General features: G+C 31.1%; 114 protein-coding genes (2 of these 114 cut by a window edge). 73 read left to right on the plus strand and 41 right to left on the minus strand.

Annotated elements, in window-relative coordinates; all coding sequences use genetic code 11:
• The 3 genes from BLW23_RS03240 to BLW23_RS03250 form a co-directional block, all read left to right on the plus strand.
• Nucleotides 1-377, plus strand: partial view of a helix-turn-helix domain-containing protein gene (locus BLW23_RS03240; protein WP_093667795.1) — the final stretch only. Its footprint begins 757 nt before the window's first position; only the last 377 of its 1,134 coding nucleotides appear in the window; its start codon lies beyond the left edge, outside the window; the stop codon is at nt 375-377.
• A 140-nt stretch (nt 378-517) separates the two neighbouring features.
• Complete coding sequence (locus BLW23_RS03245) at nt 518-2,857, plus strand: TonB-dependent receptor (protein ID WP_093667796.1); 2,340 nt, start codon at nt 518-520, stop codon at nt 2,855-2,857.
• 99 nt (nt 2,858-2,956) lie between these two features.
• A complete protein-coding gene (locus tag BLW23_RS03250) occupies nt 2,957-3,817 on the plus strand; it encodes a DUF4249 domain-containing protein (protein ID WP_143032097.1) in 861 nt (286 codons plus the stop codon).
• Between the two features lie 259 nt (nt 3,818-4,076).
• On the opposite strand, the gene BLW23_RS03255 is transcribed toward BLW23_RS03250, so the two are convergent.
• Nucleotides 4,077-5,348 carry an exo-beta-N-acetylmuramidase NamZ family protein gene (locus BLW23_RS03255; RefSeq protein WP_093667798.1) on the minus strand — a complete coding sequence of 424 codons (1,272 nt, stop codon included), beginning with the start codon at nt 5,346-5,348 and terminating at the stop codon, nt 4,077-4,079.
• Between the two features lie 5 nt (nt 5,349-5,353).
• Between BLW23_RS03255 and BLW23_RS03260 the strand changes: the two genes are divergently transcribed.
• Together BLW23_RS03260 and BLW23_RS03265 are read left to right on the plus strand one after the other, a co-directional pair.
• Nucleotides 5,354-6,589 carry an ABC transporter permease gene (locus tag BLW23_RS03260; RefSeq protein ID WP_093667799.1) on the plus strand — a complete coding sequence of 412 codons (1,236 nt, stop codon included), beginning with the start codon at nt 5,354-5,356 and terminating at the stop codon, nt 6,587-6,589.
• Nucleotides 6,590-6,744: 155 nt separating this feature from the next.
• Entirely contained in the window at nt 6,745-8,106 is a 1,362-nt protein-coding gene (locus BLW23_RS03265) for a pyridoxal-phosphate dependent enzyme (protein ID WP_093667800.1), read from the plus strand.
• A gap of 68 nt (nt 8,107-8,174) precedes the next feature.
• On the opposite strand, the gene BLW23_RS03270 is transcribed toward BLW23_RS03265, so the two are convergent.
• Nucleotides 8,175-10,415: an alkaline phosphatase D family protein gene (locus BLW23_RS03270; protein ID WP_093667801.1), complete on the minus strand. Its 2,241-nt coding sequence runs from the start codon at nt 10,413-10,415 to the stop codon at nt 8,175-8,177.
• A 235-nt stretch (nt 10,416-10,650) separates the two neighbouring features.
• Here BLW23_RS03270 and BLW23_RS03275 point away from each other — a divergent pair, with 235 nt between their 5' ends.
• From BLW23_RS03275 to BLW23_RS23605, 5 genes are read left to right on the plus strand one after another with little or no spacing between them, the layout of a single operon-like run.
• Entirely contained in the window at nt 10,651-11,244 is a 594-nt protein-coding gene (locus BLW23_RS03275) for a hypothetical protein (protein ID WP_093667802.1), read from the plus strand.
• Nucleotides 11,245-11,290: 46 nt separating this feature from the next.
• A complete protein-coding gene (locus tag BLW23_RS03280; protein ID WP_093667803.1) occupies nt 11,291-11,962 on the plus strand; it encodes an HAD family hydrolase in 672 nt (223 codons plus the stop codon).
• A 58-nt stretch (nt 11,963-12,020) separates the two neighbouring features.
• A complete protein-coding gene (locus tag BLW23_RS03285) occupies nt 12,021-12,413 on the plus strand; it encodes a VOC family protein (protein ID WP_093667804.1) in 393 nt (130 codons plus the stop codon).
• Nucleotides 12,414-12,458: 45 nt separating this feature from the next.
• The gene (locus tag BLW23_RS23600) at nt 12,459-12,671 is read left to right on the plus strand and encodes a VOC family protein (protein ID WP_255362722.1); all 213 of its coding nucleotides are present in this window, start codon (nt 12,459-12,461) and stop codon (nt 12,669-12,671) included.
• A gap of 13 nt (nt 12,672-12,684) precedes the next feature.
• On the plus strand, nt 12,685-12,873 hold the full coding sequence (locus tag BLW23_RS23605; protein ID WP_255362723.1) for a VOC family protein: 189 nt from the start codon (nt 12,685-12,687) through the stop codon (nt 12,871-12,873).
• Between the two features lie 225 nt (nt 12,874-13,098).
• Here BLW23_RS23605 and lipA read toward each other — a convergent pair whose 3' ends face one another.
• From lipA to BLW23_RS03315, 5 genes are all read right to left on the minus strand, one after another.
• Nucleotides 13,099-13,968 (minus strand): lipoyl synthase, encoded by an 870-nt coding sequence (gene lipA, locus BLW23_RS03295; RefSeq protein WP_093667805.1) that lies wholly within the window; start codon nt 13,966-13,968, stop codon nt 13,099-13,101.
• A 43-nt stretch (nt 13,969-14,011) separates the two neighbouring features.
• Complete coding sequence (locus BLW23_RS03300; RefSeq protein ID WP_093667806.1) at nt 14,012-15,229, minus strand: Nramp family divalent metal transporter; 1,218 nt, start codon at nt 15,227-15,229, stop codon at nt 14,012-14,014.
• A 100-nt stretch (nt 15,230-15,329) separates the two neighbouring features.
• Complete coding sequence (locus BLW23_RS03305) at nt 15,330-15,896, minus strand: RNA polymerase sigma factor (RefSeq protein WP_093667807.1); 567 nt, start codon at nt 15,894-15,896, stop codon at nt 15,330-15,332.
• A complete protein-coding gene (locus BLW23_RS03310) occupies nt 15,893-16,951 on the minus strand; it encodes a glycosyltransferase (protein WP_176829739.1) in 1,059 nt (352 codons plus the stop codon). The genes BLW23_RS03305 and BLW23_RS03310 overlap by 4 nt, the downstream gene beginning before the upstream one ends.
• A gap of 55 nt (nt 16,952-17,006) precedes the next feature.
• Entirely contained in the window at nt 17,007-17,210 is a 204-nt protein-coding gene (locus tag BLW23_RS03315; protein WP_093667809.1) for a membrane or secreted protein, read from the minus strand.
• 158 nt (nt 17,211-17,368) lie between these two features.
• Here BLW23_RS03315 and BLW23_RS03320 point away from each other — a divergent pair, with 158 nt between their 5' ends.
• Genes BLW23_RS03320 through BLW23_RS03330 form a run of 3 tightly spaced genes read left to right on the plus strand, consistent with a single transcriptional unit; the run spans nt 17,369 to nt 19,358 of the window.
• The gene (locus tag BLW23_RS03320) at nt 17,369-18,142 is read left to right on the plus strand and encodes a YHYH protein (protein ID WP_093667810.1); all 774 of its coding nucleotides are present in this window, start codon (nt 17,369-17,371) and stop codon (nt 18,140-18,142) included.
• Between the two features lie 30 nt (nt 18,143-18,172).
• The gene (locus BLW23_RS03325; protein ID WP_143032098.1) at nt 18,173-18,721 is read left to right on the plus strand and encodes a toxin-antitoxin system YwqK family antitoxin; all 549 of its coding nucleotides are present in this window, start codon (nt 18,173-18,175) and stop codon (nt 18,719-18,721) included.
• Nucleotides 18,705-19,358 (plus strand): SCO family protein, encoded by a 654-nt coding sequence (locus BLW23_RS03330; RefSeq protein WP_093667812.1) that lies wholly within the window; start codon nt 18,705-18,707, stop codon nt 19,356-19,358. Before BLW23_RS03325 ends, BLW23_RS03330 begins: the two co-directional genes overlap by 17 nt.
• Before the next feature lie 722 nt (nt 19,359-20,080).
• On the opposite strand, the gene murB is transcribed toward BLW23_RS03330, so the two are convergent.
• Together murB and BLW23_RS03340 are read right to left on the minus strand one after the other, a co-directional pair.
• Nucleotides 20,081-21,088: a UDP-N-acetylmuramate dehydrogenase gene (gene murB, locus BLW23_RS03335; protein ID WP_093667813.1), complete on the minus strand. Its 1,008-nt coding sequence runs from the start codon at nt 21,086-21,088 to the stop codon at nt 20,081-20,083.
• 4 nt (nt 21,089-21,092) lie between these two features.
• Complete coding sequence (locus BLW23_RS03340) at nt 21,093-22,283, minus strand: pyridoxal phosphate-dependent aminotransferase (RefSeq protein ID WP_093667814.1); 1,191 nt, start codon at nt 22,281-22,283, stop codon at nt 21,093-21,095.
• A 155-nt stretch (nt 22,284-22,438) separates the two neighbouring features.
• Here BLW23_RS03340 and BLW23_RS03345 point away from each other — a divergent pair, with 155 nt between their 5' ends.
• The gene (locus tag BLW23_RS03345) at nt 22,439-23,770 is read left to right on the plus strand and encodes an aspartyl protease family protein (RefSeq protein WP_093667815.1); all 1,332 of its coding nucleotides are present in this window, start codon (nt 22,439-22,441) and stop codon (nt 23,768-23,770) included.
• Between the two features lie 78 nt (nt 23,771-23,848).
• On the opposite strand, the gene BLW23_RS03350 is transcribed toward BLW23_RS03345, so the two are convergent.
• From BLW23_RS03350 to BLW23_RS03370, 5 genes are read right to left on the minus strand one after another with little or no spacing between them, the layout of a single operon-like run.
• Complete coding sequence (locus BLW23_RS03350) at nt 23,849-24,052, minus strand: hypothetical protein (RefSeq protein WP_093667816.1); 204 nt, start codon at nt 24,050-24,052, stop codon at nt 23,849-23,851.
• 44 nt (nt 24,053-24,096) lie between these two features.
• A complete protein-coding gene (locus BLW23_RS03355) occupies nt 24,097-24,783 on the minus strand; it encodes a hypothetical protein (protein ID WP_093667817.1) in 687 nt (228 codons plus the stop codon).
• Nucleotides 24,784-24,818: 35 nt separating this feature from the next.
• Entirely contained in the window at nt 24,819-25,478 is a 660-nt protein-coding gene (locus BLW23_RS03360; RefSeq protein WP_093667818.1) for a pyridoxamine 5'-phosphate oxidase family protein, read from the minus strand.
• An 11-nt stretch (nt 25,479-25,489) separates the two neighbouring features.
• The gene (locus tag BLW23_RS03365) at nt 25,490-26,005 is read right to left on the minus strand and encodes a GNAT family N-acetyltransferase (protein ID WP_093667819.1); all 516 of its coding nucleotides are present in this window, start codon (nt 26,003-26,005) and stop codon (nt 25,490-25,492) included.
• Nucleotide 26,006: 1 nt separating this feature from the next.
• Nucleotides 26,007-26,483, minus strand: a complete 477-nt coding sequence (locus BLW23_RS03370; protein ID WP_176829740.1) for an OsmC family protein — start codon at nt 26,481-26,483, stop codon at nt 26,007-26,009.
• 101 nt (nt 26,484-26,584) lie between these two features.
• On the opposite strand from BLW23_RS03370, the gene BLW23_RS03375 reads away from it, so the two are divergent.
• Entirely contained in the window at nt 26,585-28,075 is a 1,491-nt protein-coding gene (locus BLW23_RS03375; RefSeq protein WP_093667821.1) for an aminotransferase-like domain-containing protein, read from the plus strand.
• Between the two features lie 332 nt (nt 28,076-28,407).
• Complete coding sequence (locus tag BLW23_RS03380) at nt 28,408-29,019, plus strand: PAS domain-containing protein (RefSeq protein WP_093667822.1); 612 nt, start codon at nt 28,408-28,410, stop codon at nt 29,017-29,019.
• 128 nt (nt 29,020-29,147) lie between these two features.
• Here BLW23_RS03380 and BLW23_RS03385 read toward each other — a convergent pair whose 3' ends face one another.
• From BLW23_RS03385 to BLW23_RS03415, 7 genes are all read right to left on the minus strand, one after another.
• Complete coding sequence (locus BLW23_RS03385) at nt 29,148-29,522, minus strand: hypothetical protein (protein ID WP_093667823.1); 375 nt, start codon at nt 29,520-29,522, stop codon at nt 29,148-29,150.
• A 41-nt stretch (nt 29,523-29,563) separates the two neighbouring features.
• The gene (locus tag BLW23_RS03390; RefSeq protein ID WP_093667824.1) at nt 29,564-30,106 is read right to left on the minus strand and encodes a PAS domain-containing protein; all 543 of its coding nucleotides are present in this window, start codon (nt 30,104-30,106) and stop codon (nt 29,564-29,566) included.
• Between the two features lie 159 nt (nt 30,107-30,265).
• On the minus strand, nt 30,266-30,457 hold the full coding sequence (locus BLW23_RS03395; protein ID WP_093667825.1) for a hypothetical protein: 192 nt from the start codon (nt 30,455-30,457) through the stop codon (nt 30,266-30,268).
• Nucleotides 30,458-30,467: 10 nt separating this feature from the next.
• Nucleotides 30,468-30,839, minus strand: coding sequence for a hypothetical protein (locus BLW23_RS03400; protein WP_093667826.1), 372 nt, complete (start codon nt 30,837-30,839; stop codon nt 30,468-30,470).
• Nucleotides 30,840-30,886: 47 nt separating this feature from the next.
• On the minus strand, nt 30,887-31,195 hold the full coding sequence (locus BLW23_RS03405) for a hypothetical protein (RefSeq protein ID WP_143032099.1): 309 nt from the start codon (nt 31,193-31,195) through the stop codon (nt 30,887-30,889).
• A gap of 279 nt (nt 31,196-31,474) precedes the next feature.
• On the minus strand, nt 31,475-32,323 hold the full coding sequence (gene prmC, locus BLW23_RS03410; RefSeq protein WP_093667828.1) for a peptide chain release factor N(5)-glutamine methyltransferase: 849 nt from the start codon (nt 32,321-32,323) through the stop codon (nt 31,475-31,477).
• Nucleotides 32,324-32,818, minus strand: a complete 495-nt coding sequence (locus BLW23_RS03415; protein WP_093667829.1) for a GNAT family N-acetyltransferase — start codon at nt 32,816-32,818, stop codon at nt 32,324-32,326.
• Nucleotides 32,819-32,864: 46 nt separating this feature from the next.
• Here BLW23_RS03415 and BLW23_RS03420 point away from each other — a divergent pair, with 46 nt between their 5' ends.
• The 14 genes from BLW23_RS03420 to BLW23_RS03485 all read left to right on the plus strand — a co-directional run bounded on the left by BLW23_RS03420 (nt 32,865) and on the right by BLW23_RS03485 (nt 49,757).
• On the plus strand, nt 32,865-33,332 hold the full coding sequence (locus tag BLW23_RS03420; RefSeq protein WP_093667830.1) for a hypothetical protein: 468 nt from the start codon (nt 32,865-32,867) through the stop codon (nt 33,330-33,332).
• Nucleotides 33,333-33,346: 14 nt separating this feature from the next.
• Nucleotides 33,347-34,381, plus strand: coding sequence for a bifunctional diaminohydroxyphosphoribosylaminopyrimidine deaminase/5-amino-6-(5-phosphoribosylamino)uracil reductase RibD (ribD, locus tag BLW23_RS03425; protein WP_255362751.1), 1,035 nt, complete (start codon nt 33,347-33,349; stop codon nt 34,379-34,381).
• Nucleotides 34,374-34,982 carry an HAD family hydrolase gene (locus tag BLW23_RS03430; protein ID WP_093667832.1) on the plus strand — a complete coding sequence of 203 codons (609 nt, stop codon included), beginning with the start codon at nt 34,374-34,376 and terminating at the stop codon, nt 34,980-34,982. The genes ribD and BLW23_RS03430 overlap by 8 nt, the downstream gene beginning before the upstream one ends.
• A gap of 1 nt (nt 34,983) precedes the next feature.
• The gene (locus tag BLW23_RS03435) at nt 34,984-35,844 is read left to right on the plus strand and encodes an EamA family transporter (protein ID WP_093667833.1); all 861 of its coding nucleotides are present in this window, start codon (nt 34,984-34,986) and stop codon (nt 35,842-35,844) included.
• Entirely contained in the window at nt 35,844-36,461 is a 618-nt protein-coding gene (locus BLW23_RS03440) for an IMPACT family protein (RefSeq protein ID WP_176829741.1), read from the plus strand. The genes BLW23_RS03435 and BLW23_RS03440 overlap by 1 nt, the downstream gene beginning before the upstream one ends.
• Before the next feature lie 185 nt (nt 36,462-36,646).
• Nucleotides 36,647-39,064: a S9 family peptidase gene (locus BLW23_RS03445; protein ID WP_093667834.1), complete on the plus strand. Its 2,418-nt coding sequence runs from the start codon at nt 36,647-36,649 to the stop codon at nt 39,062-39,064.
• A 410-nt stretch (nt 39,065-39,474) separates the two neighbouring features.
• Nucleotides 39,475-40,548 carry a hypothetical protein gene (locus BLW23_RS03450; RefSeq protein WP_093667835.1) on the plus strand — a complete coding sequence of 358 codons (1,074 nt, stop codon included), beginning with the start codon at nt 39,475-39,477 and terminating at the stop codon, nt 40,546-40,548.
• A 213-nt stretch (nt 40,549-40,761) separates the two neighbouring features.
• On the plus strand, nt 40,762-42,531 hold the full coding sequence (gene rpsA, locus BLW23_RS03455) for a 30S ribosomal protein S1 (protein WP_093667836.1): 1,770 nt from the start codon (nt 40,762-40,764) through the stop codon (nt 42,529-42,531).
• A 250-nt stretch (nt 42,532-42,781) separates the two neighbouring features.
• The gene (locus BLW23_RS03460) at nt 42,782-43,054 is read left to right on the plus strand and encodes a hypothetical protein (RefSeq protein ID WP_143032100.1); all 273 of its coding nucleotides are present in this window, start codon (nt 42,782-42,784) and stop codon (nt 43,052-43,054) included.
• Nucleotides 43,055-43,644: 590 nt separating this feature from the next.
• Nucleotides 43,645-45,018, plus strand: a complete 1,374-nt coding sequence (locus BLW23_RS03465) for a zinc metalloprotease (RefSeq protein ID WP_143032101.1) — start codon at nt 43,645-43,647, stop codon at nt 45,016-45,018.
• Between the two features lie 156 nt (nt 45,019-45,174).
• Entirely contained in the window at nt 45,175-46,566 is a 1,392-nt protein-coding gene (glmM, locus tag BLW23_RS03470; protein WP_093667839.1) for a phosphoglucosamine mutase, read from the plus strand.
• Nucleotides 46,567-46,664: 98 nt separating this feature from the next.
• Nucleotides 46,665-48,134, plus strand: a complete 1,470-nt coding sequence (locus BLW23_RS03475; protein ID WP_093667840.1) for an aminotransferase class V-fold PLP-dependent enzyme — start codon at nt 46,665-46,667, stop codon at nt 48,132-48,134.
• 9 nt (nt 48,135-48,143) lie between these two features.
• Entirely contained in the window at nt 48,144-49,196 is a 1,053-nt protein-coding gene (locus tag BLW23_RS03480) for a M14 family zinc carboxypeptidase (protein ID WP_093667841.1), read from the plus strand.
• 81 nt (nt 49,197-49,277) lie between these two features.
• Nucleotides 49,278-49,757, plus strand: a complete 480-nt coding sequence (locus tag BLW23_RS03485) for an Lrp/AsnC family transcriptional regulator (protein WP_093667842.1) — start codon at nt 49,278-49,280, stop codon at nt 49,755-49,757.
• A 95-nt stretch (nt 49,758-49,852) separates the two neighbouring features.
• On the opposite strand, the gene BLW23_RS03490 is transcribed toward BLW23_RS03485, so the two are convergent.
• Nucleotides 49,853-50,554, minus strand: a complete 702-nt coding sequence (locus tag BLW23_RS03490) for a pseudouridine synthase (protein WP_093667843.1) — start codon at nt 50,552-50,554, stop codon at nt 49,853-49,855.
• A 20-nt stretch (nt 50,555-50,574) separates the two neighbouring features.
• A complete protein-coding gene (locus tag BLW23_RS03495; RefSeq protein ID WP_093667844.1) occupies nt 50,575-51,774 on the minus strand; it encodes a multidrug effflux MFS transporter in 1,200 nt (399 codons plus the stop codon).
• A 391-nt stretch (nt 51,775-52,165) separates the two neighbouring features.
• Here BLW23_RS03495 and BLW23_RS03500 point away from each other — a divergent pair, with 391 nt between their 5' ends.
• The 37 genes from BLW23_RS03500 (at nt 52,166) to BLW23_RS03675 (ending at nt 89,595) form a co-directional block, all read left to right on the plus strand.
• Nucleotides 52,166-52,681, plus strand: coding sequence for an RNA polymerase sigma factor (locus BLW23_RS03500; RefSeq protein ID WP_093667845.1), 516 nt, complete (start codon nt 52,166-52,168; stop codon nt 52,679-52,681).
• Nucleotides 52,682-52,724: 43 nt separating this feature from the next.
• Nucleotides 52,725-53,627, plus strand: a complete 903-nt coding sequence (locus BLW23_RS03505) for a FecR family protein (RefSeq protein WP_093667846.1) — start codon at nt 52,725-52,727, stop codon at nt 53,625-53,627.
• Nucleotides 53,628-56,207, plus strand: a complete 2,580-nt coding sequence (locus BLW23_RS03510) for a TonB-dependent receptor (RefSeq protein ID WP_093667847.1) — start codon at nt 53,628-53,630, stop codon at nt 56,205-56,207.
• 44 nt (nt 56,208-56,251) lie between these two features.
• A complete protein-coding gene (locus BLW23_RS03515) occupies nt 56,252-57,145 on the plus strand; it encodes a MerR family transcriptional regulator (RefSeq protein ID WP_093668440.1) in 894 nt (297 codons plus the stop codon).
• 108 nt (nt 57,146-57,253) lie between these two features.
• Nucleotides 57,254-58,729 carry a phytoene desaturase family protein gene (locus tag BLW23_RS03520; RefSeq protein ID WP_093667848.1) on the plus strand — a complete coding sequence of 492 codons (1,476 nt, stop codon included), beginning with the start codon at nt 57,254-57,256 and terminating at the stop codon, nt 58,727-58,729.
• On the plus strand, nt 58,729-59,574 hold the full coding sequence (locus tag BLW23_RS03525; protein WP_093667849.1) for a phytoene/squalene synthase family protein: 846 nt from the start codon (nt 58,729-58,731) through the stop codon (nt 59,572-59,574). Before BLW23_RS03520 ends, BLW23_RS03525 begins: the two co-directional genes overlap by 1 nt.
• Before the next feature lie 15 nt (nt 59,575-59,589).
• Complete coding sequence (locus tag BLW23_RS03530) at nt 59,590-60,027, plus strand: hypothetical protein (RefSeq protein ID WP_093667850.1); 438 nt, start codon at nt 59,590-59,592, stop codon at nt 60,025-60,027.
• Nucleotides 60,024-60,476 carry a sterol desaturase family protein gene (locus BLW23_RS03535; RefSeq protein ID WP_093667851.1) on the plus strand — a complete coding sequence of 151 codons (453 nt, stop codon included), beginning with the start codon at nt 60,024-60,026 and terminating at the stop codon, nt 60,474-60,476. The genes BLW23_RS03530 and BLW23_RS03535 overlap by 4 nt, the downstream gene beginning before the upstream one ends.
• Nucleotides 60,470-61,171 carry a lycopene cyclase domain-containing protein gene (locus BLW23_RS03540; protein ID WP_093667852.1) on the plus strand — a complete coding sequence of 234 codons (702 nt, stop codon included), beginning with the start codon at nt 60,470-60,472 and terminating at the stop codon, nt 61,169-61,171. The genes BLW23_RS03535 and BLW23_RS03540 overlap by 7 nt, the downstream gene beginning before the upstream one ends.
• Nucleotides 61,161-61,634, plus strand: a complete 474-nt coding sequence (locus BLW23_RS03545) for a TspO/MBR family protein (protein WP_093667853.1) — start codon at nt 61,161-61,163, stop codon at nt 61,632-61,634. Before BLW23_RS03540 ends, BLW23_RS03545 begins: the two co-directional genes overlap by 11 nt.
• Before the next feature lie 11 nt (nt 61,635-61,645).
• Nucleotides 61,646-62,302: a TetR family transcriptional regulator C-terminal domain-containing protein gene (locus BLW23_RS03550; protein WP_093667854.1), complete on the plus strand. Its 657-nt coding sequence runs from the start codon at nt 61,646-61,648 to the stop codon at nt 62,300-62,302.
• A 94-nt stretch (nt 62,303-62,396) separates the two neighbouring features.
• Entirely contained in the window at nt 62,397-63,707 is a 1,311-nt protein-coding gene (locus BLW23_RS03555; RefSeq protein WP_093667855.1) for an ABC1 kinase family protein, read from the plus strand.
• Nucleotides 63,704-64,318, plus strand: a complete 615-nt coding sequence (locus tag BLW23_RS03560) for a flavin reductase family protein (protein ID WP_410529746.1) — start codon at nt 63,704-63,706, stop codon at nt 64,316-64,318. The genes BLW23_RS03555 and BLW23_RS03560 overlap by 4 nt, the downstream gene beginning before the upstream one ends.
• Before the next feature lie 23 nt (nt 64,319-64,341).
• The gene (locus tag BLW23_RS03565) at nt 64,342-65,775 is read left to right on the plus strand and encodes an SDR family oxidoreductase (protein ID WP_093667857.1); all 1,434 of its coding nucleotides are present in this window, start codon (nt 64,342-64,344) and stop codon (nt 65,773-65,775) included.
• Nucleotides 65,776-65,853: 78 nt separating this feature from the next.
• Entirely contained in the window at nt 65,854-66,003 is a 150-nt protein-coding gene (locus tag BLW23_RS03570; RefSeq protein ID WP_093668441.1) for a DUF2256 domain-containing protein, read from the plus strand.
• A gap of 224 nt (nt 66,004-66,227) precedes the next feature.
• Nucleotides 66,228-68,519, plus strand: a complete 2,292-nt coding sequence (gene bglX, locus BLW23_RS03575; protein ID WP_093668442.1) for a beta-glucosidase BglX — start codon at nt 66,228-66,230, stop codon at nt 68,517-68,519.
• Between the two features lie 2 nt (nt 68,520-68,521).
• Nucleotides 68,522-70,111, plus strand: coding sequence for a solute:sodium symporter family transporter (locus BLW23_RS03580; protein ID WP_093667858.1), 1,590 nt, complete (start codon nt 68,522-68,524; stop codon nt 70,109-70,111).
• 191 nt (nt 70,112-70,302) lie between these two features.
• Nucleotides 70,303-71,769 (plus strand): cryptochrome/deoxyribodipyrimidine photo-lyase family protein, encoded by a 1,467-nt coding sequence (locus BLW23_RS03585; RefSeq protein ID WP_093667859.1) that lies wholly within the window; start codon nt 70,303-70,305, stop codon nt 71,767-71,769.
• 3 nt (nt 71,770-71,772) lie between these two features.
• Nucleotides 71,773-72,207, plus strand: coding sequence for a hypothetical protein (locus BLW23_RS03590; protein ID WP_093667860.1), 435 nt, complete (start codon nt 71,773-71,775; stop codon nt 72,205-72,207).
• Nucleotides 72,176-72,460 (plus strand): TIGR03643 family protein, encoded by a 285-nt coding sequence (locus BLW23_RS03595; RefSeq protein ID WP_176829742.1) that lies wholly within the window; start codon nt 72,176-72,178, stop codon nt 72,458-72,460. The genes BLW23_RS03590 and BLW23_RS03595 overlap by 32 nt, the downstream gene beginning before the upstream one ends.
• On the plus strand, nt 72,461-72,883 hold the full coding sequence (locus tag BLW23_RS03600) for a 6-pyruvoyl trahydropterin synthase family protein (protein ID WP_093667861.1): 423 nt from the start codon (nt 72,461-72,463) through the stop codon (nt 72,881-72,883).
• The gene (gene folE / locus BLW23_RS03605) at nt 72,840-73,541 is read left to right on the plus strand and encodes a GTP cyclohydrolase I FolE (protein WP_093667862.1); all 702 of its coding nucleotides are present in this window, start codon (nt 72,840-72,842) and stop codon (nt 73,539-73,541) included. The genes BLW23_RS03600 and folE overlap by 44 nt, the downstream gene beginning before the upstream one ends.
• Nucleotides 73,542-73,575: 34 nt before the next feature.
• Complete coding sequence (locus BLW23_RS03610; RefSeq protein WP_093667863.1) at nt 73,576-74,250, plus strand: SDR family NAD(P)-dependent oxidoreductase; 675 nt, start codon at nt 73,576-73,578, stop codon at nt 74,248-74,250.
• Between the two features lie 12 nt (nt 74,251-74,262).
• On the plus strand, nt 74,263-74,790 hold the full coding sequence (locus tag BLW23_RS03615; protein ID WP_255362724.1) for a CIA30 family protein: 528 nt from the start codon (nt 74,263-74,265) through the stop codon (nt 74,788-74,790).
• 73 nt (nt 74,791-74,863) lie between these two features.
• Nucleotides 74,864-75,379, plus strand: coding sequence for a glutathione peroxidase (locus BLW23_RS03620; protein ID WP_093667865.1), 516 nt, complete (start codon nt 74,864-74,866; stop codon nt 75,377-75,379).
• Between the two features lie 127 nt (nt 75,380-75,506).
• Nucleotides 75,507-75,899, plus strand: a complete 393-nt coding sequence (locus BLW23_RS03625) for a DUF2452 domain-containing protein (protein ID WP_317039299.1) — start codon at nt 75,507-75,509, stop codon at nt 75,897-75,899.
• 7 nt (nt 75,900-75,906) lie between these two features.
• Entirely contained in the window at nt 75,907-76,392 is a 486-nt protein-coding gene (locus BLW23_RS03630; protein WP_093667867.1) for an SRPBCC family protein, read from the plus strand.
• Nucleotides 76,382-77,668 carry a cryptochrome/photolyase family protein gene (locus BLW23_RS03635; RefSeq protein WP_093667868.1) on the plus strand — a complete coding sequence of 429 codons (1,287 nt, stop codon included), beginning with the start codon at nt 76,382-76,384 and terminating at the stop codon, nt 77,666-77,668. Before BLW23_RS03630 ends, BLW23_RS03635 begins: the two co-directional genes overlap by 11 nt.
• A gap of 195 nt (nt 77,669-77,863) precedes the next feature.
• Nucleotides 77,864-79,369, plus strand: coding sequence for a pyridoxal phosphate-dependent decarboxylase family protein (locus BLW23_RS03640; RefSeq protein WP_093667869.1), 1,506 nt, complete (start codon nt 77,864-77,866; stop codon nt 79,367-79,369).
• 6 nt (nt 79,370-79,375) lie between these two features.
• Nucleotides 79,376-80,698 carry a lysine N(6)-hydroxylase/L-ornithine N(5)-oxygenase family protein gene (locus BLW23_RS03645; protein ID WP_176829743.1) on the plus strand — a complete coding sequence of 441 codons (1,323 nt, stop codon included), beginning with the start codon at nt 79,376-79,378 and terminating at the stop codon, nt 80,696-80,698.
• A 266-nt stretch (nt 80,699-80,964) separates the two neighbouring features.
• Entirely contained in the window at nt 80,965-82,143 is a 1,179-nt protein-coding gene (locus BLW23_RS03650) for an MFS transporter (RefSeq protein WP_255362725.1), read from the plus strand.
• Nucleotides 82,144-82,206: 63 nt separating this feature from the next.
• A complete protein-coding gene (locus tag BLW23_RS03655) occupies nt 82,207-84,639 on the plus strand; it encodes a GNAT family N-acetyltransferase (RefSeq protein WP_093667871.1) in 2,433 nt (810 codons plus the stop codon).
• A complete protein-coding gene (locus tag BLW23_RS23470; RefSeq protein WP_218134024.1) occupies nt 84,636-85,226 on the plus strand; it encodes a GNAT family N-acetyltransferase in 591 nt (196 codons plus the stop codon). Before BLW23_RS03655 ends, BLW23_RS23470 begins: the two co-directional genes overlap by 4 nt.
• A complete protein-coding gene (locus tag BLW23_RS03660) occupies nt 85,219-87,036 on the plus strand; it encodes an IucA/IucC family protein (protein ID WP_218134025.1) in 1,818 nt (605 codons plus the stop codon). Before BLW23_RS23470 ends, BLW23_RS03660 begins: the two co-directional genes overlap by 8 nt.
• On the plus strand, nt 87,036-87,608 hold the full coding sequence (locus BLW23_RS03665; protein ID WP_093667872.1) for a nitroreductase family protein: 573 nt from the start codon (nt 87,036-87,038) through the stop codon (nt 87,606-87,608). Before BLW23_RS03660 ends, BLW23_RS03665 begins: the two co-directional genes overlap by 1 nt.
• A 1-nt stretch (nt 87,609) precedes the next feature.
• Nucleotides 87,610-88,722, plus strand: a complete 1,113-nt coding sequence (locus BLW23_RS03670) for a heparan-alpha-glucosaminide N-acetyltransferase domain-containing protein (RefSeq protein ID WP_093667873.1) — start codon at nt 87,610-87,612, stop codon at nt 88,720-88,722.
• Nucleotides 88,723-88,764: 42 nt separating this feature from the next.
• Entirely contained in the window at nt 88,765-89,595 is an 831-nt protein-coding gene (locus tag BLW23_RS03675; protein ID WP_093667874.1) for a crotonase/enoyl-CoA hydratase family protein, read from the plus strand.
• A 109-nt stretch (nt 89,596-89,704) separates the two neighbouring features.
• On the opposite strand, the gene BLW23_RS03680 is transcribed toward BLW23_RS03675, so the two are convergent.
• The gene (locus tag BLW23_RS03680) at nt 89,705-90,661 is read right to left on the minus strand and encodes a helix-turn-helix transcriptional regulator (protein ID WP_093667875.1); all 957 of its coding nucleotides are present in this window, start codon (nt 90,659-90,661) and stop codon (nt 89,705-89,707) included.
• A 229-nt stretch (nt 90,662-90,890) separates the two neighbouring features.
• On the opposite strand from BLW23_RS03680, the gene BLW23_RS03685 reads away from it, so the two are divergent.
• A complete protein-coding gene (locus BLW23_RS03685) occupies nt 90,891-91,745 on the plus strand; it encodes a CPBP family intramembrane glutamic endopeptidase (RefSeq protein ID WP_093667876.1) in 855 nt (284 codons plus the stop codon).
• 208 nt (nt 91,746-91,953) lie between these two features.
• On the opposite strand, the gene BLW23_RS03690 is transcribed toward BLW23_RS03685, so the two are convergent.
• Nucleotides 91,954-93,933, minus strand: a complete 1,980-nt coding sequence (locus tag BLW23_RS03690) for an alpha-ketoacid dehydrogenase subunit alpha/beta (protein WP_093667877.1) — start codon at nt 93,931-93,933, stop codon at nt 91,954-91,956.
• A gap of 330 nt (nt 93,934-94,263) precedes the next feature.
• Between BLW23_RS03690 and BLW23_RS03695 the strand changes: the two genes are divergently transcribed.
• The 3 genes from BLW23_RS03695 (at nt 94,264) to BLW23_RS03705 (ending at nt 97,349) form a co-directional block, all read left to right on the plus strand.
• A complete protein-coding gene (locus BLW23_RS03695; RefSeq protein WP_093667878.1) occupies nt 94,264-95,001 on the plus strand; it encodes a DUF6263 family protein in 738 nt (245 codons plus the stop codon).
• 79 nt (nt 95,002-95,080) lie between these two features.
• Complete coding sequence (locus BLW23_RS03700; RefSeq protein WP_143032102.1) at nt 95,081-96,130, plus strand: helix-turn-helix domain-containing protein; 1,050 nt, start codon at nt 95,081-95,083, stop codon at nt 96,128-96,130.
• Between the two features lie 94 nt (nt 96,131-96,224).
• Nucleotides 96,225-97,349: a nuclear transport factor 2 family protein gene (locus BLW23_RS03705; RefSeq protein WP_093667880.1), complete on the plus strand. Its 1,125-nt coding sequence runs from the start codon at nt 96,225-96,227 to the stop codon at nt 97,347-97,349.
• Nucleotides 97,350-97,423: 74 nt separating this feature from the next.
• Here the strand turns inward: BLW23_RS03705 and BLW23_RS03710 are convergent, their stop codons facing one another.
• The 4 genes from BLW23_RS03710 to BLW23_RS03725 form a co-directional block, all read right to left on the minus strand.
• Nucleotides 97,424-98,308 (minus strand): TIGR01777 family oxidoreductase, encoded by an 885-nt coding sequence (locus tag BLW23_RS03710; protein WP_093667881.1) that lies wholly within the window; start codon nt 98,306-98,308, stop codon nt 97,424-97,426.
• 122 nt (nt 98,309-98,430) lie between these two features.
• Entirely contained in the window at nt 98,431-98,994 is a 564-nt protein-coding gene (locus BLW23_RS03715; protein ID WP_093667882.1) for a YdeI/OmpD-associated family protein, read from the minus strand.
• A 23-nt stretch (nt 98,995-99,017) separates the two neighbouring features.
• Nucleotides 99,018-100,343 (minus strand): hypothetical protein, encoded by a 1,326-nt coding sequence (locus BLW23_RS03720; protein ID WP_093667883.1) that lies wholly within the window; start codon nt 100,341-100,343, stop codon nt 99,018-99,020.
• Nucleotides 100,344-100,536: 193 nt separating this feature from the next.
• Nucleotides 100,537-100,887: a DUF6249 domain-containing protein gene (locus BLW23_RS03725; RefSeq protein WP_093667884.1), complete on the minus strand. Its 351-nt coding sequence runs from the start codon at nt 100,885-100,887 to the stop codon at nt 100,537-100,539.
• 139 nt (nt 100,888-101,026) lie between these two features.
• On the opposite strand from BLW23_RS03725, the gene BLW23_RS03730 reads away from it, so the two are divergent.
• Together BLW23_RS03730 and BLW23_RS03735 are read left to right on the plus strand one after the other, a co-directional pair.
• A complete protein-coding gene (locus BLW23_RS03730) occupies nt 101,027-101,611 on the plus strand; it encodes an RNA polymerase sigma factor (RefSeq protein WP_093667885.1) in 585 nt (194 codons plus the stop codon).
• Nucleotides 101,598-102,005 (plus strand): hypothetical protein, encoded by a 408-nt coding sequence (locus BLW23_RS03735; protein ID WP_093667886.1) that lies wholly within the window; start codon nt 101,598-101,600, stop codon nt 102,003-102,005. Before BLW23_RS03730 ends, BLW23_RS03735 begins: the two co-directional genes overlap by 14 nt.
• A gap of 259 nt (nt 102,006-102,264) precedes the next feature.
• Here BLW23_RS03735 and BLW23_RS03740 read toward each other — a convergent pair whose 3' ends face one another.
• From BLW23_RS03740 to BLW23_RS03795, 12 genes are all read right to left on the minus strand, one after another.
• Nucleotides 102,265-102,921 (minus strand): TlpA family protein disulfide reductase, encoded by a 657-nt coding sequence (locus tag BLW23_RS03740; RefSeq protein ID WP_176829744.1) that lies wholly within the window; start codon nt 102,919-102,921, stop codon nt 102,265-102,267.
• A 305-nt stretch (nt 102,922-103,226) separates the two neighbouring features.
• Complete coding sequence (locus BLW23_RS03745) at nt 103,227-104,423, minus strand: MFS transporter (RefSeq protein WP_093667888.1); 1,197 nt, start codon at nt 104,421-104,423, stop codon at nt 103,227-103,229.
• Between the two features lie 796 nt (nt 104,424-105,219).
• Entirely contained in the window at nt 105,220-107,616 is a 2,397-nt protein-coding gene (locus tag BLW23_RS03750) for a TonB-dependent receptor (RefSeq protein WP_255362726.1), read from the minus strand.
• A gap of 71 nt (nt 107,617-107,687) precedes the next feature.
• Nucleotides 107,688-108,263 carry a Crp/Fnr family transcriptional regulator gene (locus BLW23_RS03755; protein WP_093667889.1) on the minus strand — a complete coding sequence of 192 codons (576 nt, stop codon included), beginning with the start codon at nt 108,261-108,263 and terminating at the stop codon, nt 107,688-107,690.
• Nucleotides 108,264-108,417: 154 nt separating this feature from the next.
• Nucleotides 108,418-108,831, minus strand: coding sequence for a hypothetical protein (locus BLW23_RS03760; RefSeq protein WP_093668446.1), 414 nt, complete (start codon nt 108,829-108,831; stop codon nt 108,418-108,420).
• A gap of 4 nt (nt 108,832-108,835) precedes the next feature.
• On the minus strand, nt 108,836-109,216 hold the full coding sequence (locus BLW23_RS03765) for a hypothetical protein (protein WP_093667890.1): 381 nt from the start codon (nt 109,214-109,216) through the stop codon (nt 108,836-108,838).
• 4 nt (nt 109,217-109,220) lie between these two features.
• The gene (locus BLW23_RS03770) at nt 109,221-109,772 is read right to left on the minus strand and encodes a TetR/AcrR family transcriptional regulator (RefSeq protein WP_093667891.1); all 552 of its coding nucleotides are present in this window, start codon (nt 109,770-109,772) and stop codon (nt 109,221-109,223) included.
• 273 nt (nt 109,773-110,045) lie between these two features.
• Entirely contained in the window at nt 110,046-110,678 is a 633-nt protein-coding gene (locus BLW23_RS03775) for a hypothetical protein (protein ID WP_093667892.1), read from the minus strand.
• 147 nt (nt 110,679-110,825) lie between these two features.
• Nucleotides 110,826-111,947, minus strand: coding sequence for a nuclear transport factor 2 family protein (locus tag BLW23_RS23475; RefSeq protein WP_218134026.1), 1,122 nt, complete (start codon nt 111,945-111,947; stop codon nt 110,826-110,828).
• 190 nt (nt 111,948-112,137) lie between these two features.
• A complete protein-coding gene (locus tag BLW23_RS03785) occupies nt 112,138-113,955 on the minus strand; it encodes a DUF885 domain-containing protein (RefSeq protein WP_093667893.1) in 1,818 nt (605 codons plus the stop codon).
• Nucleotides 113,956-114,014: 59 nt separating this feature from the next.
• The gene (locus BLW23_RS03790; RefSeq protein WP_176829745.1) at nt 114,015-115,013 is read right to left on the minus strand and encodes a transglutaminase domain-containing protein; all 999 of its coding nucleotides are present in this window, start codon (nt 115,011-115,013) and stop codon (nt 114,015-114,017) included.
• Nucleotides 115,014-115,060: 47 nt separating this feature from the next.
• A protein-coding gene (locus BLW23_RS03795; protein WP_093667895.1) for a carboxypeptidase-like regulatory domain-containing protein crosses the window boundary here: on the minus strand, nt 115,061-115,343 show its end. It continues 401 nt past the right edge of the window; the window shows 283 of its 684 coding nt (coding positions 402-684); its start codon lies beyond the right edge, outside the window; its stop codon occupies nt 115,061-115,063.

Genomic DNA, 115,343 nt, shown 5'->3' on the forward strand with positions numbered 1-115,343 from the left:
ATGTAAAAAGGCAATATGTAAAGTCGGGATTAACAACTCAAATGTCAAATGGTATATACAAATTACTGAGGTCAAAAATGCAAATGGAAAAGCTTTTTCTAAATAATGAATTAACCTTAACAGAATTAGCAAAAAAATTAGAGGTAAAATCAAACCATTTGTCGCAAGTTATCAATGAAAGAGAAAATAAAAATTTTTACAATTATATAAACACTTTACGTGTAAATGAGTTTTTACAAATTCATAAGGCTCCAGAAAACAAAAACCTTACTATTCTAGCAATTGCCTTAAACTGTGGGTTTAAATCTAAATCTACATTTAACAAACATTTTAAGTTAATTACTGGTAAAACTCCAAAGGATTATATTAATTCGTAACTATTTGATTTTAAACGGTTAAAAAGAGGTTCGAACGGATAAGTTCGAACCTTTTTTGAATACTAGCCGATAGGTTGGGTCGATTTTTACCTTTTTATATCACAATTTTGTCCCAGAAATTAAATTTAAAAGTAAACTTAATGAAGAATTTTTTTGCAATATGTTTATTGTTAATTCCAGTGTTTGTTGCTGCGCAAAACATAACAGTAAGGGGAACTGTTAAGGACAAACAAAATGGAGAGAATATTTTTGGAGCTAGTATTTACGTTGAAGGGACAACAATTGGAAGTATGACGAATGAATATGGATTTTATTCGATTACCCTTCCAAAAGGAAAAAGTACTATTATGGTGAGTTTTGTTGGTTACAAAACCATTTATAAAGAAATTAATGGTGACGCAAATGTTACTTTAAATTTTGAAGTGGAGGCTGAGTCTACTCAATTATCTGAGGTGGTTATTGATGCGGGTAAATCAAAAAAAGCTAATATTCGTTCACCTCAAATGGGAGTATCAAAACTTCAAATTAAAGATATTGAGAACATACCTGTTGTATTGGGTGAACCTGATATTTTAAAATCTATCCAAAGCCTACCAGGAGTTACCAATGGAGGAGAAGGATCAAGTGGTTTTAATGTTAGAGGAGGAGCTGCCGATCAAAATTTAGTTTTGTTGGACGAAGCAACTATTTATAATACGGCACATTTACTTGGTTTCGTGTCTATTTTTAACTCAGATGCTATCAAAGACGTAAAATTGTATAAAGGAAGTATTCCGGCTGAATTTGGAGGAAGAGTTTCGTCAGTACTTGATGTTCGTCAAAAAGATGGTAATAGCAAACGATTCACCATAAATGGAGGAATTGGTGTGGTATCAAGTAAGTTGACTTTGGAAACGCCAATGTTTAACAAAAAAGGTTCAATATTACTTGCGGGCCGTGGATCTTATGCTCATTTATTTATTCCGGGTGATAATAAGGCATCTTTTTATGATGTAAACTTTAAGACCAATTATGAATTAAATGAGAACAACCGATTGTACTTCTCGGCTTATTTAGGAAGAGATTATTTTAATACCAACTTTGTGGCAACAGACTATGGAAATTCAATTGCTAGTTTAAGATGGAATCATGTTTTTAACGACAAACTGTTTTCAAATTTATCCTTTATCTATAGTAATTATGATTATCGCATACTTCTTAACGGAATTGACTTAGATTGGAAAGCAAATATCGAAAATGCCAATGTTCGCTATGATTTTAAATATTATCTTTCTGAGAAATTTAAATTAAACTTTGGATTTAATAGTACGCTTCATGGTTTTAATCCAGGAGAAATAAAACCATCTACTGATACTTCACCTATTAATCCGTTGAAATTAGATAGAAAGAGAGCTCTTGAAAATGCAATGTATGTTGATGTCAATCAAACAATAACAGATAAGTTTAGAGTTTCGTATGGAATACGTTTTTCTAGCTTCCATAGATTTCATACAGAAGATTTAAATGTGTATAAAGATGGTTTAGCTGTTGTTTATAATGAGTTTCTTGAAAAATACCAAAGAGGTGAAGTAGTAGGGGAAACCTCTTCTATGGAATCATATTACAACTTTGAACCTAGATTAGCTTTATCTTATGAATTAAATGAAAGTTCTTCAATAAAAGCAAGCTATGCTAGAACTGCACAGTACTTACACTTATTATCAAACACAACAACAATAAATCCAGTTGATATTTGGGCACCAAGTGGTAATTTTATAAAACCTCAAAAGTCTAATCAATATGCTTTAGGGTACTTTAGAAACTTTTTAGATAATAACTATTCGATAGAAGTAGAAACGTATTACAAAACGATTGATAATCGAATTGATTATATAGACGGATCAGATTTAATAGGAAATAATAACATAGAAACAGAAATACTAAATGGTCATATGAGATCATACGGAGTTGAGTTTTTAGTAAGAAAAAATACGGGTAGTTTTCAAGGTTGGCTAGCATACACACTTTCAAAGTCTGAGCAACAAACTCTCGGAGGAGCTGCTGGAGGGCCTGGAATTAATGGAGGTGAATGGTATAATGTGAATTTTGATCGTCCGCATGATTTCTCATTAACAGGAACTTACAAACTCAATGAAAAATGGACTTTTGGAGGAAATTTAGTGTATCAAACTGGACGTCCATTAACTGTACCAAATGGTCAATACAATTATTTAGATTTATCAATAGCTACTTATGGAGATAGAAATGGTAGCCGTCTTCCTGATTATCATCGACTGGATGTTTCAGCAACCTATACTCCAAGGATAGATCCGAATAAGAGATGGAGAGGTGAATGGAAATTTGGTATTTATAACCTTTATAATCGTAATAATGCACAAGACATTAGTTTTGGTCAAAATAGCTCAACAGGTAATAATGAAGCTACTCAAACATCAATTTTTGGTATTGTGCCTTCTTTGTCTTACAATTTTAAATTTTAATAGCAGAACGATAGTGAAGTCTTAATTTCCTTGTACTTGAATACCAAAAAGACAAGGCGAATTATATCTATTGAGTTAAACACTAATAAAAAGAAACAAATGAAATATATAAATAAGAAGTTTTTATGGCTTTCGGCCGTCATTTTCATAATAACTGCATGTACCGAAGTAATTGATTTAGAGGTTCTTGAAGGAGAGGAAAGATTAGTAGTCGAAGCAAATATATTATGGGAAAAAGGCACGGAAGGAAATGAACAGGAAGTAAAGTTAAGTCTTACAACACCTTATTACAATGTCAATGAAAAAAAACCTGTAACAGATGCTACTGTAAGCATAATTAATGCAACTCTTAATCGAACTTACAATTTAACTCATGATGAAAACGGTTCGTACAAAACATCTGATTTTGAGCCAAATGCAAATCATGATTACTTGATTAGAATTGTATACAAAGAGGAAGTATATGAAGGAACGGAAAGATTGATGACAGTACCTGAAATTCAAGATATCTCTCAGTCACGTTCTGAAGGGAACGATTCTGAAGTTCTTGAAGTTAAATTTTTCTATCAAGATGCACCTGACGAAGAGAATTATTATTTAACGGGGTTTAAAACTCAAAGAGATTTATTTTCTGTTTATGATTTAACAAAAGATGAGTTTATAAATGGAAATTTAATTAAAGAAACTTGGGAGAAAATGGACGATGATGATACAAGTGAAAATGAAGAGTTAACAAAAGATGATGTGGTTTCTATTGTTCATCAAGGAATTTCTAGACAATATTATATTTATATGAATATTTTAATTAACCAGTATTATTCGGGACAAGGAGGAAATCCGTTTCAAGCAATTCCCGTTAAATTAAAAGGTAATATTATGAATGTTACGAATAAGGATAATTACTGTCATGGATATTTTAATGTATCTGAAGTATCTAAAGCGGTTTATACCATTCAGTAATGTTTTAATATTTGGTTTGTAGAGAAAAAGCCGAAGACCATTCTTCGGCTTTTTAATTAAAAAATGCGCTCGTTATATTGTATTCAGTTAACCTGATTTTTTTAATTCTAAAGTGAATTGTTATCATTAAGTTTTAGAAAACCATGCTCACTAGTTTTTCTGACTATCATAAATAAAAAGAAGCTTTAACATTTCTACAAAGAACCATATTTGAACTAACAATTCATGTAGAAATAATGAAACCAATCCTATAAAAAAATTATTTATAGAGTAAATACTTTCCCCTTTTTAACTGGAATTCTTTGATCTTTTGTTCCCATGAACTTCTTATTTCATCGGATGTTAAACCTTGTTTAATTTGTTCTTTTAATCTTTCGGTCCCCGCAAGTTTAACAAAGAATGTATTAAAGAATTCCTTTTCCTTTGAATGACTCTTATGACCATTATAAAAATCTATTAACCATGTAAGGTTTATTTTGTTTAAGTTCCTAACGCTTCTTAAATTGTATCCGTAACACACATTATCTTTATGTTTAGGATATTTAGCACCTTCATTAGGAATGGGCGTAAATTGATAGGAATATTTATCTACATTATAAAAAGGAGTACCAATAACTTGAAACTGTTCAGAAGTACCTCTTCCTACAGAAACATTGGTTCCTTCAAACAAGCATAAGCTCGGATATAAATTTATAGACTTGTCATTTGGTAAATTAGGGGAAGGTTTAATAGGTAAACTATACGCTGTATCATGCGTGTAATTCTCTAAAGGAATCACTGTTAAATTACATTGAAGGCCATTATTCAACCAATTTTCACCATTAATCATTTTACCATACTCTCCAATGGTCATTCCATATACCACAGGAACGGGATGCATACCAACAAAGCTTTTATGTTTCATGTCAAGTACAGGACCATCAATATAATGTCCATTCGGATTTGGTCGATCTAACAGTATCACAGGAATATCGGCTTCTGCACAAGCTTCCATGACATAATGTAATGTAGAAATGTAGGTGTAAAACCGAACACCAACATCTTGAATATCAAAAACAACAACATCAATATCTTTAATTTGTTCAGGATATGGCTTTTTATTTTTACCATACAATGATATAATCGAAAGTCCTGTTTTCGTATCAACACCATCTTTTACCGTTTCACCAGCATCCGCTTTTCCTCTAAAGCCATGTTCAGGAGCAAAAACTCTTTTCACTTTTATTTTTTTGTTAGAGTGTAAATAATCGACTAAGTGCTGACTCACTTTTTCAACTCCCATAACATTAGGTGAAATCTCTTTTCGTTGTAATTTCTCAATTATAGAGGTTTGATTGGCTACTACAGCTATGTTCTTATTCTTAAGTAAATCAAGATACAATTCAGTTCTGTTGGCACCAGTTTTCAATGTTTTAGGTGTTTTTTTCTCTGATTCAATTTTTTTTGTTGAATGCTGAGCGCAAGAAACAAGTTTAAAACAGATAGAAAAAACCAATAATAAATATGTACTTTTGGAGTACTTTAAAACCATAACTTTTGAATTTCGAATTATTTATTGCCAAAAGAATAATTGCTGGCAAAGGGTATAAAAATAGTATATCGTCACCAATAATAAAAATTGCTACCATTGCAATTACTTTAGGTATTACAGTTATGTTAATTGCGGTATCTATTGGTTCGGGTTTTCAAAAGAAAATAAGAGATAAAATGTCTGGTTTTAAAGGACATGTTCAAATTGTGAATTACGATAACAATAATTCGGAAGTTTCTTTGGCATCAATAGAAAAAGCACAACCTTTTTACCCAGAGTTTAAAAATGTTGAAGGAATAAAAAATGTTCAGGTATTTGCTAACAAGTTTGGAGTAATTAGAACAGAAAAAGATTTTGAGGGTATTGTTTTTAAAGGAGTTTCGAGCGATTATGATTTTACTTTTTTTAAAGAATATTTAAAAGAAGGCAGATTACCTAATTTTTCACTCAATAGAAATAAAGAAATCTTAATTTCTCAGTCTATTGCGGATCGTTTACATTTAAAATTACAGGATACTATACAAATAGTTTTTAGTGCTGAAAAACATAAAAATAAATTTGCCCAACGAAAGCCCATAGTAGTTGGAATATACAATACAGGTTTCGAGCAATTTGATAAAACAATGCTTATTGGTGATATTAGAGAAGTTCAACGTTTAAATAAATGGAATGAAAACGAAGTTGGAGGTTTTGAAGTTTTAATTGATGACTTTGATGATTTGGCGTTAAAAGGGGATGAAATCTATAGTTCAATTCCAGTAACATTAAATAGTGCTACTATTGCCGAAAATTATCCTTTAATTTTTAATTGGCTAAATATTTTAGATAATAATGTTTGGGTAATTATTGGTATTATGATTTTGGTTGCGGGGATTAATATGGTAACAGCTTTGTTAGTATTGATTTTAGAACAGGTGCAAATGGTAGGGGTTTTAAAAGCACTTGGAAGCCCTAATTGGAGTATTCGAAAAGTATTTTTATACAATGCTTCGTACTTAATTTTAAAAGGATTGCTTTACGGGAACATCATAGGAATTGCACTTTTGGCAATTCAGAAATATGGCAAGTTTATTAAGCTTGATCCTGAAAACTACTATGTATCAACAGTACCAGTTTCTTTAGAAGCTCTTTCTATAATATTACTTAATATTGGTACTTTAATCTTGTGCTTTTTAATGTTGATTATTCCTTCTTATATTATTACCAAAATAAAACCTTCTAAATCCATTAAGTTCGCGTAAAACAAAAATGTCTTTGCATAATTATTTTTTTATTCTTGAGGGATTAAATCGTGAATAAAGGAAAATTTTAACATCATTTGTTAGAAATACAAAAAATCAGTCTTGAGTTGGTCATAAGTTTTCGTTAATTTGTAAGTGTAAACTGATAACTTATAATGAATTATTCAAAAAATATACTTGAAACCATTGGTAATACACCTTTGGTCAAGTTAAATTCTGTGGCCAAAGATATTGATGCTTTGGTGTTGGCAAAGGTCGAAACCTTTAATCCGGGTAACTCTGTAAAAGACCGTATGGCGTTGAAAATGATTGAAGATGCTGAAGCCGATGGTAGATTAAAACCTGGAGGAACAATTATTGAAGGAACTTCAGGAAATACAGGAATGGGATTGGCTTTAGCGGCGATTGTAAAAGGGTACAAATGTATTTTTGTAATATCTGATAAGCAATCGAAAGAGAAAATGGATATTCTAAGAGCCGTTGGAGCAGAGGTAATTGTTTGTCCTACCAATGTAGAACCAGAAGACCCGAGGTCGTATTATTCTGTGTCAAAAAGACTAGGAAAAGAAACTCCAAACTCTTGGTATGTGAATCAATACGACAATCCTTCAAACGCTGTTGCCCACTATGAGCAAACCGCTCCTGAAATTTGGGAACAGACAGAAGGTAAAATTACACACTTTGTCGTTGGAGTAGGGACAGGTGGAACTATATCGGGAACCGCTAAGTATTTAAAAGAGAAAAATCCGAATATAAAAATATGGGGAATAGATACATATGGCTCCGTATTTAAAAAATATCATGAAACGGGTATTTTTGATGAAAATGAAATTTATCCCTACATCACTGAAGGTATTGGAGAAGATATTTTACCAAAAAATGTAGATTTTAGCTTAATTGACGGGTTTACCAAAGTTACAGACAAAGATGCTGCGATTTACACTCGAAAAATAGCAAAGGAAGAAGGAATTTTCGTTGGAAATTCGGCAGGAGCAGCAATCAAAGGGCTGTTACAGTTGAAGTCACAATTTAAACCTGATGATGTTGTTGTCGTTTTATTTCACGATCATGGAAGTAGGTACGTTGGTAAAATGTTTAATGATGATTGGATGCGTGATAGAGGTTTCTTGGAAGAAGAAATCACCACAGCAGAAGATTTAGTGAAATCACATATTGACAAACCTTTAGTTACGGTTCAAACGGAAGAATTAGTAAGTCATGCTATTGAAAGAATGAGAGAATTTAAAATTTCTCAAATTCCAGTGAAAGATAGTAATGGCTTTGTTGGATCGGTTGATGAATCTACCTTATTACATGGCTATTTAGAAGACAAAAATATCGCTGAAAAGCCCATTAAGGTAATTATGAGAAAGGAATATCCAGTAGTAAAAAAGGATACTTCAATTGATAATGTTTCTAAACTGATTAATAAGGATAATCAAGCTGTTTTAGTGGATTTAAATAATGGTAAATATCATATTATCACTAAGTATGATATTATTAGCGCTATGGCTTAATTGTAATTATAAGATGCAAAAAAGCGAACTACATCGGTAGTTCGCTTTTGTTTTTTTAGGAAGTATTCTTATTTTAAAATTACTTTTCTACCAAAGTTTTGTTGCCCATTAGTGGCTCGAACCATATAAAATCCAGATTTTAAATCGTTCAAGAATAACTTCAAGTTGTATAGACCTTCTTTATGAGAACGATCTTGGAAAACAGTTTTTACTAACTGACCTTGAATATCAAATATTTGAACGGTTAGCTTATCTGTTTTATTAAATCCATAATGAACATTAACATTTTTCTCTTCAACATCAGAATATACTCCTAATAGAGAGAATTGTTCGGCAGTTTTAGTATTTTTTGCTGATAAATTGTCAATTACGTAAGTACCTCTATCTTCACCGATTGTTTTTGAAGAAGACGTAAGTCCACATTTGTTCAATTCATTTTTAAACCCAACTTTAAAATAAGCACTAGGGTCAATACGTTCCTTTGTATTTATAAAATACCAATCAGCTTGTATTTGATTTTTTCTAATATCTAAAATATAATACCCATGTGCTGTGGTATGCGCTCTTTTAATATGTGAATTGTCTTCAATAAGTTCAGCATCAGCAGTAGTATTTGTAAACTTTTCTAATAACCAGATAACCCAGTCGGGCAACATATCTAAATTAGGAGAAGTAACACTTGGAGTGGTAAACTCAGGAACGACACAGTTTCCATTTCTTTCTATTTGAGAAGCAAACATCATGTGAATATCACCGGTTAATACAGCTACGTTATTGGAGTTGTTTTTAATGTAATCAAGCATTTCATTTTTCTCATCTAAGTAAAAATTCCAATCATCTTTATTTAATTGATGCCATTTTTTCATCCAACTTGGTATTAAAAACGAGTACCAAGAGTTACTAAATCTATTAATTTTTAAACCAAACGGCGCCATCATCACTTGGTTTCCTATAACTTTCCAGGTAGCATTACTTTGACTTAAACCGTTTTTTAACCAAGTTTTTTGTTGATCACCCAAAATAGAGCGAGAAGAACGATTTTCATTTTGTCTTATACTTAGTTTGTTTTCAATGCTCTTTTCTGCTTTATTCATAAGAAATTCAATTTCTTTCATTTCTGTATCTGAAAAAACTTGAGATCTGCTCATGCTATTAGCCTTACCTTCAAGTTCAATTTTTAAAGCTTTAGCAATGTAATTTGCCATGGTAATTTTCTCATTATAACTAAGGTTATTTCTATAAGAATCTTCTACCATATTGTATGTAGCCCACTGTAGCTTATCTTTTTTAGAGTTCGCTAAGGCAAGGAAATCTTTTGATGTAGTGCCACGACCAAGACCAATTTGTTTGGTTCTTCCTTCAATACGAGTATCAATCATAAAGAGGTCAAGTAATTTTCCATAAGATATTTTTCTATAGATTCTTTTGCTATCCTCGCTGTTTTCGCGAACTGGTAACCATTCGAAATATGCTTTTTTAGCATTTCTTTTTCTTTCATCCCAGTTACCCTCGCTGTCATCGTGATTTTCTGCTCCATCTTTATAGGCATCATTTGCGAATTCATGATCATCCCAAACAGTAATAAATGGATGTTGTTGATGAATATCTTGTAAGTTTGGATCTAAACGATAATATGAATAGCGTACACGATAATCTTCTAAAGTTATAATTTCATGTTTAGGTTCATGACCTCTATCGGGTCTACTGCTTGAGTAGCCGTAACCTCCTTTTTTATATTCGTAAATATAATCTCCTAGATGTATAACCGCGTCGATGTCCGAACGATTGGCTATGTTTTGATAGGCATTGAAATAACCTGCTTGATAATTAGAACAAGAAACAATGGCAAAACGTAAATTCTCAACTTCTTCTTTTGATCTTGGAGCAGTTCTTGTCTTTCCCGATAGTGAATAAGTATTATCTACTTTAAATCGATAATAATAAGAAGTGTTTTCATTTAATTGATCGACGTCAACTTTTACAGTGTAGTCCTGGTCACTATTGGTATTTGTGTAGCCAGAGTTTACAACGTTCTTAAAAGCTACATCAGAAGCAATTTCCCAGTAAACTTCAATGTTATCGTTAGGGTTGGATTGGGTAATTCGTGTCCATATAATAACACGATCAAATAAAGGGTCTCCAGAAGCTACTCCATGTAAAAAAGGAGCTTTGGACCAATCATAATTGTTTTGTTTAAAGTCTTTTCTTTCTGTAGTAAAAGGTCTTTCAATTTTTGTGATTTGGAAAGGAGTTTGCGCAAATGTTTGTATAAACATAAGTAACAAACTCAAATTAAAAAATAATTTCATTTTTATCAATGTTAAGGGGTTGTTTTACAAAACTATCTTTACGTTTTTTAAAATATTTTAACTAAATGTGATGTTTTTGTTATAAATTATAAGAAAAAACAACTTTTTTTTTACGCTATATATTTTTATTTATTATTTCAAAAACTATTATGATTATTGTCTTTGTTAGGGCTTATATTTGAATACAGAAAGCAAAAAATATCGCTTCCTATATCGATAAATTCAATTTGTATTTATGAAGTTTAAACTAAAAAAACCAAAAATTGCTCAAAGTGATTGGGTATCATTTATTTTAACATTGGTAGCAACGTTATTTGGAGTATTAATGGCAATATGGTTAACAAACTCAGAAGTTAGAAAAAAAGAGAAAGAAGATACGATTAAGCTATTACAAACTTCAAAAAGGATTTTGAATAATACGTTCGAGTATAGTGAAAATCTAAATGAGGCTTTGTCGTCTTTCGAAAAAGATACTATAAACTATACAAAAGAGTCTATTGTAAACTTGAAAACGAATAATCCCATCCCATATCCAGATTTATTGGAAGGTATTGTAGTGAATGAATTAGTTTCAAGAAATATATCAGAATATTCACACGGCTCCATTTACAATTGTTTGATTAATCTGAGGAAGTTATCAAGTTATGAAACAGTTGAGTATTATCTAAAAACTCTAGAGGAGATGATGGCGATTTTAAATCTTGAAATAGAGTTGCTTAATGGTAGAATTAACTCTCAAGAGCTTGAGCCTAAACTCGCAGTTATTCGTGAAGAACTTGATACAAAATACTCTTCAGAGAATGTGCTAAGAGTTTCATCTGATAAATAGGGAAGGAGTATATATAAACTAAAAAGTGATAAATAAATAAGTAAATATGAAACAAACTTTAAAAGCTGTTTTTTTTGATTTCGATGGAACCATTGTAAATTCGGAAATTTTCCATTATCAATGTTTTGTTGAAGTTTTAAATAGTTTTGACGTGCACATTGAAGAATCTGATTATTTCTTGAATTATGCTGGTATTCCCATCGATGTTAATTCTGAGAGAATAGTAGCTAAATTTAATTTAGAGGTATTACCTGAAGAGTTGGTGGAAAAAATAGAAGAACTGGTTATTCGTCATCAAAATGATCACGAGCCCATATTCATGCCATATGCAGAGGAGTCAATAAAATATTATAAAAATAAAGGACTTACTTTAGGAATTGTTACAGCAAGTCCATTTAGGAGTATTGTGAGTTTTTTTAAGAAAAAATCTTTTGAAGATCATTTTAATTTTACAGTTACTTTCGATGATGTTAACAAAAGTAAGCCAGATCCTGAATGTTATCTGCAAGCACTTGAAAAATCAAAATATAAATCGTCAGAGGTTATTGTTTTTGAGGATACTGAAAATGGAGTTAAGGCCGCAAAGGCTGCCGGTTTAACATGTTTCGCTATTCAGAGCGAAAAAGAATTGCATTTCAAGTTAGAAAAGGCAGATAAAGTATTCAATAGTTTACAAGAGGCTAATGAGTATGTTGCCACTAATTTTACACTAGGGTAGATTTATCATAAATTAATCAATAATCTATTAAATTAGAAAGTAATTAAAAGTTCAACAAATGAAGCAATCAATTGTACATATTGCATTAGTTGTAAAAGATTATGATGAAGCTATTGAGTTTTATACTCGAAAATTACATTTTGAATTGATAGAGGATACTTATATAGCAGAGCAAGATAAAAGATGGGTAGTGGTAGCTCCGCCTAATTCAACAGGAACCACTATTTTACTCGCAAGAGCTTCTAATGAGGAGCAAAAGAACTTTATAGGAAACCAAACAGGAGGTAGAGTATTTCTTTTCTTAAATACTGACGATTTTTGGCGTGATTATAATGAGATGTTATCCAAGGGGATTGAATTCGTTAGAGAACCGAAGGAGGCCGAATACGGCACAGTTGCGGTGTTTAAAGACTTGTATGGAAATCTCTGGGATTTGTTACAATTGAATTAAAAAAAAGACCACGAAAATCAATTTGTATAGATTAAAAATTTTTAAATGAGTGATGATATAGAAATTAGATTTTTGGATCATGTGGCGATTCGAGTGGATAATATAGAAAAGGCGGTACAATGGTATCGAAATGTTCTAGGCTTAAAAAAATATCAATTACCCAAATGGGGAGACTACCCAATTTTTATGCTATCTGGAAAATCTGGTGTAGCTTTATTTCCTGCTAATCTTGAAGATCCTTTAGTTAATATGGCCTAAAGAAATAGAAAGATTGATCATTTTTGCATTTAATGTAACAAATGAAAATTTCGAAAAGGCAAAAAAGAGGTATTCAGAATTGGGTTTAGATTTTACTATTCAGGATCATCATTATTTTCATTCTATTTATACGTTGGATCCCGATGGTCATAAAGTAGAGTTAACCACTATCAAAGTCGATGAAAACGATTTTTATAACTAAAATATAAATAATATAAAAATGCAAAAGCCCGCTCTCAGAGCGGGCTTTTGTTAATCAACTAATTCAAATAATTTACACAATGAAAACAAAACTAATTTGTTTACACATTATTAGTTTCAAATTCTGTGCCAAAATTATAAATAATTTATTTTAAATTCTTTGAATTTTACGTGTTTTGCATTTAATTAACAGAATAACGTTAAAAAGTTAACGTATTACTAATGTTTAGCTGGCATGTTTATGAGCTTTGTAAGAAGAACGTACTAAAGCACCGCTTTCTACATACATGAACCCCATTTCCAAACCAAGCTCTTCGTATTTTTTAAACTGATCAGGGGTTATAAACTCCTTCACTGGTAAATGTTTTTTGGTAGGTTGTAAATATTGACCAATAGTAATTATATCTAGACCAACACTTCTTAAATCTTTCATGGTTTGAATTACTTCTTCTTCAGATTCTCCCAATCCTAACATAATTCCAGATTTTGTTCTCATACCATTTTCTTTAAGGTATTTAAGAACACCTAAACTACGTTCGTATTTAGCCTGAATTCTAACCTCTCTTGTCAATCTCCTTACAGTTTCCATATTATGAGAAACCACTTCCGGGTGCACATCAATAATTCGGTCTATTAATTTTTCGCTTCCCTGAAAGTCAGGGATTAATGTTTCTAGGGTAGTGTTAGGGTTTGCGCGCCTAATTGCGTCTACGGTTTCAGCCCATATAATTGAACCACCATCTTTCAAATCATCTCTGTCAACAGAAGTAATTACTGCATGTTTAATACTCATTAACTTGATAGAACGAGCTACTTTTTCAGGTTCGTCCCATTCAACAGTTTCAGGTCTTCCAGTTTTCACACCACAAAATCCACATGATCTTGTACAAACATTTCCTAAAATCATAAATGTAGCAGTTCCTTCTCCCCAACATTCACCCATATTAGGACAACTACCACTTGTACAAATTGTATTTAATTTGTATTTATCAACAAGCCCTCTTAATTCGGTGTATTTTTTACCTACAGGTAATTTAACACGCAACCATTTTGGCTTCTTTGTTCTTTCAGGTAAAACTACAGATTCGTTTGCCATTTTTAATAACTAAATTGAGAGAACAAATTTACGAAGAAAAGATTTAGAAATTAAGCAAAAACCAAATACTGAATAAAATTAAAAATACAATACCAGAAATACTTAATATTTTTAAACCTATCCCTGGTCTGTGTTTCTCGGGAGTATGTTTGCCTGTAATTAAAAGATAGTTTAAAATGGCATAAAAAGGAGCAGTTAAAAAAGATAAAATAGTGGCAATTCTAATAAGAAACCCCATATCTGACAAAAAGTATTTTAGGATAACGAAAGTACCAAGAGCTAAAATAACCAGCCAGAGCCAATAGGAAAGAATAGCTTTTCTTTTAAAAAGTAAAAAAGAAGTTTTTTCCATGGCACGAGGAGAAGCATCGAGAGTAGTTAATGTAGTACTAAACATAGTAGTGAAAGCGGCTACACCAATAAAAATATGGGCGAAGTCTCCTAAATTTTTGGTATACAAATTAATAAGTTGAGAACCAAAAACAGTGCCTTTACTTGAAAATGTTTGTCCTGTTTTAAACATGACCATTGTACCTAAAATAACAAAACAAACACTTAAAAATAGGGTTCCAATATAGCCTACGTTAAAATCGAATATGGCTTGTTTTGGTTTAATTGTTTCAAAGGTGTTTTTGCTTTTTTCAACCGACCATAATGAATGCCAAATGGAAATGTCTAATGGGGCCGGCATCCAGCCCAAAAAGGCAATTAAAAAAGTAATTTCGGCTGTTCCTGAAGGTATTATTTGGGTAAAAGTAAAACCTTTGTTAGTATTGAAAATAGCGACCAAAACCGTAAGCATTGTACTAACAGTTAGGATAACAACAATGTATTTCATTAAATTATCAAGAACCTTATATTTTCCAAACAGAAGAATGGCAAAACTTATCGCACAGATTACTCCAGACCATAATACAACATCGTTCGTTATACCAAATAGGTGAGAGGCCAAACCTGCAGTAACAATCGTAACCGCGGCCTGAATTGTAAACATTGTAGCAAAGTTTAATATATAATAACTTATTAAAACTCCTTTACCCAGTTTTCTATAACCATCAAGTAAGGTTTCTCCTGTAGCAGAAGCATATCTGGGGCCGTATTGAAAAAAAGGATATTTAAATATATGAACTAACACAAGGGCCCAAAGTAAGCCAAAACCGAATTCGGCTCCTGCTCGCGTGGATTGAACCAAGTGAGAAACACCAATTGCAGCTCCAGCAAAAAGTAGCCCCGGTCCAATAGTTGAAAAAGCTTTTTTCATGACTTTTAAAGGGAATTAAAATCATGTTAAAGGTAGGTAAAAAATAGTATAACGATAATTAATTAAGTTAAATTTTATCTATATACAGCTTTTTTAAAGTTTAAGGTGTGTTTTTGATGATTTCAGCCAATAGTTTTTTAGCTCTCAGTAGTTTTACCTTTACATTGTTCATAGGTTCGTTTATTTGAGTAGCTATTTCCTTATAGCTAAGTTCTTGAAAATAACGAAGGTTTATTACTTCTTGATATTTTGGTTTTAATTGCTTAATATCTCGAAGTAGTTTGGCTAAGTTTTGTTCGGTTATGATTTTATCTTCAGGACTAGGAGAATCGTCTATTACATAAAATACCTCTTCATTTTTTTCATTGGTGGTAGCAACAGAAATAGATGTTTTTTTCTTTCTAAGAAAATCGATAAAAACGTTTTTGGAAATGGCAATCAACCAAGTTTTAAATTGATAGTCTTCGTTGAACGATTCTATTTTTTCAAATGCTTTTGAAAATGTTTGAATCGCAATATCTTCAGCATCATTATCGTTCTCCGTTTTTTTTAAGAGAAAATAATAAACACTTCCCCAAAATTGATCTAATAGGAAATTAAATGAAATTTGTTTTCCGTTTTTAGCGTCTTTTATATGTTTTAAAACTAATTCTGTATCTATTTTCAAAGCTTAGGTTTTGAGACTAAGTTTAATATTGCTGAAAAAAATACAAAAAATACATAACTTATATCCAATATTGGTAAAAAATATAACAATTTGACTTCTTTTAATTTGACCATAGCCTTGGTAATAAAGGCATATTGAAAAAGGAGGTAAATGGCAATGGCTAAAAGTCCAAATATTAAATTATGAAAGCATAAATAAATGGAGCTAAGCCAAAACATAAATTTAGAAAGATTAAAAAGAGCTAGGAAGAATCTGGTTTTACCAGAATAAAAACTTCTCAATGCATTGTGTTTTCTAAAATCTGAAAGAAACTCTGAAAAAGTGACGATAGATTGCTCCTTTACATAGCTATCTGGTATCAATTGTATTTGAGTTTTGGCAACAGCTTTTGAATCTTTTAAAAACAAATCCGTTTCACCATTTACAATATTTATGTGATTGATAAAACCTTTCACTTTAAAAAATAACTGCCTATTATAACCAAAATTTTCTTGAAATCCTTTGTACGGATTGTTTAGTTTGGCAAATGTGAAAAACTTCAAAGAAGATAAGGTGTTATGGAACCTAATGAACAAACTTTTAACTGAAAATTTTGTGCTTTTTAAAGATTTATATCCAATAACCACACTAGTTTCCTTATCTAGTTTGGAAGCCATTTCTTTTATCCACAATTTACTTGCAGGCTTACAATCAATATTAAAAAAAAGTAAGGAGTCATTACTAGCAGCTTTTATACCTAATGTTAGGGCATATTTTTTATTTCCCCAAAAAGCTTCCTTATTCTCAACATTTACCACTTTTATATGATGGTGATTTTGTTGAAAATGCTTGATAATCTCTAGACTTTGATCGGAAGAGGAATGATTCACCAAAACTATTTCGAAATCTTTATACTCTTGATTGATAATTGAAGGTAGGTTTTGTTTCAATTCATTCGCATTGTTTTTAATGTAAATGATTATTGAAATGGCCTTGTTTTCAACTATTAATGTTCCATTTCTCTTAGTGTTAAATGGAAGTGTAAAGAAAAATAAATAGTAAATGAACTGTACCAAAAGAACCGCTATTAAAATGCAGTAAAGTGCAGTAAGAAACATACTGTTGTATCAATTAATTGTGTTCTGGTTCATTACAAGTTTCAAATTGGTCGGGAGTTTTTCCACAAAAACCACAGGCTTCTCCTGATTCATTTAAAACTGGGTTTTGACTCGCACAGGTCCCTGCAAATTCACCGTCTTTTTTAGCCCATATTTTAATGGCAATACCAGCAAAAGCAAGTGCTAGCATACCAATTGTCACAAAAATTAATTTCATGTTGTAAATAATTAAAGTACAAAGATACTAAAACTAAAAATCATTGGCTTCACAAAATAATTTGAATCATTTAAAAAAAACAGATATTTACTTTAAACTATTCTTGTTTTTTAAGGTCTAATGAACGTTAGTTAATTTTAGTTTAAAATGTGTTCTTTATGAAAAACGTTAGAAATGTAATCAATCTTTTTATAGCACTAGTGTTAATTGGTAGTTGTAGTTCAGATAACAATTCTGAAGATAATAATAGCAATGATCCTATTAATGAAACCGTTTATGATATTAGATCGCTATTGCCAAAATTTGATAATGTAGAAGGATTGAGTTATGCAATTGAGGGGGATTATGTTGTATTTACAACTAATAACTTACCGGATCATAAAAGTCCCTATTGGGATCAAAGTAATCCACTTTATGAGGAGTATACGGGTACAAATACGAATTGGAATCAAAACCCGAATACTATCCAAAGTCAAAATATAACCTTAAAAATTCCTTTGTATCCAAAGGAGTCTTCAAGTAAGGAAGCTACGTCTCTTGGTCCTATAGGGATTTCAATTAATGGAGTAGTTTTTTATAATCAATATGCTGGACCTAACAATCAACCATTAACAAATGAAATAGATTCTTTTGATCAATATTGGGGACATCCCCAGCAAGCTGGTCAATATCATTATCATATTGAACCTTTGTATTTAACAGAACAATATGGTAAATCTGCATTTTTAGGATTGTTGGCTGATGGTTTTCCTGTCTATGGGCCATTGGAGGGGAATACGACAATTACGAGCGATGATTTAGACGTTTACCATGGTCATATTTCAGCGACTGCTGATTTTCCTGATGGAATTTATCATTACAATATTACTGCTGACGCGCCTTATTTAAACGGAAATGGGTTTTACGGAACTCCTGGAACCATATCCCAATAGTCAGTGAAAATTCAGGGCTCAATAGTAGTTATGTTGACACTTTTATTTTGCATTTCATGTAAAAAGGAGTGTTCAAAAAGCACTATACATAAGTTTTCCAAAGAGAGTTTTTCGTTAATTAACGGTGTTCTTTTTTTTCAAAATGAGAAATTCTCTGGAAAACTGAGCTCCTATGATCCCGTTAATTTTACATCAAATTTAATTGAATATTGTGACGGAAAGAAAAACGGAAAAGAAATCAAAAAATATAATACGAATGAATTGGCTGAAGAACGTTTTTACAAAGAAGGAGTAAAAACTGGAGTTCATAGAGGTTGGTGGGAAAATGGAAATCAAAAATTTGAGTATCATTTTAATGCTTCTGGTGAGTATCATGGAATAGTTAAAAATTGGTATAAAACAGGAAAGATGTTTAAGTTTTTCAATTATAGGGATGGCAGGGAAGAAGGATCGCAAAAAATGTGGCAATCCAACGGGAAAATTAGAGCCAATTTTGTGACAAAAAAAGGTGAGCGATATGGAGTTATTGGCTTAAAAAAATGTTATACTTTAAATAGTAAAGATGAGAGTATTCAATAGATTAATTATAGTGATTGTTGTACTGACGTCGTGTAAAACAACTACACACGAAAAGAATGAAGGATTGCCATATTTTAATTCTGCGGAACTAACTCCTGAATGGATTTCTAGAGGCGTTCCTGAGTATAACAATATCCACAAGATTCCGAATTTTGAGTTTATAAATCAAGAAGGGGATAAGATCACCCAAGAAAGTTATGATAACAAAATATATGTAGCAGATTTTTTCTTCACAACATGTCCAGGAATTTGTCCGATGTTAGAAAGAAATATGAGTAAGCTTCAAGATATCTTTGGAAATGATGATGAAGTGTTATTATTATCTCATTCCGTAACGCCATTAAAAGATTCTGTTTCGGTGCTAAAGGAATATGCTAAAGAGAATGGAATAATATCTTCAAAATGGAATGTAGTTACCGGAAATAAAGACCATATTTATGACATTGCGAGAAATGGATATTTTGCCGATGAAGATTTTGTAAAGACGAAAGATGCGAGTGCTTTTATTCATACGGAAAACTTTGTGCTAGTTGATAAAGAAAAAAGAATTCGTGGAGTTTATAATGGTACTCTAGCTATTGAAATCGAAAGACTTGTTAAGCATATAAAAATGTTGAAAAGGGAAAATAATTTTTAAAAATGTGACCTATTAAAAATTTTCGTGTCATACAAGTGTGAACAAGCCCAAAATACTTATAATCATGAATTGGTCAAATACTATCTTAAATTTAATAAACGAAATTTTTAGCAACAGAAAAACAGTTTTAATTCCGGTTAAAGTTGAAAAAAGAAATAGAAGAACATTTTAATATGATTTTCCTTATTCTTTTTTAAAGAATAAATACCTCCCTCTCCAGCTAAATACCCTTAGTTATCCGCTTTTTGATTTTAATAGAGCTTTTAATTTAAACTTGGAGAAACTTGAAGTATTAAACTAATTTAATCATCCCAAGAAGTCATTTAATGATTAGGTTTTCGAACTAATTTTGAGATGTGTTCAATGTGAATGTTTTGTGATAAAAAAACAATTTTAATTCCCGTTAAATTTAGTAATAGAAATGAAAATACGATTTAATAATATTTAGCTATTTTTTGAATAGCAAAATTTCCCTCTAAATTCAATTACCCTGAATTATCCGCATTTTTTTTAAGTTGAATAATATTTAAGTCAATTTTTAGTTTAAATACTAACAGATGTGACTTATTCAAATTTTATGTGTCATAATAAATGAATAATCCCTTAAAGTCATCAATTATGAAATTATTAAATAACATTTTAGATTTAATCAACGCAATTTTCAGTACTAGAAAAACAGTTTTAATCCCAATAAAAGTAGATAAAGGAAACAGGGGAACATTTTAAATAATGTTAACCTCTATTTCTAAGGCGATAGAGAAATTTTCGAATATCGTTTTTTGAATTCGTTTAGCTAAATTATAAACATCCTTACCTGAAGCATTACTATAATTCACCAATACCAAGGCTTGTTTTTCATGTACTCCGTAATCACCATAACGTTTTCCTTTAAAACCTGATTGTTCTATCAACCATCCAGCAGGAACCTTTATTTCAGTATCCGAAACAGGATAAGAAGGTATGTTTGGATGTTTTTTTTGTAATTTATTGAAAAGATTCTTTGAAATTACTGGGTTCTTAAAAAAACTGCCACTGTTACCAATTTTTTTCGGGTCAGGCAATTTTGATTCTCGAATAGCAATAACAACATCAGAGATGTCTTTAATAGTAGGCTTGGTTATTTTTCGTCCATTTAGCTCTTTTTCAATAGCACCATATGAGTTGTTTAATTTATGAGCGTTTTTAGTTAAATTAAAACTAACAGAAGTAATAATAAACTTCCCCTTAACCTCATTTTTAAAAATAGAGTTTCTATATCCAAATTGACATTCTTTATTTGAGAAAGTGTGTGTTTTACCTGTAGCTATTTCTATAACTTCTACTTTGGTAATAACATCTTTAACCTCTACACCATAGGCGCCTATATTTTGTATAGGGCAGGTACCGACATTGCCAGGAATTAATGAAAGATTTTCTATTCCTCCGTAATCTTCAGAAAGACACCATAAAACAAAATCATGCCAATTTTCTCCAGCATTAACGGTTAAATGAACTGAGTTTTCATTTTCTCTATCAATTGAAATTCCTTTTATATTAATATGAACAACAAGTTTGTCAATATCTCTTGTTAAAAGCATGTTGCTTCCTCCACTAATCACGAAAATGTCTTTTTCCGTTTTTAAGAGTTCTTGTAAATGATATAAAGATTCTATGGAAACAAAACGTTTGGCATTCACATGAATGCCAAACGTATTAAACTCTTTAAGAGATATGTTTTGTTGTATTTTCAAACTATTAATTATTGTATTGTTCTAAAGCAACTTTTAGTATTTCTACACATCGAGTTAAATCTTCTTTATTCAATACGTAAGCAATACGTACTTGATTTAAACCTTCCCCTTCGGTAGAATAAAAACCTCCCGCTGGAGCAACCATTAGAGTTTCATTGTTATGGTGAAATTCTTCTAAAATCCATTGAGCAAAGTCTTCAGAGTTTTTAACTGGTAATTCAGCAATACAATAGAATGCACCTTTAGGGTTTGCTACTCTAACTCCTTCGATTTTTTGTAATTCTGAAATTAAAATATTTCTTCTTTCTTGATATTCTTCAATTACTTCATCAAAATAACTTTGAGGAGTATCTAATGCCGCTTCACTGGCTAATAATGCATAAGTAGGAGGACTTAAACGTGCCTGAGCAAACTTAAGAGCTGTATTGATAAACTCTTCATTTCTCGATACGATACAACCGATTCTAGCTCCACACATGCTATAACGTTTCGAAACAGAATCAATCATTATTGTATGTTGATCCAATCCATCTAAAGACATTACAGAGTTATGTTTGTCACCATCATAAGTAAATTCACGATATACTTCATCAGCAATTAAAAATAAATCGTGTTTAGCAACCATTTGCTTTAGCTTTTCTAATTCTTCTTTGCTATAAAGATATCCCGTTGGATTTCCAGGATTACAAATTAAGATGGCTTTAGTTTTAGAAGTAATTAATTTTTCAAAATCTTCAATTGCAGGTAAGGCAAAATTGTTTTCAATTTTTGAAATTACAGGTACAACTTTAACTCCTGAAGCAGTTGAAAAACCATTATAGTTGGCATAAAAAGGCTCAGGAATAATAATTTCGTCTCCTGGGTCAGTAATACTGCCAATTGTAAATAACAAAGCTTCTGATCCACCAGTAGTTGCAATAATATTATTAGCGGTAACGTTAATGTCGTTCATACCGTAATAATTCGCTAGTTTGGTTCGGTATGTATCAGACCCTTCAGAACGAGCATAAGACAATACTTCAATTGAATTGTTTTTTACAGCATCTAGTGCAATTTGAGGGGTTTTAATATCTGGTTGACCAATATTTAAATGATAAACCTTCGTTCCATTTTTTTTTGCAGCCTCAGCAAAAGGCACCAATTTTCTTATTGGTGATTGAGGCATTGAATTTCCTTTATTAGAAATAGATGGCATTTTTCAAAAAAATTAGTTGTTTATGCGGCAAATTTGCGAAAATATTTTGATAAAATTACTGCGTTTTAATTAAAATAATAAGGTTAAAAAAATCCTAAATTTTATCATAAATAGAAATATGATTGTATATTTATTAAATCCCTAAACTTTAGCCCTTGAATAAAAAAATACTTTTACTACTACTACTTTCAATCTCAACCTCAATAATTAAAGCACAATCAAAATTTCAATTCATAAAAAAAGCAGAAAAAGAAGTTATCCAGTTTCGTTTAATTAACAATTTAATTGTTTTCCCTCTTCGTATTAATGGAAAGGAGCTTTCGTTCATACTAGATACTGGAGTAAGAAAATCAATTCTTTTTAATTTAAATGAGAAAGACAGTTTAATACTTAAAAATACACAGAAAGTTTATATTAGAGGGCTCGGTGCAGGAAAACCGGTAGAAGCAATTCGCTCCAAAAAAAATGAAATTCGCATAAAAAATGTTTTAGGTTTTAGTCAAGAGGTTTTTGTGATTTTGGATGATACATTTAAGCTTTCTTCCAAAATGGGTACTACAATACATGGAATTATTGGTCATGATTTACTAAAGGATGTTATTGTAAGAGTAAATTATAACAGTAAAACACTTACACTATACGATCCAAAAGCATATGAGCAACCGAGGTGTGGATCCTGTGAAGCATTGGATATTGAGTTTTATAATAACAAACCTTTTATTAATATTACCATTAGTACTGATAGTATTCGAAAGAATATTCCCGTTACAATGTTGGTTGATTCTGGTGGAAGTGATGCTGTTTGGATGTTTGAAGGGACTGATAAAAATATAACGACTCCAGAGAAGTATTTTGTTGATATTTTAGGAGAAGGGTTAAGTGGAACCATTTATGGTAAAAGAAGTAGAGTGAGTGAGGTTAAAATAGGAAAATATGTACTTGAAGGACCAACAGCTTCATTTTTGGACACAGTATCTACTTTTAATGCTAGAAAATATACTAAAAGAAATGGTAGTATTGGAGGAGGTATTTTGAAGAGATTTAAAGTTTGGATTGATTATCCTAATAAAAAATTGACTTTAAAGAAATCGAGTTCTTTGAGTAAAGGATTTCACTACAATATGAGCGGGTTACATGTAGTTTATAATGGATTAGAATTGGTTAAAGAGAAAAATGATTTATCTACACGTACTAGCTTTAAAACTGACGATACTTCTGGGAATGTTATTTCTTTTGTAACTAGTTATGCCTACAAGTTTAAGCCTTCATTTAGAATAGAAAGTGTTGTTAAAGGATCACCGGCTGATATTGTTGGTATTGAGCCTGGTGATGTCATAAAAAAAATTAACGGAAAGTTTGGGCATGAATATACATTGGAATCTATTTCTGCGTTATTTCAAGCTAGACCTAATAAAAAAATTAGTATGGTAATTGAACGAGGTGTAGTGGATTTGAAATACAAGTTTTATTTAGAACCTAGAATTTAATCTTCTAGGCTCTAAACAATGCATTTTACTTGATGTTTCGTTTTTATTAAATCGAATACTTCTGAGGTAAAAAAGGCTTTAATCTGCTTCTGCGAGATCATCATGATAATATCCTGAATAAACCATTTGAAATTTGTGATCGACAGTTTCTATTATACGGAACATTTTATCTATTGTTTTATTCGTTCCTTTTGGCCGTCTAATTCTGGAGTAACTTTTCCAAAGGCATTCGCTTCCGTACTTCAAAAATAAAGAATACACATCTTGATTAATTAATTCCATGCAATAAGTATGTTTTATAGAGTAATTTTAAAATATAAATGGTATTAATTATAGCCTTTTACATTTCCTAAATCAAGAACACCAATTGAAAGTTGATGTTTGGAAGGAAGTACAGCTCCCGATTTACAAGTAATCCATTCATTCCATGTAGCTTCCATACCACCAATAGGGATAATTGAAACCCACATTTTATAAGAAACAGGTTTTCCGTCTTCATCTAGTATCCATAAATAAGAATCTCCTGGAGTTGAGCCTCCTGTAGTGTAGGTTATAAGCAAAGCGTCCTTGTTTTCATAATTAACAATACTACGTTTTACACCATGTTCAAAAACTTTGTAAGGAGCAAGTAACCAAAAACTATCGTTGTTAAAATAATCGATTCCTTTTTGAAGTATTTCAGGAGCACTTGTTTGTTCATTTTTTAGATAAACAATACTTTTTTCTGAATTTTTTGTATCCAAAGAAATTCTGTTATCATTCCATACAATAGAAACAGTATCCATTTCTCTATCCCATTTATAAAAATGCTTTCCTCTAAAACTCCATTCAATGAAACGAGTATTCTCGTAGGCTTTATAATTTAAAGCATTCAACATCTTCTGTGCTAATTCATCAGCTTCTTTTCCTTGTCTTCCCTCTGGAATTGGTTCGTTTTTACTATAAATATATATACCTAAAGCAATGGTTAAAATTAAAAGTAGGAGACCTACTATTTTCAATAGTTTTTTCATTTTAATTAATAAAATTCTACAACTAAGATACCAAATTATTTATGCTTTTCGTAATACTCCATTACATGTGATGGGATGTTAATATCGGCAGTCAATTTTTCGTCTGAAATTGGTTTTTCAGCTTTTTGAACTATAGGGACAATTCCTGCCCATATTGGCAGAGTTTCATCTTCTGGTTCGTCAATAGCGCCAACATTTCTAACTTTAGCCGATGCGGTATCAATTGAAATTTCAATTACAAGTGTTTGATCGAGTTCTTTTTGGTTCATTTCTCGTAAGTTATCCCATCTATTGGGGATCATATAATCAAGAACACATTGCAAGGCAACTACTTTTTCAGTATCTACTTTTACTTTTTTTGGAGTTCCAAAAATGGTAGCTGAACGATAGTTAACAGAATGGTGGAACCCAGACCGAGCAAGAACCAATGCATCTAAATGTGTAATGGTAATACTTATTCTTTCCAAGGATAGCAACGACTGTAACATTCTATTACCATTTGAACCGTGTAAATATATTTTGTCATCAATTCTTCCATAGGCCATAGGAATACTTATAGGAACTCCATCATAGGTATAACTTACATAACCAAGAAATCCTGCATCTATAATCTTATTGATTTCTTCTCGGTCATATACCGCTCTATTAGCACCTCTTTTAACTCTATTTAATTTTGATTTGGAATACTCTTTCATTTCAGTTTAATTTATAATGGTTTAGAAAAAACGAAGTTATCATAATCAGACTCTCCAACACGGAATGAATAGTTTCCGACTTGTAAGAATTCATTTTTCTGATAAAATTTAATTGCTCGATAATTTTTAATATAAGTGGTTAGCCAGACAGTATCGAAATTCAACTCTTTTGCTTTATTTAGCATAAAATCTAAGGTTGTTTGACCTAGTTTTAAAGGGATAAATTCATTGAGAATATATATTCGTTCTAATCGACAGCAGTTATTAGAATCGACATTATCATTCTTTGCATTTAAAACAATTTTTGCATACCCGGCAGGAAAAGAATTGTAATAAAGTACGAAATAGATGTTATTAGTATTCGCTACATCTTTTGAAACATTCTCAATTGAAAAAGCCACATTGTTGTAGTTAAATAAATCTTGCTGGTTTTTTATAAAATGACCATGAGATTCAGAATAAGTTATTCTACCTAAAAGAGCGATAAGCTCAACATCAGTCTGATTGGCTAATTTTATTTCTAACATTTTAATTTTCTATATAACTTGTTTTTGGAATATGATTTATAGGGAAGTTGAGTGAATTTGCGATATAGCAAAGCTCATTCGCTTTATGATGTAGCTTATTGGCTTTCTCTACCATAGAAGATTTTTGAACGACTACCATTGGTTGCAATATAATTTCAGTGAATTTTCCTCCGCCATTATTCGTTTCAACCATGGTTCCTTTAACGTTATCTATGTATTCAACGACAACGACGCCAGCTTCAGAACATAAATGAAGGTACCACAACATATGACATGTTGAAACAGATGAAACCAATAAATCTTCAGGGTTATGTTTGGTTCTGTCACCTCTAAAACTTGGGTCTGACGAGGCGGCAATCGTTGTTTTGTTTTCAATAATAATTTCATGATTACGTTCATAATCTCTATATCCAGACGTACCGGTTCCATTATTTCCAGTCCATTTTATGATTGCGTTGTAATTATGTTGTCGTGACATGGTTTTATAAAAAAGGTTAATAATTAATTCGGTTCATTAACAAAAGTACTATATTTAAGGACTATTGTTTTAGTCCAGAATTAATAAATTAAGTAGTCCAGATGTTTCCTTATAAAACCAGTTTTGTTCTCAAGAAGAATACGAATCAGTCGTTATACTTACAGTTAGCTAATCAATTTATTTTTTACATAAGTGAAGGTAAATTATCGAATGGGACCAAGCTGTTAGGAACTAGAACCTTATCTGATTTACTGGGTGTCCATAGAAAAACTGTCGTAACTTGTTATGAAGAATTAGAAGAACAAGGGTGGGTGATAAGTGTGCCAAAGAAAGGTACTTTCGTAAAAGATGATCTTCCTATTTTAAATCAACAGGAATTTATTGGCTTAAACAAGGAAAAGAATAATAATATCAGTTCTGACTATACTTTTTATAAAGATTCCTTGCTACCTGAAAAGGAGCCTTTGAAAAGTGAAGATTGGATAAGAATAAATGATGGTGTTTCGGATACGAGGTTAGCGCCAACAGTTGAAATAGGAAGAATATATAGAAGAATATCTTCTCGTAAGAATATTTTTAAAGATATTTCATACGGTTCTACTTATGGAAATGAAAGACTGAGGGAAGTATTGGTAGAGTATTTGAATTCATCAAGAGGGTTAAAAATAACAAAGGATAATCTCTTAATAACAAGAGGAAGCCAAATGGGAATTTGGTTAAGTGCACAATTACTACTTAAGAAAGAAGATATAATTGTTGTAGGGATGACTAATTATTCGTCGGCCGATATTACCTTTAAGCAAACTCAGGCAACATTGAAAAGAGTAGCGGTTGATTCGGAAGGAATTGTTGTTTCTGAAATTGAGGAAATATGTAAATCCAGTGTAATTAAAGCTGTGTATATAACATCTCACCATCATCATCCAACCACAGTAACTTTATCAGCAGAAAGAAGGTTACACCTTTTAAATTTAGCTAGAAAGTATCGTTTCGCTATTGTTGAAGACGATTATGACTACGATTTCAACTATAATCATGCTCCGATTTTACCTTTGGCAAGTCATGATGATAGAAAGAATGTAATTTACATAGGTTCTGTTTGTAAAACTGTCGCTCCCGTTTTTCGAATAGGTTATTTAATAGCTTCTGAAGCTTTCGTGAAAGAAGCGTCGAAACATAGAGGGTATGTTGACAGACAAGGTGATGCAATACTAGAACTAACCTTTGCTGAATTTATTAAGTCGGGAGATTTAGACAGACATATTAGAAAAATTTTAAAAATTTATAAGGAAAGGAGAGATTTGTTTTGCAGTTTATTAAAAAGTCAATTATCAAAATATTTAGAGTTTAATGTTCCGAAAGGAGGAATGGCAATTTGGGTTAAATTGAATTCTGAATATACCTGGGAAGAAGTAAAGGCAGAAGGTTTAAACCATAATTTTTCTCTTGGAGAGTGGGAACGTTATGACATGGCTAACAAAAGGCATAATGCAATTCGAATGGGATTCGCAAGCTATACTAATGAGGAGATTTACCAATTAATTGAAAAGTTAGGGGGTATTTTTTCCAATTTAGAGCGATCTAAAAAATAATAGATATAAGAACATGTTTCGTATTGCTTATTTCATGAAAATGAAATGATTAATTTAGAATGATTTCATTAAAGAAATATCGAAAAAATATATATATTTGAGTTTCAACCAGACTAAAACTACTATTTACAAGTAACTTTATTAATTCCCCACTTTATTTATCAAATTTAAGCTTTGAGGCGTCATTTTGATTTACAATTTTCTGCATGTTAAAATTGTAAAGACGGTCTTGATATGTTTAAAAACAAAAAAATGAAATAAATAAGGTTTCATATTCATTGATTTTCTCTGAAAATAAAGTTTAAGTTTAATATAAATAGTTTTATCAAATTATGAGTTTAGAAAGAAAACCAAAAGTTACTCCGCCAAAACCTGTTGATAGGGAAATCATTTTGGATAAGGATGATGTACTTATCAGTATAACAGATAAGCGGGGAGTAATTGAATATTGCAACGAGGCTTTTGTTGAGTCTAGTGGTTATGAAGAGTTTGAGTTGGTTGGTGCTGGACATAACATTGTTAGACATCCAGATATGCCTCGTGTTATTTTTAAAATGATGTGGGATCGTATACAGTCTAAAAAGAATATTATTGCAGTCGTAAAAAACTTAGCCAAAACAGGTAGGTATTACTGGGTTATTACTGATTTTGTGGTAAAAGAAGACAGTAAAGGTAATATTACAGGGTATAAAGGAATACGAAAACCTGCATCTAGAAAGGCAATAGATGAAATGATTCCATTTTATAAAAAGTTGGTAGAAATTGAAAAAGAAACTGGATTAGAAGCTTCAGAAAAGTTTTTTAAAGGTTTTTTTGATTCAAAGGATACTGATTATAACAGTTACATTGAAGACTTGGTTCTTGATAGTGATATGGTAGGAGCCGACGGAACTAGAGAAAAAAAGAAAGGTTCCTTTTTTAAATGGGTATTTGGATTGGAGTAGAGGTACTAATTAACAATAGGGGCAATTATTAACCAAATAGCAAACGTCTTAAAAAATAAAACCTCCTTGAAGTTATAAGGAGGTTTAGAAATCATATATTCTTTACTTAGAAGTAAACTTTAAGATGTTTAATCTAATAATTGCTTATTCTTTTTATGGAATAAATTAACCATTCCAACATTTGTTTCTTTGTTATTAGCAATAATATGTACAATTAAGTCTTTAGAATCAGATAAGAAAGCAAAATGTGTTTGGTCTTCCAAAGAAACCATTAAGTTTTGAATCTCTTTATTCTCTAAATCGTCAATATAATTTAATCCTCTGGTAATTTGTCTTAGTACCTCAACTTGGAACGAAGCGGCTAACTGGTTATCAACATCGTCATTACTACTATAGTAATCTACGACCATACCGTCTTCTGCGGAAATAATAGTGATCGATATTAGTCCGCCGAGTTGGTCACTTATTGTTTTTGAATATTTTTTTATGTCTTCTAGGTTCATAATGTTTAAAGATTTTTTTATTTAATGAATTTTACCGCTTTCTACCAAGAACTAACGTCTACTCCTTGATCCGATATTAATGTTTTTATAAAAGAAACATAGTCTCCTCCTTTATCTGCAACAAATTCATTTAAGTGTTTTTCACTCGCTTCAATGCCTCCACTTCCTTCAAGTTCTAATAACTTGGCATATAATGGAGCAATAACATCAATGACAGCCTCTGGAACAAAACTTCTAGCTCCTAAAAAGGCCGTAGGTTTACCCGCAGGATCCTTAAATATATCGAAGTTTGTAACAATCCAGTAATATTTACCGGTTTTAGTAAGATTTTTAACCACAGCATTAAAGTTATTACCACTTTTTAAATGATCCCATAAGGTTTTAAAAATAACCTTAGGCATATCAGGGTGCCTTAAAATATTGTGGGGTTGACCAATAAGTTCTTCTTTAGTATACTCACTAGCATCGATGAAAACATTATTAACGTAAGTAATCGTTCCTACTTCATCGGTTTTACTTTTAATAACTTTAGTTTTATCCCAAGCGATTTCTTCATTTATTGGGGTTGGTCTGTTGTTACTCATAATTTTTTTTGATTAAAGGGATTAAATATTGTTATACGTTGAAATATATCAAGGGGAAAACACTTTTATTTTATGAACGTTTTTCCATAAATCTAAGCAATATATTTCCCCAAGGTTGTATATTAAAAAGTTAAGTTTTATTTCCTCAACTCGTTTATTTTAGAACAAAGCTTTCATCATATCACCCATACTATCATATTCATCAAATAGTATATCAAGAAAAGCTTTTTTCTTCTTTCCAGTTGATGCAACAACTCCTTCTGAAAACCTATATTTTCTAAATGTTTTAAGTTGACTGTTAAGGTGTTTTTTTAACGATTTATCGATAGGTAAATGATTTGTGTCTTTCATGTTTTTTATTTTATAGTGCGTCGTTAAGCTTCACTTTATATTTATTCAACATAGCTTTTGTAATTCCCATATTTGCTTTTTTAGAATCAACAGCTAAATAGATAAAGTAGTTTCCACTAGGTGCTACATTTATAATGTGTATTTGAGATGATAAAGTAATAGTAATATCCTCAATCTCTTCTTTTAAACCTAAAGCATCAATAGCTTTTAGTTTTGCTTTTACAACTTCTAAGTTATAGGCAGAAGCCAAATCCGGATCGAATTTTTTGTCAGCCGTAAATGATGCGTATGATTCTCCAGAAGAAACATCTGTTATTGATACGGCGACAAATCCGTCTATTGTTTTCAAGTTCGTGATAAGGTCGTTTAAAATTTCTTTCATGATAAAAAGGATTAAATTAATAAAAATGTTTTGTTACTATTTTGAAACTATTTTGAAACTATTTTTCGTAGGGTAAGCTTCATGAAATTTGCCTTTGAGAGGTCTTTTGTTATTAAACAAATAGATTGATCTTTATTTATTTTGTTAATAATTATGAATCCGCTTTCGGACGCTAGAGAGATAAGTTTTGAATTTTTGGCTCCCATTAAGTCGTGAAGAAGTTCATCTGACATAGTCGCAATTACATTAACCATGGCGGACACATTATTTTCGTTGGTTATATTATGTGAGTCAAGTACATGCCCTTCTGAGTCAAAAACTAGTCCAGATTCCGCCTGTGACTTTTCTATAAGCATAGTAAGATCTACTTTTTCCATTTTAATATTATTATAGGGTATTAATTGTTAAAAAATTTATGATTAGCTGTTCAATTGTAAAAACGCAATCAATGAATGGTTAGTAGTAGTAGTAGGGCGTTGATTTGTTTCTACGATTTAAAAGTAGTACATCTTTTTTCTTTTGAGTTGGAAAGTTAGATGTATATGCCGTTAATCGAAGGTGAAATACACTTTTTTATAGTTGAATGAATTTTTGGGAAGCAGTAGGGGAGAATTTGAAGACTAATTCTCTATTGATTAAAGGGTTGCCTTGGTCATTCTATAGTTGCCAAATAAGTCCTTTCTTAGTTCAACAGATTCAAAACCGTTGTTTTTTATAAGTTGAGAAGTTTCTTTTCCTAAATATTGGTTAATTTCAAAAAATAATATTCCCTCTTTATTTAAATGTTTTGAAGCTAGTTTGGAAATTTTATCGTAGAATATAAGTGGAGCATCATTTTCTACGAATAGTGCTAGGTGAGGTTCGTTTAATAGAACGTTGTTTTTTATTTCCTCCTTTTCAAGTTCTCTTACATATGGAGGGTTTGAAACTATAATATCATAAGTATCAGGCAATCCTTTACTTTCAAGTATATCCATATTCATAAAGTCGACTTTTACTTCATTTATGAAAGCATTTTGTTTTGCAACATCAATTGCATTTGGTGATACATCAATAGTTGAAACTTTAGCATTAGGAAGATGGACCTTTAAACTTATAGGAATACAACCCGATCCAGTACCTATATCAAGAATCTTTATCTCTTTATCAAAATTATGAGCTTCTTCAATAATCCATTGAACAAGTTCTTCTGTTTCTGGTCGAGGTATTAAGGTATTGTTGTTTACATTAAAAGTAAGCCCATAAAACTCAGTTTTACCTATAATATATTGTATAGGTTCTTCTCTCTTTAATCGATGCAATACTTGTATGATATCTTTTTCAATATCTTTCTCAAATGCATAATGAGGTTGTAGTACGGTGTCAATCCTCTTGAAATTTAAATATTCTTCAACAGTTATGTAAAAGAAAGTATCAATTTCAGTTTTGGGATATATAGAAGAGAGTTCTTCTGAAAATAATGACTTTAGTTCTTTGATCGTCATTTATACCAAAGCTTTAATCATCCATACATTACAAGAATAATGTCCTGTATTACCTATAGGTTTATCAATATTTATAAAACCATTTTTTTTATACAAAGCTCTTGCTGCCTCCATATATGGCATGGTTTCTAAGTAGCATTGCTCAAAACCTTGTTTTCGGGCATTCTCTAAGCAATGATTAATTAACGCACTGCCCAAACCTTTACCTCTTGTAATAGGTAAGAAATACATTTTTTGTAATTCACAAATATTCTTATCAGTTCCTTCAAGCTTAGAATAACCAGCACCACCGACTACAGCATTGTTATGTTCAATAACATAATAGTGTCCAGTTAAATTCTGGTAAGTTTCATACATTTCATCGGTTGCTTTATCTTCATAAGCAGTACCTGTTTTAGGAACACCAAATTCTGTTAATACATTTCTGATTAACTTAGCAACTTCAAGATTGTCATCTGGTTTTATTTCTCTTATAATAAAATCTGATGGAGTCATATGAATATGGTATTTTTGTGTTGCAATATACCTAAAAAAAGAAATAATGAGGATTAGAAAAATTACTTGTTTTTTATTTATTGTAATATTGGTTGGATGCAAAATTAATGAAACACCTACATTTTTGAAATTAGATGACTTAAATGTGGTTAGCGTTGATGCGAATCAAATTATTTTAGCAGGAAATGCTCTGTTTGATAATCCAAATCACATTGGAGGTAAAATGACTATTGAAGGATTGAATGTAATTTTAAATAAAGCGAAATTGGCGAATGTGGAATCGGAAGAATTTGATATTCCAATGCTCGATGAATTTGCCATACCTTTTAATATAAGTATTCCTGTTTTAGATTTATATGTAAATGATAAGAATAACTTAGTTAAAGGAATCATAGATTCTTTATTAAAAAAAACTGTAAAACTCCATTTTAAAGGTGTTATAACGTATAGACTTCTTGATTTTACATCGAATTATACTGTTGATGAAGAAAAAGAAATTGAAATTAAAATATAAGGTTAGAATTGAGCTTGAATCATGAAAAATACATAGCGCGCTGTTTAGAATTGGCTAAAATGGGATTAGGTAAAACAAGACCAAATCCTTCTGTAGGAGCAGTCGTCGTTTATGAAGATAAAATAATAGGAGAAGGATTTACCTCTCCGTATGGAGGACCTCATGCTGAGGTGAATGCAATTAATTCCGTTAAGCAGCAAGAGTTACTTGAAAAGGCCATAATATATGTAACCTTAGAGCCTTGCTCACATTATGGAAAAACACCTCCCTGTGCCGATTTAATTGTTGCCAAGAAAATACCCAGTGTTGTTATAGGATGTATTGATACCAATTCACTCGTCGCTGGAAAGGGAATAAAACGACTGGAAAAAGCAGGTTGTAATGTTACAGTAGGAGTGCTTGAAGAAGAATGTTTTGAGCATCACAAGCGTTTTTTTACAGTACAAAATAAACAAAGGCCTTATATAATTTTGAAATGGGCAGAAACTAAAAATGGTTATATAGCTCCATTGACAAAAGAGAAGTCGGAACCAGTTTGGATATCGAATCGGTATTCCCAGCAATTAGTGCATAAATGGAGAAGTCAAGAACATGCAATTTTAGTTGGAACCAATACGGTTCGTTTAGATAATCCTTCGTTAAATGTTAGAAGCTGGAAAGGTAATAATCCTGTGAGAGTTATTATCGACAGATATTTGAAACTACCTTTAAACAGTAACGTGTTTTCAAAAGATCAGCAAACTATTGTAATCTGTGAAAAATCTACGGATAATAGAGAAGGTATTATGTATGAAACTATCGATTTTTCTAAGGATTTAGTAATAGGGCTGGTAGCGGTTCTTAATAAGCATAAAATTCAATCAATTATAATTGAAGGAGGTACCAAAACATTGCAACAGTTTATAGATAGTAATTTGTGGGATGAGGCAAAAGTATTTATTGGAGAAGGAGAGTTTGATGATGGCATAAAAGGACCGGTTTTAAAAGCCAGAGTAAAAGAAGAAAAAAGAAATATTAACGATATAATAACGATATATAGGAATGATTAAAAATATCATTTTCGATTTTGGAGATGTTTTCATCAATTTAGATAAGCAGGCTACTTACAGAGAGTTGGCTAAATTAGGAGTTACAGAAATTACCGAAGAAATGATGCAAGTCTATTATAATTATGAAATGGGATTGATGAGTACTGAGGAGTTTGTCGGTTTTTTTCATAATAGATTTAGTATTAGTAAAGAAAATTTAAAAGATGCATGGAATGCAATTTTACTTGATTTTCCGCTTCATAGACTGCAATTTTTGAAAGAATTATCTGAAAATACTAAGTACAGATTGTTTTTGTTAAGTAACACAAACGACTTACATATTTCTTGGATACAGAGAGATTGGGGAGATCAATTGTACAATGAATTTAAAGTTTTGTTTGAGAAGTTTTATTTATCTCATGAAATAAACTTGCGAAAGCCGAATGCTAATATTTATGAATTTGTTTTGAATGAAAACAACTTAATTCCTGAAGAAACAGTTTTTATTGATGACACAGAGGAAAATACAGTAGCTGCTGAAAAACTGGGCATAAAAACATGGAATATAAATCCAGAAAATGAAGATGTTATTAATTTGTTAGAAAGGGATATATTTAAATAGCATGCTACATCTTATACTAAGTATATTATTTTCCACATCATTATTCGCAATTTTTAAATATTTCGGTATTTATAAGGTAAACACGCTACAGGCAATTGTAGTAAATTATATAGTTGCGTTTTTTCTGGGAATGTTATCGGCAAATACTATCGGAGCCATTGGAACTATAAGTAGTCAACCTTGGTTTTTAGGAGCTGTTGTTTTGGGCTTACTGTTTGTTACAGTGTTTTTTGTTATGGCAAAAACGGCTCAGTATAATGGAGTCTCTGTGGCTTCAATTGCAGGGAAAATGTCTGTGGTAGTGCCTATTGTTTTTGGAATTATATTGTACAAGGAAAGTGTTACTTTTTTTAAAGTAGTAGGAATTATAACTGCACTAGTGGCAGTATACTTGTCTTCTGCAAAAGACACCAAATCTAATAGTAAAGGAAGTTTCTTATTTCCGGTTTTACTTTTTTTAGGGTCAGGAGTTATAGATACTACATTAAAATATGTTGAAACCAATTATGTATCGCATAGCGATGTGGATTTCTTTTCAGGGAGTCTTTTTGGATTTGCAGCGTTTTTCGGATTAATAATTTTAACCATTAAATACTTTGTTACAAAGGAAAAGTTAGAATTAAAAAGTATAATCGCTGGGGTGGTGTTAGGGATACCGAATTACTATTCCATTGTTTTTTTGGTAAAAGCACTTCAAAATAAAAATTTTGAAAGCTCTGATCTATTTACAATTAATAATGTAGGAATAGTGGTAGTATCAACATTATTAGGGTTACTACTGTTTAAGGAATCTTTCAGTACAAAAAATAAAATAGGAGTAATTCTTGCGATAGTCGGGATTATTTTAGTTACCATAGCCTAATGAGTGAAGAGATAAAAGATACATATAAAACACTAACGAAACCTTCCGAAGAAACACTTTTTAAAGATAGAAATAGCAAGTTTTTTGGATATGCTTTTCCAGTGTTAACGGAAGAAGATATTAAAGAAAGACTAGGAGAGTTAAGAAAGATACATCATACGGCCAGACATCATTGTTACGCATGGCAACTAGGAACAGAAAACTTTAGATTTAGGGCAAATGATGATGGTGAACCTAGTAACTCAGCAGGACAACCAATTTATGGTCAAATTCAGGCGTTTGATGTTACCAATGTTTTAATTGTTTCTGTACGCTATTTTGGAGGAACAAAATTAGGAGTGGGAGGTTTAATAAATGCATATAGAGCGTCAGCACAACAAGCTTTAGAAGCATCTGAAATTATTGAAAAAACTATTGATGTTCTTTATAAGTTGAATTTTGGGTACGATATGATGAATAAAGTCCAAAGAATAATTAAAGAACGCAAACTTACCATTGTTAATCAAAAATTAGAGATGGATTGCGAGTACACAATTTCTGTTCGGAAAAAAGAAGCACAACAAATTTTTGATGTTTTCGAAGCTTTGTTTAAAGTAGAAATAAAGGAATTGGATTAGGAATGTGCTTGCTTTATAAATGATTAGAGAATTATTGTTTAAAATTAATTAAATACGAAAGAGAATAAATTAGTACCGTATTATTTGTTGCAATTTTGTTGTTAAAGACATGTTAAATACATTTCTTTCGTAAAATCATTTTAATGATTTGTTCTAAATTGTCTTTCAAATAAACTATATACAGCATGAAAAAACTAATTATTACTCTATCTTTTGCAGCGATCGTCTGCTCTGGATATGCCCAAGAAAATTTAACGTACCAAAAACCTTCTAAAGAAATTTTAGACTTGGTTGATGTACCAAGAAGACCGGGTATCCGTATTGATGGAAAGAATGAAACATTCCTTTTACTAGGAAGAGATGGTTATAAATCTATTGAAGAATTATCTAAGAAGGAACTTCGTTTGGGAGGCTTAAGAATTGACCCAAAAACGAATATTTCTAGTAGAGCAAGTTACTACACCAATATTACCATCAAAAAAATTAAAGAAAACAGAGAAATTAAAGTAACAGGATTACCAGAAAAAGCAAAAATTGCTAATTTACAATGGTCTCCTGACTATAGTAAATTTGCATTTACCAATACTTCAGAAGCAGGGGTAGAGCTTTGGGTGGGTGATGTAGTAACAGCAAAGGCTCGTAAACTAACTGAAGCTGTACTTAATGCTAATATTCGTGGTGTATATACATGGTTTAAAAATGGACAATCTATGTTAGTGCGTTATTTAGCCAAGAATAAAAAATCGTTAATTGATACTCAAGTTGCAGTACCTACAGGTCCCATTGTCTCAGTTAGTGATGGAGTAAAAGCACAAAACAGGACTTATCAGGACTTATTAAAAACACCGAATGATGAATCTAATTTTGAGCTTCTAGCAACTTCAGAATTAAAAAAAGTATCATTAAATGGGGCTGTTGAGACTTGGGCTAAGGCAGACATGTATACGCGTATGAGTTTATCACCGAATGGAGAATATATATTATTGACCAAAATTAAAAAGCCGTTTTCTTATTTAGTTACATACAATCGTTTTCCAAAAGAGACTGCGATTTATACAAAAGACGGGAATCTAATAAAAGTGATTAATGATGTTCCTTTAGATGAAGTTCGTCCAAAAGGTTTTATGGCAACTAGGGCAGGAAAAAGAAATATTCGATGGCGTAGTGATCAAACGGCTACTTTATATTGGGCAGAAGCTTTAGATAAAGGAGATCCAGCTATTAAAGTTCCTTTTAGAGATGAGGTTTTTGAATTAAAGGCACCTTTTAACGGTACACCTAAATCAATTTTAAAAACAATCAATCGTTTTTCATCAATTCAATGGTCTAATAAAAAAGATATTGCCTTTGCATACGATTATTGGTGGAATACAAGGAACGTAAAAACGTATCAATTTAATCCAGAAAATATCAATCAGAAACCAATCATTTTCTCTGATAGAAATTACCAAGATCGATATAGCGACCCAGGAGATTTTGTAACAAATAAAAATGAACTAGGTAATGACGTAGTTATAATAGAAAAAGGGAAGGTATATTTAATTGGAAGCGGATATACTAAAAAGGGTAAATTTCCTTTTGTAGATACCTATTCCTTAAAAGCAAAAGCAACTAAGAGAATTTACCAATCTGCTTATACAGATAAAGTTGAAGATATTTACTTTGCTGTTGATTTAAAAAAGAAAATATTTTTAACTAGTTTAGAGTCTAAATCTGAGATTCCAAATTATTATTTTAAAAACCTTAAAACAAAGAAGATAGTTCCAATAACAAAATTTGAAAACCCATTTAAAAGTATTCAAAATATTCATAAAGAAGTTGTTAAGTATAAGAGAGAAGATGGCTTAGAGTTGACGGGAACTTTGTATTTACCAGTTGGATATGATACGACTAAAAAGAAAAAAATGCCTATGATTTTATGGGCATATCCACGAGAGTTTAAGGATAAGAAAAGTGCTTCACAAACAACAAATAATTCAAATAGTTTTACGTATCCAAATTATGGATCAATGATTTATTGGGTAACAAAAGGATATGTTGTTTTAGATAAAGCAGCATTTCCAATCATAGGAGAAGGAGATGAAGAACCAAATGATTCATTCAGAAAACAATTAGTCGCAAATGCAAAAGCTGCTATTGATGCGATTGATGAATTGGGATATATTGATAGAGAAAGAGTTGCAGTGGGAGGACATTCTTATGGAGCTTTTATGACAGCCAATTTATTGTCACATTCAAATTTATTTGCCGCGGGAATTGCTAGAAGCGGTGCTTATAATAGAACTTTAACTCCATTTGGGTTTCAAAGTGAAGAAAGAAATTATTGGGAGGCACCAGAAGTCTATTATAAAATGTCGCCATTTATGCACGCAGATAAAATGAAAACGCCTTTGTTACTGATCCATGGAAAAGCAGATAATAATTCAGGAACTTATCCATTACAGAGTGAGCGATATTTCAATGCATTAAAAGGGCTGGGAGCCACAACGCGCTTGGTTATGTTGCCAAAAGAGAGTCATGGCTATAGTGCCAAAGAATCGATTCTTCATATGCTTTGGGAACAAGAACAATGGTTAGATACCTATGTAAAGAATAAAAAGTAACTAATTCAATTTATAAAAAAGGGTATTCTGTTTATCGGAATACCCTTTTTTATTTAGCACTCGTTTAATTTTTTTTGAGTTTAAACGAGTACCAAGCATAAACTATAACTATTATCCTTTAGTTACATACATTCTTTAAACTAATAAATGATTCAAAATATTGATTTTTAAATATTTAAGATTAATTTAGCTTTAGCGTATTCATCGAAAGTATAATACCAGTTATGTTTTAAAATTACTCAAAAAGTAAAATGATAAGCTTTTCTGATAGACAAGACATAAAAAGGGGCATAACTTTAGCTATGGTCATTTTTTTTAACGAAGTATAGCCGTAAAAGAGATTGTTTTATTGAGTAATATAGAAAGGTAAATGGTGTATAATATGCAACTGTTGAAAAAGTAAAAGGGGGATGATAAAAAAAGTAACGAAGTATCTGAGCATATTTATTACTGGGGCCGTAATAATTATTGTATTTGTATTAGGTGTTTATAAATATGAAATAGCCAATTATATAGAACTAAGTAAAATGTATGGTATTAACCCAATGTATCTCTATTTCAGATATAAAACTGTTAATACAATCTTCAGTGTTGCTTTTACTTTTTTTGCTTTAATTCTTTTGTCTATTTTAATAATTCAGTATCTGAAAGTACGTTCTCATGAGTCGAAAATTTTAAAATTTGTACTCATTATATCAATGTTATTGGTGTCTTCTTGTGTAATAGGAGCGTTTCACTGTATAAATTATTACGGTTTTAACTCAAGGTATACAATTTCAAAAGATATTTTAAAATATCAGCAGGAGTTAGATAATGAAAAGTTCAATCAAGCCCAAATAACCGTTAGCAAAAAGAAAGAGCTAGTAAGTTTAATAGAAAATAAGATTGGTGAGTTTAAAAATGATTCTTTAAAGGTTAAGTTTAGAAGTGGTAGCGTTTTTTTTAGCAAAACAAAATATCTTTATAGATATGATGTTGTTTGTCCTAATGAGTCGTTGGCTATATTTTTTCAAAAATTTCCAGTAAACAGAAGTATTCGTTTTAGTATTAATAAAGAAGAAGAAAAAACAGAGTTTGTTTGTACTCTTCCTGATTTAAAAAGTATTGATTTCGTTGCATTAGATTCAATAGGAGGAGATAGAGAGAAATTAATAGAAGTCAATAAGTTTTATAATAGGATAGAACGTTTTAAACCTTATAGGAGAGGGAATTTAGTTTCTAAAAATGAGCTTTTAAGTACTACAAAGTTAATAAGACTCGATTTTGATATTGTTAATAATGAATTATTGGCAAGAAAAAGGGAGTTAAAGGATATTGGAATTTCATGGGATTTATTTATATGGGATACCTTATTGGTATCGGTAGGAAGAGGACAGAATTATTTTAAAGGATTTTCCTTTACAAGTAGATCGTTAATATTTATTCATGGATTGTTGGTGCTTTTTTCTATCCGGTTAATTTTACCAATTGCTATGAAAAAATAATAGTTCATAACCTTTTCTTTGGAAATGAAGACCCCATAAAAAATTGACCTCCTGTATTCTAGGCTTTTCAAATAAAAATTCGTAAATTTGCACGCCTTTTCACGAGAACAGATTTAAAAAGGGTGCATTTTATATTTATATAAGTTTAATTTCTCTTGGCGTTAGTATCGTTAAAAATCTGACTAACAAAAAGATACAAAATATTATTCAGACATGTCTGAAGAAACAAAAAACACAGCGGAAGCTGTAAATCCAGCAGAATTTTTAGCAACATTTAATTGGCATAAGTACGAAGAAGGTATTGATGAGGTAGATGAGTCTAAATTAAAAGAATTTGAGAAAGCATTAGAAGGAACTGTAGGTTTCGTAAATGAGCGTGATGTAATCGAAGGACTTGTTGTTCGTGTAACTGATCGTGATGCTATTATCGATATCAATTCTAAATCTGAGGGTGTAATTTCATTAAATGAATTCCGTTACAACCCAAGTTTAGCTGTTGGAGACACGGTAGAGGTATTAGTTGATAAAAGAGAAGATTCTTCTGGTCAATTGGTATTATCTCACAAAAAAGCACGTGTAATTAAAGCATGGGATCGTGTTAATAATGCTCACGAAACTGGAGAAATCGTTAACGGTTTTGTTAAGTGTAGAACTCGTGGAGGTATGATCGTTGATGTATTTGGTATTGAAGCTTTCTTACCAGGTTCTCAAATTGATGTGAAGCCAATTCGCGATTACGATCAATATGTTGAAAAAACTATGGAATTCAAAGTTGTTAAAATCAACCATGAATTTAAAAATGTAGTTGTATCTCATAAAGCATTAATCGAAGCTGATTTAGAAGATCAGAAACGTGAAATTATCGGTCAATTAGAAAAAGGACAAGTATTAGAAGGAGTTGTTAAGAATGTAACTTCTTATGGTGTATTTGTTGACTTAGGAGGAGTTGATGGATTAATTCACATTACTGATTTATCTTGGTCTCGTATCAACCACCCGAACGAAGTTGTTGAGTTAGATCAAAGATTAAACGTTGTAATTTTAGACTTCGATGATAATAAGTCAAGAATTCAATTAGGATTAAAACAATTATCTGCTCATCCATGGGAAGCATTAAATCCAGAATTAAAAGTTGGTGATAATGTTAAAGGTAAAGTAGTTGTTTTAGCTGACTATGGTGCTTTTGTAGAGGTTGAAGATGGTGTTGAAGGATTAATTCACGTATCTGAAATGTCTTGGTCAACTCATTTACGTTCAGCTCAAGATTTCGTGCAAGTTGGTGACGAAGTTGAGGCTCAAATCTTAACGTTAGATCGTGAAGAGCGTAAAATGTCTTTAGGTATTAAGCAATTACATCCAGATCCTTGGACAGATATTACTACAAAATATCCTGTAGGTTCTAAGCATTCAGGAACTGTTCGTAACTACACTAACTTTGGTGTATTCGTAGAGTTAGAAGAAGGAATTGACGGATTAGTTTATATTTCTGACTTATCTTGGACTAAGAAAATTAAGCATCCATCTGATTTTGTAACAGTTGGTGATAAATTAGAAGTTCAAGTATTAGAATTAGATGTTGAAAACCGTAAGTTGAACTTAGGTCATAAGCAAACTCTAGAAAATCCTTGGGATGCTCATGAAACAACGTACGCTATCGGATCAACTCATGATGGAACTATCAAGGAGAAGAATGATAAAGGTGCTACTGTAGCTTTCGCTGATGGTGTTGAAGCATTTGCTCCAACTCGTTTCTTAGAAAAAGAAGAAGGTGGTAAGTTAGCTAAAGGAGACTCTGTTAAATTCCAGGTTACTGAATTTAGTAAAGAATACCGTAGAATTGTTGTTTCTCATACATCTATCTTTAGAGAGGAAGAGCAAAAGAATGTAAAAGCTGCTGCTAAAAAAGCTCAAGAAGTAGAAAAAACTACTTTAGGAGATATCGGTGGATTAGCTGAATTAAAGAAGAAAATGGAAGGGAAATAATATATTTCCTAACTAATTCATATAAAACCGTCTAAAAGTAATTTTAGGCGGTTTTTTCTTTGTTTGAATGCCGTAACATTTATGTTTTTATTTTAGGTAAGTCCTTGTTTAGTAGTTGTTTGCAGTTTAACTATAGTTAAAAGCATATTATCTATACTATATCTTATAGTCGACATTATTTTTATTCATATAACAAGACTTATTTTTAAATTAGTAATCGAAACCTCTAAATTAGTTGGAAATGCTATTAATGGACAAGGAAAAATTATTAATTCTACTTACAAATAAAGAAGTAAACAATTCTTCATTTAAAGGTACACTTATGATGTACTTGTCTAGAAATATCTACAATCAAAAAAACAATAATTTAGGTGTAATATCAACTATTTCTGATAGACGAGAAGTAGAAGAAGATCATTTATTAAAGTCTAGAATTTTACTTGAGCTTAACTTTTTTCCTGTATGGAATAATGCTGTCTTATTACAAGACAAGGAAGAACATTGTTTTCGAGGAAAAGTTTAAACGAGTTCAATACTGTAAGTTTAAATTAACAGTATCTCAAAGTAAAATAGGAAGAAGCCATATGTGCAGCCCCTAATAATTTGTATGTACCCCATTTTTACAAATTATTATACTTCTAAAAATTATAATTACTACACATTCTACTACGCATTTTACAAGTCAAATTATCTTGTATTGGATCTAAACATATATTAAGAATCTATATACTTAATATGTTGTAATGATTTGTCGCGCCGATGACAATTAATTTAAAATTATCCCCTAATTTTAATTGAACAAATTTTTAATAACCCCCTAAATAAAGTTACAATATGAAAGAAACACTCCTATTCTAACCGATATTTTATTTTTATAAACTAGCCAGTTTTAAAAAAAAATAGTAGCGAACAGTTTTACCGAGAATCATCAAAAAAATCGATGTATTGAATTATGAAAGACAAATGTGTTTTTTCATGATACGTTCTTCTTGTTGTCTAAATTTTAGAGAATAGAAGAATGGTTCCCAAACATTCTTATTAGAATTAAAATTTTGTCTATATATGAAAAAGGCAAGAAAGGTAGTGTATACCCTAATTTTAACCTTGTATTGTATGAATCCAAGTATAGCACAAGAAAAAATTTCGGATCTACTCAGAACAAATACTCTAGAGCTAAAGGAAGTTGAAAGCTATATGAGAACAAATAACATCATCCCTTTATCATGTGAGGAAGACCATGCTTATGGCGGTGATGTTGATCATGTTAAGAGAGCAAAAACTTTTGGGTTTTCGACAAAACCAATTGAAGCTGTTTATGTATTTAATGTGTATTTCCACATTCTTAATGATAATAATGGTTACAGAGACATTCCAATAACAGAAGAACATATACTTGAAGCGGTATCAATTTTAAATAAATCTTTTAATCCATTTAAAATATTCTTTAAATATAAAGGATATGGCCATATTAATAATACTTGGAGATCAGTGGTTTATTTGGGAGGAAATCGAACGTTTAATCAATTAATAGACTACTCTAAAGGAATTGATAAATACCGTTCAGATAGCTTTAACATATTCATAGCATCGTCTATTAGAAGAAGTCAATACGATCAAACCAGAATTGCTGGTGTTGCAAATAAACCAGGAATTAATACAGTAATTGATGATGAATACTTGTTAACGTCTACATTTCCTCACGAAATAGGTCATAATTTTAACCTGTTTCATACGCATCACAATTGGAATAAGAATAACTGCGAATTAGTACGTCGTAATGATTTTGTTGAGGACACTTTGCCTTCAGTACCATATTCTTCTGATGATCTTATTGATGGTTGTTCTTCGGAACTGAAAGAAATAAGGAATAAATGCGGAATAGAAATAAGACAGGTGCCTTCTTCAAATTTTATGAGTTCGAATGTTATGCCATGTCGTTCCTTAGATAACGCTCTTTTTACTCAAGGTCAAGGAAAAAGAATGAGGTTAAGTATTCATGAGCAAATTTCTCCGATGTATATGGGAACTCAAAATTCAGTAGAAAGCTTATATGAGCCATTCAAAGGTAATTACGATAAAGTTGTAGTTGATGATTCTAGTGATTCCGACAATACCAATTTTAAATTTCAAAAAGGATTTGATTACGAGTTTGTAGATTGTTATGATACGAATGAAGTCGAGGAAAGTTTTTCTAAAGATGAAATACCCAATATCCATCCACCTTACACTGCGATTAAGATATTGCAAATTTCAAGTGAAGAGGCATTCAAATGCCATATTCCAAGGGAAGAACAGGAAGAGGAAAATGAAAGGATAGTAATTAGTTTCGGAGCAATTATTGGTAATAATTATACAACGCATAAAATCAAATATCAATTTTCTAAAGAAAAGGAGTTTTATAAGCGTATACCTCTAGGGTTTAATCTAATAAAAACAAAAAATAAATATGGACAAACAGTTCAAAAAATGATATACAAAAGCCAATAAAGGCTTCTTATTTCCCCCCAGATCAACAAAAACCGTTATTACTTTAACGGTTTTTTTTATTGATCTTAATTGTAACATTTGTTACACTTAAACCAGTCAGGTAATGACGTAAATATCTTAAATACTGCTATATTTGTTATCTAATAAAAAATGAACATGACATTAATTAAATCTATCTCGGGAATTAGAGGTACAATTGGTGGTAATATTGGTGATAACTTAACTCCTATAGATGCAGTTAAGTTTGCCGCAGCCTATGGTACATTCATCATAAATGCAAATAAAGAAAAGGAAAATATTAAAATAATTATTGGTAGAGATGCCCGTATTTCAGGAAAAATGATCAATAGTTTAGTGGCCAATACCTTAATAGGTTTGGGGATTAACGTAGTTGATTTAGGTTTATCTACCACTCCAACAGTTGAAGTTGCAGTTCCTATGGAAAAGGCCGATGGAGGGATTATTTTAACAGCCTCTCATAACCCTAAACAATGGAATGCATTAAAACTTTTAAATGAAAAAGGAGAGTTTATTGATGGTGAAGATGGGGCAGAAGTACTAAAGTTAGCTGAAAGCAATGATTTACAATTTGCCGAAGTGGATAATTTAGGAGTTTATAAAAAGAAGAAGAATTATATAAAAAAGCACATCAAGGAAGTATTAAAGCTTGATTTGGTTGATAGAAAAGCTATTAAAAAGGCCAAATTTAAGGTAGTTGTTGATGGAGTAAACTCTACTGGAGGTATTGCTGTTCCTATGTTATTAAAAGAATTAGGAGTAAAGTGTATCGAATTATATTGTGAACCTAATGGTGAATTTCCTCATAACCCAGAACCTCTTAAAGAACATTTAACGGATATTTCAAAGTTAGTGGTTAAAAAGAAAGCTGATTTTGGAATTGTAGTAGATCCAGATGTAGATCGTTTGGCTTTGGTATCGGAAGATGGTTCTATGTTTGGTGAAGAGTATACATTGGTTGCTTGTGCTGATTATGTATTAGGAAAATTAGGTGGAGGAAACACGGTTTCTAATTTGTCTTCTTCAAGAGCATTAAGAGATGTTACCGAAAAACATGGAGGTACATATACCGCAAGTGCAGTAGGTGAGGTTAATGTTGTTAAAAAAATGAAAGAAACAAACACCGTAATTGGTGGTGAAGGAAATGGAGGTATTATTTATCCAGCTTCTCATTATGGACGCGATTCTTTGGTAGGAATAGCATTATTTTTATCTCATTTAGCAAATAAAAAGATATCGTGCAAAGAATTACGTGATAGTTATCCTAGCTACTTTATGAGTAAGAATAAAATTCAATTAACTCCTCAAATTAATGTAGATGATATTTTAAGTAAAATGGCTGCGAAATATGAAAATGAAGAAGTGAACACCATTGATGGAGTGAAAATCGATTTAGAAAATGAATGGGTTCATTTACGAAAATCAAATACAGAGCCAATTATAAGAATTTATACAGAGTCTCTTTCTGAAGAAAGCGCCTTTGAATTAGCAAATAGATTTATAAAAGAAATTGAAGAGATAATTGCGTAATTATTATCATTATAGTTTTTGACGACCCTTCATTTTTAGTTCAATAAGTACGTTTATTGAAAGTAAATTATTAAAATTTAGTTAATAAGGTTTCAGGCATGGATTTAGAAGCATATTTCGAAAAATACAGAAAAAATATTGTAGGTATTGATCAAACTTTCTCAACACCTTATGGTGAAAAGAAGTTAATTTATACTGATTGGACGGCAAGTGGAAGGTTGTATAGACCCATTGAAGAAAAACTTTTAAATGAATTCGGTCCTTTTGTCGCAAATACACATACCGAAACATCAACTACAGGAGCTGCAATGACACTTGCTTATCATAAAGCCCGAAACATTATTAAACAGCATGTGAATGCTAGTGGAGACGATGTTTTAATAACTGAAGGTTCAGGAATGACAGGTGTAATTAATAAGTTTCAAAGAATTTTAGGGTTAAAGGTTTCAGAAAACCTTAAAGAGCATACTTCTGTTCCAGATGATAAAAGACCTATCGTTTTTGTAAGCCATATGGAACATCATTCAAACCAAACATCTTGGTACGAAACCATTGCTGATGTTGAAGTGGTTCCTTGTAATGAAGAAGGATTAATTTGTATTAAAACTTTTGAAGAAGTAGTTAAGAAATATCAGAATAGACCTATAAAAATTGCCTCGGTAATTGCTGGATCAAATGTTACAGGAATTAAAACTGAATATCATAAAGTAGCTTCATTAATTCATAAATACAATGGTTTGTGTTTTGTTGATTTTGCTTGCTCTGCTCCTTATGTTTCAATAGATATGCATCCAGAAAAGGAAGATGAGTACTTAGACGCTATTTTCTTTTCTCCTCACAAGTTTTTAGGAGGACCAGGGAGTTCTGGTGTATTACTGTTTAATAAGAAATTATATAAGAATACAATTCCTGATAATCCAGGAGGAGGAACAGTAACCTATACCAATCCTTGGGGAGAGCATGATTATGTTGATGATGTTGAAACCAGAGAAGATGGAGGTACTCCTGGCTTTTTGCAAGCAATTAAAATAGCATTATCGATTCAGTTAAAAGAAGAGATGGGAGTTGATAAAATGAAAGCAAGGGAAGATGAAATTAATATAGAGCTCTTTAATTGTCTTGAAAATATTGAAGGAGTTAAAATATTAGCTCCAAATAATAAAGATAGATTAAGTATTTTTTCATTTTATTTTGAAAGATATCACTTTAACTTGGTTGTGAAGCTACTCAATGATAAATTTGGTATTCAAACAAGAGGAGGCTGTTCTTGCGCAGGAACTTATGGGCATTTCTTGTTAAATGTAGATCAATATACTTCTCATAAAATTAAAGATCAGATAAAAGATGGTTGCAGTACAGAAAAACCAGGATGGATTCGTTTATCTGTGCATCCAACAACTACTAATGAAGAAATAAGGTATATCTGTAACTCTTTAAATACACTAGGCGAAAATATTGAGGATTGGGCAAAAGATTTTAGATACGACCCTATTAAGAATGATTACGTTCATAATCATTCGAAAGAATCAATTGAACAAAAATTGGTGAACGCTTGGTTCGCAATTTAAAAAAGAAACATGAGTATTATTAATATAGATTTTCTAGAGCAAGAATACCCGTCAATCAAAGAAAAATCAATAGAAGGTAGGTGGGTTACATTTAAGGATATAAAAGGAGCACTAGACAGACTTTCTGAAAACTTTGAAAAAAAACAAATTGGAAATTCCGAAGAAGGAATTCCTATTTATAAATTAAAATTAGGCTCAGGTAAGAAAAAAATTCTTATTTGGAGTCAAATGCATGGAAATGAAAGTACAGGGACAAAAGCAGTTTTTGATTTTTTGAATTTCTTGGTTACTTATAAAAATAATGAAATAGTAAAAACTATTTTAAAGGAAACTGAAATTCAAATAATTCCAATTTTGAATCCCGATGGTGCATTGGCTTACACCAGAATAAACGCTAACGGTATTGATTTAAATAGAGACGCAGTCGATTTAAAAGCGAAAGAAAGTAAAATATTACGAAGTGTATTGGATGATTTCAATCCTGAATTTTGTTTTAACCTACATGATCAAAGAACTATTTTTGGAGTAGAAGGAACAGAGAATCCAGCTACGGTATCTTTCTTAGCTCCTTCAGAAGAAGAAACGAGAAAGGTTACTAAAGGTAGAATTCAAACCATGAATGTAATTGTAGCTATGAATAACCTTTTACAAGAAGTCATCCCAAATCATGTAGGAAGATATACAGATGAATTTTATCCAACTGCAACCGGTGACAATTTTCAAAAATTAGGACACAATACGATTTTAATAGAAGCTGGTCATTTTTCTGACGATTATGAGAGAGAAGAGGTTAGAAAATTTAACTTTTATGCTTTAATTCAAGGAATCTTTCATATATCCTCAACAAATAATTTCGACGAATATAACGAATATTTCGCTATACCTAACAATATCAAGAACTTCTATGACGTAATTCAGCGTTCAAAAAATAATGAAAAAGATATTGCATATCAGTATGTAGAACGAATTGAAAGTAATAAATTTGCACTCACTTTAGTTAAAGAGAAAGAAGGAGACTTATCATCTTATTTAAGTCATAAAGAATTCAATGAAAATGATTGATCTTTGGATTTCTTGTAATTAAAGTATATAAAGTTTGAAAAAAAATCATATTTTAGCAATATTACTTGAATAAATACAAAAATGAAAAAATTTGTACTGGATGAGATCGATCATCAAATCTTAGACATTTTAATTGAAAACGCTCGTACACCATTTACTGACATTGCAAAGAAATTATTAGTTTCTGCGGGTACAATACATGTAAGAGTAAAAAAAATGGAAGATGAAGGAATCATTGAAGGTTCTACTCTTACCTTAAACTATGAAAAAATGGGTTATTCGTTTATAGCTCATGTAGGAGTGTTTTTAGAAAAAACTTCTATGACACAACATGTGTTAGATAACTTAAGGTTAATACCTAATGTTACCGTTGCCTACGTTACTGCAGGAAAATATAATATTTTCTGTAAAGTAAGAGCTAAGAATACTAACGATGCTAAGGATATAATCTATCGTATTGATGATATTCATGGCGTTAATAGAACGGAAACGATGATATCATTGGAGGAAAGTATCAATGATAAAAAACGTTTAATGCATGCTATTTTCAAAGAGTTTTAATATCGAATAGACGTAAAATTAAAATCGAAACGAAATCAAAAAAGGTTATCTAAATAAATAGGTAACCTTTTTTTAATTGAAGTCAAGATGAGTTCTTATTCAGAAATACTCCAATTAAACGTTTGTAATATCGTTTTCCAATCTTCAGGTAAGGAGGTTGATAAGATGAGTTCCTTTTTTAAATAAGGGTGTTGAAATTCCAAAGTTTTTGCATGTAAAAACAGATTACCACAATTGAAATTTTCTTGATACATTAAATTATGATTTTTATCACCGTATTTAGGATCGCCTATCAGTGGGTGACTTATTTTATTTGTGTGAATTCTTAATTGATGGAGTCTACCTGTTTTAGGTGTTAATCTTACCAAGCTGTACCTCGAAGTATCATAAGGTTTTACGGGAATATCCAAAGTAATCTGGTTTACAGCTTCTAGTAAGGTTTCGGCTTCCTTGTATACGTCAGAGTCTCTCCCTTTTACAGGAGAATCAATAATTAACCTCTCAGGTGCATGACCACGCACAATACCAAAATATCTTTTAATAATAGCATTATCAGTAAAGAGCTTTTGAAAATCTGATACGAATTTTGTTTCTCTAGTCAGTAAAATTATTCCAGAAGTTTTGCGATCTAATCGATGAACCGGATATAGTTTTTCACCTAGTTGCTCTTGCAGTAATTGTAATAACGATTTTTCATCAACAACGTTTCTAGAGTGATGCGCATGGTGGACAACGACATTATTAGGCTTTGACACACAAACGATATATTCATCCTGATATATTATTTCTAAACTCAAAATTTAAAAAGATTAAAATATTAAACTGTAACGTGTTTTTTTACATATCGTAATAAAAGAAGCGTAATGACTCCACATATTGTAAAGCCAAAAAACAAAGGAATTGAGGTTTTATCAACCCAATTACCGATTACGCTAGCAATAGGAACGGCCATAATGGTCGATATGAATCCATTTAAAGCTGCACCAACACCAGCAATATGACCGATGGGCTGCATTGCTAAAGCTCTTAAATTTCCAAAAAGAAAACCTATAGCAAAAAACTGAAGTGAAAAGAAACCTACCAATACTTGAACGGGTGGATTACTTTTTCCGAAAAATAAAAATATATAAGAAATTGATATAGCAATAAATACAACGGAAAAAAACATAACAAGTTTAAACATTCCAAAGCGCATTACTAAGGTTCCATTTAAAAAAGTAGCCAAACCAACTGAAATAGCAAGTCCAGCAAAAATAAAAGGAAATTCGTCGACAAGGTTATACTGCTCTTGGAAAATCTGTTGAGAAGCACTTAAATAAACCATAAAAGACCCCGTAATTAGCCCAGAGACTATAGTAAATATAACGGCTTGTTTATGTTTCATAAACTCTTTAAATCCGTTAATAAATAGCTTGAATGATAAAGGTGATTTATGGCTTTCTTTTAAAGTTTCTGGTTGTCTTTTCCAGAGCCATATCATGACAAGTATTCCAAAAATAAGTTGACTATGAAAAATAGACTTCCAACCATATAAGTCTAATAAAATTTTACCAATAGAAGGAGCTATCACGGGAACGAGAATAAAAATAACAACAATAAAAGACATTATTTTGGCCATATAATTACCACTAAATGTATCTCTAACCATAGCAATACTTATGGTTCTTGGTGCAGATAAACCTATACCTTGGAGTATTCTTCCTAAAATCATTGTTTCTATATTAGTAGCGGATACGCAAATAAAACTAGCAAATACAAAAAGAATAAAGCCAATATATATAACAGGTTTTCTACCGATGCTATCCGAAATTGGACCAGCAATTAATTGCCCGAATCCAAGTCCCAAAAAAATCATGGTTACTAAAAGTTGATTGTCTTTAGAGTTTGTGATATTAATTGATTTTCCAATGTCTACAAGTGCAGGAAGTAATGCGTCAATTGATAAAGCTACTAATGACATTAATGACGCCATTAAAATAATAAACTCCAGTTTGGACTGATTTTTTAAGTTTTGCATCATGCAAAGGTACAATAAGAAACAATAATCTTTTTAAGAGAAGTGAATTTATGATTGAACCTATCTCTATTTTTTACTTTTGACAGAGCTTGGACTAAAGTTTATTCAGATAATACAATTTGTGATTTTAATTTGTAAATGGTTTAAGACACTTTTTTAAATTCATAGTAAAGTTACAGGTAAAAAAGTAGCATCATATGGTGAATTAATTCTGGTTATTAGGAAATAGGAAAATCCAAGAGAAGTTTATTAATTAAAAGTGGTGCTATTAGTAAAATTAGAAGGGTGTTAGGGTATGGCTAATAGCACCTTTATTTAATTAATCAAGAGTTAAACAAATAAAAATAGAAATACCCTACCATTTTTTTTAAAAAATATTAAGTTTGCTGTAATGAAGGCCAAAAAGAATATTTGCGAAAAGAAAACATTTAACCAATTATATGAAGAACAGTCACAGTCTTTGTATAATTTTATGTATTATAAATGTGCTGATAGAGACCAGGCGGAAGATTTTGTTCAAGAATCATTTATAAAGTTATGGGAAAATTGTGCTAAGGTAATTTTAGAAAAAGCTAAATCTTTTTTATTTACTGTAGCGAACAATATGTTTTTGAATCATGTAGCTCATAAAAAAATAGTATTGAAACATGCTTCTGAGAATAAAAAAGGGTATACAAACGAAACTCCTGAGTTTGTTTTAGAAGAACAGCAATTTTTGAAAAAACTAAAAGATGCAATTGCAGATTTACCTCCAAAACAGAGAGAGGTGTTTTTGATGAATAGAATTGATAAAAAAAAATACAGAGAAATAGCTGAAATACTTGATCTTTCTGTCAAGGCAGTAGAAAAAAGAATGTCGCTAGCATTAAAAAGTCTAAGAGATCGTTTAGGTTCAAATTTTAAGTAGGGTTGAGAGAGCTTTATTTGTTATACAATTAGAAAAACTAGAAATGAATAAAAGAATAGATGAAGGCTTCTTACAGAGGTGGTTACGTAATGAATTGACAGAGGTTGAGCTGAAAGAATTTCAGAAGACTTCGGATTATGCTGTATATGAGAAGATAATGAAGGTTTCTGCTGATTTTGAAACACCTGATTTTGATTTTGATAAAGTTTATGCAAATTTAAACGATCGCATAAAGACGAAAAAATCAAAGGTATTCAAATTAAATTGGAAATATATTGCCGCCGCTTCTATTGCATTGTTGGTTGGATTGTTGTTTTTTGTAGACACCTCAGTGAAGTATGAAACGAGTTATGGTGAGAAGATGGCTGTATTATTGCCTGATAGCTCACAGGTTTATTTGAACTCGAAAGCATCTATAAGTTTCAACGAAAAGAATTGGGATAGCAATAGAAAAGTTGTTTTAAAGGGAGAAGCTTTTTTCAAAGTAAAAAAAGGAAAAAAGTTTAAAGTGGTTACAGACCTAGGAAATGTAAGTGTTTTAGGAACTCAGTTTGATGTTCAAACATCAAAAGATTATGTAGAGGTAAAATGTTTCGAAGGAAAGGTTAGTGTTGTGTCTGGAAATGAAAAGAATATTTTAACAGGAGGAAAGGCAAGTAGAAGTTTTAGAAATGGTGTTACTGAAAATTGGGGAATATCTAATCAAGAGCCTCTTTGGAAAAATGGAGAAAGTTCTTTTCAAAGTATTGCTTTGAAATATGTTATTTATTCTATTGAGAATCAGTATGGTATATCGATTAAAGCCGATAAAATAAACTTAGAACAAAAATTTACAGGAGGCTATACGCATAGTGATTTGAAGGTTGCTTTAAAAACTGTTTTTGAACCTATGAAAATAGATGTTATTTTTACAGGTGAAAATACAGTCACCTTACTAAAGCGATAAATGAAATTTAAACTTTATGTTTTAATATTATATTTTCTTATCTCATTTGTTAATCAGGCATTTGGTCAAGATAATAACTCAAAGAAGTCTTTTTTATTAAGAGACTATTTGTTAAAAATAGAATCTGCACATAAAGTTAAGTTTTCTTATAGTGACGTTGTAATTCAAAATAAATATGTGAGCACCGATAATTCAACGAAAGAAATATCGGTTATCTTAAATCAGTTACGAGAAGAAACTTCTTTAAACTTTGAAATTCTCAAGGATCGTTATATTATTATTTCTGAATATAATTTAAAAAAGGATTATAAGCTATGTGGTAATATTTTTGACGAAAAGGACGGAAAAATAATTGAAGGAGCTAATGTTTTAATAAAACGGTTAAAGAGGGGAGTAAGCTCTAGTTCAAAAGGTTTTTTCGGGTTAAATGAGGTTATAGAATCAGATTCGATAAGTATTTCATATGTAGGTTATGAATCTAAAGTAATACCTTTTAAGGATTTTCAAGAAAATAAGTGTTTAGAAATACTTCTAAAAAAAGAAATTACTGTTTTGGAAGAAGTGCTTGTTTCTGATTATTTGTCAGGAGGAATAGACAAGCAACTAGATGGAGCAATAGTAATTTCACCCCAAAAACTTGGTGCAATTTCAGGATTAACTGAACCAGATGTACTTCAAACAATTCAATTTTTACCAGGAATCAATAATCCGAACGAAACGGCATCAGATCTTTTTATTCGAGGAGGAACACCTGAACAAAATTTAATACTTTTCGATGGAATCAAAATGTATAATTTTTCGCATCTATTTGGTATGATTTCTGCCTTTAACCCTTACATTATAAGTGATGTTAAAATATATAAGAGCGGTACAAGTTCTGAGTATGGAAACCATATATCTGGTGTTGTTGATATAGAAACTAAAAAACAAATACCTAACAAAGTACAAGGTGGTTTAGGAGTAAATATGACACATTTTGATGCCTTTGTAAACATTCCTTTGGGTAAAAGGATAGGAGTCGTTGTTTCTGGGAGGAAATCATTGTCTGATATCTTTGAAACACCAACTTTTGATAATTTTTCAAAAAAGGTGTTCCAGAATTCCGTGATAGCAAACAATGCCGCATTTTTAGGGAATAATTTTGAAAATGAAAATAACTTTTACTTTTTTGATTTTAATACAAAGTTTACATATGACTTATCTCATAGAGATGTTGTAACATTTAATTACTTGTTAGTTAGAAATAAGCTGAATTATTTTTTCAATACAATTGATTCTGACGCTTATATCACTAGAGATTTTTTAAGTATTAGAAATACAGGATGGCGTTTGAAATGGGATCATGATTGGAGTGATAATACTATCCAGAAGACGAGTATATATTCGTCTGAATATGATTTTACGTACAATTACGAAGGTGAATTTAATTATGATGAACCTTATACTCAAAACGCCTTTAAAACAAATTTTATACGAGATTTTGGCTTTAAAACTACGGTTGAAACAAAAACAAATGATAAAACCACTTTTTTATCAGGTTATGAGCTAGTTAATAACAGAATTAGCTATAAAATTCAACGCCAATCGACAGCAGGAGATGGAATATTTTATATGCTAGGAGATACTGAAAATAATAATACGCACTCTCTGTTTTTCAATTATGCCTACAATAATAAAAGTAAAACGGTTTTAAATTTAGGGTTACGTGCTAATTACTTTTCATTAGCCGATAAAGGGTATTTTGCTCCTAGATTGCATATGGAACAGCAAATTTTACCAAATTGGCATGCTAAAACTTCGTATGAATTTAAGCAACAGGTTATTAATCAACTTCTCGAAAATCATACTTCCGATTTTGGACTGGAAGATCAAATTTGGTTGTTAATAGATAATAAAGAGTTACCCGTCTTAAGGAATCATCAATATACTATTGGAGCTATTTATAAGTCGGACAAAACTATTTTTGACATTGATTTTTATAAAAAGCATAGCTTAGGAATATCTTCATATACAAGAGGTACTATTGGTGGTGTACAAAATTTATTAGAAGGAACTGGAGAGGTAGATGGGGTAGATATCTTGTTAAAGAAGAGTTTTGGTAAATATGATTCTTGGATAAACTATAGTTATGCAAAATCAACATATACTTTTGAAGAGGCAAATGGAGGAAATCCTTTTCCCAGTAATTATGATATAACGAATAGTTTTCAATGGGCACACAATTTAAAATTTGGTAATTTAAGTTTGTCCCTAGCATGGTTGTATAAAACGGGAACACCGTATAGTATTATTGATACTGTAGAAGATGATGGTACTATCGTAATCGGTGAGTTGAATTCATATAGATTACCAGATTATCATAGGGTTGATATTTCTTCGAGTTATGAATTTAGCTTCGATAAATATAAAAGATGGAAGGGTAGGATTGGTGTCTCATTACTTAATGTTTATGATCGGACAAATATTTTAAATCGAAGACATACCGTTGTTTCTGAGAACTCTAGATTTAAAGTACAACCGGTAGATAATCTGTCTCTTGGATTTACTCCGAACGTCGTGTTAAGACTATTTTTAAAGTAGTTTAAAAAAAATGTGTATATTTGTTTAATAAAAACATTAAAGTATTGAACAATATCAAAACTTCTTTCACGATTAAGGACTTGGAAAATATTTCAGGTATTAAGGCACATACTATTAGGATATGGGAGAAAAGATATGGTTTACTAGAACCTAAACGTACCGATACTAATATTAGGTATTACTCTTCGGATAGCTTAACAAAGCTTTTAAATGTGGTTTTGTTGAATAAACACAACTATAAGATTTCGAAAGTTGCAAATATGTCGTCAGAGCAGATAAAAATTACTGCTCGTGAATTATCGTTTAAGTTAGCAGCTAGTGATGAGGCGATTAACTCCTTTAAATTAGCAATGTTTCAATTCGATAAAGTGTTGTTCAATAATACATACAATAAATTATTGCACAAAAAAACATTTCGTGAAATTTTTAAAGATGTTTTTGTTCCGTTTCTTGAGCATATTGGTATGTTATGGCAAACGGATACTTTACTGCCCGCTCATGAGCATTTTATTTCCAACTTGATAATTCAAAAAATTCAATTAAATACAGAAAAGTTAGAGTATACAGCAAACAATAGAGAGTTGACGTTTGTCTTGTTTTTACCAGAGGGAGAGATCCATGAAATTGGATTATTGTATTTAAATTATGAATTAGCATTAAGAGGATATCACACGGTGTATCTAGGTCAAAGTTTACCTTTAGATAACTTAGGTTATTTCTTTGATAGTGAAGGAAATGTGTGTTTTATTAACTCAATGACTGTTAAGCCTTTTGAGGATAAGCTGTTAGAGTATTTTGAACAAGTAGATAATGTAATTAAAAATACATCACATAAATTTGTGAGCCTTGGAAATAGGGCAATGTCATTAGATTTGAGTAAGTTTGAGTCTGATATTAAGGTATTTCCTTCGGTTATAAAATTTCTTGATCAGATGTAATACTTCATGCTGATTTCTATTCTGTTTAACTATTCTACTGAAAAAATTAACAGAAATTTTAAATTAATTCTTAGATTCTAATTTAATTTTGTTTAACTTTGTAATAGTATGATTAAACAAAAAAATAAAATATCAATTATCGGTTCTGGTTTCTCTTCATTATCTGCAGCTTGCTATATGGCTAAATATGGATATGACGTAACTGTTTATGAAAAAAATAGTACTGTTGGAGGAAGAGCACGACAATACTTAAATGACGGATTTACTTTCGATATTGGTCCAACTTGGTATTGGATGCCCGATGTTTTTGAGAAGTTTTTCGCAGATTTTGGAAAAAAACCTTCTGACTATTATGAATTGCATAAGTTATCTCCTGCATATGAAGTCTACTTTGGTGAACAAGATAGTATAACTATTCCTGATAATTTGGAAGCCATTTGTGAGGTGTTTGAGAAAGAGGAAAAAGGGAGTTCGAAGCATCTTATGAGTTTTATGAATTCGGCAAAGGATAATTATGATATTGCGGTGAAAGATATGGTTTACAAACCTGGAGTCTCTGCTCTTGAGTTGGTAACTCCTAAAACAGCAGTTAGAGTAAATCAATTTTTTTCAACTATTAGACAACAAGTAAGGAAAAAAATAAAGAGCAAGAAGTTAATACAAATATTAGAGTTCCCCGTTCTATTTCTAGGAGCCAAACCTAATACTACACCTGCCTTTTATAATTTTATGAATTATGCTGACTTTTCTCTTGGAACTTGGCATCCAAAAGGAGGTATGTATAAAGTTATAGAAGGTATGGTTAGTTTGGCTCAAGAAATGGGAGTGAATTTTGTAACAGAGGCAAATGTTAGTAAGATTAACTTAGATGAAAAAAATAATGTAAAAAGTATTGATGTTAATGGCGAAGAAATTGAAACATCTTTATTGTTAAGTGGTGCCGATTATCATCATACTGAAACCCTATTAGATGATAAATATAGACAGTATACTGAAAGGTATTGGTCAAAAAAAACATTTGCACCTTCTTCTTTATTATTCTATATTGGGTTTGATAAAAAAATTAAGAATGTAAAACATCATACATTGTTTTTTGATGCTGATTTTGATACTCATGCGGTAACAATTTATGATAACCCTAGTTGGCCTGAGAATCCTTTGTTTTATGCAAGTTTTCCGTCAATTACAGATGACGCTTTTGCTCCAGAAGGAAAAGAAGCAGGAACATTCTTAATTCCTTTAGCTCCAGGAATAGAAGACACTGAAGAGCTAAGAGAAAAATATTTCAATATAATTATTGAAAGACTTGAAAAACTAACCAACCAAGAAGTGAGGAGTAGTATTCTTTTTAAAGAGAGTTATTGTGTAAATGATTTTATCAAAGATTATAACTCATATAAAGGTAATGCTTACGGATTGGCAAATATTTTAACCCAAACGGCTTTTCTGAGACCAAAATTAAAGAGTAAAAAAGTAAATAACTTATATTTTACTGGACAGCTCACGGTACCTGGACCGGGTGTTCCTCCATCTTTAATTTCTGGAAAAGTGGCCTCAGAATTAATTTTAAAAACGCGCAAATAATGAAAGAACTATTTGATCAAGTTTCATACACTTGTAGTAAACTAGTTACTAAAAAATACAGCACATCCTTTTCATTAGCTACAAGAATGTTAGCTCCAGAAATACGATCTGCTATTTATAATATTTATGGTTTTGTTCGATTCGCGGATGAAATAGTAGATACTTTTCATGAGTATGATAAAGAAGCCTTGTTATTGCAATTTGAAAAAAACTATTATTTAGGATTACATCAAGGAATAAGTTTAAATCCAATTTTAAACTCATTTATCCATACAGTTAAGAAATATAACATTCAAGATGATTTGGTTCAGGCTTTTCTAAAGAGTATGAGGGCAGATTTGTCTAAAAAAGAATATGAAACTCAGGAAGAATACGATGCGTATATCTATGGTTCTGCTGATGTTGTTGGTTTAATGTGTCTACGCGTGTTTGTCAATGGAGATGAGAAGAAGTATGAAGAGTTAAAAGATGCCGCAATGCGATTAGGTTCTGCCTTTCAAAAAGTAAATTTTTTAAGAGACTTAAAAGAGGATATAGAAGAGTTGAATAGATCGTATTTTCCTAATGTAAATTTAAGGGAATTAAATAACGAATCGAAAGCGACGATTATTAAGGAAATTGAGGAAGATTTTCAATATGCTTATACTAATGGAATTCTAAAATTACCAGTAGAGGCAAAGTTTGGAGTTTATATTGCCTATAAGTACTACAAGCGATTGTTAAGGAAATTAAAATCGGTTCCTTCTTCTGAAATTATGGACTCAAGAGTTAGGATATCAAATGGATTAAAAATTAGTCTTTTGATGAGGGGATATGCCAGATATAAGTTAAATTTGTTAGAGTAAACTTTCCTTGTGTAAATGAAGCTACTATTAGTTGTTTTTTCTTTTGTGTTTATAACTTTAAATGAAGTGCCTGAACATGTTTTAGATTACCATAAAGCAGATACAAAAGAAAAAGAGATCGTATTTATTAAGAAGTACAAATTATCCAATAAAAAGAGCATACAAGGTTATGTTGTTTCATTACAAATGAAACAGGCTAAGCATAAATTTTTTCCATGGAAGAAATTGGCTGTTTTTAATGAAGGGAAAAGAAAACTTGAAAAATTAATTAAAGAAAACCCAAACAATACTGATTTACGTTATTTAAGATTGGTCATTCAAGAGAATATACCAGCACTATTAAATTATAGATCAAGTATAGAAAACGATAAAGAGTTTTTATCTGAAAAATTAAAAGAAAAAGATAACTCTGATTATTTGGATTTTTACATAAAAAAGAACACGTCTTTATGATTTTATTTATAGCAATAACCTTAGGAACATTTATTATAATGGAAGGAGTTACCTGGTGTACTCATAAGTACGTTATGCACGGTTTTGGATGGTTTTTGCATGAAGATCACCATCAGCCTGGGTATCCACATGCTTTTGAAAAAAACGATGCTTTTTTTGTCGTATTTGCGATCCCAAGCATGTTACTGTTCTATTTTGGTATTAGACCCGATTTGAATTATTTGTTTTTCATTGGTTTAGGAATTTTGTTTTACGGAATGGCTTATTTTATCATTCATGATGTTTTAATTCATCGACGATTTAATTGGTTTAAGAATACAAAAAACAGGTATTTAAGAGGGTTACGTAAAGCTCATAAAATACATCATAAACATATGGGGAAACAAGATGGTGAATGTTTTGGAATGTTATTTGTTCCGTTTAAGTATTTCAAAAAACTGAAATGGTAAGCAACTATTTATATTTAGTTTTAAACCTTGGAAGCTTAAGCATCCCATTGCTATATAGTATTTTCGAGAAGGAATTTCATTTTATAAAATACATTAAATATGCATTTTTAAGTATTTTACTCATTGCAATACCTTTTTTGATATGGGATTCATTTTTTACATCGACAGGTGTATGGGGGTTTAATTCAGACTATCATATATCATTGCTTATATTAAAAATGCCATTGGAGGAGTGGATGTTCTTTTTTTGTATACCCTATGCCTGTTTATTTACGCATGAGGTTTTGAAACATTACATACCTAATTTTAAGTTATCCAAAAAAGCTAGTTTATGGGTGTCTGTAGCGCTATTAACTGTAATAAGTGTATTGTTACTTATAAATTTTGGGAAATGGTATACTACAGTAAATTTTATATTCTTTTTGGTGTTGCTAGCTTATGCTAGTAAATACCACAAAGAAGAGTTAAGGTCTTACTATCCTAGTTTCCTTGTAATATTGATTCCTTTTTTTGTTGTTAATGGAATATTAACAGGAAGTTTTATAGAACAGCCCGTAGTATGGTACAATAATGAGGAAAATCTCGGATTTCGTCTCTTTACAATACCTTTTGAAGATATTTTTTATGCATTTAACTTGCTTTTCTCTATTCAGTTGGTATTTAATTATTTAAAAAATAGAAATCATGCTAAATAAACCAATCATAAGGTTTTTAATATTTCTTATAGCTAATTTATTAGCCTTATACATAGGGGTATTCTTAATGAATGATGGTCCGAGAACAGATTGGTATGTATCACTAGAAAAGGCTCCTTGGACACCTCCTAATTGGATGTTTGGAGCAGCTTGGACAACGATAATGATCCTGTTTTCAGGATATATGACTAAATTAAGTTTTCAACATAACTTTCTAAATAAAAAACTTACACTACTATATGCAGTTCAATGGATTTTAAATGTTGGATGGAATTTTGTGTTTTTTAATCAACGTGAAACCGTTTTAGGATTAGTTGTAATTTCAATTTTACTTCTTTTGATTATCTATTTCACTTTCAACTTTAAAAATGAACTCAAACGATATTCGTTGCTCATCCTCCCGTATTTTCTTTGGATGATTATAGCAACCAGTCTCAATACATATATTGTCTTAAATAATTAAAAATTAAAAAAATGACAAAAAAAAAGAGTATCACTTCAGACAAGATAATTGAATTATATATGAGCGAAGTGCTGTTAAACGGTACCCCAAAATCAGTATATGCTTTTGCGAAAGAAAATAAGTTCGAGGAAAATGAATTCTATCAATTCTTTTCGAGTTTTGAAATTTTAGATAAGCAAATTTTCGCTATTTTTTGTTCTAAAACACTAGAACTTCTTTCTAGTAACGAAGAATATAGAACCTATGATTCAAAAAGTAAATTGCTAAGTTTTTACTACACGTTTTTTGAGTTAATGACCGCTAATAGATCTTATGTTTTTCAGCAATTAAAAGCAAATAAGAACAAATTAGAATCATTAAAACTATTATCTCATTTAAGAAAAGAATTTATCGAGTTTAGTAATCGAGAAATTTTTCAAGATTCAATTGATTTAAAAAATGAAAGAATCAATAAGTTAAGAGATAAAGGAATGGCCGAGGCTTCTTGGTTACAATTGTTATTTACACTTCAATTTTGGTTGGAAGACAAATCACCAAATTTTGAAAAGACAGATATTTTTATCGAAAAATCAGTAAAAGCAAGTTTCGATTTAAAGGATTTAACACCAGTTCAAAGTGTTTTCGATTTTGCAAAATTCTTGTGGAAGGAAAAAACACCTACAGCATGAAAACATAGTGTTTAGAATAATGATAACGAGTATGATTATTGTTTTAAACAGTTGAGTTTTCATCTACCCCTTTAGAAATATAAAAAAATAAAAGATGAAAAGTATAAATAGTATACCAACCTCAAAAATAGAAAGAGCTTCAAAATTAATCACAACAGGAATAAAAGTAGGGGTTAATTATGCGAAGTATTATGGAGAAAAAATTGTGAAATCTGAAGAAGAAGCAAAAGAAAACTTAAATGAAGCCAACGCAACAGATATTTATGATGGCTTGAAAACATTAAAAGGATCTGCTTTAAAAGTTGCTCAAATGTTAAGTATGGAGAAAAATATACTTCCAAGAGCCTATGTAGAGAAATTTTCTTTATCGCAATTTTCAGTTCCTCCATTATCATCTCCCTTAGTGGTAAAAACCTTTCGAAAATACTTTAAAAAAGCTCCAACGGAGGTTTTTGACACATTTACAACAGAATCCGTAAATGCTGCAAGTATTGGTCAGGTTCATAAAGCAACAAAAAATAATAAGCAGTTAGCAGTTAAGATACAATATCCAGGAGTTGCTGATAGTATATCCTCTGATTTAGCAATGGTAAAGCCCATCGCTATAAAAATGTTTAATATTCGCGGAGAAGGATCGGATGAATATTTTAAGGAAGTAGAAAATAAATTAGTAGAAGAAACGAATTACGAGCTAGAATTGTCTCAAAGCAAAGAATTTGCTGATAAATGTAGCGTTATTTCTAATTTAAAGTTTCCAGAATATTATCCAGAGTATTCTTCAGAGAGAATTTTAACAATGGATTGGATGGAAGGAGTCCATTTATCAGAGTATGTTGAGCAAAATCCTTCACAGGAAAATCTTGATAAAATAGGGCAGGCATTGTGGGATTTTTATATGTATCAAATGCATGTGTTAAAAAAAGTACATGCTGATCCTCATCCAGGTAATTTTTTAGTGTCAAAAAATAATGAGTTAATAGTAATTGACTTTGGATGTATAAAAGAGGTGCCTGACAGTTTTTATATTCCTTATTTTGAATTGGCAAATAAAGAAAATATTAACAATCCTGAGTTTTTCGAGTCTAAATTGTATCAACTAGAAATTTTAAGAAAGGATGACTCAAAGGAAGAAAAAGCTTTTTTCAAAGAGTTGTTTTATGAAATGCTTTCTTTATTTACACAGCCATTCCATGAAGAAGAATTCGATTTTTCAAATGAGGTGTTCTTTAATAAAATAGCTGATTTAGGTCAGAAATATGCAAAGAGTACTGAGTTAAAGAAAATGAATGGAAATAGAGGTTCAAAACATTTTATTTATATCAACAGAACGTTTTTTGGCTTATATAACCTAATGCACGATTTAAAAGCTAAAGGTGTAAAAATTAATAATTTTAAAAGCTTATAATGTACTTTACTCGCGACCATATTGATCAATTAGAGCATTTATATAAAATCAACTTAATAAACAGTGTTTCAGGTTTCAAGTCAGCTAATTTAATAGGTACTAAATCAAAAAACGGAACATCGAATGTGGCAGTTTTTAGTTCCGTAGTTCACTACGGTTCGGCACCACCAATATTTGGTTTTGTCCTTCGGCCAACTACGGTTAGGCGAAATACCTACGATAATATCAAAGAAACAGGGTATTTTTCTATAAATCATATTCACCAAAACATCATTGAAGATGCGCATCATACTTCCGCGAAATATCCTTCCGATATTTCTGAGTTCGATAAGACATCGTTAGAAGAGGAGTATTTAAATGAGTTTTATGCACCTTTTGTAAAAGGTTCTCCTATAAAAATAGGGCTGAAATATGTAGAAGAGTATTATATCAAGGCAAATGATACAATATTGGTGTTGGGTGAAATTTTAGACCTGTATATTGAAGAGCGACTAGTTGAAGATGATGGTTTTGTGAATTTGTCGAAAGCTAAAGTGGCAACAGTAAATGGTTTGGATAGTTATTTAGTTCCAGAAACCAATAAACGTTTAACATATCAACGACCTAAATAAAGCGACTTGAAAAAAAGAAGAATATGAAAATTTTAATCACGGGTACAACAGGTTATATCGCAAAACGTTTAATACCTAAACTTTTAGACGATAAACACGAGTTAGTCTGTTGTGTTCGCGATTTAAATAGGATTCCAGAAGATCTTAAAGAAAAAGAGAACATAGAGTTTTTAGAGATAGATTTTCTAAAAATTAAAGGAATTCAAATACCAAGTGATATAGATGTTGGATATTATTTGATTCACTCAATGTCTACTAGTAGTTCTAACTTCGAGGAACTTGAATACGCTTGCGCACTTAATTTTAAAAACTTATTAGAAACCACAAATTGCAATCAGGTAATATACTTGAGTGGTATTGTAAATGATCAAAGTTTATCCAAGCATTTAAAATCCAGGTTTAGAGTTGAAGAAACACTACAATCTGAAACATATAACTTAACTACTTTTAGAGCAGGAATTATTGTTGGGAGTGGTAGTGCTTCTTTTGAGATTATAAGAGATTTAGTAGAAAAGTTACCAGTTATGGTCGCTCCAAAATGGCTAAATACTAAAACACAGCCTATTGCAATTAGAGATGTCTTAAGTTATTTAACAGAAGCGATAGGTAAGATAGAACTCTATAACAGATCTTTTGATATTTTTGGTCCTGAAGTGCTAACATACAAACAGATTCTTCTGCAATTTGCTGAAGTTAGAAAGTTAAAACGATGGATTCTTACTTTACCTATATTATCGCCAAAACTCTCTTCCTATTGGTTGTATTTTGTAACTTCAACTTCATTTAAATTGGCGGCTTCTTTAGTTGATAGCATGAAAGTTGAAGTAATAGGGAAACCATCAGATATCAATACTTTAATAGCAGTTAAACCAATAAGCTATAAAGAAGCTGTTGAAAAAGCTTTTATAAAAATAGAACAGAATTTTATTTTATCTAGTTGGAAAGATGCAATGATTAGTGGAGTTTTTAATTCTAAGTTTTCAAAGCATATTAATCTACCTCAATACGGATGTTTTAAAGATATAAGAAGTAAAAGAGTTATCGATGAAAGTTTTACACTCAATCAAATCTGGCGAATAGGTGGAGATACTGGATGGTATCGATTTAATTTTCTTTGGAGAGTAAGAGGTTTTGTTGATAAACTGTTTGGAGGAGTTGGTTTAAGAAGAGGGAGAAGACATCAAACGGAGTTAACTTCGGGTGATGCACTTGACTTCTGGCGTGTACTTCTGGCTGATAAAAATGAAAAAAGATTACTGTTGTATGCAGAAATGAAGCTTCCTGGTGAAGCTTGGTTAGAATTCAAAATTATTAAAGATACATTGTATCAAAGAGCATTTTTCAGACCAAAAGGGATTTTAGGAAGAATGTATTGGTATAGCGTGTTGCCTTTTCATGGATTTGTTTTTAAAGGAATGTTGAATGCTCTCGTTGAAGATAATAAGTCTTCATTATAAAAGAGTCAATAGACTTTAAAATATTTGATAATTACCAAATGTAGTTCAACGTACAATACTTAAAAATTGCAGATAAGATTGACTAAAAAGCAACACTTACCAACAAAAATATGTCCAATTTGCGAAAGACCATTTCCATGGAGAAAGAAATGGGAGAAAAATTGGGACTTTGTAAAATACTGCAGTAAAAAATGCAGAGGAAATTCAAAAAACTTGATTATTAAGTAATCTTTTGGGGTGAAATTTCTTTGACAATTGGCCTTCTGAAAACGTTTTCAGAAGCTTTTCTAGTTCATTTTCATTGAAATACCAATATCATTGATAAATATTTGCTTAACTTTAAATTAGCATGAGTGGTCGAAAAGAATTCAGTAAACAGTAATACTGTGGTTTTTATTCGGGTATTTACCACAAACAATGTAAAACTAAACAACTTAAAGATAAGCCAAGATATGAGAAAATCTCTACTCGTTATCATTATTATTGCTTTTAACTCTTGCAATAAAACCAATTCCGAAGCCAAAATATCTGATTCAATGAATAGTACAGTTGTTAACAACTCAATTGAGCAAAAAATTGATAGTTTGTTGGAAATAATGACCTTAGAAGAAAAGGTAGGGCAAATGAATCAATACAATGGTTTCTGGGATGCTACGGGGCCCGTTCCTAAAAAAGGAAGTCAAGCTGAAAAATATGCCGATTTAAAAAAAGGATTAGTTGGTTCTATGCTGAATGTAAGAGGAGTAAAGCAAGTAAAAGCTTTGCAACAAATAGCAGTAGAAGAAACACGATTAGGAATTCCCTTAATTTTTGGATTCGATGTTATCCATGGATTCAAAACAATTACTCCCGTTCCATTAGCGGAAGCAGCCAGTTGGGATTTGAACATTATAGAGAAATCAGCAAAGAACGCAGCAGAAGAGGCAGCAGTAGCTGGGTTAAATTGGACATTTGCTCCAATGATTGATATTTACCGAGATGCTCGTTGGGGAAGAGTCATGGAAGGTGGTGGTGAGGACCCTTATTTAGGATCAAAAATAGCGGTTGCCCGTGTAAAGGGATTTCAAGGGGATGATTTGTCGTCTTCGAAAACAATTGCGGCCTGTGCAAAACACTTTGCTGCTTACGGCTTTATTGAATCAGGAAGAGAGTATAACACCGTTGATATAGGAACTTCAACACTTTATAATACGGTATTACCTCCATTTAAAGAAGTGGCGGACGCTGGTGTGAAAACCTTTATGAATGCTTTTAACGAGTTGAATGGAATACCAGCAACGGCAGATACATTTTTACAAAGAGAAGTATTAAAGAAAGACTGGAATTTTAAAGGTTTTGTGATTTCAGATTGGGGGTCAATAGGTGAATTAGTAGCGCATGGATATGCCAAAGATTTAAAGCAAGCGACAGAACTTGCTGTAAAAGCTGGCTCTGATATGGATATGGAGTCTAGCGCCTATGTTGAAGAGCTGGCAGGTTTAGTAAAAGAAGGAGCTGTTAATGAAAAGTTGATTAACGACGCTGTAAGAAGAATTTTACGCGTTAAATATGAATTAGGTCTTTTTGATGATCCTTATCGTTATTGTGATGAAAAGAAAGAACAAGAAATAACTGGTAAAAAACAATTTCATGAAGATGCTTTAGATATAGCTAAAAAGTCTATAGTGCTTTTAAAGAATGATAATAACATACTTCCATTAAAAAAACAAGGAATTAAGGTTGCTATAATTGGAGCTTTGGCAAATGACAAAACAAGTCCTTTGGGAAATTGGCGATTGGCGGCTAAAGAAGGAACAGCGATATCGGTAGTTGAAGGATTTAGAAAATATTCAGGTAATGAGTTGCAATACGCAAAAGGGGCAGATTTGGTAATCCCAAATACCGAAATTTCAATGACGCAAGAGGTACAGGTAAATACTACGAATACTTCTGAGTTTGGAGAAGCATTGTCCTTAGCTAAAAAATCGGATGTTGTCGTCATGGTTTTGGGTGAACATGGAATGCAAAGTGGTGAAGCTCGAAGTAGAAGTACTATTGATTTACCCGGTGTTCAACAACAATTACTTGAAGAAGTTTACAAGGTAAACGAGAAAATCGTCTTAGTATTAATGAATGGTAGGCCTCTGGCGTTTCCATGGGCAAAAGAAAACATTCCAGGTATTATTGAAGGATGGCAATTAGGTGTTGAAAGTGGAAATGCAATAGCTCAGGTTGTATATGGTGATTATAATCCAAGTGGTAAATTACCAATGACATTTCCTAAAAGTTTAGGACAAGTTCCTTTGTATTATAATTATAAAAATACGGGAAGACCAGTTAGAGATGGAAATGTGTTTTGGTCTCATTATAGTGATGAAACTAATGACCCGTTATATCCTTTTGGATATGGGCTAAGTTACACCTCGTTTTCATATGAAAATTTAAATGTAGAGATAGTAGATACTCATGAAGTTATGGTATCTGTTGATGTAATGAATACAGGAAAAGTAAAAGGTAAAGAAGTGGTTCAGTTGTACATCCATGATGAATACGCCTCAGTAACTAGGCCTGTTAGAGAATTGAAAGGTTTTGAAATGATAGCCATAGAAAGTGGTAAATCAAAAAAAGTTGAATTTAAACTTACTGAAAAAGAATTAGGGTTTTATAATAATAAAGGAGAGTTTTTAGTCGAGCCAGGAAAGTTTAGTGTGTTTGTTGGAGGAGACTCAAAAGCTGAATTAACAAATACTTTTACATTAAAATAATTATGGGAGCATTATTTTCTTTTTTAGGATTCACGGCATTGGTGGCAGTTGTAGCATATTATGCAACTCGAAAAACGGATGAAAATACATCGAAAGGTTATTTTTTAGGAGGTCGAAGTTTAACAGGGGTTGTTATAGCAGGTTCTTTATTGTTAACGAATTTATCAACGGAACAAATTGTAGGACTAAACGGTTCTGCATATGAAGAGGGGATTTTAGTAATGGCATGGGAAACTTTGGCTGCAATAGCAATGGTAATTACGGCACTGTTTCTGTTACCAAGGTATTTAAAAGGAGGGATAGCAACGGTACCAACGTTTTTAGAAAGAAGATATAATAAAACGACCAAAGCATTAACTTCAGGATTGTTTTTAACGGGATATGTTGTTGTTTTACTACCAATAGTTTTATATTCTGGCGCTTTGGCTATTAATACAATGTTTGATATTCCTGAAGTATTGAATGTTTCAAAGACTACAGCACTATGGATTTCGGTTTTTTCAATTGGAATAATTGGTTCTATTTATGCCATTTTTGGGGGCCTTAAAGCTGTAGCCGTTTCTGATACAATAAATGCCGTAGGTTTATTAATAGGTGGTTTGTTAATTCCTTATTTTGGATTTGTAGAAATAGGTGAAGGAGACTTTGCAAATGGAGTTTCAACCTTATTAAACAGTAACCCAGAAAAATTCAATGCTATTGGAGGAAACGAATCATCAATTCCATTTGCAACTATTTTTACTGGAATGATGTTGGTACAACTTTTTTATTGGGGAACCAATCAAGCTATAATTCAAAGAGCACTTGGAGCAAAAGATTTAAAGGAAGGTCAAAAAGGATTGTTATTTGCTTCTTTTATTAAAATTATAGGCCCGTTAATAGTAGTTGTACCAGGTATTATTGCTTTTCATATTTTTCAGGGCAACCTTCCTAATGCTGATGAGGCATACCCCGAGTTGGTTACAAGAGTTTTACCACCATCGCTTGTAGGTTTTTTTGCTGCAGTTTTATTTGGAGCTATTTTGAGTTCATTTAACTCTGCTTTAAATAGTTCAGTAACCTTATTTGGCTTAGATATTTATAAAGAGTTTGTTCATAAAGAAGCTACAGAAAAGGAAACAGTAAAAGCCGGTAAGTGGTTCGGATTGTTTTTGGCGTTATTGGCCATGTTTGTAGCTCCTTTTATAGCAAACGCTCCTGATGGATTATTTGGTTATTTGCAAGAAGTAAATGGTTGTTATAGTATCCCTATATTAACGATAATAGTAGTTGGGTATTTAACAAAGCGTGTTCCTGCTGTTGCGGCAAACTTTGCTATTATTTTCGGAGCCGTATTATATGTGATAAGCCAGTTTGTGCTAAAACCTACAGTTTTTGGATCGGAAAATTATCCACACTTTTTACATGTAATGGCAATCTTGTTTGTGATAAATATTGTAATCATGCTTATCATTGGTAAATTATATCCTCAGGAAAAAGAGTATGTTCAAAAGTTTACAGAAGAAGTAGATATTACTCCTTGGAAATATGCAAAACCTGTAAGCGCTGTTGTAATAACTATTGTCGTATTGAGTTTTATTTACTTTTCATAAGAGTATTTGTATTCTCAAAGAGAATTATACCGTAAATAATAGCTTTTACTATTGATAAACAGTTTGTTAGTCTTTAATAAGATAAACCAATACAGCTATAAGAAATAAAAATATATTTTGTTTAATCTATTTTTTATTAAGTTAAACAAAATTCGTAAATTTGATTAATCAATAGTATTAATCAGTTTTACATGCTTCAAAGAGAAAAAATAGTTGTTGTTTGGTTTAAGAGAGATCTTAGGCTGTATGACAATGAGGCTGTTTATAACGCTTTAAATTCTGGTTATAAGGTCTTGTTGTTATATGTGTTTGAACCCAGTTTGTTTAACGATGCACATTATTCGGATAGACATTGGAATTTTATAAAACAGTCTTTACAAGATATAAATGAACAATTAGTGCCACGGCAGACTAGAATACTTGCTGTTAATTCAGAAGTAATCCCCTTGTTCAGTTACCTACAAACACAATATAAAATTGCTTCTGTGTTTTCACATCAAGAAACGGGGCTTTTAAAAACATATAATCGAGACAAAACTTTTAAACGATTTTGCAATAACAATTCAATTGATTGGATAGAAAATGTTAACAATGGCGTTTTTAGGGGAAGACAGGATAGAGAAAATTGGAAAGAAGATTGGGAGGATTATATGGGGACACCTCAATTTCAGATAGAAGAGACGAAGATTTCTTCGTTTTTAAAAGATGAAAAAATTGATACAATAGCCAAGAATTTAACACTAACTTCATTAATCACAGAAGCTACTCCAAAGCTCCAAAGAGGAGGGAGAGCTATTGGGTTAAAATATATGAGGTCTTTCTTTGAAGACCGATATATCAATTATGCGAAATTTATATCAAAACCAAACCAAGCTAGAGAAAGTTGCAGTAGACTCTCACCTTATTTGGCTTGGGGTAATTTGTCGGTAAGGGAAGTATATCAATATGCAAACAATTTTAGAAAAGAAGCTTCCAATAAAAGAGCGATTGATGCTTTTATGTCTCGATTACGATGGCAAGCCCATTTTATTCAGAAGTTTGAAATGGAATGTATTATGGAAAGTGAGAGCATGAATAAAGGGTTTAGAAAGCTAAAAAAAGATATTTCATTGAAATATAAAGAAGCTTGGAAAGAGGGGAATACTGGTATTCCCATTATTGATGCCTGTATGCGTTGTCTCCGTGATACCGGATATTTAAATTTTAGAATGAGAGCGATGGTTGTTTCTTTCTTTACACACAACCTTTGGCAACCATGGCAAGAGGCGTCTAAGCATTTGTCTAATGTTTTTCTTGATTTTGAACCAGGAATTCATTTCCCTCAGCTTCAAATGCAGGCAGGAGAAACTGGTATCAATACATTAAGAATTTACAATCCAATAAAAAATGGGATAGAACATGACCCAGAAGCTTATTTTATATCAAAATGGGTGCCTGAATTGAAAGGCTTGCCAATTAGTTTTAGACATGAACCCTATAAACTCACAATGCTCGAACAAAAATTGTATGGATTTAAAATAGGAAAACATTATCCAAGCCCTATTGTAGATATTTCTTCTACCAGAAAAAAAGCATCGGACACCATATGGAATTTAAGAAAAGATAGGGAAGTAATAGAAGACAGTTATAGAATTTTAAATAAACACGTAATAAAATAAAGCATGATTATTTTTAATACAACGCATACGGAAAAAGCGGATTTAAAAGAAATGAATCGCTTAATAGGAAAATCATTTTCATTTTTTGATAAATTACGTATTGGAGGGGTGGGTAGTAGCAGGCTAATTATACATAGTGTGAGTCAAAATTTTCAAAGCATCGTTAACAAGGTCTCTGATTTAAGTTATGCAAACATAGAATTAAGGCCAAAAGGTATTATTCTTCATATTACAAACCAATTAAAACGCTTTTCTTGGGTAATTCCATATTACAAACTAGTCATTTTTAATGGGGAGTATTTCAGTATACATTCCGATGGAAGTTTTATTCAAATGATAAAAAGTGGAAATAGTAATATTAACAAGAAGTTTATTGACAAAATGATTGATTTAAAAAACTTATCAAATGAAAAATTTGAATTCGTTGACGACTATTGAAATGGATCGAGTTATTGAAATGGCTTGGGAAGATAGAACAACTTTCGATGCAATTAACTTCCAGTTTAATCTCAGTGAAAAAGAGGTAATACTTTTTATGAGAAAAAGTTTAAAAGTAACAAGTTTTAAACGCTGGAGAAAAAGGGTACAAGGAAGGAGTACTAAACACCAAGCAAAAAGAGATTTTTCAGTAGGTAGATTTAAGTGTTCAAGACAAAAAACAATAACTAATAATAAGATAGCTAAGAGATAAATGAGTGAATTCAAACTCGGAATAACGAGAAAAGAACATTTTAACGCAGCCCATAGATTACATAATAATAACTGGACTGATGAGAAGAATAAGTTAGTATTTGGAAAATGTAACAATCCACATTACCACGGACATAATTATGAATTAGAAGTTACGGTTATCGGGTACGTGGACGAAGAAACGGGATATGTTATCGATACCAAAATACTATCAGATATTATAAAAAATAAGGTTTTAGAACCTTTTGACCATAAAAATTTAAACGTAGAAGTAGCACATTTTAAAGAGGTAAACCCAACGGTTGAAAACATTGCCATTGTAATTTACCAAGTTATTAAAAAAGAAATTCCTCAGCATTTGGAATTAAAAATTAAATTATATGAAACACCAAGAAACTTTGTTGAATACCCTTTTAACGTCTAATTCTTTAAACGGTCTTTCTGTAGACGAAATAGGAGAGGACCATTTATATACAGGAGTCGATACTCCCATGAAGGCAAATGCTTTTGACATATCTGACAATAAAAAGAAACAGAAGATTGCCGATTTGTTTTCACAAATAATGGATGTGATGGGATTAGACTTGACAGATGACTCCTTGAAAGGAACTCCACAGCGTGTAGCTAAAATGTATATCGATGAAATATTTTCTGGATTAAACCCCGAAAACAAGCCGAAAATAGCATTGTTTGATAATAAATATCAATACAATCAAATGCTGATAGAGAAGGACATTCAATTTTATTCAAATTGCGAACACCATTTCGTACCAATTATAGGAAAAGCACATGTAGCCTATATCTCTTCTGGAAAAGTAATAGGGCTTTCAAAGTTAAACAGAATTGTTCAGTACTATGCTAAAAGGCCTCAGGTGCAAGAACGTTTAACAAATCAAATAGCAATAGACCTTCAAAATATTCTGGATACAGAAGACGTTGCAGTAATTATTGAAGCGAAACATTTATGTGTTTCTTCGAGAGGAGTTAAAGATGATTCTTCATCTACCGTTACTTGTTTTTACGGAGGAGCTTTTAACAAACAAGAAAAGATTGTTGAATTACAGAATTATTTGAAAAGTTAATAGGTATTAGGACAATACAATAATAAAAGTAGAGATGAAAACTATTTTAGTAATTGGCGGTAGTAAAGGAATTGGTGCATCTATAGCAAATCGCCTTAAAGACACAAACCATGTTATTACCATTAGTAGAAGTTTAAATGATGTCGATAATATTACGCATCATAGCTTGAATGTTTTAGAGGATGAGTTTCCTAAGATAGATAATCTTGATGGATTGGTGTATTGCCCAGGTAGTATAAATTTAAAATCGTTGAGTAGACTCAAAATTGAAGATTTTCAAACGGATTTTAATATAAATGTACTAGGTGCCATTCGCGCTATTAAACATTACGAAAAACAATTGATTCAGTCCAAGGGGAGTGTCGTATTATTTAGTACCGTTGCAACGCATTTAGGTATGCCTTTTCATTCTAGTATAGCGGTTAGTAAAGCGGCTGTAGAGGGATTGGCAAAATCGTTAGCCGCTGAGTACGCAACAAAAATAAGGTTCAATGTAATTGCGCCAACCGTAACGGATACGCCACTAGCTTCAAGATTACTGAGGAATGAAAAACAGCAAGAAACTATGAGAGAGAGACACCCGTTGAAGCAATATTTAGATCCTAAAGAGGTTGCATCATTAGCAGAATATCTGCTTTCTGATAACACGAAATCTATTTCTGGGCAAATTATTCCAATGGATGCCGGAATTGTAAGCATTAAACTTTAAAATACAGTAGGTATGAAACTTTTGACCATTATAGCAGCATTATTTATGACAATTTCCGAAATTGTAATTTGTGACTTCTCAAAAAATAATTTTTATAATTGGAAGGTAATCAACGATGATGTCATGGGAGGTATTTCAACATCATCAATGAAAGTAAATTCCAACGGACAAGGTGTTTTTTCAGGTGAAGTTTCAACTGAAAATAACGGAGGTTTCGCTATGACCCGGTTGAAAACGGCGGTTGAAATTTCTAATAAAAACAAAAGGATAGTACTGCATGTAAAGGGAGATGGTAAAGAGTATCAATTTCGTATCAAATCTCAAGCAGGAGCTAGGTATTGGTATGTACAATCGTTTAAGACGACAACGGAAGAACAAAAAATAGAATTGAATTTAAAAGATTTTTATCCTTCTTTTAGAGGATATAAGTTAAATAAAGAGAATTTTAATTCAGATAAAATAGAAGAGATTGCAATTTTAATAGGAAATAAAAAAAATGAGAATTTCCAACTCAAAATAACCAAAATATTAATCGAATAAATATCTCTTCAATGAAGAGGTACCCAAATAAACAAAAATTAGATACGTGAAACTATACAAAATACTAGTACTTATGACTCTTTTCGGAACATCAATAAAAGCACAAACTCTAGAACCTAAAACGTCGTTATATGATATTACAATTAGTGATATAAATGGTAAGCCTATTGGTTTATCAGAATATAAGGGGAAGAAAATTTTATTTGTAAATGTTGCCTCTAAATGTGGTTTCACAAGCCAATATAAAGGTCTTCAAGAACTTTATGAGAAGTATAAAGATGATTTAATGATTATCGGAGTTCCTTGTAATCAATTTGGAAGCCAAGAACCAGGAACAGCCTCAGAAATTGAAAGTTTTTGCGAAGTTAATTATGGAGTTACTTTTCTAATTACTGAGAAAGTTGAGGTAAAAGGAGAGAATAAGCACGATTTATATAAATGGTTAACTCAAAGATCGTTGAATGGTAAGTCTAATTCTACCGTGAAATGGAATTTTCAAAAATATTTGATTGACGAAGATGGTAGGTTATTGGATTATTTCTATTCAATGACAAAGCCAAATAGTAAAAAAATAAGTAAATACATATAAAGAAAACCCTTCTATCGGGGGGACGACATGATCTAATTTAAAATTAATAAGTTAACATGATTGTCCCCCTAAAAGAGAATTTCATTAAATATATTTTTAATGAAAGTGTTCAACTTAAGTAATGAATATGAAAAAGCCTGACAGTGTTGTTTATAATGAAGAAACAAATGAGTATGATGCATATTTAAAACCATATGGAACTAGTTTAACGGCTCCAAAGATTGATTTACCTAATTCAGTAAGTTGGAAAAAACAAAACATTACGCTTGCAAATAAGCAGATAAAAGCATCCTTTGATGAGTTGAAAAAAGAGTTTGAATCGCTGTATCATAAATTCGCACATAATGAACTAGTGTATAGTGCAAAATTTACTTTTGAGCCAATTGTTGGTGAAACATACCATCTATATAAAAACGAAAAGGGAAACTTTTTGTCTTTACTTAAGCCTTCAGAATGTAGTTTTAACTACTTAGGGAGTTTTAGATTAGATTCAGATAAAATTTGGAATAAAATTGAATAATCGCAAAATGATTGATTTTAAAAAACATTCAGGCATAAATACTTTATCAACAAAACAAGTATTGAACGTGTCTTTAGAAGAAGCTTGGGACTTTTTTAGTTCTCCAGAAAACCTCCAGAGAATTACTCCAGAAGATATGGGATTTCAAATAACTTCAGAAGTAAGTCATAAGGCCTATGCCGGGCAAATTATCACTTATAAAGTAGGAATATTGCCAGGAATAAAACTGAACTGGGTAACGGAAATTACTGAGGTAAAAGACCGAGCGTTTTTTATAGATGAGCAACGTTTTGGCCCGTATAGCATGTGGCATCATGAGCATTGGTTTTATCAATTACCAGATGGAAAAACACTCATGGAAGATAAGATATCATATAAAATACCTTTTGGATTTTTAGGAAAAATTGCTCAGAAGGTTTTCATAAAGAAACAATTAAAGGAAATATTTGAATATAGGTTTAATACATTAGAAGTAATGTTTAATGAAAAGTAATATTGTTTTTTATTGGTTTAGACGTGATCTTCGTTTAGAAGATAACACGGCCCTATTTCACAGTTTGAAATCTGGTTTCGATGTGAAGCCTGTTTTTATTTTCGACGAAGAAATTATAGATAAACTACCCGAGAATGATGCGAGAACTTCATTCATTTACAAAACCTTGCATAAAATAGATGCCGATTTAAAAAAAATAGGAAGTTCGTTATTAGTTAAGAAAGGAAAACCTCAGGTTATATGGAATGACTTACTAAAAGAACATTCCTGTAAAGGACTATATTTGAATCGAGATTATGAGCCTTATGCTTTAAAAAGAGATAAGGAAGTTACCTTTATTTTTGAAAAGGCAGGAATTCCCGTAAACACATACAAAGATCAAGTAATTTTTGAAAAAAGTGAAATTTTAAAGAAGGATGGTACCCCATATGTAGTATATACTCCTTTCAAAAATCAATGGTTTAAATTATTTGATGAAAAGAAACATTTAATAGAAAAAGATTCAAGTAAATTGTTTCATAGTTTTTTAAACTATACAGCAAGTTTCCCTTCAATGGAAGATTTAGGGTTCAAAGTAAGTACCATTACGGTAGTTCCTTATAAACTAGATAAGTTGTTTAATTATGATGAGGTTCGTGATTTTCCTGCATTGGATCAAACCTCATACATATCACCTTACTTAAGATTTGGTCAGGTCAGTATTCGAACTATGGTAAAATATGCGCTCAAAACAAATAAAACATTTTTAAGTGAACTTATTTGGCGAGAGTTTTTTATGCAAATACTATTTCACTTTCCTAATGTTGTTACTAATAATTTTAGGAAGAAATACGATGCTGTTTCTTGGAGAAATAATGAAACAGAATTTGAGAAATGGTGTAAAGGAGAAACGGGCTACCCAATAGTAGATGCTGGAATGCGTCAATTAAATGCTACTGGATATATGCATAATCGTGTAAGAATGATAACCGCTGGTTTTTTGTGTAAGCATTTATTAATAGATTGGAGATGGGGTGAAGCGTATTTTGCTGAGAAATTGTTAGATTATGAGTTATCTTCAAATAATGGTAATTGGCAATGGGCAGCAGGAACGGGGTGCGATGCAGCACCGTATTTTCGAATTTTTAATCCTATTGAGCAACTTAAAAAATTTGATAAAAATTTAGAATATACTAAAAAATGGGTGAGAGATTTAAATGAACTTACATATCCGCAACCGATAGTAGATCATAAAATGGCAAGGCTAAGAGCGCTAGAAGCTTATAAAAAAGCCTAGCTTTAGATAAATTTATTAAACAAACGAAGCCAGAGTCATAGCTCTGGCTTCGTTTGTTTAATACCGTATAAAAGAGAGTCTTTTCTCTTTATAGAAGTGATGTATTATTGCGTCATTTTTTCTCACACTTACGTCATTTTAACATTTAGATACGTCTTAGTTTTGTGTTCAACTATTAAGACTAAATAAAAATAAATGATCTTAGACGAATTCCCGGTTCTAGTCGATTCTTCGCTACAAACTGACTTATTACACGGAGAGTCTTTCAAAGACTTAGAAAAACAAACTAATGTAATTTTAGAAACCTTAAAACAATTCTTTAGCAAAAAAGATTTTTATGCAGGTGATAATTTAGAAGAAATTAATCAGCATAAATTAGATGCACAGATAGATGGTGAGAATACTCTGTCATTTGAAGGTGCTTTAGAATATTTAAACGATTTATATATAAAAAACACCATTGCTTTTCATAATCCAAATTATGTAGCACATTTAAATTGCCCTGTGGTTTTGCCGGCAATGGCAGCTGAAATTATTGCAACTACAGTAAACACGGCTATTGAAACTTGGGATCAAAGTACTTCTGCAACTTTTATAGAGCAAGCGGTTGTTAGGTGGATCTGTAATGAGTTTAAATTTCCAGAAAGTTCAGATGGAGTTTTCACGAGTGGAGGCACACAGTCTAATTTTATGGCATTACTAATGGCTCGTGATCATTATGCTTTCGAAAATTATGGTGTAAATATAAAACAACATGGTTGGTTTGAAGAAGTAAGTAAATTTCGAATTTTTTGTTCTGAAAAAGCTCATTTTAGTGTAAAAAAGAATGCCGCTTTATTGGGAATGGGGTATGATTCCGTTATTTCTGTAAAAACGGATAGTAAAATGAGAATGGATCCAAATGAATTAGTTTTAGCTATTGAAAAAGTAAAACAAGAAGGGAATATTCCTGTGGCTGTTGTAGCTACCCTAGGAACCACCGATTACGGTAGTTTTGATCCATTAGAAATTATTTCGAGTATAGCAAAAGAATATAAAATGTGGTTGCACGCAGATGGTGCCTACGGAGGGTGTTTTGTATTAACAGATACTCACAAAAATCACTTTGAAAAAATCGATTCTGTGGATTCTATTACTATTGATTTCCATAAAACGATGTTTCAACCAGTATGTTGTAGCGCTTATTTAGCCAAAAATAAAAGACATTTTCAATATGTTTCTTACTACGCCGATTATTTAAATCCCTTAGAAGATAAAGATGCTCAAAGACCTAACTTAATAGAAAAGTCAATTCAAACTACAAGGAGGTTCGATGCGCTTAAAGTTTGGTTTACCTTAAAAACTTTAGGGAAAGACACAATAGGAAAATACCTAGAAAGAGTTCATCACTTAGCAACTTCAGTTTATAACAAAATTAAGGATGATATTCATTTTGAAGCGGCTCATGAACCAGAATTAAGTACAATAGTATTTCGATATAAAGCTTTAGGTGTTCAAGAAAATAAGGTACATGATAGAGTAAATATGTATATAAAAAACACCTTATTTAAGCAAGGAAAAACCTCAGTCGCTAGTACAAAGTTAGATGGGAATATCTATTTAAAATTCACGCTATTGAATCCAAATAACACAGAAGAAAACCTTTTTGAAATTCTAAAAATGATTCAACAAAAAGGAGAACAATATAAAACTAATAATTAGATAAAAATGGCAGAGAATATAGCAGATTTCATAGCAATTGGAGTAGGACCTTTTAACCTTGGATTGGCTTGTTTAACAGCACCTATTGAAGAACTTAATGGAGTGTTTTTGGATAAAAGAGAAAAGTTCGATTGGCATCCTGGAATGATGATGCAAAGTACCACTTTACAGATTCCTTTTATGGCTGACTTGGTGACTTTGGCAGATCCAACAAATCCATATAGTTTCTTGAATTATAGCAAAGAGAAGGGGAGGATTTACTCGTTTTATATTAGAGAAAATTTTTTGTTGTTAAGAAATGAATATAATCATTATTGTCAATGGGCTATTGAAAAATTACCAAACATTTTCTTCAATACAGAGGTAAAAAACATTGATTTTGACGAAAAGGATCAAGTTTATGTGGTTACTAGTGTGTGTACCAAAACATATGATATCAAAATTTATAAGGCCAAGAAAATTGTTTTAGGTACTGGAACGCAACCATATATTCCTAGTAGTGCCAAAGAATTAAGTAAAGTCGCAACACATTCTTCTAATTATCTATTTGAAAAAGAAGAACTACAAAAAACAAAGTCCATTACCGTAATAGGAAGTGGTCAGAGTGCTGCTGAAATTTTTCATGATTTATTACAAGATATCGATGAGAAAGATTATGAACTAAATTGGATAACAAGATCACCTAGATTTTTCCCATTAGAATACTCGAAACTTACTTTAGAGATGACATCTCCAGAGTACGTGGACTATTTCTATAATCTTCCATCTGAAAAAAGAGATGATTTAATCCGTAATCAGAAGCATTTATATAAAGGAATAAATCAAGATTTAATTAATGATATTCACAATACATTATACACAAAACAATCATACGCTACTGAACCGTTAAAGGTTTCATTACGAACGAATACCGAGTTGATTAATTCAACACAGAAAGATGATCAAATTTCGTTAGAACTCCATCAAGTTGAGGAAGACAAGTATTTCGAAAAAAATACAGAAGGATTAGTTTTATGCACAGGTTATCATTATAAAATGCCTGAATTTATCGAAGGTGTTACTGATAGAATAGGATGGGACACTCAGGGAAGATATGATGTCCAGCGAAATTATACAATTGATAAGAACCATAATGAAATTTTTGTTCAAAACGTTGAACTCTATACACATGGTTTCGTTACTCCAGATTTAGGAATGGCGTGTTATCGTAATTCTTATATCATAAAGGAAATTACAGGGAAGGAATATTATCCTGTTGAAAAGAACATCGCTTTCCAACAATTTGGTGTAAGTAAAGAAGAAGAAATAGTTAAACAAGTAACAGTATAAGTTTGTAAAATATTTAAAATAAAAACTTCCCCTTAAATACTACTAATTGATGTTTGAAGTTTCTGCGAAAACAATGAAGATTTTGTCTTTAGTAAAGCAGAAAGTGAGAGCATAATACGACTAGTTACTGTTTCTCTTTATTCTGTATTCTGAAATAGAAAAGAAAAGGAGTGTTTTGTAAGCGTTGTTTCAATTTACAAATGGTATAAAATTATTTTAAATATTAAGGACATTATCTGACTTTGTAAAATGATAAAAATTTATAGATGAATCTAAAGTCATTTTTAATAACAATGACCTTTATTGCCGTTGTTAGTGATTATTTGTTACATCCATTTTATCCCCAATTTTTTGAATTGAGATTTGGAATGACAAACCCTAAAAACGTAGGTTACTATTTTGCGGCAATTTGTTTTATGGTAATGATAGCGTTTCCATTTTGGGCATATGTTTCAAAGAGAGTTGCAGAATTGAAAATACTAATATATACGCAAGCGATCGCAGGTGTTTTAGCATTGTATTGTTACTGGACTGAGTCGTATATTAATTTTTGGATAGTTTCATTGGTCATGGTGCTATTCAAAGGGAGTTATCTCTTAGTATATCCGTATATACTTAAAATCATAAAGAAAGAAGAACACACAAGTACTATCGGTTTATTATCGGTAGTTGTGCACTTAGGAGGAATTTTAGGAGCAGTAATAGGAGGGTTTACAGTTGATTTTATCAACCCTAGTTCAATATTCCTCGTTATGGCACTCGGTGACTTTTTACAAATGTCAGTGAGTGCCTATTTATTAAAAAGCAAGAAGTATAATACAGATGTGGTTGTTATAACTGGTGAAGTGGAAAAAAGTTCTACTCCAAATAGTTTTATCATAAAAATAGGATTATTGACACTAATCTTATACTTCAGTGATTTTTTAATTAGGCCGTTCTTCTCATTGTATTGGGAAAGCTTTTCATCAAATGACTCTAAGTTAATATCAGGTACAATTTATGCGATTCCTGGGTTTGTGGCTTTAATTGCTTTATGGATTAATAACAAAAGAAACACAAGTGGATATGAAGGTATTATAAAAGCTTTGTTAATAGGTCTTGTAGGACTTTCACTTCAAGGAATACCGTCAGAAAGTATGGTAATAATTGGAAGAATAATCTATGGATGGGCAATATTCCAAGGAATGGTAAAATTCGATGTCTTTTTGTTCGAAATGAGTTCTCCAGAATCGTATTCAATAGATTATAGTAAAATTCATTTTTTTCAAAATTTTGGAGTTTTACTCGCATCGTTGAATATAGGTTTAGTTGTTGATAATTTCGGATTACAAATGCCTTTTATATTGGCTTTGTCAGGTTTTATAATAACATTATTACTGTACTTTTTTGTTTTTAAATTTTCTTCAAATCTCAAAAGAAATCAACCAAAGTTAAAACAGAGTTAGTGAAAAGAATAGAAACCGAACATGAATTATTTATATCTCACACTGTGAGTAAAATTGTCGTAAATGTCAGTAAACAATAAAATAGTATTTACCCATCAATACAAAAAATTTGGAGAAATAAGCATTCGAACATTTGATTTGAATGAAGATTCGAAAATACTCCATGATTGGGTAAACAGAGAATATGCTGTTTTTTGGGGAATGGAAAACACATCTTTAGAAGATGTAAAAAGGGAATATAAAAAGTTAATAGAACCCGTCGATTATGATGTTTTTGTTGGTGTTTATAATAACGAAGAAGTATTTTTTTTAGAACGTTATAACCCTCAGAATGACATCATAAATGATCATTATAACGCCAAAGCTTCTGATGCAGGGGTTCATATAATTATTGCTCCACCAAAAAGCACAAAAGTACCTCATTTTACTTGGTATATGTTTCAGTCAATAATGGATTTTGTTTTTACAAATAAAAGTATTGAAAACATTGTGGTAGAGCCAGATATTAGAAACAAAAAGATGTTTGCCTTGTGCGAAAGAATTGGATTTTCTTTAGATAAAATAATAGAATTACCTCATAAAACAGCTCAACTAGCTTTTCTCGAGAGAGAGACGTACGAAAATCAAATTAAGAAAATAATCCCTTCAAAACGTAGTACTATGAATACATTAGATAATGTGGTTTCTCCACAGCAATCTGTTCAACATATAAAGCCAGAAGTTTGGTTACAGTCAAACAAATTATTAGTAAAAAAAGCAATATGTGAGTTTACACATGAAAGAATATTAGCTCCTAAAAAGCTAAAAATAACGGGAGATGGATGGAGTCTATTTTCCCTGTCATCTGATATTTCTGGTATTGTTTATGAGTTCGAAGCTAAAGAACTGGCCTTAGAACAACTACTGATTAAAGAGTCAACCTTAATAAAAAAACAAGATAATACTCTTGTAAATTTAGATGCCATATTATTCATTAAAGAGTTTGAGCAAACCTTAGGAATAGATCATCAAAAAATGCCAGTTTACTTAGAAGAGATTATTAGTACATTGTATGGTAGTGCTTTTAAAATCACAAAAGGAAACCCAACGGCGAAAGAACTTTCACAATCTGATTTTCAAACGATAGAACAATCTATGACAGAAGGGCATCCTGGGTTTGTTGCAAATAATGGACGCATTGGTTTTGATAGTAGTGATTATCGTTCTTATTCACCTGAGGCAGGAAATTCTTTTTCTTTATTATGGTTGGCTGGGCATAAATCGAAGGCTGTTTATTCGGCTATAAAGAGTTTACCTTATGACAAACTCATTCATCAAGAATTAGATGCGAATACCATCAATCAGTTCAATGAAGTATTATCTACAAAAGGATTAACACCAGAAGACTATTTATTCATTCCTATTCATCCTTGGCAATGGTTTAATAAATTAGCGATGGTTTTTGCTCCTGAAATCGCAACAAACGATTTAGTTTGTTTGGGCTACGGACCAGACCAATATTTAGCACAACAATCAATTAGAACTTTATTCAATACAACAAATCCACAAAAATTCTATACGAAATCGGCCCTATCTATTTTAAATATGGGCTTTATGAGAGGATTACCACTATATTATTTAGGTACTGCTCCTAAAATGGCAGTATGGTTGGAAAATTTACTTTATGACGATGAGTTTATTCAAGAGACTGGATTTAAAATGTTGAGTGAAATAGGTTCGGTAAGCTATGTAAATCCTTATTTTGAGGAGTTTGGAGTTCATAATGACTATAATAAAATGTTAGCTTCCTTGTGGAGAGAAAGTCCATATTCTAAAATAAATAAAGGTCAAAAACCAATTACTATGGCGGCATTACTGCACATTGATCACCATGGTAACGCCTTGCTTCCAGAATATATTAAAAGTTCTGGATTGAGTATTGAATTCTGGATAAGTAGTTACTTAAAAGCTTATTTGAGTCCATTAATTCATTGTTTTTATAAATATGATTTAGTGTTTATGCCTCATGGTGAAAATATTATTCTTGTTTTAGAAGATAATATACCTGTAAGTGCTTTACTTAAAGATATTACTGAAGAAGCGGTAATATTAAGTCCCGATGTAGAATTACCGGAAGACTTAAAAAGAATGTATGCACCAGTACCAGAAGATGTGAAGTTATTGTCAATATTTACAGATGTTTTCGATGGTTTTTTCAGATACCTGACTCCTATATTGGAAGAACATGCAAACTTTCCTGAAAATAAATTCTGGCAATTAGTAGCACTGAATATAAAAGAATATCAACAACAGCATCCTGAGTTGATAGATAAATTTAACAAGTACGATTTATTTGCTGATACTTTCAAATTATCATGCTTAAATCGCTTACAATTAAATAATCATAAGCAAATGATTGATTTAGACGATCCAGTAGCATTACTACAATTTGCTGGTGAAATAGCAAATCCAATAGCAGTTTACAGTGTTGAAAATGAACCTGAAGAAGTAGTATGATGTCAATAATAGAACAGCAGATTTTTAGCAAAGAAATAGAAGGTGTTGGGCGCATTGTATTACGTCCTATTCATCTTAAAGATGATATAGATATTTTGTATAGTTGGGTAAAACAACCGTATGCTAAATATTGGGGAATGTTGGATTTTTCAAAAGAGCAAGTTTATAATTCTTATGATGAAATAGAAAAAAATCCCCATCATCATACATATATAGGTATGCTAAATGATCGCCCCATTTTTTTAATGGAACGATATAAAGCTTCCGAAGATATTATAGCAAAACATTATGACTTTAAGTTAAACGATTACGGAATGCACATTTTAGTGGCTCCTGTAGAGAAAAGAATTCCTCAGTTTACTTGGTGTGTTTTTTCTACAATTATGGATTACTTTTTTAGCCTTCCTTACGTTGAAAGAGTTGTTGTAGAGCCCGATGCGAATAATAAAAAAATACATAAGCTGAATATGAAAGCAGGGTTTGTTTATCAGAAGGAAATTAAGTTACCTCATAAGGTTGCTTCTCTTGCCATTTGTACAAAGCAGAGTTACGAAGAAGCCTTAAATAAGTTACATAGCAATGAATAACGAAGAAATTACTTTTATGAACCCAGAAACTTGGGGAATAGTAAATAAACACTTAGTTAAAAAAGCGATTAGTGAATTTACTCATGAACTTATTTTAACACCAATAGTAAAATTTAATGAAATTGAAGGTGCTTGGAATGTGTATGAACTTATTAGTGATAATGCCGATATAACATATCAATTTAAAGCAAAGAAATTTCATTTAGATCATTGGAGTGTAGATGTAAGCAGTATTCGAAAGTTTAAAAATGAGCAGCAAGAAGCCATAGATATGCTTTTGTTCATTACTGAATTTAGAGAAACACTTGGGATCCCTGATCAATTTTTAGCGACGTATTTAGAGGAAATTACGAGTACATTAATTAGTGCAGCATATAAACATGAACACGAGGAATTTTCGTCAAAAGAGCTGGCTAATTTAGGGTTTCAAGAAATTGAACACGCAATGTCTGAAGGTCATCCTTGTTTTGTAGCGAATAATGGAAGGATTGGGTTTAACATAAAGGACTATCATAAATACGCTCCAGAAACTAATAATCCTTTTAAAATACTTTGGATAGCTGCTCACAAAAAGTACGCTACTTATACTGCTATTGAAGAATATGATTACCATAATTTATTAATCAGTGAATTAGGAGTAGAGAGAATAAATCAGTTCAACGAAGTTCTTGAAAAAAAGGAGTTATCAAAGTCTGATTATATTTTTATGCCAGTGCATCCTTGGCAATGGACAAATAAGTTAGTGCATGTTTTTGCCTCAGATGTTGCAAATAAATTAATCGTATTACTTGGAGAAAGTGGGGATGATTATTCTGCTCAACAATCTATTAGAACTCTGTTTAATTTAACAAATCCGAAGAAGCTATATACGAAAACGTCCTTGTCAATTCTGAACATGGGATTTGTTAGAGGTTTATCACCTTATTATATGCAAAGTACTCCACACATTACAAAATGGATTGATACACTTTTAGAAAGTGACACTTATTTAAAAGAGGTAGGTTTTGAAATGTTAGGAGAAGTCGCAACTGTAGGATATCATAATCATTATTATAATGTTTTAGGAAAAACAAACCCCCATAACAAGATGTTATCAGCCTTATGGAGGGAAAGTCCGTATTCTAAAATAACAAGTACTCAAAAGGTAGCTACAATGGCATCGTTGTTACATATTGATAAAAACGGAACATCTTTGTTAGCAGAGTTTATAAAAAGCTCAGGTATTAAAACTGGTGTTTGGGTTGAAAAGTATCTTAAAGCATACTTCAAACCATTAATTCATTGTTTTTATAAATACGAACTGGTATTTATGCCACATGGCGAAAATATAATTCTAGTATTGGAAAACAATCAACCTGTTTCAATGTTAATGAAAGATATTACTGAAGAAGTAATCGTTTTTAATGAAGAGATGTACCTACCAGAACATGCGGATAGACTTTTTGCAAAGACAACAGATAAAATGAAAATATTATCCATTTTCACAGATGTTTTTGATTGTATTTTCAGATTCTTAGGACAAATTTTAGATACCTATTGTGGTTTTACAGAGGATAAATTTTGGGAACTTGTAGCAAAGAGTATTAAGGAGTATCAGCAAAACCATCCAGAATTACAGGAGAAATATGAGAAATATAATCTTTTTGTATCTGAATTTGATCGTTGTTGTTTAAATAAGCTTCAGTTATCAAATACGAAGCAAATGCTCGATTTGACCGATCCTATAGAAAGTCTAAAGTTGAGTGGGGTATTGAAAAATCCTATAGCGAAATATGTAGATGAACTTGTTGAACTTAAACCTGTCAATTAATGGAAATAGAAAGTTTAAGTGAAATTATTAAGAAGAGAAGATCTTATTATGCTTCTGATTTTTCAGAAAGACACCTCTCTAAAGAAACAGTTGAAATTATAATAGAGAATGGTCTTTGGGCTCCTACACATAAACTAACACAACCATGGCGATTTTCAGTTTTGGAAGGAATCCATAGGCAAGAAATGGGTGTTTTTATGGCTAATTATTATAGAGAAATATTTTCTGTTGAGGAGTTTTCAAATGAGCGTTTTGAGGAAACAAAAAGTTATGCAAAAAATGCGACTATGATTGCCATATTTTGTAAACCAAGCTCTCGATTACCAGAATGGGAAGAAGTAGCAGCGGTTTCTTGTGCAATTCAAAATATATGGTTGAGCTGCACGGCAATGAATATTGGAGGATATTGGGATACAGGAACTGCAACTATGAAATATGTTGAAAATCACGCAGAAGTTAAGGAAGGAGAAAAATGCTTAGGTGTTTTTTTTATGGGGCACTTAAAAGAGGAATTAACGGAAGTAAATAGAAAACGAAAACCTTTGTCGAAAAAATTAAGTTGGGTAGAATAAAATGGGGAATTTATCAAAAAAACGAATAGAAGCCATTGATTTGGCTAGGGGAATTGGAGTATTTTTTATTCCAATGGCACATACATTATTAATTTACGGATCGAGTTATACTCAAGAGGAGAGTTGGTTAGGATTGGTAGTACATTTTTTTGGAAAATGGGCTGGAGTTTTCTTAATTGCTATGGGCTTTTCGTACACATTGTCTAGAAATAACTCCGTAATTAATTCTATAAAAAGAGGTGTATTACTTATGTTAGTTGGATACTTAATGAATTTTCTGAAATTTATTATGCCAATTCTATTGGGGCTTATTCCAGATAGTTTTATCCATGCCTATGGTTGGGAAAGACCTATAGGTCTTGATAAAATGGTATATCTTATTTTGACAGGAGATATATTACAACTTGCAGGAGTTTGCCTAATTTTTATGGGTATTATCCACAAATATTCACAGAAATACAAGTATTTAGTAGTATACATAGCGGCAACTGTTTTAATCTTAACTGAGTTTGTAAGAGGAACAAGAGCGGGTATTCCTGCCCTCGATTATATTTTGGATTTGTTATGGGGTAAAGATTGGAATATATACTTCGCTGTATTTCCCTGGTTCGTATTCATTTTAGTTGGAATGTTCTTTGGGTATTATTTTAAAGAAAATGAAAAGAATGTTCAAAAAACTTTTAAGCTAATGCTTTTAGCTGGTGCGGTAACTTTTATTATTGGAGGAGCTTTGTGTTTGCAGAATTACGAATTTCATATGAGAGATTATTTTCATACAGGAATTGGAGGTGTTGTCTATTTGATTGGTTGTAACTTATTATTTTTTTGGTTATCACTGTTTATATTAAAGAAATTTAAGTCAAATAGAGTAACCGACCTGTTTTTCTATTGTAGTAGAAAGATAACATCTATTTATGTGATTCAATGGGTATTGATTTGTTGGTCAATGGGATTTGTGGGATATCATAATAAGGATATTACAACCAGTTTAATTTTAATGGTTTTATTCACTATTGGAACATTTTTAGTTCAGAAAATAATCGATGTGATAATGGAAAAAGTGTCTTTTAAACCTAAGAAAACATCAAAGGAGATTACTGTAAAAGTATCTTAGAAAAAGTTTTAGAAAAACTAATCAAACTAAAAAAAAGCGTTAATGTTAAATCAATATAAACACGTAGAAGTAAACTATATTCCAGAAAAGGAAACGGCAGTTTGGAAGATTAAAACAGAAGGAATACCGAATTTTACACTGGAAGGGTTAAGAGAGTTCACTCGTTTTTCTGAAGACTTAAAAATAATGTTTACGGATAATTCTTATCCTTTAAAATATTTAGTTTCTTGTTCAGGACATAATGAAGTATACAATCTTGGAGGGGACTTACCGTATTTCTTGAATTGTATAAAAACTAAAGATAGGGAAGGGTTACGAGAATATGCTCACCTATCTATTGATGCAATATATAATATTTATACTGCATTCAACCTTTCCGCAGTTTCTATAGCCTTGGTTGAGGGAAATGCTTATGGAGGAGGTTTTGAATGTGCTATGGCTCATGATTTAATTATAAGTAACTCCAAGGCGAAGTTTTGTCTTCCTGAAAATAAATTTAACCTTTTTCCTGGAATGGGAGCTTATAGTTTTTTGTGCAGAAAACTAAATTTTAAAACGGCATCTGAAATTTTATACGGAGGCAATGTATATAGTTCAAGAGAAATGTTTGATTTTGGTTTGATAGATCAAATCAATGATAATACAACAGGGGTCGATTCCATTACTAGTTACATTGATAAAATAGATAGAAATTATAACTTTAATCATAGTCATTTCCAATGTTTAAAAAAGGTTTTTCCATTGCAAAAAAAGGAATTACTTGAAATAACAAATATTTGGGTAGAAGCCTGTTTAAAAATGAATACCGCTGACTTAAGGAGAATGGAACTGATTGTAAATGCACAAAACAGAAAAATAAAACAAACACTGTAACATTGAAATTTAGTTGATAAGTTTTTTGCCATAAAACAAACTAAATTAAAATATCCGCCTTATAAGGGCGGATATTTGTTTCAAAATGTAAATAAATATAGGGGATCATTTATATTTTAAAGGAAATACTTCGAAATTGTTTAGGTGTTTGCTTGCTATGTTTTTTAAAGGCAGCAGAAAAGTGTGTAGGATTTTTATAACCTACCATGTCGGAAATCTCGTATATAGGCTTATTTGTATGCGAAAGCAGCTCTTTAGCTTTATTCATTCTAACATATAAAGAATATTCTGAAATTGAGGTATTAAAAACTCGTTTATATTCTTTTTTTAGCACTGTGTCATTTAGCAAAACCTTTCTAGCTAACTCTTTAACAGAAAAAGGTTCATTCAAATTTGATAAAATAATCTTCTTTACATCATATAGTTTTTTTATCAAGCTTTGAGGTGATCTTCCAATAGCTTTTCTTTGTTTTAAGGTTGAAACTAGTTCCAAGGTTTTTCCTTCAAGAAACAATCTTTTTAAAATGCCTGAACGTGTATCTGATAAAATATCAGTTAGAATTTCATTGGTTTTAGAAGAAAAAGTTGTCGCAAAAAAGTTGCAATCTTTTTCATTTAAATCGAATTTTCTTATGTGTGAAATTAAATCAATTAGTTGATGCTTCTTTATGAATTCGTAATACATTCGTATTCGAATTTCCTTTATTAAGTTATTTTTGAAATAGGTTGTATTTATTGATTTACCGCTGGAAGAGAATAGAAAACATTCTTGGTCTTGTTGTACCATTTCCATATTCATATTGCCGCATTCCATCATTTTTTCACCACTTAATAAAAGTGATAATTCTAAGGTATTGGTACTAGAACTGTCATTGAAAATATAATCTTCATGAAATGTAGTATTTAAGTATTCAATATATAAGCCATCAAAGCTATATGTAATTGCTGAACCATTACCATATAAAGGATTAACATTATATTTTCTTGATATAATGCCACAATTAGATGAATGGTATTGCTCCTGCAATATCCCGTTGAAGAGTAAGTTTATCTTTTTATTTGCCATAACTACTATAATAGAAAAACAAATTTAATGCTTAATGAGTCTAAATAAAAGTAAAAGAATGCTATTTTATTTAAATAATTGTTCCGAACAAAGGAGGTTGTAATGGATATATATATTAATTTATACGTTAAATGGCTAGTTAATAGAATGAAGTGTTTTTAATTTATTTTAGTGTGTAACATATTTTCCAACTCTTCGTCTTCAATAAAAAACTTAATAAAAAACTCAAATGCAAAAAAACTTGACAGAGCGAAAGCAGGCATGGAATACAATCTTTATTTTTTTAATTATTGTTACTGCGTTAAGCTCAATATTCCATTATGCCATAGTTAATTTATATCCTTCAAGGATATATATTGGAGGTTTAATGTGGTGTCCCGCAATTGCCGCGATACTTACCTTAAAGATAAAAGGACGGTCTATTTCTTCTTTAAATTGGAATTGGGGGAATTGGAAATATATTCGATTATCTTATTTGATTCCGGCATTATATGGTATAATAACTTATCTATTAATATGGATTTTTGAATTAGGAACTTTAGCTGATAAGAAAGTAATTTCTGATTGGGCTGCTGAACTTGGTTTAGTTGGAATAGGAAATTTAAATACAACATCTTCAATAATTATAGCCATTGTATTGTTAGGAACTGTTGAAGTTATTAGATCATCAGCAACGACATTAGGAGAAGAAATTGGTTGGAGAGGGTTCTTTATATACGAATTAAAAAAGGTTCTTTCTTTTAGTGGTGTTTCTATTTTTAGTGGAATAATTTGGGCTTCTTGGCATTGGCCTCTAATTGTATATTATGGTAAAAATGTAATGTTAGAATTGACTTCATTTTATGTTTTTATTGTGTCAATCTCATTTATATTGACGTATTACACTTTTAAATCTAAAAGTCTTTGGCCGGCAGTAATTTTTCACGCAGTAAGCAATGTGTATATCCAAAAAATATTACCTGAATTAACGATTAAAAATACGGGAACAGAACACTGGCTTGGTGAAAACGGAATTATGTTTGCTATTGTTACTTGTGTTTTTGGAATTTACTTTTGGAGAAAAGGAATTAAAGAAAATTTATAAAGATTATCTTAAAGTATCCTCTAATATTTTTTAATCTCTTAGGGGGGAATTACCCGATGCTTGCATCGGGGTAGTTCATTTTGTTTTCTTTTATTTCATGGCTTATAATGTATTAGATCCCTACTCATATAACGGTTATCGCTTCTGTATTTTCGGATAACAACGTTTTTGGAATGCTATATCATTAATTTTTATCTTCTAATTACTTTTAATATTCAACCAACTTAATTAACTCTTCTTTAAAACGTTCTTTGGGTAAATATTGTTGCTCAAGATTGGCAGCAAATGGAATAGGAGTTTCTAGACTTGCTACTCTTTTTACAGGAGCATCAAGATATTCGAAGCAATTTTCCATAATTAAAGAAGAAATATCACTGGAAATACCTCCAAATAAAGAATCTTCTTGAAAAATAATTACTTTACCCGTTTTCTTTACGGAGTTAAAAATGGCTTCCGTATCCAAAGGTTGTAATGATCTTAAGTCGATGAGATCAACAGAAACTTCAATATTTAATGAATTTAATACTTCAAGAGTCCAATGAACGGCAGCTCCAAAAGTTATAACTGTAATATCATTCCCTTCTTTTAAAATTGAGGCTTTGCCCAATGGAAGTGTATAATAATTAGAAGGCACATCTTCATAAATACTACGATATAAACCTTTGTGTTCAAAGAATAGTACGGGATTAGGATCATTTATAGCGGCAATGAGTAAACCTTTAGCATCTTTTGGAAATGCAGGATAAATTACTTTTAAACCTGGAGTTTTCGTAAACCAAGCTTCATTGGTTTGAGAGTGAAAAGGACCAGCTCCAACACCTGCGCCACAAGGCATCCGTATAACAATATCGGCTTCTTGACCCCAACGGTAATGCGATTTGGCAAGTAAGTTCACTATAGGATTAAAACCAGTAGAAACAAAGTCTGCAAATTGCATTTCAACTACTGCTTTCATTTTTTGAATGGAAAGACCGTAAGCTAAAGAAACTATGGCAGATTCGCATATAGGAGTATTCCTAACTCTTTCTTTACCAAATAAATCTAAAAAGCCTTCGGTTATTTTAAATACTCCTCCATATTCGGCAACATCTTGTCCCATTACAACAAGGTCTTCATGTTTTTCCATCGACTGTTTTAGTCCTTCAGAAATGGCATCAATTAATCTGATATTCTCTTTTTCTGATGAAGGAGAAGATGAAATTGGTATTTTACTTTTATATAAATCCTTTAATTCATTTTCAACCGTTGAAGTAATAACGGGTTCGTCAAATGTTCTATTTAAATCTTCTTGAATCTGATGGCTAATTTCTTGTTTGTACTGATCATCCAAATGCTCCGAAAGAATATTTTCCGAAAATAAAAACTCTCTAAAGTTGTTAATGGGGTCTTTTAATTCCCAAGAATCGAGAAGTTCTTTTGGAACATATTTTGTGCCACTAGCTTCTTCATGACCTCTCATTCTAAATGTTTTAAATTCTATTAAAATCGGTCTTGGGTCTTTTCGAACACTATCAGCTAGTTTTTGAATTTTAGTGTATACATCAATAATATTGTTTCCATCAATTTTATGAGACTCCATTCCATAACCAATACCACGATCGGCTATATGTTCACAATTATACTGCTCTGAAGTGGGAGTGGAGAGTCCATAACCATTATTCTCAACACAAAACAAAACGGGTAATTTCCATATGGAAGCAACATTTAATGCCTCATGAAAATCTCCTTCGCTAGTACCTCCATCACCTGTAAATACGGCACAAACCTTTTCTGATTTTCTTAGTTTATTGGCAAGAGCAATACCACTTGCAATACCCATTTGCGGGCCTAAATGAGAAATCATTCCTATTATTTTATAGTCTTGGGTGCCAAAATGAAAACTACGATCTCTTCCTTTTGTAAATCCGTTAGCTTTACCTTGCCATTGAGAGAATAAACGATGCAAAGGAATCCTTCTAGAAGTAAAAACACCTAAATTTCTATGCATGGGTAAAATGTATTCATCATTTTCCAAGGCATGAGTTACTCCAATAGATATAGCTTCTTGACCAATACCACTAAACCATTTTGAAATTTTCCCTTGACGCAATAAAATAAGCATTTTCTCTTCTATTAATCTAGGTAAAAGCATGCTTTTATAAAGTTGTAACAGAACTTCTTTGGGCAGTTGTTGTTTGCTATAATCCATTGTTAAGCTGTTGTTTATTTAGTTGCTCAAATCTTAATTGATATAATACCATTTACCAATTGAAATTACCGTAATAAAACACCCTTTTTTCCTTTCTTCTTCTTTTAAATAAAGAAAAAAATCATTATTTTCTTTTACATTAATTTCAAATCATAATTGGTATAACACTATTCAAATGTGATTAAAAAAAAGATAGAATCAAAGTGGTCGCATATAATTTTTAATTATGAGGTGTTATTCAATACTTAGTTTTCCTTAGTGTTTTAATAAAATAGAGTAATCCTTTTTTTTAAATTTCCGTATATTCGTCGCCATAAATTACAATTTAATATGATCAAAAAAATAACTGCCTTTGCTTTATTGTTTATTTCAACAATTACGTTGGCACAAGAAAAAGTTCTATTACGTTTGAACTATGAAAAAGGAGCGTCTTATACAATGGACATGAAAATGAACCAGATTATGGGAGCAGGATTAATGACAAATAAAATGAATATTGTTATGAATCAATCAATAACTGATGTATCAGACAATTCATATAATGCTTCAGTTAAGTTCGACAAAATGACTATGGATATGGCGCAAGGAGGAATGACGGTATCGTATGATTCTTCTAAAAGTGAATCTGAACTAGATGAGGCTGGAAAAATAATGAAAACAAGAATGGATCCAATGTTGAAAACGGTTATTACTATGAAAGGTAATCACTTAGGGGAAGTTTTAGAAACAAAAGCTGAACCTAATATTCCTGGAGCAAGTGACTATACAAACGACTCATCAGTAGTTTATCCAGAACATAAGGTTGCAGTTGGTGATACTTGGACAATGTCGAAAAGTAAGAATGGTTTGGAGATGAACTTTGTATACAAGGTTAAATCTATTGAAACAAACAAAGTAGTTCTGGAAATTGGAGGTAAAGTTACTGGAATCGGAGAAGGAGATATTAAAGGAAGTATGAATATCGATAGAAAATCGGGAGTTCCTGTGCAATCTAACATTGACATGACAATGAAGATTCAAGGTCAAGATTTAGTAACGAATATGACTGTTTCTTATACTAAGAAATAATAATACAATATTTATAATTTTAAAAGCTCAGAATTTTTCTGAGCTTTTTTATTTTAGTGGCGTTTTAAAACGATTAATCTTGAAAGAATCGATATTATTTTTCTTTTGCTCTCTTGGCGTTTTCAATGGATTTTTACTGAGTCTGTATTTTTTATTTTTCAATAAAGTAAAAAGGGCTCAGAATACGTTTCTTGGAATTCTTTTATTAATGTTAAGTATAAGAATAGGCAAGTCAGTTTATATCGTTTTTACAGAGAAGGAAAACGTTAATCTGACTATACTTCAAATAGGACTCTCAGGATGTTTTTTAATTGGAATTTCATTGTTTTATTATATAAAAGTATCCTTAGAAAATATTGATGTAGTTCCGAAATTATGGAAGCTTCATTATTTAGTTCTGATATTAATCATTTTTTCAATTGGAATTACTTTACCTTATAAAACTGAGCCCAAATTATGGGGGACCTACTTCATTAGGTTTATTTACTTGTCTTGGGGAATGTATTTAATGGCTTCTACTATTCAAATTCGTCAAATACTATGGCAATTTATAAAAAGAGAAAAAATATCAATTAAAGAGCAATGGCTTTTGTCTGTCCTTTCGGGTAATCTTTTAATTTATATTGCTTATATAGTAGGATATTTTCATTTGTATTATGTGGCTACTTTAACATTTTCGTTGGTATTTTATGGGTTGGTTGTATTCCTTTTATTTAAGAAAAACAGGAACATAATTTTTCAAGAGGTTTCTGAAAAATATAGTTCTAAAAAAATAGATAGCGGTGAGGTAGCGATTTTAATTACGAGATTAAACGATCTGATGTTCGAGAAGAAAATGTATAAGAAAGCTAACTTAAATTTAAAGGAATTAAGTAAAGAACTGGAAGTGACTCCACATAAGTTATCGCAACTGTTGAATGATAATATGGGAAAGAGTTTTTCCCAATATATTAATGAATTCAAAATCGAAGAAGCGAAGAAATTACTTCATAGAAATGATAATTTAACCTTAGAAGCTATTGGATATGAATCTGGTTTTTCCTCTAAATCTAATTTTTATGCTACTTTTAAAAAGATAGTGGGAAAAACACCATCAGAGTTTAAAAAGTCGATTACAAGGGAGTTATAAGTACATAATTATAATTCTGGACGCCTAAATTATAACTAAGAATTCAATTTTAAGAGTAGTTTTTCATTTTTGGAAAAACATAAAATTTTTAAAAATGAAGAACATATATTTTTTAGCTGCACTTTTCTTTTTGAATTCAATCTTTGCGCAGAACAAGGAGGAATCTAATCAAAAATTAATAACGAATACGTTAAATGGTTACATAGAAGGGAGTTCTTATAACAATAGGGAGCTTATAAAGAGTGCTTTTGTTTCCGATGCGACTTTATATTTAACGACTAGATCTGGTTTTCAGAAACTTACAGTTGATCAATATACAAACTTTTTTAGTCCTGAAAGGAAAGGAAAGTTTAACGGTCGAATAGGAAAAGTATTGGATGTTACTATATTTGAAGACATTGCTCAGGCAAAAGTTGAAATTTTCTTTTCAAAGAGCAAGATAGTTTATATCGATTTATTTTTGTTAAAGCAAACACCCAATGGCTGGAAAATTATAAGTAAGACAGCTACTCGCTTAAAGGAGAGTCCGAAAAAAGAGAAAGTATTATTCATAGTTTCAAACGCACATTTTTACGGGAATACTGAATTAAGAACGGGAAATAGTTTTTCCGAAATCGTAAATGCCTATGATGTTTTTACTAAAAATGGTTATGAGGTAAATTTCGTTAGCCCTAAAGGAGGAGCTATTCCACTGGCATATATCAATACTTCCGATGAATTATCAAAAAAATATGTCTACACTGCGGACTTTATGAATAAACTCAAAACTACCTTAACTCCAAGTCAAATAAATACTTCTGAATATAAGGCAGTTCAGTATATCGGAGGAGGAAGCGTTATGTTCGATGTACCACAGAATAAAGAAATAGCTAATATTGTTATGGAGATTTATGAAAAACATAACGGTATTATTTCATCTGTATGTCATGGAACGGCTGGTATTGTGAATCTTAAAACGAGTAATGGAGAATATTTAGTTAAAAACAAAAGAGTAAATGGATATCCAGATGACTATGAACGTAAAGACAGGCCTTATTTTAAAACATTTCCTTTTTTAATTAAAAAAACGATTGAAGAAAGAGGTGGTGTTTTTAAGTTTTCCAAGCCGAATACACCACATGTTGAAGTGGATGGCAGACTAATTACTGGGCAAAATTATAAATCGTCAAAACCTGTGTCAGAAAAAATCATTTCATTGCTTTCGGAAAACATCAAATAGTTTCAATAAGTAGTGGATAAAAAAGGATCAATTTTTCATAGACTGAATGGAATTGAATTGAATTGGAGGTGGAATTATTTAAGAAGATCCTCTAAAGCTTCTTTTAAATTAGGAAACTTGAAGTTATAAATCGATTCGATTTTGTTAGCGGATATTCTACTTCCTTCTAATAAAATGATAGATAGCTCTCCAAGGATGGTTTTTAAAACGAACGAAGGTACATTCAATGGAAATAAGAATTTACCAGTAGTTTTCGCTAATATTTTTGTAAAAGAAATGTTTGATTGATGCTCGTTGGTTACGCAGTTATATATTCCTGATAACTTTGGGTTATCAATAGAGTCGGTGTAAATATTACAGAGATCATCAATATGAATCCATGGAAAATATTGACTTCCACTACCCAAAGCACTTAGAAATAAAGGGGTGTTTATTTTAGCAAGAGCGCCTCCTTTTTTACTTAATACAACCCCAGTACGTAAGATCGTTACAGGAATATTAAGCGCTTCAAATTGTTTGGCTGCATTTTCCCATTCTATGCAAACTTTAGAAATAAAGTCGTTATATGGAGCATCATTTTCCTTAAAAATGATATCTGAGGTATGAGCACCATAATAACCAATTCCAGAAGCGGAAATTAGACCATGTAGTTTCAGTTTTAGTTTTTTTACATATTGGAATATGAGGTTTGCAGAAAGAACACGGCTATCAATTATTTCTTGTTTCCTTTTTTCTGTCCATCTTTTATCTGCAATTCCAGCACCAGCTAAATGAATAATGTGAGTAACATTAGTAAAAGCATTTTCATCGATAAAACTTTCTTTAATATTCCAAGAAAATTCATTCGATTTTTTAGGATTTCTAGTTAAAATATTCACTTCATGTCCATTACTTTTTAATAAGGACTGAAGTTTCTTTCCAACTAAACCAGTACCGCCTGAAATTAAAATTTTGCTCATATTACAAAAATACGAAACTTAATAACGGTTAAGAAATTTATATGATTTGATAATTGATAAACATAGCCTGAAAGAACTGTATAATTTTGCTCAAAACTCAAAACTCAACACTTAAAGATGATTTATCGAGATTTTTGATTTGCAGCACATAATTCTATGATTTTCGCTATTCTATTCTGACGTGTCTGTTCTCTTTTAGCTTGATTTAACCAATACAAATAGCCTTTTTTGTACGAAGGTGCAAAGTTCTGGTAATTTTCATAAGCAGTTTGATGTTTACTGAATTCTAATTGTAAATCTTCTGGAGCAATTAAATTGTCAATATCATTTAAAGCTGCCCAAGAACCATTTTCTTTTGCAATATTAACTTTAAACATGCCTGATTCATGCATGAGTCCTTTTTCCATAAGCTCTTCAATATAAGTTTTATTAAGCTTACTCCAAACGCTTTTTACCTTTCTAGGACAAAAGTATTGCTGGCGTTTTCCATTTCCTAAACTTTTTACGGTAGAATCTATCCATCCATAGCAAAGGGCGACTCTAACTGCCTCTTCCCAACGCATACTTTGTTCTTCGCATTCTACTTTATAAAAAATTAAGTAAATACCAGTGCTCTGATCATAGTTTTCTGCTAACCAATTTCTCCATTCTGTGGGAGTCTTAAAGTAAAATGTTTCTTTTGTCATAATAGAATTTAAGTAAAAGGTGGTTATTCAAAATACCAAAAAGGTATCGTAATATATCTTCTGAGTATTGTATCTTTTTTCTTAATAACTTTTCGTCTAACCTTAAGAAGGTGCTTTCCATCAGATAGTCCTTTAGTAGGTAGATAGGTTTCGAAACCGGTTTGACTTTTTACATTCGTACCAATTAGAAAATCGGTTGGATACTTTACACTATCAATATAAACTTCATTCATAGTATTAAAAACTTCAATGTATTTATAGGCTAAACTATCTCTTTTTTTTCTTGAGAGTCTATTTTTATTATTGTTAAGTTTAATTTTTGTTTTAAGACCTCTGCGATCGTTTACGGGTTTTAAACTAGGATGGAAGTTATAGAGCCTCTCTTCCAAATTTTCACTAAAAACTATAAAAAGTTTGACGTAAGCATCAGAAATTGTTTTTGATTGTATACTGGCTTTTTCAACAAAATCTTCATTATTGATTAACAAATTTTCATAGTTTGTTTTGTTTAAATAAAGCGTAGCGCTCGTTTTTATATTACCAAGGTGATTTGAAGTTTGATATTTTGCTGTAACAATTATTAAAATAATAATGTAAATAGGAACTAGGAGAAAACTAATTCTCTTAGTGAACTTATTATCCAAGAAGTTGTAAACTAATGCCCTATATAAAAAAGAAAGTGTAATAAAACTGAATAGCCAGTAAAAAGGAAAGTATATTTTAGATAGCCACTTTTTCTTTTTAAGAAAGCCTTGAGTTATAAAATCTATAAAGGTTAATATCATACCAATAGCTAAAATAACAAGTAGGAATACTCCGAGGGCTATTCTAAAACCTTCATGAAGAGCTTCATTATCTATAATGAAGAAAACAACAGCTATGATACTTAAAACAGCCAAGGTAATTGATATTACATAGAAAATAAGAAGAAATGAAATAGCGAACAAAACACTACAATAATTTTCGAGAGTAGCCACATATTTATCGAAAGAAACAATTTTCTTTTTCAAATATTTTTTGAATCTGTTTTGATAGTTTAATTCATCAAACTCTATTTCTCCTGATACATATCGCAAACCCAAAGCGCCAATCCATAAACCTCTTAATATGACATGAATTAACAAGTTAAACAATAATATTGCACAAGCAATTTTAGAGATTAGCAATAAAATAATAATATAAATTATGTTGTTGGCTTCAGCCCTTAGTAAGGAAACTTGAATTTCTGGATAGGCACTCAATAAACCGAAAATGGCAAAACCAGAGATAATTAATTCTAACTGCCAACTTTCTTGTTGGAGTTTATCTAAAAGCTGTTTAAAGTCTTTGTTATCGTGATTAGCACTCATTTTAGTTTTCTTTTGCTAAAGGTACGTAGTTTTATAAAACAACAAAATCATCTTAATTAAGATGATTTTGTTGCTAAGTGATTTGTTATTAGGACTTAATTATTAGAATAAGCATGGTAAAAGAATCCTTGTCTTCTTTACTAAAAAAAACATTTTCTTTTTTAGCAATGGTATATAACAAATGATATGAATATTATTCGTCTTCTAACTTTTTAGTAAGGTGAAAACCTGTAAACAATCCAAGTCCTCCCATAAAGAAAATTAAAGAAGGATATATGGCTTCTTCATCTAATTGTGTATACGTAGTTAATATAAGAGCTAAAAATACGCCTAAGCCAATTCCCATAAGTAATAAAGAAAGGTTTAAAACAACAACCCTTCCTGTTAATGTAGATTTTTTTTGTCGTTCACCTTGCATAAATATTTTGGCATCAACACCTTTTTCAATAAGAGCTAAGCGTTCTTTGTTTCTTGTTGAATAGAACAAATAAAAGATTCCGAATACTACGGCGAATAAGAACATAAATACAATTGCAACTTCCATAAATATTATTTTTAATGATTATTTTATTGTGTTTGGTGGTATGACATTATCTTTGTTGTAAAGGTTACAAAAAAAGTAAAAAAATATTTTTTAAAATAATTTGTAACCTTTTTTGAAAAGGAATAGTCAAAATAAAACAATGACTATTAAAGACGACCAAATATATATCGATAAAACTCTTAACGGAGATGTAAATGCTTTTTCTTATCTTATTGAAAAATATAAGGTGATGGTATTCTCATTAGGGATGAAAATGCTAAAGAATAAAGAAGAGGCTGAAGAAATTGCACAGGATACTTTTATAAAAGCTTATAAAAGTTTGAAGAAATTCAATAGAGAATCGAAGTTTTCGACCTGGTTGTATAAAATTGCTTATCGAAACTGTTTGGATAGCCTAAAAAAAATTACCAAAAACTATAATATCGAAGCTATTGATGAAATAAATAGTAATAAGATACAAGAAACAACCGATGTTTTAGAGTCAATTGAAAGGAAAGAACGAGCCGAAGTAATGAAAGAATGTCTGAACATGTTACCTAAAGAAGAGCGAGCGATACTTTGGTCTTTTTATTTTGATGAATTAAGTTTGAATGAAATTACTGAAGTGACTGGATGGTCTCTAGCAAATGTAAAAGTAAGGTTACATAGAGGCAGAAAAAGGCTTTTATCTATAGTTAAAAGAAATATTGAACCAGAATTAATAAAACATTATGGAAGAAAATAAACATGTTGATGAGCTGGATGTTTTTATGAAGAAATATGTAAATGAAATAGAGTCTGAAATGCCTTCTATAGACTTTACTACGAACATAATGAATACGATACATACTTTAGAAAGTAAAGAGGTATTCAAAGTAAAACCGTTAATTTCTGGTAAGACCTGGTTTGTTTTAGGGTTGATTCTGATTGTTTCAATCTTATTTGTATCTCAAGGGCAGTCTATTAGTGAACTGATAACTATTCCTGAGGTTAGTAGATTTTCGAGTTTTGAAATTCCGAACATTTCTTTAGGGATAACCGTTTCAAATACTATGTTATATACCTGTTTATTGTTCAGCATAATGGCATTTGTACAGATATATTTGTTGAAAGGGTACTTTTCAAGGAGGTTGGATTAAACAAATGAATTTATTTTTTGATAATCATAAATCATACTGATTCGTATTTTATTATTTTTTGGACTATAAACTTATAGGATACATTTAATAAACCCTTTTTTGTTCTCTAGATAGGTCTTAATTTTATCAAGGTAATGTTGGCTTTTTATTGTTAGTATCCGATATTAAAAACAGAAAATTATTTTTCACGAGTTCAAGAAATACTTTCTAAATTAGATTAAAGGAACCAATTAATTATAAATTTAGTTACCTGTTGGCTTCATTCTTTCCTTTCAATTACTAGTTGTTTAGACATTATCCACTTTTCCATTAAATTTCCATTTTTTAAATATTTCTCTGCGGCAGGAATAAATCTTAAGCTTTTATAATATAGATTATTATTTACGATTATATGCTTTGGAATAGAAGTTATACTAAAATTTCTGCTTGTTCGATTTATGTTTTCGGAAATTAACTGTACTCCTTTAGGACGTTTGTTGTTTAAATATAATTTCCAACTGTCTTTATCAGTATCAATTGAAATATCAATAAAAATGATATTAGAATCATCATTAAATTTTTTTTTTAAGGAATCTAGTTTTGTTTTTTCAGCTAGGCAAGGTCCGCACCAAGTCGCCCAAAATGATACATAAATTGTTTTTCCTTTAAAATCCGTGAGTTTTTTCTTTTTGCTATCTATTGTTTTGAATAATTCGTCTGGTATTGTTTTTGGGGTATAATTTCTAAAATCCCATATTTCTTTGGCATTAATTAAATTACCACTTGTATCTATTCCAAATTCTTTTTGTTTAATGATTAAAGGTTGACTAAATAAAAAATATATAAAGATGAAAATACCTATTAGTGAACTATAGAATTTTAGCTGACTATTTATTTTCTTTCTGCTCAACATCAAACCTAAAATGGCAAAAAACAATAAAAATATTATTAAAGGAAAATAAAAAGATCTAACAGGTATAAATACTAACAAACATAAAATTAATACACACACATAATGCCACGTCATTTTTTTTGTTATTATCCCTGCTAAATAGAAACCGAGAAAAGTTGAAAACATTGGCACCCACTTCAAAAGGTATACTTCATAAATATTTATAAAATCAAGTATGTAAAAACAGAAAATTACAGAAGTGATTATTATAATAACTCCCAAGATTGTTTTATAAATGTCCTTTTTCATAGTGTCTGTGCTTGCATTTAACGTTTCGGCTAAACTACATTTTAATACAGTTTAGGCTTTGTTTTGTGATATTTTTTCTTTTTATATAATGCTATCAAACCTATAATTGGTCCTAACGCTAATATGGAGTAAATATATGTTGGGTTTATTGAAGTTTGCAAAATATTCATTATTTGAATACTAACTATTGTTATTAAGAAACCAATGCAATTTACAATCGTAAGTGCAGTCGCCTTTATTTCTGCTGGAGCGTTTTTAGCCACAAGAGTTGATAAAAGAGGTGAATCGGCAATAACAACCATTCCCCAAAAAAGGAGAAAACTAATAAATAAGCTTTCAGATTCAGATGCAAATAACAATGGAGAGACCAGACAGCATGTACATGATAAGAGTAGTGCTATGAATGCAATTGATTTAGCTTCAATTGTTTGTGAGAGATAACCACCTGCTACACAGGCCAATCCACCTATTCCTATAATCATAAATGACAATAATGGAATATTGAATATTGCTTCAGGATGTCTCATGGAATATGTTTCTAGTATGATAGGTATAAATGCCCAAAAGGCGTACAACTCCCACATGTGACCAAAATAACCGAAGGCTGCAGAACGAAATTTTCGATTTTGAAATACATCTAAAAATGTAGATGTTTCCAGCTTACTTCCAAGCTTTCGGTATGGACCATCGGGAACCATAATCAACATCAATATACCACCTAAAGCTGCAAGAGACGAAGTCAAGATTAACACATATTTCCATGGAAATGCACTGGTCAGCCCCTTCGCTAAATGAGGAAATGCTGTACCAAGAACTAATGCACCAACAAGGAATCCAAGTGATTTTCCTAGTCCTTTTTCAAAATAGTCCGCAGCTATTTTCATTCCTACAGGGTAAATACCTGCCAGAAAGAAACCCGTAACAAAACGGAGTGAAAGAATACTTGCTAAACTGTTACCTTCCCAAATTATGCTTAAATTAAATAGGGATCCTAGTAAGGCACAGGTCATAAATACTTTTGATGGTGAAAAACGGTCAGCAATAGTTAGAATAGCGAAAATCAATGTACCAAAAATGAATCCGAATTGTACAGCCGACGTTAAGTGGCCTAAAGTACCGCTCGTAAGGTTGAAAGTTATCATGAGATCGTTCATGACACCATTTCCAGCAAACCAAAGTGATGTACAGCAAAACTGAGAAATCACGATTATCGGAAGTATTAATTTAGATTGTTTCACTTATAGTTTTGTTCAATAGCACTCAACGGTTTGACTAATAAACGTTGCGCTATTTTTTCATTTAGTTTATAAATATACCTAAACATTTCGGCTTTCTATAGGCTTCAAAAACTTACCAAGATCAAAAGCAATGTTTTTTAGATTTTTGCTAGCTATAGTTTTCTCATAGCTTTTCTAATTTATAAAATATTTTTAGTTAGTAAAAAATCTGTAATTTCAATCACTTTGTTTTCATTAGTCTTGAACTCAAAAAAGTAATCCATCTCGCTTGTAATCATGTTTCTAGCGCTAATGTATTCGCTTTTTATTTCTTTTCATTCTATAAAACCATATAGCGGAACACTGATATTGTCTATTGAAATAACCAATATCTTTTTGAGAGGTTTCTTTATTTTTTTTACTTCTTTGAATAGATAGTAAATTGATAAAGGATTGGAAATCATAATATAAGCATACCAAAATTTCATCTCATTATTATCGCTAATAGGTATAATTGAAATCCAGATATATATAAGCGAATAAAATAATATAATTAAAATTTTTGAGCGCTTAGATTCATATATTTTTAAGTTATGCGCAATTTTTTTATCCTTCTACAATTGTTTGGAGTGATATCAATAATTTGAATTATAGCTGTCTTGTGTATGAAAAGTAGCAGAATAAAATCATTATTTTTTCAATTTAAATGCAAAAATAGCAGAAAAGAACGAACTTTGATTTCAGCTCCAAACTACTATTTTTTATATACTACTTTGTTATGTGGTGTAATTCTCTATAAATCTTAAATAACTAATTTCTAAAACTGAAAACGATAACCAACATCAGGAAAAAAACCAATTTGATATACTTTGTTTATATCATTAGTAAGCCTGTTGTATCGTCTTTCAAATATATTTTTGTTACCAGTTACATTTTGTAAATCAACATAAAATTGATGAGAGCGCTTTTTTACTTTACTATTAAATCTAACTCCAAACTTAAGATCCCATTTCATATAACGGTCAGATTGCTCACTAAATGCTAAATCTTCTTGTAATATTTGGAAACCTGCTTGTTGTGATCTTGCTAAATCTACAGGCGTATAATGCCTTCCTCCAGCTGCTGTAAATTTAGTATCTATAAAGAATACATCCTTTTTTGATTTACCTATTTTAAATTCTCGTCCTGCTAATATGTTTAATACATATTTGTTATTAAATGGACTATTGCGTTCTACGCCATCGCTTCCTTTATACTTACTATCAAATATTGAGGTTGTTAATAATCCATAATATCCTTTGTTGAAAAATTTCTCTAAGGTTAATTCAATACCACTATTAAAACCTGTTCCTTCATTAACCATTGAAAGGTGGTCGGTACTAAATCGAAAATTAGCCCCCTCTGTTAATGAAGAATAGCTTGAGGGAGATGAATCTACCGCTGCATTTGTAATATCTTGGTAATATATTTCAGCTTTTGCTCTCCAGTTTTTAGCTAATCTTACATCATAACCCAATACAAAATGGTCGCTTTGTACAAAATCTAAATTTTTATTAGTTTGTACCATGTCTCCATTAATATTTTCATTCAAAAATAATAATGGAATAGGTACGGATTGGTGGTGTATACCATACCCAAAACTTAATGAATGTTTTGGTGCTATTTTCCAGTTTACAGATGCTCTTGGTTCTAAAACAAATTGTTCATTTAATGAACTGTACTGTCCGTGTAGTCCTGCGTTTAGTGTTAATTTTCCTGTAAGTCTAAATTGCCCTTGCACATAAGGTTGAACGATACTAAAACTCTCTTCACTATTTCTAAACGTTTTTAATTCTGGATCCCTATTATTATCAGTATCGAATTGTTCTTCTCTACTTTTAAGTAATGACTCTAAATTGAAATTTTCAAATAAAACTCCTGTTCTTAATGTTGTTTTATTACTTATTTTTGTGTTAAACAAGGTAGAGAAAATCATTCGTGTTTCATTATTATCTGCTTTTATAAACTGTATTTTTCGTTCTTGGGGCGTGTCCAAATTATAGTATTTATCTCGATCATATTTATTGGCAGAAAAAGATCTTGAAATAATGGTTTTAAAATAAGATTTTTCACCAACAATTGCACGGTGTTTTAATCCTACTACACCAAACTCAGAGGTAACAAACGAATCTTCATCTTTAAAAGTAAATAAGTCATCTTCTTTAGTGTCTTCACCTATAAAATCTATGCTAGAAGATCCTAAAATTCCAAATAATGAAAATTTCCCTAATTTACTTTCACCAAAATCTATATTAAAAGAAATATCCTTATAGTTTGGTAATGCTGAAGTACCTGTACCTTGACCAATCAATCCTATCAATGAATACCTTCCTGCAACTAAAAAGGCTCCTCCTTTTTTCCCTAATGGCCCTTCAGCCATAGCTTCTAATCCTGTGAATGCACCCATTTGTAAAGTATATTCATAATCATCTGTATTTCCTTTTCTAAAACCAAGATCAAATACGCCTCCTAAAGCGTTTCCATATTCAGCAGGAAAAGCAGATGTTATAAAATCTGAATTGTCTAACATATTAGGATTTAGAGCAGAAACTGGACTACCAGTGGTTCCGGTTGTAGAAAAATGATTGGGACTTGGAATAGGAATACCTTCTAACCTCCAAAGTAGTCCTGTTGGTGAATTACCACGTATAACAATATCATTTCTACTATCGTTAGGAGCTGAAACTCCTGCGAAATTTGATGCCAAACGGGCTACATCTCCACGACCTCCTGAATACCTGCCTACTTCTTCTACGCTAAATTGACGTGCAGAAATAGCTGCCATTTTATTTTTAGGACGGTTTTTGCTAGTTGTAGAGGCTATAACTATTTCATTTAGGTTACCGTAAGATTCTATAAGTTTTATAGCAATAATTGCATCTTTTCCTGAAGTAACAATAATATTGGGTATTGTTATGGTATCAAAGCCAATAAAGCTAATGCGAATGGTATGTCTTCCGATAGGAATATTATCTAATCTAAAACGACCATTAATATCTGTAGTTACTCCTGTTTTTTTATCTGAGTTTAATAATTCTATTGTAGCCCCAATCAAGGTAGTTTCCGACTGTTTGTCAATTACATTTCCTTTGATAGTTCCTGTTTGAGCAATGCTGTTTTTCGACCATAATATCATTACAATAAGAATACATGTTGCTTTAATAAATTGTTTCATTTTCTACGTTTTACTTAAGCTGTAAAATTGAGAAGATGAAAAGCGCCATGCATTTACATATGTTGATAAAATTAGATTGAGGAGGCTTTACCTCTTATTCTGCTTAGTTGAGTTGGGGTTATACCTAGGTAAGATGCAATATGATATTGAGGAATTAAATTTTCTAATCCTTTGTGTTCTTTACGAAATATTTGGTAACGTTCAGTAGCATTTAGTGTTACCAATTCTATTTCTCGCTTTTCTTTAATCGTAAACTTTTGTTCTGCAAAAATTCTTCCTAAACTCTCTATTTTTGGGTAATCATTGTAAAGACTAACAATTTTTTTAAAGTCTGCAACGAAGACTTTACTTTTAGTTATGGACTGGATGTTAATTAAATTTTTTTGATTCGTTACCATTGATGAATAAGCAGCAACAAAGTTAAAATTAGTAAAAAAGGTTTTAGTGTATTCATTGCCATCACTATTGCAAAAAAAAGCGCGCATCACTCCATCTGTTAAAAAACCTAATTTGTTAGAATATTCTCCTGCTGTTGCAAAGTATTCGTTTTTTTCAAATTCTTTTTCAGAAAACAATGATACAAATACCTCCATTTCATTTTCTGTAAAATGTAGTATTTTGCTTATATATTTTTTAAGTTCGTTCATTTGTTTTTTTATCCCGCATAACGGTTTTGGTTATGGAAAGTAGCTATGTAAATACACACCTTTTTTCGTAGCCTATTAACAAACTTAAAAATAGGAAAAAAACATAGAGAAAGGAGAGAAGCAAGCTATTTTTTATAGAATGTGTGTACGTTCGTTATTCTTTTTTTAACATCCATTTTTTCAGTCCACCAAATAGGAATAGTAACCCAATAATTAATGCGACAACAGATTGAATAGTTTCGGATGTTGTTGTAGTTCCTTTCATTAGATTATAGGATTGTTCTCCTATTGCCCGAAAAATATAAATAAATGCAACTATAAAAATTCCAATTTTTAAGTAGGGTAGTTTCCTTGTTCTACTATTGGCAAATAACCCGTATATTCCAAAAACAAAGAATATTATTGCTACAAAAACGGTCAGTAGGTATGGAAATGAGTAATGAATTTCAGCAAGCTCTCTCATTGCTTCTCCTGCTCCAGTTTTTTCAAACATCTGTTCTGCCCATAATAACCCAATAATATGAGCAATTGCAATGATTATATTTAATGTTCCACCAATTTTAAGCATTCGTTTATGATTTTTTAAGCCCAATTATTCCTGAAACTCCAATCGGAAAGAGTAAAATCCATTGCGGTGCAAGTATTGATTTAAATATACTTGAAAAAATAAAAGCAAATGAAAAGGCAATATATAGATAGCTAATGAAAGTAATTAATTCAATATTTAGTTTTTTGTTTTTATTGAACCCATATTTTAAAAAAGTAATTGAAGAAGCAAATAAAATAATAGTAACCATATGCCAAACACCTAACATTTCAGTTTGTATTTGGTTATCTAAACGGCTTTTAAGCAATGGGTTTATAAGGTCTAATTGACCACCAATTAAATGCAAAAAAGAGGTAAATAAATTAAGTATTCCTGCAATAATCCAAAATGTATTTTTGTTTTTCATTGTTTTAAAATTTGATAAACTGATTTATCTCTATTTTTACTTCATTAGTATAATCTTTACATTGTTTTTTGTAGCGAATCATTTCGTGATAACCGATTAAATATTTGTAGAATAAAGTTGACTTTATATAGGCTTCATTTTTTGAAAATCCCATTTCAATTAATATGCTCATGGTGTATTCAATTCTTTGATTATCTATTTCATCTATTAGTCTTTGGATTTTCTTGTCTTTAAGTGCAAATCTTTTTAGAAAAAAAATAAAATCCAAATAAGGCTCTTTCTTAAACACTAATTTTATTAATTCTTCAAACTTTTCTTTACCTGATGATTTGCTTTCTACACTTTCAATTATTTTGTTAGTGTCTGAAGAAATCCAAAAGGATATAATTTCACTAACAAAGTCTTTTTTTGTTTTAAAATGCCAGTAAAAACTTGATTTATTAACATTGAGTTTTTGAGCCATTTTCTCAACTACAAGACCATTAATTCCCTTTTCAGAAAATTGCTTATATCCTAAAACTATCCAGTCTTCTTTCTTTGCTATTATTTTTGGCATTATTTAGACGTTATCGTTTAATAATTCAAATGTATGTAAAATATCTTTAATAAACGATATCGTCTATTAAATTGTTTATGAAAAAAGGGTGGTTTTTTTGAATAGTTTTTCTGTTTGGTCTAATGACGCAAAACAACGTTTCTCTTATAAGATTAGTTGCGTTTTTTAAGCCCTATTTTAGTAAATATAAACTGAATAGAAAATCTGCGAAGACTTTCGTAAGTAGGCTATGACTAGCGATGAGTTATACACATTATTGTTAGTGTTTTTTATTCATAAGTGACTTAAATTCAATTCCATTTTATTGTTCAAAGTATCTACTTTAAAATAAAACGGTTCAGCTCTATTTATTTCGTTGTATTTATGTTCAAAATTATATCCGCTGTCATATTTTTTCCATGAACCTTTGTCCGATTCCAATTCCGCACTTTTGAGAATTTGTTCTACAATATTTTTTTCGTCAGATTCTTTATATTCAATTGTTAATCCGATAGAATAATCAGAATCAAAAGCTCCTTCTGTGTGTTCAATAAGATTTTCTAAAACCTCAAAATCAGTTGGGATAGTCAAGTCAGTTTTTACTTTAATTAACGGTTCAATTCTATCTAAAGCCAATTCTCCATCAGGTTTGTTCATCATTCCAGCAAACAGACAAGCCATAAACCCCAAGAATAAAAACGGTACTGTCAAAATTGATAATTGAAAAAAACCAATTACTATTTTTCCTTTGAATAACTGCCAAATTGATGAAATTAACAGTACAATTCCAAAAAAGACGAGAGAGTAAAATCCAAAATCTGTATTTGGTAGAATAGCTCCGCTAACAAATAGAATTATAGAAATCCCAAAAAACAATATCGGAACCCACCATTGTGCAACTAAATATTTCTTTAAAATTTCGGTCATTCTAAATTACTGGCAACTTATTATATCCATACAAATATAGAGGTTATCCCAATATATTCTGGGATAAACGTATAAATAAGGTATTGTTATCCGAAGCTTTTATTTTATCAAATTATGCCAAAAACATTTTCAATTTTAAGGCTTAGCTTAGCGTATAAATCGAACACTTGTAATTTTGCCATTATTCATTTCATAGATAGCAACAGCGGTAAATTTATGACCATTGGCAGTAACCAATTCTTCATCGATAACAATATTCCCTTTAACAACTCTGCTTGTTACAAGGGCATTTAAATCCGTTACTTCTTTAAACTTTGTTCCATAACGTTTTCTCATTTCATCTTTTCCGATATAATCTAAGGTATTAGGGAATGTGTAGATCTTTACATCATTTGCAAAAGGCTTTAAAAAAGCTTCAATATCTCTATTGTTATAAGCATCAAGCTGTTCTTGAGCTAGGGTTTCTGGCGATTTTTCTGCAACCATGGCTAATTTTGTTCCGTTATTATTTACTGTTATTCTTGAAATATTATCGATCTTGTTTTTGAATTCATGAAAGAGAGTAGGAGTGGTGTCTTTTTTAGGATTAAATTGAAGTAATCTGTTTCCTGAAGCAATTAAAAGGATTCCATTAGGTAGCCAACAAACATCTTGGCTATTATCAATATTAACTATCTTTTCAGTTTTAAGAGAATTTGGATTTAAAGACCAAACTTGCCATGACTTTCCAACTCTTTTGGTAAAACTAATCAACTTACTATTGGGTATTTTGTGAATTGAGCGCCCTGTTTGTTTCGTTATAAAGTAGTTTTTCCCTTTTTTAACATCACTTTTATACAAATGCAAAGAATCATTAATAATCACGGAAGAAATCAAAGTCGATTTGTTGTACCAAGTAGGGTAGGCCACGACAAAATCTTTAATTAACATCGTATTTTCTCCCGAAACATAGTCATACTTATAAATAGCTTGTTTTCCATCACTGTCAAGTCTCACGGCTGACACATCATTAGAGTTTGGAATTCGCTGTGGCGAATATTCTCCCCCTAATTTCGTTGAATTGATAAAAAAAGCCTGTTGAGAGTCTAAATGATATTTTCTAATATCAGGATAGCCATCTCTTTCCGAAGAGAAAATAATGGTGTTTTCATCATAAAAATAAGGTTGACTGTCATAGCCTTCGTTATTGGAAATATTGATCGGATTTGAGAGTTTCAAAGTCTTATTTTCATCCTTTTTAATGTCGACTAAATAAACTTCTGTGTCCATTTGTGGATAAATCACTAAAGATGATAAGAGAAATAAAGAAAAAAACAACGCTTTCATGAGTCCGTTTTATTGATTAGATACTACAATACTATATAAAATAGAAAGTTAATGAAATTAAATGTTGTTAAAATTAAAACCACCTTTACAAAAAGGTGGTTTTAGACATATTATTTTACGTATTCTTATTGGATTATTTTTGATATGATTGAACCCAATTGTTTATTTTGTTTTCTAATAAAGCTAAAGGAATACACCCTGTTTCTAATACTTGATTATGAAACTCTCTAATATCGAATTGATCACCCAACGTTTCTTTTGCTTTCGCTCTTAGCTCTCTTATTTTCAATTGTCCAATTTTGTAAGAAAGAGCTTGACCTGGATTGGCCATATAACGTTCAATTTCCGAAATAATACTCGCTTCTGATTCAGCCTCATTATCCAATGAATATTGAATGGCTTTTTCTCGAGTCCAACCTTTAGCATGCAAACCTGTGTCGACAACTAATCTGATTGCTCTATGCATTTCCATTCCTAGCATACCAAAATACTGATAAGGATCCGTATACAGACCTAATTCTTTTCCTAAATTTTCAGTGTATAAAGCCCAGCCTTCTCCATAGGCACTATACCATAATGTTTTTCTAAAATCTGGAAGATTCTCATTTTCTTGTGTTAGTGAAATTTGATAGTGATGGCCTGGAATGGCTTCATGTAAAAACAAGGCTTCATCAGAAAACACGTTATACTTACTGGCATCTGGAATAGGAGTATAAAAAACACCTGGTCTTGTTCCATCGAGTGATCCTGGATTGTATTCGGCACTAGCCGAAGCCTCTCTAAATTTTTCAGTTTGTTTAACTACAAAAGGCGTTTTTGGCTTATTACCAAATAGCTTTTCTAATTGCGGCTTCATTCTGTTATGAATCTCATTGAAGTTATCAATAATTTGCTCAGGTTCTTTATAAGGCATTAGTGCTTTATTATTTCTAACAAAATCAAAAAACTCTTTTAAACTACCTTTAAAATCCACCTGTTGCTTTACTTTTTCCATTTCGGAAAGAATCCTAGCTACCTCTTTTAAACCAAGTTCGTGAATTTCATCTGCCGTCATTTTGGTGGTGGTATAGTTTTTAATGGCATGTTGATAATATTCTTTTCCTTGAGGAATTCCATCAATACCGCTACCTTCTCTTCCTGCCGTTAAATAATCAGTACTTAAAAAAGCATGTAGGCTTTTAAACGAAGGAATTAATTGCTCTAATAAAAACACAGAATACGCTTCGGTGAGCTTATTTTTCTCTTCTGTAGAAAAGCTTTCCGGGAATTTCGTAATTGGAGAATAAAACAAGTGCTCCGATAAATCAACAATACCTTCTTTAGTTGTGTTTACCATACTTAATCCTTCAAACTGAGGAGTTACTTTTTTTATAAGAGACTTAGGTAAAACATACCCACTTTGTATTCCTTCGTTCATTCTAGTTTCGGCGGACTGGAGCCACACATTGTAGTGCTTTAGACGCTGTAGCCAATTCTCATAGTCTTTAACGGTATTAAATGGTTGCGCACTACTACCGCTGGCAAGTTGCCCGACAGTTAAATTTATGGTCCACATTTGATTAATAGGAAGCAAAATATCATTTTTAAATCCAGCTTGTGCTATGGCCATATCGCAGTCCCAATTGAGTACAGCTTTACTCATTTTTTGACTTTCAGTTAGATCACTATCTACAATAATCTTTAGTTTGTCTTTATAGGAAGTATAAAACTGTGTCAATTTATTTTGATAGTCATCCGAAAGAAAATTTGGAAATTGATCGTTGAACCGATTATCTCCAGCAAAAGTGGCATTAATTGGATTTAACAACAGTTTCCCTTCGTTATAATCCTTTAAAAGTTGATCGAAATTTTCGGAAGAGTTTGTGGTTTCAACTGCTGACTTGTTATTTTCTTTTTTACAAGAACTTAGTAAAAACGAAGCAACTATAACCAAAGCTAGTATTTTTTGCATAATCTTATTTTTGATTTTCAACAAATATAAATAAAAGCGTGTTGGTAAATAGAATAGCGTTATTTTGTTGATATATAAAAGGTTGAAATAATATCGTTATTAATCAAAACATGCAGCTTAAAAGTCCCTTTAGTTCTAAAATAATGGAGCAGTGCAATTTCATTTTTCTTTTTGTTGTAGTTAATTTTTGGGGATATAATATCGATAAAACTTCCTTTTTCAATTACTAGTTTAAAACTGTTCTTTTGTTTATCTGAACAGGTGAATAAGAATGTAGTTGGCTGTTTTGTGAAAGTTTTGATTTCTAATTTAGCAGGAGATATAGGAAAAACATCATGTTTAAAAGTCTCATTATATACGACAGGAGATTCTAAAAATTGGGATGTAGAATTATTAGAATACAGGAGCCATTTTTTATTTATTGGATAGTGATTTTTAGAAAACAATTTAGGTTCTGTCAAAAAATAGCCATTATTATAATCACTGATGAATTCGTATAATTCATTTATATAACCACTGGACCATGTGGGATCGCATAAGTACCACTTATCATTTAATTTTACCGCATTCCAAGAATGGTTTATTAAATCGAGCGTATGCATATTGGTTGTTGGAGTGCGGGAATAACCATGTATTATTTTGCATTCAATACTTGCAATTTTACACATATATTGTAATAAATAGGCATAACCAGTGCACATAGTTTTCTTTTGATTTCTGAGTTTTTTGAACATTTTGGGTAACATTGAAATTTGCCATTGTCTTGATGCAACAGGACGGTCTTTTAATTTCTTATTCTTAGAAATAATTCGCTTGGACAAATAATAATCTCCTTTTATGTTTGAACAAATCCATTTATAGATGGCACGGAACTTCTCTGCATCATTTTTTAAAGAATGAGTAAGATTGTAGGTTAATAATTGAATGTTTTTCAAGCTTTCACCTTTATACAATTCTGCAATATTGTCTGCTCTTGTATAGTTAATGTGTTTGAAATCTGAAATTTGAGCATGCATGTTTGCCGCTATAATCAGTAGTATAAAGGTAAAAGTTTTCATAAGCATATATAGTTCCTTTTTAGACAGAGCTTGGCTTACTAAAAAGATTATTTTATAGATTTCTTTTTTGTAAATGTCCTTTTAATGGCAACTTCCCCAGTTAATATAACTTCACCAAGTATGGCATCATTTTCCATAACTAAATTGATGGTTTTATTTTTTCGTGTAATAACAATTTCTTCCGTTTTCAATCCAATGAAGTTAAAAATCAATACATCTCCTTCTTTCAAAGGTTGCGGAAACTTAAAATTACCGTCAAAATCGGTTTCTGCACCTACAGTCGTTCCTTTTAACAAAATGGTAACTCCAGGCAATACTCCTGTTTCATCT

The organism is Tenacibaculum sp. MAR_2009_124 (genome assembly GCF_900105455.1).
Taxonomy (GTDB): domain Bacteria; phylum Bacteroidota; class Bacteroidia; order Flavobacteriales; family Flavobacteriaceae; genus Polaribacter.

Bases quoted from the DNA above. Each gene is read 5' to 3' on its own strand.
- BLW23_RS03390 (WP_093667824.1), bottom strand. From the start codon at position 30,106: ATGAGTAACAACAGACCAACCCCAATAAATGAAGAAATCGCTTGGGAT.
- BLW23_RS03270 (WP_093667801.1), bottom strand. From the start codon at position 10,415: ATGAAATTATTTTTTAATTTGAGTTTGTTACTTATGTTTATACAAACA.
- BLW23_RS03535 (WP_093667851.1), top strand. From the start codon at position 60,024: ATGATTTTATTTATAGCAATAACCTTAGGAACATTTATTATAATGGAA.
- BLW23_RS03420 (WP_093667830.1), top strand. From the start codon at position 32,865: ATGAGGATTAGAAAAATTACTTGTTTTTTATTTATTGTAATATTGGTT.
- BLW23_RS03695 (WP_093667878.1), top strand. From the start codon at position 94,264: ATGATCAAAAAAATAACTGCCTTTGCTTTATTGTTTATTTCAACAATT.
- BLW23_RS03405 (WP_143032099.1), bottom strand. From the start codon at position 31,195: ATGCTTATAGAAAAGTCACAGGCGGAATCTGGACTAGTTTTTGACTCA.
- BLW23_RS03730 (WP_093667885.1), top strand. From the start codon at position 101,027: ATGACTATTAAAGACGACCAAATATATATCGATAAAACTCTTAACGGA.
- prmC (WP_093667828.1), bottom strand. From the start codon at position 32,323: ATGACGATCAAAGAACTAAAGTCATTATTTTCAGAAGAACTCTCTTCT.
- BLW23_RS03465 (WP_143032101.1), top strand. From the start codon at position 43,645: ATGAATCCAAGTATAGCACAAGAAAAAATTTCGGATCTACTCAGAACA.
- BLW23_RS03635 (WP_093667868.1), top strand. From the start codon at position 76,382: ATGAAAAGTAATATTGTTTTTTATTGGTTTAGACGTGATCTTCGTTTA.
- BLW23_RS03495 (WP_093667844.1), bottom strand. From the start codon at position 51,774: ATGCAAAACTTAAAAAATCAGTCCAAACTGGAGTTTATTATTTTAATG.
- BLW23_RS03475 (WP_093667840.1), top strand. From the start codon at position 46,665: ATGGATTTAGAAGCATATTTCGAAAAATACAGAAAAAATATTGTAGGT.
- BLW23_RS03710 (WP_093667881.1), bottom strand. From the start codon at position 98,308: ATGAGCAAAATTTTAATTTCAGGCGGTACTGGTTTAGTTGGAAAGAAA.
- BLW23_RS03395 (WP_093667825.1), bottom strand. From the start codon at position 30,457: ATGAAAGACACAAATCATTTACCTATCGATAAATCGTTAAAAAAACAC.
- BLW23_RS03755 (WP_093667889.1), bottom strand. From the start codon at position 108,263: ATGAACGAACTTAAAAAATATATAAGCAAAATACTACATTTTACAGAA.
- BLW23_RS03720 (WP_093667883.1), bottom strand. From the start codon at position 100,343: ATGAGTGCTAATCACGATAACAAAGACTTTAAACAGCTTTTAGATAAA.
- BLW23_RS03620 (WP_093667865.1), top strand. From the start codon at position 74,864: ATGACTCTTTTCGGAACATCAATAAAAGCACAAACTCTAGAACCTAAA.
- BLW23_RS03715 (WP_093667882.1), bottom strand. From the start codon at position 98,994: ATGACAAAAGAAACATTTTACTTTAAGACTCCCACAGAATGGAGAAAT.
- BLW23_RS03790 (WP_176829745.1), bottom strand. From the start codon at position 115,013: ATGAAAACTTTTACCTTTATACTACTGATTATAGCGGCAAACATGCAT.
- BLW23_RS03255 (WP_093667798.1), bottom strand. From the start codon at position 5,348: ATGGTTTTAAAGTACTCCAAAAGTACATATTTATTATTGGTTTTTTCT.
- BLW23_RS03775 (WP_093667892.1), bottom strand. From the start codon at position 110,678: ATGACCGAAATTTTAAAGAAATATTTAGTTGCACAATGGTGGGTTCCG.
- BLW23_RS03595 (WP_176829742.1), top strand. From the start codon at position 72,176: ATGAAAAATTTGAATTCGTTGACGACTATTGAAATGGATCGAGTTATT.
- BLW23_RS03580 (WP_093667858.1), top strand. From the start codon at position 68,522: ATGGGAGCATTATTTTCTTTTTTAGGATTCACGGCATTGGTGGCAGTT.
- BLW23_RS03770 (WP_093667891.1), bottom strand. From the start codon at position 109,772: ATGCCAAAAATAATAGCAAAGAAAGAAGACTGGATAGTTTTAGGATAT.
- BLW23_RS03325 (WP_143032098.1), top strand. From the start codon at position 18,173: ATGTTGACACTTTTATTTTGCATTTCATGTAAAAAGGAGTGTTCAAAA.
- BLW23_RS23600 (WP_255362722.1), top strand. From the start codon at position 12,459: ATGAGTGATGATATAGAAATTAGATTTTTGGATCATGTGGCGATTCGA.
- BLW23_RS03280 (WP_093667803.1), top strand. From the start codon at position 11,291: ATGAAACAAACTTTAAAAGCTGTTTTTTTTGATTTCGATGGAACCATT.
- BLW23_RS03440 (WP_176829741.1), top strand. From the start codon at position 35,844: ATGAGTGAAGAGATAAAAGATACATATAAAACACTAACGAAACCTTCC.
- BLW23_RS03690 (WP_093667877.1), bottom strand. From the start codon at position 93,933: ATGGATTATAGCAAACAACAACTGCCCAAAGAAGTTCTGTTACAACTT.
- BLW23_RS03400 (WP_093667826.1), bottom strand. From the start codon at position 30,839: ATGAAAGAAATTTTAAACGACCTTATCACGAACTTGAAAACAATAGAC.
- folE (WP_093667862.1), top strand. From the start codon at position 72,840: ATGAAACACCAAGAAACTTTGTTGAATACCCTTTTAACGTCTAATTCT.
- lipA (WP_093667805.1), bottom strand. From the start codon at position 13,968: ATGGCAAACGAATCTGTAGTTTTACCTGAAAGAACAAAGAAGCCAAAA.
- BLW23_RS03445 (WP_093667834.1), top strand. From the start codon at position 36,647: ATGAAAAAACTAATTATTACTCTATCTTTTGCAGCGATCGTCTGCTCT.
- BLW23_RS03640 (WP_093667869.1), top strand. From the start codon at position 77,864: ATGATCTTAGACGAATTCCCGGTTCTAGTCGATTCTTCGCTACAAACT.
- BLW23_RS03435 (WP_093667833.1), top strand. From the start codon at position 34,984: ATGCTACATCTTATACTAAGTATATTATTTTCCACATCATTATTCGCA.
- BLW23_RS03370 (WP_176829740.1), bottom strand. From the start codon at position 26,483: ATGTCACGACAACATAATTACAACGCAATCATAAAATGGACTGGAAAT.
- BLW23_RS03430 (WP_093667832.1), top strand. From the start codon at position 34,374: ATGATTAAAAATATCATTTTCGATTTTGGAGATGTTTTCATCAATTTA.
- BLW23_RS03525 (WP_093667849.1), top strand. From the start codon at position 58,729: ATGAAAGAACTATTTGATCAAGTTTCATACACTTGTAGTAAACTAGTT.
- BLW23_RS03675 (WP_093667874.1), top strand. From the start codon at position 88,765: ATGTTAAATCAATATAAACACGTAGAAGTAAACTATATTCCAGAAAAG.
- BLW23_RS03330 (WP_093667812.1), top strand. From the start codon at position 18,705: ATGAGAGTATTCAATAGATTAATTATAGTGATTGTTGTACTGACGTCG.
- bglX (WP_093668442.1), top strand. From the start codon at position 66,228: ATGAGAAAATCTCTACTCGTTATCATTATTATTGCTTTTAACTCTTGC.
- BLW23_RS03685 (WP_093667876.1), top strand. From the start codon at position 90,891: ATGCAAAAAAACTTGACAGAGCGAAAGCAGGCATGGAATACAATCTTT.
- BLW23_RS03520 (WP_093667848.1), top strand. From the start codon at position 57,254: ATGATTAAACAAAAAAATAAAATATCAATTATCGGTTCTGGTTTCTCT.
- BLW23_RS03590 (WP_093667860.1), top strand. From the start codon at position 71,773: ATGATTATTTTTAATACAACGCATACGGAAAAAGCGGATTTAAAAGAA.
- BLW23_RS03415 (WP_093667829.1), bottom strand. From the start codon at position 32,818: ATGACTCCATCAGATTTTATTATAAGAGAAATAAAACCAGATGACAAT.
- BLW23_RS03650 (WP_255362725.1), top strand. From the start codon at position 80,965: ATGAATCTAAAGTCATTTTTAATAACAATGACCTTTATTGCCGTTGTT.
- BLW23_RS03680 (WP_093667875.1), bottom strand. From the start codon at position 90,661: ATGGCAAATAAAAAGATAAACTTACTCTTCAACGGGATATTGCAGGAG.
- BLW23_RS03735 (WP_093667886.1), top strand. From the start codon at position 101,598: ATGGAAGAAAATAAACATGTTGATGAGCTGGATGTTTTTATGAAGAAA.
- BLW23_RS03365 (WP_093667819.1), bottom strand. From the start codon at position 26,005: ATGTTAGAAATAAAATTAGCCAATCAGACTGATGTTGAGCTTATCGCT.
- BLW23_RS03670 (WP_093667873.1), top strand. From the start codon at position 87,610: ATGGGGAATTTATCAAAAAAACGAATAGAAGCCATTGATTTGGCTAGG.
- BLW23_RS03610 (WP_093667863.1), top strand. From the start codon at position 73,576: ATGAAAACTATTTTAGTAATTGGCGGTAGTAAAGGAATTGGTGCATCT.
- BLW23_RS03760 (WP_093668446.1), bottom strand. From the start codon at position 108,831: ATGCTTAAAATTGGTGGAACATTAAATATAATCATTGCAATTGCTCAT.
- BLW23_RS03450 (WP_093667835.1), top strand. From the start codon at position 39,475: ATGATAAAAAAAGTAACGAAGTATCTGAGCATATTTATTACTGGGGCC.
- BLW23_RS03625 (WP_317039299.1), top strand. From the start codon at position 75,507: ATGAAAAAGCCTGACAGTGTTGTTTATAATGAAGAAACAAATGAGTAT.
- BLW23_RS03355 (WP_093667817.1), bottom strand. From the start codon at position 24,783: ATGAAAAAACTATTGAAAATAGTAGGTCTCCTACTTTTAATTTTAACC.
- BLW23_RS03750 (WP_255362726.1), bottom strand. From the start codon at position 107,616: ATGAAACAATTTATTAAAGCAACATGTATTCTTATTGTAATGATATTA.
- BLW23_RS03315 (WP_093667809.1), bottom strand. From the start codon at position 17,210: ATGAAATTAATTTTTGTGACAATTGGTATGCTAGCACTTGCTTTTGCT.
- rpsA (WP_093667836.1), top strand. From the start codon at position 40,762: ATGTCTGAAGAAACAAAAAACACAGCGGAAGCTGTAAATCCAGCAGAA.
- BLW23_RS03375 (WP_093667821.1), top strand. From the start codon at position 26,585: ATGTTTCCTTATAAAACCAGTTTTGTTCTCAAGAAGAATACGAATCAG.
- BLW23_RS03785 (WP_093667893.1), bottom strand. From the start codon at position 113,955: ATGCAAAAAATACTAGCTTTGGTTATAGTTGCTTCGTTTTTACTAAGT.
- BLW23_RS03630 (WP_093667867.1), top strand. From the start codon at position 75,907: ATGATTGATTTTAAAAAACATTCAGGCATAAATACTTTATCAACAAAA.
- BLW23_RS03540 (WP_093667852.1), top strand. From the start codon at position 60,470: ATGGTAAGCAACTATTTATATTTAGTTTTAAACCTTGGAAGCTTAAGC.
- BLW23_RS03340 (WP_093667814.1), bottom strand. From the start codon at position 22,283: ATGCCATCTATTTCTAATAAAGGAAATTCAATGCCTCAATCACCAATA.
- BLW23_RS03380 (WP_093667822.1), top strand. From the start codon at position 28,408: ATGAGTTTAGAAAGAAAACCAAAAGTTACTCCGCCAAAACCTGTTGAT.
- BLW23_RS03530 (WP_093667850.1), top strand. From the start codon at position 59,590: ATGAAGCTACTATTAGTTGTTTTTTCTTTTGTGTTTATAACTTTAAAT.
- BLW23_RS03265 (WP_093667800.1), top strand. From the start codon at position 6,745: ATGAATTATTCAAAAAATATACTTGAAACCATTGGTAATACACCTTTG.
- BLW23_RS03250 (WP_143032097.1), top strand. From the start codon at position 2,957: ATGAAATATATAAATAAGAAGTTTTTATGGCTTTCGGCCGTCATTTTC.
- BLW23_RS23470 (WP_218134024.1), top strand. From the start codon at position 84,636: ATGATGTCAATAATAGAACAGCAGATTTTTAGCAAAGAAATAGAAGGT.
- BLW23_RS03545 (WP_093667853.1), top strand. From the start codon at position 61,161: ATGCTAAATAAACCAATCATAAGGTTTTTAATATTTCTTATAGCTAAT.
- BLW23_RS03245 (WP_093667796.1), top strand. From the start codon at position 518: ATGAAGAATTTTTTTGCAATATGTTTATTGTTAATTCCAGTGTTTGTT.
- BLW23_RS03485 (WP_093667842.1), top strand. From the start codon at position 49,278: ATGAAAAAATTTGTACTGGATGAGATCGATCATCAAATCTTAGACATT.
- BLW23_RS03600 (WP_093667861.1), top strand. From the start codon at position 72,461: ATGAGTGAATTCAAACTCGGAATAACGAGAAAAGAACATTTTAACGCA.
- BLW23_RS03655 (WP_093667871.1), top strand. From the start codon at position 82,207: ATGTCAGTAAACAATAAAATAGTATTTACCCATCAATACAAAAAATTT.
- BLW23_RS03275 (WP_093667802.1), top strand. From the start codon at position 10,651: ATGAAGTTTAAACTAAAAAAACCAAAAATTGCTCAAAGTGATTGGGTA.
- BLW23_RS03765 (WP_093667890.1), bottom strand. From the start codon at position 109,216: ATGAAAAACAAAAATACATTTTGGATTATTGCAGGAATACTTAATTTA.
- BLW23_RS03585 (WP_093667859.1), top strand. From the start codon at position 70,303: ATGCTTCAAAGAGAAAAAATAGTTGTTGTTTGGTTTAAGAGAGATCTT.
- BLW23_RS03550 (WP_093667854.1), top strand. From the start codon at position 61,646: ATGACAAAAAAAAAGAGTATCACTTCAGACAAGATAATTGAATTATAT.
- BLW23_RS03615 (WP_255362724.1), top strand. From the start codon at position 74,263: ATGAAACTTTTGACCATTATAGCAGCATTATTTATGACAATTTCCGAA.
- BLW23_RS03500 (WP_093667845.1), top strand. From the start codon at position 52,166: ATGAAGGCCAAAAAGAATATTTGCGAAAAGAAAACATTTAACCAATTA.
- BLW23_RS03285 (WP_093667804.1), top strand. From the start codon at position 12,021: ATGAAGCAATCAATTGTACATATTGCATTAGTTGTAAAAGATTATGAT.
- BLW23_RS03725 (WP_093667884.1), bottom strand. From the start codon at position 100,887: ATGGAAGTTGCAATTGTATTTATGTTCTTATTCGCCGTAGTATTCGGA.
- BLW23_RS03660 (WP_218134025.1), top strand. From the start codon at position 85,219: ATGAATAACGAAGAAATTACTTTTATGAACCCAGAAACTTGGGGAATA.
- BLW23_RS03385 (WP_093667823.1), bottom strand. From the start codon at position 29,522: ATGAACCTAGAAGACATAAAAAAATATTCAAAAACAATAAGTGACCAA.
- BLW23_RS03320 (WP_093667810.1), top strand. From the start codon at position 17,369: ATGAAAAACGTTAGAAATGTAATCAATCTTTTTATAGCACTAGTGTTA.
- BLW23_RS03460 (WP_143032100.1), top strand. From the start codon at position 42,782: ATGGACAAGGAAAAATTATTAATTCTACTTACAAATAAAGAAGTAAAC.
- BLW23_RS03510 (WP_093667847.1), top strand. From the start codon at position 53,628: ATGAAATTTAAACTTTATGTTTTAATATTATATTTTCTTATCTCATTT.
- BLW23_RS03565 (WP_093667857.1), top strand. From the start codon at position 64,342: ATGAAAATTTTAATCACGGGTACAACAGGTTATATCGCAAAACGTTTA.
- BLW23_RS03665 (WP_093667872.1), top strand. From the start codon at position 87,036: ATGGAAATAGAAAGTTTAAGTGAAATTATTAAGAAGAGAAGATCTTAT.
- BLW23_RS03350 (WP_093667816.1), bottom strand. From the start codon at position 24,052: ATGGAATTAATTAATCAAGATGTGTATTCTTTATTTTTGAAGTACGGA.
- glmM (WP_093667839.1), top strand. From the start codon at position 45,175: ATGACATTAATTAAATCTATCTCGGGAATTAGAGGTACAATTGGTGGT.
- BLW23_RS03480 (WP_093667841.1), top strand. From the start codon at position 48,144: ATGAGTATTATTAATATAGATTTTCTAGAGCAAGAATACCCGTCAATC.
- BLW23_RS23475 (WP_218134026.1), bottom strand. From the start codon at position 111,947: ATGGACACAGAAGTTTATTTAGTCGACATTAAAAAGGATGAAAATAAG.
- BLW23_RS03555 (WP_093667855.1), top strand. From the start codon at position 62,397: ATGAAAAGTATAAATAGTATACCAACCTCAAAAATAGAAAGAGCTTCA.
- BLW23_RS03645 (WP_176829743.1), top strand. From the start codon at position 79,376: ATGGCAGAGAATATAGCAGATTTCATAGCAATTGGAGTAGGACCTTTT.
- BLW23_RS03300 (WP_093667806.1), bottom strand. From the start codon at position 15,229: ATGAAAAAAGCTTTTTCAACTATTGGACCGGGGCTACTTTTTGCTGGA.
- BLW23_RS03705 (WP_093667880.1), top strand. From the start codon at position 96,225: ATGAAGAACATATATTTTTTAGCTGCACTTTTCTTTTTGAATTCAATC.
- BLW23_RS03505 (WP_093667846.1), top strand. From the start codon at position 52,725: ATGAATAAAAGAATAGATGAAGGCTTCTTACAGAGGTGGTTACGTAAT.
- BLW23_RS03360 (WP_093667818.1), bottom strand. From the start codon at position 25,478: ATGAAAGAGTATTCCAAATCAAAATTAAATAGAGTTAAAAGAGGTGCT.